Source organism: Patescibacteria group bacterium (assembly GCA_020148145.1).
Taxonomy (GTDB): domain Bacteria; phylum Patescibacteriota; class Minisyncoccia; order Minisyncoccales; family JAHCRE01; genus JAHCRE01.
Genome location: JAHCRE010000016.1, coordinates 1 through 115,343, shown reverse-complemented (window position 1 = coordinate 115,343; position 115,343 = coordinate 1). Strand labels below are relative to the sequence as shown.

112 protein-coding genes, 6 tRNA genes and 1 other annotated feature (1 of these 119 running past the window's edge) are annotated in these 115,343 nt (G+C 35.2%); of the genes, 86 read left to right on the top strand and 32 right to left on the bottom strand.

What is annotated here, in order from left to right:
- The 3 genes from thrS to KJA15_02630 all read right to left on the bottom strand — a co-directional run.
- On the bottom strand, positions 1 to 1,404 hold the 5' portion of the coding sequence (gene thrS / locus KJA15_02640) for a threonine--tRNA ligase (protein ID MBZ9572199.1). The gene continues 312 nt to the left of window position 1, outside the view; the window shows 1,404 of its 1,716 coding nt (coding positions 1-1,404); its start codon is at positions 1,402 to 1,404; the stop codon falls past the left edge of the window.
- Positions 1,405 to 1,596: 192 nt separating this feature from the next.
- Entirely contained in the window at positions 1,597 to 4,761 is a 3,165-nt protein-coding gene (locus tag KJA15_02635) for a DNA polymerase III subunit alpha (protein ID MBZ9572198.1), read from the bottom strand.
- Positions 4,762 to 4,817: 56 nt separating this feature from the next.
- Positions 4,818 to 5,492, bottom strand: a complete 675-nt coding sequence (locus KJA15_02630) for a hypothetical protein (protein MBZ9572197.1) — start codon at positions 5,490 to 5,492, stop codon at positions 4,818 to 4,820.
- A gap of 400 nt (positions 5,493 to 5,892) precedes the next feature.
- Here KJA15_02630 and KJA15_02625 point away from each other — a divergent pair, with 400 nt between their 5' ends.
- From KJA15_02625 to KJA15_02570, 12 genes are all read left to right on the top strand, one after another.
- Positions 5,893 to 6,522, top strand: a complete 630-nt coding sequence (locus KJA15_02625; GenBank protein MBZ9572196.1) for a ribonuclease HII — start codon at positions 5,893 to 5,895, stop codon at positions 6,520 to 6,522.
- Positions 6,523 to 6,596: 74 nt separating this feature from the next.
- Positions 6,597 to 6,923 (top strand): 50S ribosomal protein L32, encoded by a 327-nt coding sequence (rpmF, locus tag KJA15_02620; GenBank protein MBZ9572195.1) that lies wholly within the window; start codon positions 6,597 to 6,599, stop codon positions 6,921 to 6,923.
- Between the two features lie 2 nt (positions 6,924 to 6,925).
- Positions 6,926 to 7,348 (top strand): transcription antitermination factor NusB, encoded by a 423-nt coding sequence (nusB, locus tag KJA15_02615; protein MBZ9572194.1) that lies wholly within the window; start codon positions 6,926 to 6,928, stop codon positions 7,346 to 7,348.
- Position 7,349: 1 nt separating this feature from the next.
- Positions 7,350 to 8,039 carry a ribonuclease III gene (gene rnc, locus KJA15_02610; protein MBZ9572193.1) on the top strand — a complete coding sequence of 230 codons (690 nt, stop codon included), beginning with the start codon at positions 7,350 to 7,352 and terminating at the stop codon, positions 8,037 to 8,039.
- A 200-nt stretch (positions 8,040 to 8,239) separates the two neighbouring features.
- The gene (gene rpsP, locus KJA15_02605; GenBank protein MBZ9572192.1) at positions 8,240 to 8,704 is read left to right on the top strand and encodes a 30S ribosomal protein S16; all 465 of its coding nucleotides are present in this window, start codon (positions 8,240 to 8,242) and stop codon (positions 8,702 to 8,704) included.
- Positions 8,705 to 8,903: 199 nt separating this feature from the next.
- Entirely contained in the window at positions 8,904 to 9,227 is a 324-nt protein-coding gene (locus KJA15_02600; protein ID MBZ9572191.1) for a KH domain-containing protein, read from the top strand.
- A gap of 106 nt (positions 9,228 to 9,333) precedes the next feature.
- The gene (gene trmD / locus KJA15_02595) at positions 9,334 to 10,041 is read left to right on the top strand and encodes a tRNA (guanosine(37)-N1)-methyltransferase TrmD (protein MBZ9572190.1); all 708 of its coding nucleotides are present in this window, start codon (positions 9,334 to 9,336) and stop codon (positions 10,039 to 10,041) included.
- Positions 10,042 to 10,121: 80 nt separating this feature from the next.
- A tRNA-Tyr gene (locus KJA15_02590) sits at positions 10,122 to 10,204 on the top strand.
- Between the two features lie 20 nt (positions 10,205 to 10,224).
- Positions 10,225 to 10,297 (top strand) — tRNA-Thr (locus KJA15_02585).
- A gap of 155 nt (positions 10,298 to 10,452) precedes the next feature.
- On the top strand, positions 10,453 to 10,611 hold the full coding sequence (gene rpmG, locus KJA15_02580; GenBank protein MBZ9572189.1) for a 50S ribosomal protein L33: 159 nt from the start codon (positions 10,453 to 10,455) through the stop codon (positions 10,609 to 10,611).
- Positions 10,611 to 10,681: transfer RNA gene (locus tag KJA15_02575), tRNA-Trp, on the top strand. The genes rpmG and KJA15_02575 overlap by 1 nt, the downstream gene beginning before the upstream one ends.
- Positions 10,682 to 10,688: 7 nt before the next feature.
- Positions 10,689 to 11,024 (top strand): hypothetical protein, encoded by a 336-nt coding sequence (locus tag KJA15_02570; protein ID MBZ9572188.1) that lies wholly within the window; start codon positions 10,689 to 10,691, stop codon positions 11,022 to 11,024.
- Positions 11,025 to 11,148: 124 nt separating this feature from the next.
- Here the strand turns inward: KJA15_02570 and KJA15_02565 are convergent, their stop codons facing one another.
- The gene (locus KJA15_02565; protein MBZ9572187.1) at positions 11,149 to 11,469 is read right to left on the bottom strand and encodes a phage holin family protein; all 321 of its coding nucleotides are present in this window, start codon (positions 11,467 to 11,469) and stop codon (positions 11,149 to 11,151) included.
- A 202-nt stretch (positions 11,470 to 11,671) separates the two neighbouring features.
- On the opposite strand from KJA15_02565, the gene KJA15_02560 reads away from it, so the two are divergent.
- The 12 genes from KJA15_02560 to KJA15_02505 all read left to right on the top strand — a co-directional run bounded on the left by KJA15_02560 (position 11,672) and on the right by KJA15_02505 (position 21,542).
- Entirely contained in the window at positions 11,672 to 13,207 is a 1,536-nt protein-coding gene (locus KJA15_02560) for an efflux RND transporter periplasmic adaptor subunit (protein ID MBZ9572186.1), read from the top strand.
- 159 nt (positions 13,208 to 13,366) lie between these two features.
- Positions 13,367 to 14,074 carry an ABC transporter ATP-binding protein gene (locus KJA15_02555; protein ID MBZ9572185.1) on the top strand — a complete coding sequence of 236 codons (708 nt, stop codon included), beginning with the start codon at positions 13,367 to 13,369 and terminating at the stop codon, positions 14,072 to 14,074.
- Positions 14,071 to 15,288, top strand: coding sequence for an ABC transporter permease (locus tag KJA15_02550; GenBank protein MBZ9572184.1), 1,218 nt, complete (start codon positions 14,071 to 14,073; stop codon positions 15,286 to 15,288). The genes KJA15_02555 and KJA15_02550 overlap by 4 nt, the downstream gene beginning before the upstream one ends.
- A gap of 35 nt (positions 15,289 to 15,323) precedes the next feature.
- Positions 15,324 to 15,944: a protein-L-isoaspartate O-methyltransferase gene (gene pcm, locus KJA15_02545; protein MBZ9572183.1), complete on the top strand. Its 621-nt coding sequence runs from the start codon at positions 15,324 to 15,326 to the stop codon at positions 15,942 to 15,944.
- On the top strand, positions 15,941 to 16,978 hold the full coding sequence (gene mltG / locus KJA15_02540) for an endolytic transglycosylase MltG (GenBank protein MBZ9572182.1): 1,038 nt from the start codon (positions 15,941 to 15,943) through the stop codon (positions 16,976 to 16,978). Before pcm ends, mltG begins: the two co-directional genes overlap by 4 nt.
- Before the next feature lie 28 nt (positions 16,979 to 17,006).
- Positions 17,007 to 17,552, top strand: a complete 546-nt coding sequence (locus KJA15_02535; GenBank protein MBZ9572181.1) for a DJ-1/PfpI family protein — start codon at positions 17,007 to 17,009, stop codon at positions 17,550 to 17,552.
- Positions 17,553 to 17,604: 52 nt separating this feature from the next.
- Positions 17,605 to 17,727 (top strand) — a sequence feature (ribosomal protein L10 leader region).
- Positions 17,718 to 18,236, top strand: a complete 519-nt coding sequence (gene rplJ / locus KJA15_02530) for a 50S ribosomal protein L10 (protein MBZ9572180.1) — start codon at positions 17,718 to 17,720, stop codon at positions 18,234 to 18,236. It overlaps the preceding feature by 10 nt.
- A 53-nt stretch (positions 18,237 to 18,289) precedes the next feature.
- Positions 18,290 to 18,718 (top strand): 50S ribosomal protein L7/L12, encoded by a 429-nt coding sequence (gene rplL, locus KJA15_02525; GenBank protein ID MBZ9572179.1) that lies wholly within the window; start codon positions 18,290 to 18,292, stop codon positions 18,716 to 18,718.
- Positions 18,719 to 18,753: 35 nt separating this feature from the next.
- Entirely contained in the window at positions 18,754 to 19,308 is a 555-nt protein-coding gene (locus KJA15_02520) for a CDP-archaeol synthase (protein MBZ9572178.1), read from the top strand.
- Positions 19,309 to 19,492: 184 nt separating this feature from the next.
- The gene (locus KJA15_02515; GenBank protein MBZ9572177.1) at positions 19,493 to 20,152 is read left to right on the top strand and encodes a hypothetical protein; all 660 of its coding nucleotides are present in this window, start codon (positions 19,493 to 19,495) and stop codon (positions 20,150 to 20,152) included.
- A gap of 113 nt (positions 20,153 to 20,265) precedes the next feature.
- Positions 20,266 to 20,940 (top strand): PHP domain-containing protein, encoded by a 675-nt coding sequence (locus tag KJA15_02510; protein MBZ9572176.1) that lies wholly within the window; start codon positions 20,266 to 20,268, stop codon positions 20,938 to 20,940.
- A gap of 8 nt (positions 20,941 to 20,948) precedes the next feature.
- Positions 20,949 to 21,542 carry a CDP-alcohol phosphatidyltransferase family protein gene (locus KJA15_02505; protein MBZ9572175.1) on the top strand — a complete coding sequence of 198 codons (594 nt, stop codon included), beginning with the start codon at positions 20,949 to 20,951 and terminating at the stop codon, positions 21,540 to 21,542.
- A gap of 2 nt (positions 21,543 to 21,544) precedes the next feature.
- Here KJA15_02505 and KJA15_02500 read toward each other — a convergent pair whose 3' ends face one another.
- From KJA15_02500 to KJA15_02430, 15 genes are all read right to left on the bottom strand, one after another.
- The gene (locus KJA15_02500; GenBank protein ID MBZ9572174.1) at positions 21,545 to 23,095 is read right to left on the bottom strand and encodes an acyl-CoA carboxylase subunit beta; all 1,551 of its coding nucleotides are present in this window, start codon (positions 23,093 to 23,095) and stop codon (positions 21,545 to 21,547) included.
- Between the two features lie 14 nt (positions 23,096 to 23,109).
- Positions 23,110 to 23,649 carry a biotin--[acetyl-CoA-carboxylase] ligase gene (locus KJA15_02495; GenBank protein ID MBZ9572173.1) on the bottom strand — a complete coding sequence of 180 codons (540 nt, stop codon included), beginning with the start codon at positions 23,647 to 23,649 and terminating at the stop codon, positions 23,110 to 23,112.
- Positions 23,650 to 23,653: 4 nt separating this feature from the next.
- The gene (locus tag KJA15_02490; protein ID MBZ9572172.1) at positions 23,654 to 24,133 is read right to left on the bottom strand and encodes a hypothetical protein; all 480 of its coding nucleotides are present in this window, start codon (positions 24,131 to 24,133) and stop codon (positions 23,654 to 23,656) included.
- A gap of 51 nt (positions 24,134 to 24,184) precedes the next feature.
- On the bottom strand, positions 24,185 to 25,714 hold the full coding sequence (locus KJA15_02485; protein ID MBZ9572171.1) for an acetyl-CoA carboxylase biotin carboxylase subunit: 1,530 nt from the start codon (positions 25,712 to 25,714) through the stop codon (positions 24,185 to 24,187).
- A 156-nt stretch (positions 25,715 to 25,870) separates the two neighbouring features.
- Positions 25,871 to 26,530 (bottom strand): 1-acyl-sn-glycerol-3-phosphate acyltransferase, encoded by a 660-nt coding sequence (locus KJA15_02480; GenBank protein MBZ9572170.1) that lies wholly within the window; start codon positions 26,528 to 26,530, stop codon positions 25,871 to 25,873.
- Complete coding sequence (locus KJA15_02475; GenBank protein MBZ9572169.1) at positions 26,527 to 27,465, bottom strand: nitronate monooxygenase; 939 nt, start codon at positions 27,463 to 27,465, stop codon at positions 26,527 to 26,529. The genes KJA15_02480 and KJA15_02475 overlap by 4 nt, the downstream gene beginning before the upstream one ends.
- A complete protein-coding gene (locus KJA15_02470; GenBank protein ID MBZ9572168.1) occupies positions 27,458 to 27,925 on the bottom strand; it encodes a beta-hydroxyacyl-ACP dehydratase in 468 nt (155 codons plus the stop codon). Before KJA15_02470 ends, KJA15_02475 begins: the two co-directional genes overlap by 8 nt.
- Positions 27,926 to 27,931: 6 nt before the next feature.
- On the bottom strand, positions 27,932 to 28,669 hold the full coding sequence (locus KJA15_02465; GenBank protein MBZ9572167.1) for a beta-ketoacyl-ACP reductase: 738 nt from the start codon (positions 28,667 to 28,669) through the stop codon (positions 27,932 to 27,934).
- Complete coding sequence (locus tag KJA15_02460; protein ID MBZ9572166.1) at positions 28,650 to 29,243, bottom strand: biotin transporter BioY; 594 nt, start codon at positions 29,241 to 29,243, stop codon at positions 28,650 to 28,652. The genes KJA15_02465 and KJA15_02460 overlap by 20 nt, the downstream gene beginning before the upstream one ends.
- Positions 29,240 to 30,301, bottom strand: a complete 1,062-nt coding sequence (locus KJA15_02455) for a DUF362 domain-containing protein (GenBank protein ID MBZ9572165.1) — start codon at positions 30,299 to 30,301, stop codon at positions 29,240 to 29,242. Before KJA15_02455 ends, KJA15_02460 begins: the two co-directional genes overlap by 4 nt.
- 11 nt (positions 30,302 to 30,312) lie before the next feature.
- On the bottom strand, positions 30,313 to 31,803 hold the full coding sequence (locus KJA15_02450) for a DUF4070 domain-containing protein (protein MBZ9572164.1): 1,491 nt from the start codon (positions 31,801 to 31,803) through the stop codon (positions 30,313 to 30,315).
- Positions 31,800 to 32,921, bottom strand: a complete 1,122-nt coding sequence (locus KJA15_02445) for a thiolase family protein (protein ID MBZ9572163.1) — start codon at positions 32,919 to 32,921, stop codon at positions 31,800 to 31,802. Before KJA15_02445 ends, KJA15_02450 begins: the two co-directional genes overlap by 4 nt.
- Before the next feature lie 6 nt (positions 32,922 to 32,927).
- Positions 32,928 to 33,281 carry a four helix bundle protein gene (locus KJA15_02440; GenBank protein MBZ9572162.1) on the bottom strand — a complete coding sequence of 118 codons (354 nt, stop codon included), beginning with the start codon at positions 33,279 to 33,281 and terminating at the stop codon, positions 32,928 to 32,930.
- Between the two features lie 46 nt (positions 33,282 to 33,327).
- Entirely contained in the window at positions 33,328 to 35,109 is a 1,782-nt protein-coding gene (locus KJA15_02435) for a DegV family EDD domain-containing protein (GenBank protein MBZ9572161.1), read from the bottom strand.
- Between the two features lie 80 nt (positions 35,110 to 35,189).
- Entirely contained in the window at positions 35,190 to 37,175 is a 1,986-nt protein-coding gene (locus tag KJA15_02430; protein ID MBZ9572160.1) for a hypothetical protein, read from the bottom strand.
- Between the two features lie 46 nt (positions 37,176 to 37,221).
- Here KJA15_02430 and KJA15_02425 point away from each other — a divergent pair.
- From KJA15_02425 to KJA15_02335, 19 genes are all read left to right on the top strand, one after another.
- Positions 37,222 to 37,294 (top strand) — tRNA-Val (locus KJA15_02425).
- Positions 37,295 to 37,428: 134 nt separating this feature from the next.
- Positions 37,429 to 37,962 carry a hypothetical protein gene (locus KJA15_02420; protein ID MBZ9572159.1) on the top strand — a complete coding sequence of 178 codons (534 nt, stop codon included), beginning with the start codon at positions 37,429 to 37,431 and terminating at the stop codon, positions 37,960 to 37,962.
- A 190-nt stretch (positions 37,963 to 38,152) separates the two neighbouring features.
- The gene (locus KJA15_02415; GenBank protein MBZ9572158.1) at positions 38,153 to 38,911 is read left to right on the top strand and encodes a hypothetical protein; all 759 of its coding nucleotides are present in this window, start codon (positions 38,153 to 38,155) and stop codon (positions 38,909 to 38,911) included.
- Between the two features lie 187 nt (positions 38,912 to 39,098).
- On the top strand, positions 39,099 to 40,040 hold the full coding sequence (locus tag KJA15_02410; GenBank protein MBZ9572157.1) for a hypothetical protein: 942 nt from the start codon (positions 39,099 to 39,101) through the stop codon (positions 40,038 to 40,040).
- Between the two features lie 149 nt (positions 40,041 to 40,189).
- Positions 40,190 to 41,098 (top strand): hypothetical protein, encoded by a 909-nt coding sequence (locus KJA15_02405; GenBank protein MBZ9572156.1) that lies wholly within the window; start codon positions 40,190 to 40,192, stop codon positions 41,096 to 41,098.
- A gap of 686 nt (positions 41,099 to 41,784) precedes the next feature.
- Complete coding sequence (locus KJA15_02400; protein ID MBZ9572155.1) at positions 41,785 to 42,099, top strand: hypothetical protein; 315 nt, start codon at positions 41,785 to 41,787, stop codon at positions 42,097 to 42,099.
- Positions 42,100 to 42,498: 399 nt separating this feature from the next.
- A complete protein-coding gene (locus KJA15_02395) occupies positions 42,499 to 44,247 on the top strand; it encodes a DUF4430 domain-containing protein (protein MBZ9572154.1) in 1,749 nt (582 codons plus the stop codon).
- A complete protein-coding gene (locus tag KJA15_02390) occupies positions 44,247 to 44,819 on the top strand; it encodes a hypothetical protein (protein ID MBZ9572153.1) in 573 nt (190 codons plus the stop codon). The genes KJA15_02395 and KJA15_02390 overlap by 1 nt, the downstream gene beginning before the upstream one ends.
- A 14-nt stretch (positions 44,820 to 44,833) precedes the next feature.
- Positions 44,834 to 45,265, top strand: coding sequence for a DUF4430 domain-containing protein (locus KJA15_02385; GenBank protein ID MBZ9572152.1), 432 nt, complete (start codon positions 44,834 to 44,836; stop codon positions 45,263 to 45,265).
- Positions 45,266 to 45,290: 25 nt separating this feature from the next.
- A complete protein-coding gene (locus tag KJA15_02380) occupies positions 45,291 to 45,815 on the top strand; it encodes a hypothetical protein (protein ID MBZ9572151.1) in 525 nt (174 codons plus the stop codon).
- A gap of 82 nt (positions 45,816 to 45,897) precedes the next feature.
- A complete protein-coding gene (locus KJA15_02375) occupies positions 45,898 to 46,296 on the top strand; it encodes a hypothetical protein (protein ID MBZ9572150.1) in 399 nt (132 codons plus the stop codon).
- Positions 46,297 to 46,314: 18 nt separating this feature from the next.
- Positions 46,315 to 48,888, top strand: a complete 2,574-nt coding sequence (locus KJA15_02370; protein MBZ9572149.1) for an ATP-dependent Clp protease ATP-binding subunit — start codon at positions 46,315 to 46,317, stop codon at positions 48,886 to 48,888.
- A 47-nt stretch (positions 48,889 to 48,935) separates the two neighbouring features.
- Complete coding sequence (locus tag KJA15_02365) at positions 48,936 to 50,102, top strand: hypothetical protein (protein ID MBZ9572148.1); 1,167 nt, start codon at positions 48,936 to 48,938, stop codon at positions 50,100 to 50,102.
- A 211-nt stretch (positions 50,103 to 50,313) separates the two neighbouring features.
- Positions 50,314 to 50,745, top strand: a complete 432-nt coding sequence (gene mraZ, locus KJA15_02360) for a division/cell wall cluster transcriptional repressor MraZ (protein ID MBZ9572147.1) — start codon at positions 50,314 to 50,316, stop codon at positions 50,743 to 50,745.
- Positions 50,746 to 50,747: 2 nt separating this feature from the next.
- Positions 50,748 to 51,665 carry a 16S rRNA (cytosine(1402)-N(4))-methyltransferase RsmH gene (rsmH, locus tag KJA15_02355; protein MBZ9572146.1) on the top strand — a complete coding sequence of 306 codons (918 nt, stop codon included), beginning with the start codon at positions 50,748 to 50,750 and terminating at the stop codon, positions 51,663 to 51,665.
- Positions 51,662 to 52,009 (top strand): hypothetical protein, encoded by a 348-nt coding sequence (locus tag KJA15_02350; GenBank protein MBZ9572145.1) that lies wholly within the window; start codon positions 51,662 to 51,664, stop codon positions 52,007 to 52,009. Before rsmH ends, KJA15_02350 begins: the two co-directional genes overlap by 4 nt.
- On the top strand, positions 52,006 to 53,709 hold the full coding sequence (locus KJA15_02345) for a penicillin-binding protein 2 (GenBank protein ID MBZ9572144.1): 1,704 nt from the start codon (positions 52,006 to 52,008) through the stop codon (positions 53,707 to 53,709). The genes KJA15_02350 and KJA15_02345 overlap by 4 nt, the downstream gene beginning before the upstream one ends.
- 1 nt (position 53,710) lies before the next feature.
- A complete protein-coding gene (locus tag KJA15_02340; protein ID MBZ9572143.1) occupies positions 53,711 to 54,859 on the top strand; it encodes a hypothetical protein in 1,149 nt (382 codons plus the stop codon).
- A gap of 142 nt (positions 54,860 to 55,001) precedes the next feature.
- A tRNA-Glu gene (locus KJA15_02335) sits at positions 55,002 to 55,074 on the top strand.
- Between the two features lie 54 nt (positions 55,075 to 55,128).
- Here KJA15_02335 and KJA15_02330 read toward each other — a convergent pair.
- Complete coding sequence (locus tag KJA15_02330; protein MBZ9572142.1) at positions 55,129 to 55,683, bottom strand: hypothetical protein; 555 nt, start codon at positions 55,681 to 55,683, stop codon at positions 55,129 to 55,131.
- Positions 55,684 to 55,849: 166 nt separating this feature from the next.
- On the opposite strand from KJA15_02330, the gene KJA15_02325 reads away from it, so the two are divergent.
- The 5 genes from KJA15_02325 to KJA15_02305 all read left to right on the top strand — a co-directional run bounded on the left by KJA15_02325 (position 55,850) and on the right by KJA15_02305 (position 61,426).
- Positions 55,850 to 58,441, top strand: a complete 2,592-nt coding sequence (locus KJA15_02325) for an HAD-IC family P-type ATPase (GenBank protein ID MBZ9572141.1) — start codon at positions 55,850 to 55,852, stop codon at positions 58,439 to 58,441.
- Positions 58,438 to 59,409: a sodium:calcium antiporter gene (locus tag KJA15_02320; protein ID MBZ9572140.1), complete on the top strand. Its 972-nt coding sequence runs from the start codon at positions 58,438 to 58,440 to the stop codon at positions 59,407 to 59,409. The genes KJA15_02325 and KJA15_02320 overlap by 4 nt, the downstream gene beginning before the upstream one ends.
- 95 nt (positions 59,410 to 59,504) lie before the next feature.
- The gene (gene rmuC / locus KJA15_02315) at positions 59,505 to 60,491 is read left to right on the top strand and encodes a DNA recombination protein RmuC (GenBank protein MBZ9572139.1); all 987 of its coding nucleotides are present in this window, start codon (positions 59,505 to 59,507) and stop codon (positions 60,489 to 60,491) included.
- Positions 60,492 to 60,612: 121 nt separating this feature from the next.
- On the top strand, positions 60,613 to 60,933 hold the full coding sequence (rplU, locus tag KJA15_02310; protein ID MBZ9572138.1) for a 50S ribosomal protein L21: 321 nt from the start codon (positions 60,613 to 60,615) through the stop codon (positions 60,931 to 60,933).
- Between the two features lie 178 nt (positions 60,934 to 61,111).
- Positions 61,112 to 61,426 (top strand): hypothetical protein, encoded by a 315-nt coding sequence (locus KJA15_02305; protein ID MBZ9572137.1) that lies wholly within the window; start codon positions 61,112 to 61,114, stop codon positions 61,424 to 61,426.
- Positions 61,427 to 62,213: 787 nt separating this feature from the next.
- On the opposite strand, the gene recR is transcribed toward KJA15_02305, so the two are convergent.
- Together recR and dnaB are read right to left on the bottom strand one after the other, a co-directional pair.
- Entirely contained in the window at positions 62,214 to 62,861 is a 648-nt protein-coding gene (gene recR, locus KJA15_02300; GenBank protein ID MBZ9572136.1) for a recombination mediator RecR, read from the bottom strand.
- Positions 62,862 to 63,013: 152 nt separating this feature from the next.
- A complete protein-coding gene (gene dnaB, locus KJA15_02295) occupies positions 63,014 to 64,363 on the bottom strand; it encodes a replicative DNA helicase (GenBank protein ID MBZ9572135.1) in 1,350 nt (449 codons plus the stop codon).
- A gap of 72 nt (positions 64,364 to 64,435) precedes the next feature.
- On the opposite strand from dnaB, the gene KJA15_02290 reads away from it, so the two are divergent.
- The gene (locus KJA15_02290; protein ID MBZ9572134.1) at positions 64,436 to 65,644 is read left to right on the top strand and encodes a glycosyltransferase family 4 protein; all 1,209 of its coding nucleotides are present in this window, start codon (positions 64,436 to 64,438) and stop codon (positions 65,642 to 65,644) included.
- Here KJA15_02290 and cysS read toward each other — a convergent pair.
- The gene (gene cysS, locus KJA15_02285; GenBank protein ID MBZ9572133.1) at positions 65,636 to 67,042 is read right to left on the bottom strand and encodes a cysteine--tRNA ligase; all 1,407 of its coding nucleotides are present in this window, start codon (positions 67,040 to 67,042) and stop codon (positions 65,636 to 65,638) included. The two genes, KJA15_02290 and cysS, sit on opposite strands and share 9 nt — an antisense overlap.
- Before the next feature lie 111 nt (positions 67,043 to 67,153).
- Here cysS and KJA15_02280 point away from each other — a divergent pair, with 111 nt between their 5' ends.
- From KJA15_02280 to KJA15_02230, 11 genes are all read left to right on the top strand, one after another.
- Positions 67,154 to 68,065, top strand: a complete 912-nt coding sequence (locus tag KJA15_02280; GenBank protein MBZ9572132.1) for a transcription initiation factor IIB — start codon at positions 67,154 to 67,156, stop codon at positions 68,063 to 68,065.
- Positions 68,066 to 68,223: 158 nt separating this feature from the next.
- On the top strand, positions 68,224 to 69,213 hold the full coding sequence (locus KJA15_02275; GenBank protein MBZ9572131.1) for a transcription initiation factor IIB: 990 nt from the start codon (positions 68,224 to 68,226) through the stop codon (positions 69,211 to 69,213).
- A 62-nt stretch (positions 69,214 to 69,275) separates the two neighbouring features.
- A complete protein-coding gene (locus KJA15_02270; protein MBZ9572130.1) occupies positions 69,276 to 70,286 on the top strand; it encodes a chromate resistance protein in 1,011 nt (336 codons plus the stop codon).
- A gap of 97 nt (positions 70,287 to 70,383) precedes the next feature.
- Positions 70,384 to 70,977 carry a GtrA family protein gene (locus KJA15_02265; GenBank protein MBZ9572129.1) on the top strand — a complete coding sequence of 198 codons (594 nt, stop codon included), beginning with the start codon at positions 70,384 to 70,386 and terminating at the stop codon, positions 70,975 to 70,977.
- Positions 70,978 to 71,056: 79 nt separating this feature from the next.
- Positions 71,057 to 72,169, top strand: coding sequence for a DNA polymerase III subunit gamma/tau (gene dnaX / locus KJA15_02260; GenBank protein MBZ9572128.1), 1,113 nt, complete (start codon positions 71,057 to 71,059; stop codon positions 72,167 to 72,169).
- Between the two features lie 21 nt (positions 72,170 to 72,190).
- Positions 72,191 to 72,261 (top strand) — tRNA-Gln (locus KJA15_02255).
- Between the two features lie 153 nt (positions 72,262 to 72,414).
- On the top strand, positions 72,415 to 73,035 hold the full coding sequence (locus tag KJA15_02250) for a hypothetical protein (protein MBZ9572127.1): 621 nt from the start codon (positions 72,415 to 72,417) through the stop codon (positions 73,033 to 73,035).
- A 3,406-nt stretch (positions 73,036 to 76,441) separates the two neighbouring features.
- Entirely contained in the window at positions 76,442 to 78,379 is a 1,938-nt protein-coding gene (locus KJA15_02245; GenBank protein MBZ9572126.1) for a hypothetical protein, read from the top strand.
- A 103-nt stretch (positions 78,380 to 78,482) separates the two neighbouring features.
- Positions 78,483 to 80,315: a DEAD/DEAH box helicase family protein gene (locus KJA15_02240; GenBank protein ID MBZ9572125.1), complete on the top strand. Its 1,833-nt coding sequence runs from the start codon at positions 78,483 to 78,485 to the stop codon at positions 80,313 to 80,315.
- 1,998 nt (positions 80,316 to 82,313) lie between these two features.
- A complete protein-coding gene (locus KJA15_02235) occupies positions 82,314 to 82,505 on the top strand; it encodes a hypothetical protein (GenBank protein MBZ9572124.1) in 192 nt (63 codons plus the stop codon).
- A gap of 170 nt (positions 82,506 to 82,675) precedes the next feature.
- A complete protein-coding gene (locus KJA15_02230; GenBank protein ID MBZ9572123.1) occupies positions 82,676 to 83,581 on the top strand; it encodes a peptidoglycan-binding protein in 906 nt (301 codons plus the stop codon).
- Between the two features lie 562 nt (positions 83,582 to 84,143).
- On the opposite strand, the gene KJA15_02225 is transcribed toward KJA15_02230, so the two are convergent.
- A complete protein-coding gene (locus KJA15_02225; protein ID MBZ9572122.1) occupies positions 84,144 to 85,331 on the bottom strand; it encodes a hypothetical protein in 1,188 nt (395 codons plus the stop codon).
- A 243-nt stretch (positions 85,332 to 85,574) separates the two neighbouring features.
- On the opposite strand from KJA15_02225, the gene KJA15_02220 reads away from it, so the two are divergent.
- From KJA15_02220 to KJA15_02170, 11 genes are all read left to right on the top strand, one after another.
- Positions 85,575 to 86,249 carry a response regulator transcription factor gene (locus KJA15_02220; GenBank protein ID MBZ9572121.1) on the top strand — a complete coding sequence of 225 codons (675 nt, stop codon included), beginning with the start codon at positions 85,575 to 85,577 and terminating at the stop codon, positions 86,247 to 86,249.
- Positions 86,250 to 86,723: 474 nt separating this feature from the next.
- On the top strand, positions 86,724 to 87,161 hold the full coding sequence (locus KJA15_02215; GenBank protein ID MBZ9572120.1) for an NUDIX domain-containing protein: 438 nt from the start codon (positions 86,724 to 86,726) through the stop codon (positions 87,159 to 87,161).
- A gap of 139 nt (positions 87,162 to 87,300) precedes the next feature.
- Positions 87,301 to 89,169, top strand: a complete 1,869-nt coding sequence (locus KJA15_02210; GenBank protein ID MBZ9572119.1) for a PAS domain S-box protein — start codon at positions 87,301 to 87,303, stop codon at positions 89,167 to 89,169.
- 37 nt (positions 89,170 to 89,206) lie between these two features.
- Positions 89,207 to 89,596: a response regulator gene (locus KJA15_02205; GenBank protein MBZ9572118.1), complete on the top strand. Its 390-nt coding sequence runs from the start codon at positions 89,207 to 89,209 to the stop codon at positions 89,594 to 89,596.
- A gap of 288 nt (positions 89,597 to 89,884) precedes the next feature.
- Positions 89,885 to 90,487: a signal peptidase I gene (locus KJA15_02200; protein ID MBZ9572117.1), complete on the top strand. Its 603-nt coding sequence runs from the start codon at positions 89,885 to 89,887 to the stop codon at positions 90,485 to 90,487.
- 547 nt (positions 90,488 to 91,034) lie between these two features.
- Positions 91,035 to 93,185 (top strand): fibronectin type III domain-containing protein, encoded by a 2,151-nt coding sequence (locus KJA15_02195; GenBank protein ID MBZ9572116.1) that lies wholly within the window; start codon positions 91,035 to 91,037, stop codon positions 93,183 to 93,185.
- A gap of 114 nt (positions 93,186 to 93,299) precedes the next feature.
- A complete protein-coding gene (locus KJA15_02190) occupies positions 93,300 to 93,743 on the top strand; it encodes a hypothetical protein (GenBank protein MBZ9572115.1) in 444 nt (147 codons plus the stop codon).
- 14 nt (positions 93,744 to 93,757) lie between these two features.
- Entirely contained in the window at positions 93,758 to 94,339 is a 582-nt protein-coding gene (gene maf / locus KJA15_02185) for a septum formation protein Maf (GenBank protein MBZ9572114.1), read from the top strand.
- 215 nt (positions 94,340 to 94,554) lie between these two features.
- Positions 94,555 to 95,274 (top strand): hypothetical protein, encoded by a 720-nt coding sequence (locus tag KJA15_02180; GenBank protein MBZ9572113.1) that lies wholly within the window; start codon positions 94,555 to 94,557, stop codon positions 95,272 to 95,274.
- 145 nt (positions 95,275 to 95,419) lie between these two features.
- On the top strand, positions 95,420 to 95,653 hold the full coding sequence (locus KJA15_02175) for a hypothetical protein (GenBank protein MBZ9572112.1): 234 nt from the start codon (positions 95,420 to 95,422) through the stop codon (positions 95,651 to 95,653).
- Between the two features lie 148 nt (positions 95,654 to 95,801).
- Positions 95,802 to 96,065, top strand: a complete 264-nt coding sequence (locus tag KJA15_02170; GenBank protein MBZ9572111.1) for a hypothetical protein — start codon at positions 95,802 to 95,804, stop codon at positions 96,063 to 96,065.
- 171 nt (positions 96,066 to 96,236) lie between these two features.
- On the opposite strand, the gene KJA15_02165 is transcribed toward KJA15_02170, so the two are convergent.
- From KJA15_02165 to KJA15_02155, 3 genes are read right to left on the bottom strand one after another with little or no spacing between them, the layout of a single operon-like run.
- The gene (locus KJA15_02165; GenBank protein ID MBZ9572110.1) at positions 96,237 to 96,854 is read right to left on the bottom strand and encodes an elongation factor P; all 618 of its coding nucleotides are present in this window, start codon (positions 96,852 to 96,854) and stop codon (positions 96,237 to 96,239) included.
- Between the two features lie 23 nt (positions 96,855 to 96,877).
- On the bottom strand, positions 96,878 to 97,546 hold the full coding sequence (locus KJA15_02160) for a hypothetical protein (protein ID MBZ9572109.1): 669 nt from the start codon (positions 97,544 to 97,546) through the stop codon (positions 96,878 to 96,880).
- The gene (locus tag KJA15_02155) at positions 97,543 to 97,845 is read right to left on the bottom strand and encodes a PadR family transcriptional regulator (protein ID MBZ9572108.1); all 303 of its coding nucleotides are present in this window, start codon (positions 97,843 to 97,845) and stop codon (positions 97,543 to 97,545) included. The genes KJA15_02160 and KJA15_02155 overlap by 4 nt, the downstream gene beginning before the upstream one ends.
- Before the next feature lie 47 nt (positions 97,846 to 97,892).
- Here KJA15_02155 and KJA15_02150 point away from each other — a divergent pair, with 47 nt between their 5' ends.
- From KJA15_02150 to KJA15_02135, 4 genes are all read left to right on the top strand, one after another.
- Positions 97,893 to 98,996: an inositol-3-phosphate synthase gene (locus tag KJA15_02150; GenBank protein MBZ9572107.1), complete on the top strand. Its 1,104-nt coding sequence runs from the start codon at positions 97,893 to 97,895 to the stop codon at positions 98,994 to 98,996.
- 235 nt (positions 98,997 to 99,231) lie between these two features.
- Positions 99,232 to 99,531 carry a hypothetical protein gene (locus KJA15_02145; protein ID MBZ9572106.1) on the top strand — a complete coding sequence of 100 codons (300 nt, stop codon included), beginning with the start codon at positions 99,232 to 99,234 and terminating at the stop codon, positions 99,529 to 99,531.
- A gap of 220 nt (positions 99,532 to 99,751) precedes the next feature.
- The gene (locus tag KJA15_02140; GenBank protein MBZ9572105.1) at positions 99,752 to 101,140 is read left to right on the top strand and encodes an NAD(P)/FAD-dependent oxidoreductase; all 1,389 of its coding nucleotides are present in this window, start codon (positions 99,752 to 99,754) and stop codon (positions 101,138 to 101,140) included.
- A 207-nt stretch (positions 101,141 to 101,347) separates the two neighbouring features.
- A complete protein-coding gene (locus tag KJA15_02135; protein ID MBZ9572104.1) occupies positions 101,348 to 102,703 on the top strand; it encodes an NTP transferase domain-containing protein in 1,356 nt (451 codons plus the stop codon).
- Positions 102,704 to 102,797: 94 nt separating this feature from the next.
- Here the strand turns inward: KJA15_02135 and amrA are convergent, their stop codons facing one another.
- The 3 genes from amrA to KJA15_02120 all read right to left on the bottom strand — a co-directional run bounded on the left by amrA (position 102,798) and on the right by KJA15_02120 (position 105,066).
- Positions 102,798 to 103,361, bottom strand: coding sequence for an AmmeMemoRadiSam system protein A (gene amrA / locus KJA15_02130; protein MBZ9572103.1), 564 nt, complete (start codon positions 103,359 to 103,361; stop codon positions 102,798 to 102,800).
- 47 nt (positions 103,362 to 103,408) lie between these two features.
- Positions 103,409 to 104,113 carry a class I SAM-dependent methyltransferase gene (locus tag KJA15_02125; protein MBZ9572102.1) on the bottom strand — a complete coding sequence of 235 codons (705 nt, stop codon included), beginning with the start codon at positions 104,111 to 104,113 and terminating at the stop codon, positions 103,409 to 103,411.
- A 137-nt stretch (positions 104,114 to 104,250) separates the two neighbouring features.
- A complete protein-coding gene (locus tag KJA15_02120; protein MBZ9572101.1) occupies positions 104,251 to 105,066 on the bottom strand; it encodes a serine/threonine protein phosphatase in 816 nt (271 codons plus the stop codon).
- Between the two features lie 34 nt (positions 105,067 to 105,100).
- On the opposite strand from KJA15_02120, the gene prs reads away from it, so the two are divergent.
- Positions 105,101 to 105,970 (top strand): ribose-phosphate diphosphokinase, encoded by an 870-nt coding sequence (gene prs, locus KJA15_02115; protein MBZ9572100.1) that lies wholly within the window; start codon positions 105,101 to 105,103, stop codon positions 105,968 to 105,970.
- Here the strand turns inward: prs and amrB are convergent.
- Positions 105,965 to 106,765: an AmmeMemoRadiSam system protein B gene (gene amrB, locus KJA15_02110; GenBank protein MBZ9572099.1), complete on the bottom strand. Its 801-nt coding sequence runs from the start codon at positions 106,763 to 106,765 to the stop codon at positions 105,965 to 105,967. The genes prs and amrB overlap by 6 nt on opposite strands.
- 1 nt (position 106,766) lies before the next feature.
- Entirely contained in the window at positions 106,767 to 107,783 is a 1,017-nt protein-coding gene (gene amrS / locus KJA15_02105) for an AmmeMemoRadiSam system radical SAM enzyme (GenBank protein MBZ9572098.1), read from the bottom strand.
- Between the two features lie 92 nt (positions 107,784 to 107,875).
- Here amrS and thpR point away from each other — a divergent pair, with 92 nt between their 5' ends.
- From thpR to KJA15_02055, 10 genes are all read left to right on the top strand, one after another.
- Positions 107,876 to 108,454, top strand: a complete 579-nt coding sequence (thpR, locus tag KJA15_02100) for an RNA 2',3'-cyclic phosphodiesterase (protein ID MBZ9572097.1) — start codon at positions 107,876 to 107,878, stop codon at positions 108,452 to 108,454.
- Positions 108,451 to 109,785, top strand: a complete 1,335-nt coding sequence (gene murC, locus KJA15_02095; protein ID MBZ9572096.1) for a UDP-N-acetylmuramate--L-alanine ligase — start codon at positions 108,451 to 108,453, stop codon at positions 109,783 to 109,785. The genes thpR and murC overlap by 4 nt, the downstream gene beginning before the upstream one ends.
- A 266-nt stretch (positions 109,786 to 110,051) precedes the next feature.
- Entirely contained in the window at positions 110,052 to 110,564 is a 513-nt protein-coding gene (locus tag KJA15_02090) for a hypothetical protein (GenBank protein ID MBZ9572095.1), read from the top strand.
- A gap of 383 nt (positions 110,565 to 110,947) precedes the next feature.
- A complete protein-coding gene (locus tag KJA15_02085; protein MBZ9572094.1) occupies positions 110,948 to 111,559 on the top strand; it encodes a hypothetical protein in 612 nt (203 codons plus the stop codon).
- 11 nt (positions 111,560 to 111,570) lie between these two features.
- Positions 111,571 to 111,870: a hypothetical protein gene (locus KJA15_02080; protein MBZ9572093.1), complete on the top strand. Its 300-nt coding sequence runs from the start codon at positions 111,571 to 111,573 to the stop codon at positions 111,868 to 111,870.
- The gene (locus KJA15_02075; GenBank protein ID MBZ9572092.1) at positions 111,842 to 112,321 is read left to right on the top strand and encodes a type II toxin-antitoxin system VapC family toxin; all 480 of its coding nucleotides are present in this window, start codon (positions 111,842 to 111,844) and stop codon (positions 112,319 to 112,321) included. The genes KJA15_02080 and KJA15_02075 overlap by 29 nt, the downstream gene beginning before the upstream one ends.
- A gap of 198 nt (positions 112,322 to 112,519) precedes the next feature.
- Positions 112,520 to 113,380, top strand: coding sequence for a DMT family transporter (locus KJA15_02070; protein ID MBZ9572091.1), 861 nt, complete (start codon positions 112,520 to 112,522; stop codon positions 113,378 to 113,380).
- A gap of 203 nt (positions 113,381 to 113,583) precedes the next feature.
- On the top strand, positions 113,584 to 113,991 hold the full coding sequence (locus tag KJA15_02065) for an NUDIX domain-containing protein (protein ID MBZ9572090.1): 408 nt from the start codon (positions 113,584 to 113,586) through the stop codon (positions 113,989 to 113,991).
- Positions 113,988 to 114,842 carry a DMT family transporter gene (locus tag KJA15_02060; GenBank protein ID MBZ9572089.1) on the top strand — a complete coding sequence of 285 codons (855 nt, stop codon included), beginning with the start codon at positions 113,988 to 113,990 and terminating at the stop codon, positions 114,840 to 114,842. Before KJA15_02065 ends, KJA15_02060 begins: the two co-directional genes overlap by 4 nt.
- Before the next feature lie 280 nt (positions 114,843 to 115,122).
- Positions 115,123 to 115,343, top strand: a 221-nt coding sequence (locus KJA15_02055) for a hypothetical protein (protein MBZ9572088.1), incomplete at its 3' end; no start/stop codon positions are given.

Genomic DNA, 115,343 nt, shown 5'->3' with positions numbered 1-115,343 from the left:
TAGGGCTCCGGCGTAATTTTCAAGCAAAACTCCGATAAACCTCTCCATGCTGCCTAAAAGCACTCTGTGAATCATAAAAGGTTCTCGTTTCCTTCCTTTTTTATCAATATAAGTGATCTTAAATCTTTCTGGTAAATTAAAATCTACTTGAATAGTGGTACATTGCCAGGGCCGACCAAGGGAATCCTTGATTTTAATATCAATTTTCGGTCCATAAAATACACCACCGCCTGGGTCAATCTGGTATTTTAATTTAAGGTTTTTGAGAACATATTTTAAAATGTTTGTTGCTTTTTTCCATCCCTTTTCTGTTCCGGCATATTTTTCTGGCCGAGTTGAGAGATAAATATCATAATCCTTAAAACCGAAAGCTTTAAGTGTTTTAAGGCCATATTTTATGAGTTTGGTAATTTCCTGAGCTACCTGGTCGGGTTCACAGATAATATGAGCATCATCCTGAGTAAAGCCTCTTACCCTCATTAACCCATGTAAAACTCCAGACTTCTCATACCGATAAACCGTTCCGCATTCAGCATATTTAATTGGTAGATCTTTGTAGCTCCGAATTTTGGATTTATAAATTTTCACATGGAAAAGGCAGTTCATCGGTTTTAGCATATATTCCTCCTTATCGATTTTGATAGGGGAGTACATATTTTCCCGATAAAAGTCCCAGTGGCCCGAAGTTTTCCAAATATCTAATTTTCCAATATGGAAACTGACTACCCATTGATATCCTTGAGAAGTTAATTCTTCATATAAATAATCTTCAATAATTTTTCTCAAAATTGCACCTTTTGGATGCCAAAGAGGAAGTCCAGCCCCTACTTCTTCATCAAAAGAAAATAACTCTAATTTCTGGCCTAGAATTCGATGATCTCTTTTCTCAGCTTCAGCTTCTTTTTGAAGATGATTTTTTAATCCCTTTTTAGTTTTAAAGGCTACTCCGTAAATTCGAGTTAGCATCGGATTTCTTTCATTTCCTCGCCAATAGGCGCCGGCAATTTTTGTTAATTTAAAACCCTCTGTTGGAATTTCTTTTGTCGATTTAACATGAGGTCCCTGGCAGAGATCAATAAACTTGCCCGTTTCATAAACTGTCACTTCCTTTTCTGATATTTCATTTATAAGTTCTAATTTATAAGGTTGATCTTTGAATATCTTTTTTGCCTTTTCTTTTTTAACCCTTTTCTTTTTAAAAATAATATTTTTTTTGATAATTTCTTCCATTTTCGCTTCAATTTTCGGTAAATCTCCAGGAGTTAAGGGGTTTTCTAAGTCAAAATCATAATAAAAGCCATTTTCAATTGCTGGGCCAATACCAAATTTGGTTCCAGGAAATAATTCCTGAATAGCTGCAGCTAAAATATGAGATAGAGAGTGACGAATAATTTCTAGTTTCATATTTTTGATTAATTTATTTTAACATAATCGACCCTTAATAAAAAACCTCTTTTTTTGGAAAAGAGGCTCATTGGAGAATTTTTAAATTCCCAAATTAGCCTCAAAAAGAGGTTGTGGTAGTGGTATAAAAAATTTGGAATAATTTCAGCATCCTAAACTTAGCTTAATAGAACTAAAATTCCTTGTCAAGACTTAACTTTCCACAATCTCTTCAATCTCTTCACAGATTATTTTTGGCGCTCCATCTCGGTTGTCAACCCTTCCTGAGATTAAAACAATCTTATTTTCCTGAAATGGAGCTGGATTTTTTTTAATTACCGAAGGAAAAGCGATAACCTCAATCTTATCAGTTAAATCTTCAAGAGTTAAAAAGAGCATTGGTTGACCTTTTTTAGTGATAATTTTCTTAAGAGAGGAAATAATCCCTCCAATTTTTATAATCTTTCCTAAAATTCTTTCATTAATATTGGTAATTGGTAAAACCCGTTTCTCGAAAATATTTTTAAAGCTTTCTAAAGGATGAGATGTTACATAAAGACCTAAAAGTTCTTTTTCCCAGGCAAGCTTTTCTGCCCTTTTTGCTGGCGGGGCTGGTTTTAGTTTTATTTGACTACTAAAACCAAGGATGTTAGAAAAAAGATTTCTTTGGCCAAAAATTTGACTCTTTTTTATTTCTCGATTGTATTCTAAAAGAGTCTCAAGGTTGAAAAGCAAACAATTTCTTTCTCCAAATTTATCAAAGACCCCGGCCCTAATTAAGCTTTCCATTGATTTTTTATTAAGATCTTTTGTATTAACTCTTTCTAAAAAATTAGAAATCGAATTAAATGATTCTCTTCTTTTCCTTTCTTTGACAATTTCTTCAACAAAATTCCAACCAACATTTTTAATAGCCGATAAACCAAATCTTATTTGATTTTCACCACCGATAGTAAAGTTTTCGTCGCTTTCATTAATCTCCGGAGGTAAAACCTTAATTCCCATTTTTTTACATTCGTCAATTAAAAAACCAATTCTTTCAACATCTCTTTGTTCTGAGTTTAAAAGGGCGGCCATAAATTCACAGGGGAAATTAGCCTTCAAATAGGCGGTTTGATAGGCAATTTGGGCATAGCAACAACTGTGGGCTCGATTAAAACCATATCTGGCAAAGGGTAAAATCCAATCCCAGATTTTCAAGGCTACTCCTCTTCTTATCTTATTTTTTATCATTCCCTCAATAAATTTTTCTTTTTGACTAATTAATAAACTCCTTATTTTCTTACCGATTGCTTTTCTTAAGACATCGGCTTCAGCCAGAGAAAAACCAGCTAATTTCTGGGCAATTTGCATGAGCTGTTCTTGGTAGACTGGTAGCCCATAGGTTTTTTCTAAAATTGGTTTTAATTTTGGATGCAAATATTCGACCTTTTTTTTCTTATACTTCCTGTTAATATATTCAGGGATAAATTTCATTGGTCCTGGTCTAAAAAGAGCAATCATGGCAGTAATATCTTCAAAAATGGTGGGCTTTAATTGTTTCAAGTATCTTTTCATTCCCTCCCCCTCCAGTTGAAATACCCCAGTTGTTTTTCCTTCCTGTAAAAGTTGGTAGGCCTTTTTATCATCTAGGGGGAGATTTTCTATATTAATTTCAAGGCCTCCTCTTTCTTTAATAAGATTAATTGTATTTTCAATAATAGTTAGATTTTTTAGCCCTAAAAGGTCTATTTTCAAAAGACCTAAATCTTCAATGGAGTGCATTTCATACTGGGTAACAATTGATTCATCGTCTTGGGTGGGATGTTGTAAGGGCACTAAATTTTCCAAAGGCTCGGCTGATATTACCACTCCGCAGGCATGAGTTGAGGCATGACGGGCCACCCCCTCCAGTTTTTTAGCAAAATCAATTAATTTTTTCGCTTGCAAATCTTGTTTATAAATTTGGTAGAATTCTTCAACCATTTTCAGGGTTTGATCCAAAGTAAAGCCCATTGGAATCATTTTGGCAATCCGGTCACAGTAACTATAAGAATAATTCAAAGCTCTTCCAACATCTCTGACTGCTGCTCGGGCAGCCATTGTTCCAAAGGTAATGATTTGGGCGACTTTATTTCTCCCATATCTTTTGGCAACATAGTTGATTACCTCATCTCTTCTTTGGTCGGTAAAATCGAGATCAATATCAGGAAGAGAAATCCTTTCACCGGTTAGAAACCTTTCAAACAATAAATTATATTTTATGGGGTCAACATTGGTTATATTTAATAAATAGGATACCAGGGAACCCCCGGCCGAACCTCTTCCTGGACCAACAATAATTCCGTTTTCTTTTGCCCAGTTGACAAAATCTTGGACAATCAAAAAATAAGAAGCAAAACCAGTTTTTTCAATAATTGACAATTCATAATTTAATCTATCTAAAACTTTTTTCTTAGGGCTTTGACCATATCTTTTTTTCAAGCCCTGAAAACAGAGTTTTTCTAAATATTTATCCTGACTCTCCAGTGTTAGGGCTTTAAACTGAGGAAGTTGGATTTTCCCCAGTTCAAATTGGAAATTGCAGAGATCGGCAATTTTTTGAGTGTTTAATATTGCTTCGGGTGAATCTTTGAAATCTCTTTTCATTTTCTGAGGACTTCTCATTGAAAAATCATCAGCCTTTAAAGTCAACCTCTCTGGATTATTTGGATCGGCTCCAGTATTAACAAGCATTAAAATGTCCTGAGCCTCGGCATCTTCTGGCTTTAAATAGTGAATATCATTAGTGGCAACCAAGGGAATATTTAATTTTTTTGAGATAGAAATTAAAGCTTTATTTACAATTTTTTGATCTAATATATTAGGATGATGTTGAATTTCCAAATAAAAATTATCTTTACCAAAAATCTCTTGATATTTTAAAGAAATTTTTTCGACTTCGTCAATTTTTTTTGCCAAAATTAATTTTGGGATTTTCCCCTGCAAACATCCTGAAAGACAAATCAAGCCCGAGCTATATTTTGAAAGCAAATCCTCGTCAATTCTTGGTTTATAATAAAACCCATCTAAATGGGCTCGGGTTAAGAGTTTGACCAAGTTTTTATAACCCTCTTCATTTTTAATAAGCAAGACCAGGTGATATTTTTTGTCGTCAATGTTCGGTCTTTTTTGGGTCATTTTTTCATAGGCCAAATAGACCTCAGAGCCTAAAATTGGTTTTATTCCCAACTCTTTTGCCTTTTTGTAAAATTCTACTGCTCCATAAAGAGCACCGTGATCAGTGAGAGCTAAGGCCTCCATCCCAAGTTCTTTGGCATAATCTAAAAGCTCATCAATCTTTGGTAGACCGTCGAGCAAAGAATAGTGAGAGTGGGTATGTAAATGAGTGAATTTCATATTTTGAAAATAAAAAACGATTAACCCATTATATCTATTATTGCAAGATTCTTCAATTAGAAAATTATTTCTCCTTTAGCTTCCTCAAAATTAATTTTCCCCCAAATATCTGCTTTTTTTAGAACTATAAAATCTTGAACTTTGATATTTTTTAAACTTAAAGATCCTTTAATAATTGCTCCCTTAAGATCGAGTCCACCTTCAACTACTCCTCCTTCAAGGTCCACTGAACCGTCTATTTTTGCCTCTCTTAAATAAATATCTCCCTTGATAGTTAACTCACCAGCATTTTTTGAATTTTTAACTTCTACCTGTCTGAGGTTGACATCCCCCTTAATAAGGGCTCTGTTAAGAGAGATAAATCCAACTACTCTCAATTTTTGAAAATTTAGAGAGTTTTCAATCTCTACTCCTATTAAATTTAAACAGCCAGAAATACTTGCCTCTTCTAAAGTTAAATTTCCTAAAATCTTGGTTTTCCCCAGATAAAAAATGTTGGAAACTTCTGCTCCTCTTAAATTTAAATCTCCTTTAAGGGTACTTTCGCCTAAATAAAATTCTCCTCTAATTTTCGCCCCTTCAAGATTTAGGCCAGTCTTTATAATCCGGCCTGAAAGAGAAATCGAAGGCAATATTTTTCCTCTAAAATTTGCCTCCCTTCCTTCGACTTCAGCCACTCTCAACTCTTTTTCAATTTCTTTAAAACTTAATTGAAGCTGCTCTTTTTCCATAAAATAAGTCCTTTAAATAAATATAATCAATTGAAATGTTTTTTACAAGTGGACAAAAAAGAGCCGGAAATTAAATCCCAGCCCATTTAACTGTTTTAGAGAAGCAACCCCTTTGTTTTCGTTTAATATCCTCTTTTTATTTTTTTACAACTTCTTTATTACAGTCCAGCCCTTCACTTGTTTAAAACATTCCTTGCAAAATTTACGCGTTCTTTTAATATCGACGCTTAATTGTGTCTCGGCTATAAGATCGGCTTCGTTTGGACAATAATCACACTTTAATTTCTTATCCTTCAAGTTTCTGCCTCCCACTTAAGATACTATTATATTATCTCAAATTTATTCTAAGTTGTCAATAATTTTTGACTTTTCGATTTATAAGTTATGATAAATAAATATTATGTTTCCCAATTTTCGTGAAGAAAAAAAATTATGGAAGAAAGGACACAAGAGAATCGCTGGTTTGGATGAGGCTGGTCGGGGACCTTTGGCTGGACCAGTGGTGGCGGCAGCAGTGATGATAAAAAAGCCCAAATTCAGAGACAAAAAGTTTTTTGAAGATATAAAAGATTCAAAGAAATTGTCAGAAAAAAAACGAGAAGAGTTTTATGAGGTTCTAACAAATCGTTCCCAGATAGAGTGGGGGATAGCCAGGGTTTCAGAAAGAGTAGTTGATAGAATTAACATTTTGGGAGCAACTAAATTGGCAATGGAAAGAGCGGTTAGAAAATTAAAAAGGAAACCTAACTTTTTAATTTTAGATGGAAATTTTAAAATTAATTTAAATATTCCCCAAAAATCAATTAAAAGAGCCGATGAGAAAGTTTTTTCTTGCGCCATGGCTTCTATTATTGCTAAGGTCTATCGAGATAGAATAATGAGAAGATTTCACAAAAAATATCCCAAATATGGTTTTAATAGACACAAAGGTTATCCAACAAAATTACATCGAAAAATGCTAAAAAAACATAGTCCTTGCAAAATTCATCGAAAATCATTCAAGCCAGTACAAAAACTGTTAAATTGCTAAATTATTAAATTTACAAACTTGATTTTTTTAAGAAATGATGTAATGATGTAATATTATAACCGTGTAATACCACTATGGCTGTTCCGAAACAGAGACACACAAAATCAAGAAGAAATAAACGGAGACTTCATATTTTTTCCAGAACTCCGGTTTTAACTCGTTGTCCCAAATGTGGAAAACCGGTTTTCCCTCACACTATCTGTCAAAATTGTGGATATTATAAAGGCAGAGAGATCATCGATGTGATATCTAAACTTGAAAAAAAGGAAAGAAAGAAAAGGAAAAAAGAAATAAAGGCAAAAGAAAGGGAAGAAAAAGCAAAAAAGACCACAACCCACCCACCACCCTCCCCCAAGCGGGCCCCTAAATCATTAAGTTGGAAAGAAATGTCCCGTAAATAACTATGGCTTCAAGACACCTTTCACGCTCTATTGTTATGCAATCCCTTTATGAGTGGGATTTTTCTGGTAAAAAACCTGAGGCTTTAAAAAAGATTGTGGAAAAAAATATTAAGGAATTTGGACCAGGGCTCGAGGACGAAAGTTTTATCTGGCAATTAGTTAATGGAGTAGTCACCGGTCTTTCTCAACTTGATAAAATTATTGAAAAGGCAGCTCCCGAGTGGCCGATAGAGCAAATAACCATTATTGATAGAAATATTTTAAGAATCGGGCTTTATGAATTATTATATAGTAAAAAGACTGAGGTTCCTCCAAAAGTAGCAATAAATGAAGCAATTGAATTAGCGAAAAGTTTTGGTGGCGAGTCTTCACGGAAGTTCGTTAACGGTGTTTTGGGAACAGTTTATAGAGAGATAGAAAAATAACATGAAGGATTTTTCACCCTTTGAAAAAAAACTAAATCTGGAATTTAAAAATAAAGATCTTTTAATTCAAGCTTTTTGCCATAGGTCTTATTTAAATGAAAATCCAAATTTTAGACTTCCCCACAATGAAAGATTAGAATTTTTAGGAGATGCCGTTTTGGAACTAGTTGTTACTGAATATCTTTATCAAAATTATCCTAAAAAATCAGAAGGGGAGTTAACTAATTGGCGGGCAGCTCTAGTCAATTCAAAGATGTTATCAATTGTTGCCAAAGATTTAGGTTTTAATGATTCTCTATTGCTTTCACGAGGGGAGGCAAAAGAGATGGGAAAGGCCCGTCAATATATTTTAGCCAACACCTTTGAGGCTTTAATAGGAGCAATGTATCTCGACCAAGGATATAAGGTTTGTCATAATTTTATTAAAAAAAATTTAATCAAAGAATTACCCCATATTATTGAAGCCGGTCTTTTTAAAGATGCTAAATCGCGTTTTCAAGAAGAAGCTCAGGAAAGAGTAGGAATAACTCCTACTTATAAAGTTCTGGAGGAATGGGGCCCAGACCATGTTAAGCGTTTTATTGTCGGAGTTTTTTTGAGGGAAGAATTAATAGCCAAAGATGAAGGCTCCTCAAAGCAAGAAGCCGAAGAAGAGGCAGCCAAAAAAGCTTTGGAAATAAAAGATTGGTAGACGTTCGGGAAGATAATTTTTAGGATACACTCGTTCATTCCAGCAATGAACTCGTTCAGGTCCTCGGCAAATTAGTCGCCTTAAAGGCGACACCAAGCTAATTTGCCTGCGGACTCCAACCCACCCACCACCCTCCCGCGTCAGGCGCGGGCCCCTGTCCATAAAAATTGCTTCCCTCGCTTAGGAGGGAGAAAAAAAACATGCTTGTTATAAGATTTTTCCGTGTCGGTAAAAAGAATCAACCTTCTTTTAAGATCGTTGTTACAGATAAAAGAAGGCCACCAAGAGGTGGCCGTTTTGTAGAAGAGGTTGGTTTTTATAATCCTCTAACTAAAGAAAAGGTATTAAGAAGAGAACGAATTGAGTACTGGTTGTCAGTTGGGGCTAAACCATCAGATACGGTTTATAATTTACTAATTAAAGAAAAGATTTTAACAGGTGAGAAAATTCCCTCACACAAAAAAAGAAAAGAGAAGAAAAAACCAGCAGAAGTTAAGCCGGTCGAGGTTAAAACAGAAGAGAAGCTGCCTGAAAAGGCAGAAAAAGAAGTTTCTAAAGAAATTAAGCCTCCAAAAGAAGAAAAACCAAAAGAAAAAGTTAAAGAGGAAAAAACTAAAGCATCAAAAGTAGAAAAACCCAAGGAAAATGATACCTCAAGTTCTTGACAAGAATTTTAAAGAGAGTATAATAAATAAATAGTAGCTTTTTCAGACTCGCCCGCCTAAATTTTCGCCTAAATTTTGCTTCGCAAAATTTTGGTGGGTAAACCGATTCTCCTGAAAAGAAAGAGAGTCAGGTGAGAAGCAAAGGTCGGGCTACTAGTATTGATTAATTATCAGTAATTACTTAATTTCTGAAAGAAATATGGCTGAGAAAAAACTAGCTGATCAAGAATTCCTTGAGCATGTGATTAAAGCCCTAGTCGATCACCCAGAAGATGTTAAAATCGACCGCAAGGTTGATGAGATGGGAGTTTTACTTTCTTTGAAAGTAAACCCTGAAGACATGGGTCAGATTATTGGAAGAGCAGGGGCAACTGCCAGAGCCATCAGATCTTTGGTTCGGATAGTCGGTCTTAAGAATCATGCTAGAGTGAACTTAAAGATCGAGGAACCAGAAGGTGCTCGTCCTGCTCGAGGAAAAAGAGCTCCAGCTGGAGGAGAAGAGCTTGAAGAATTAAAACTGTAAACTTAAATTGTAACCTCCACTTTTGTGAATAGCTAAAGGGGAGTAGAGTTTACAGATACTCGAAGACCGTGCTATCATATTTGATAGGACGGTTTTCATTTATAACATGACTTTCGATATTATTACAATTTTTCCAGAGATCTTTGATTCTTATCTAAAGGGATCAATAATTTCCCGGGCCCTTAAAGCGGGCTTGATTAAAATTCGCCTGCACAATTTAAGAGATTGGGCTCAGGGTCGGCATAAAACTGTTGACGATCGACCTTATGGAGGTGGAAGAGGAATGGTAATGAAAGTAGAGCCGATCTTCAAAGCAGTTGCCGCTTTAAAAAAAGGAAAAAAGCGAAGAACAAAAGTAATTCTTTTTACACCTCGGGGGAAAAAAATTAATCAGAAAATGGCTTACCAATTTTCTAAATTGGGTCATTTAATCTTAATCTGTGGACGATATGAGGGGGTGGATGAAAGAGTGGCAAAATATGTTGCCTCAGACAAAATATCAATAGGGGATTATGTTCTAATGGGTGGAGAGCTTCCAGCCATGGTATTAATAGAGACGGTAGCCAGGTTAATTCCAGGAGTTTTAGGTAAATCTCAGTTGCTGAAAGAAAGAATTACCGCTGATCGAGGATTTATTGAATATCCTCAATATACCAGGCCAGAAGTTTTTTTACCCCGCCTTCGCCGAGGCTACGGCAGGCAGGCAAAAAAAGGTAAAAAATGGAGAACTCCTAAAGTTTTACTCTCTGGAAATCATAAAAAGATTGAAGAATGGCGAAAAAAACACTCAAAAATTATTGCCGGCCTTCGCTAAGAAAGCTACGGCTGGTCCACCGTAGCCTTGGGCGAAGGTGGAAAAAATAATCAGAATATGCTAAAATAAGATACGTCTTAGGGTAGGTGGCGGAGCAGCTAACGCACCAGTCTGTAAAACTGGCGGTCACTGACCTTCGGGGGTGCAAGTCCCTCCCTACCCACTTTATTATCAAGATGACCTGCCGGAGTAGTTCAGTGGCTAGAACGTTTTCTTGGTAAGAAAAAGGTCATGGGTTCAATTCCCATCTCCGGCTCACTTTTGTTATATTGTTATAACTATGCCCAAAAGTCGCGGCACGCCTCGCTTCGCTCGACTAACGCCGCTCCTTAAAACCCTTCGGTTTTAATCTTTCCGCCACGGGAAAACACCCAGTTTTCCCGACCCCTTTCTGTTTTTTTTGTTATAACTATGCCAAAAAAACCTTTTGTAAAACTTAAATGTCAAGATTGTAAGAGAATAAATTATTTTATTCATAAATCTAAAAAATTAGCTGAGAAAAAATTAGAACTTAAAAAATTTTGTAAGTGGTGCAGGAAGCACACTTTACATAAAGAAACCAAAAAATAGGGTCCGTAGTTAAATGGTATAATTTCGCTCTCCAAAAGCGAAGTTCTCTGTTCGAGTCAGGGCGGACCCGCAGATCAATGATTAAAATTAATCGAAAAATTCTTTTGGGAATCCCCTTAGCTATAATATCTTTAGAGATTTATCTTGGAATAATTTTGGGATATTTTTTTGGAAAATTTTTTGCTGGACAATATGATGGGCACCAGAGAATAAAGTCTATTATTCTTAATATTGGTAATTATAGATTACACCTTCATCATTGGTTATTATCTTTAGGAATTTTAATTTTTAATTTCTTATATAATCTTTTTTTTCCTTTCCCTCAATTCTTTTTGAGTTTTTTGGGAGGCTTGATGATTCAAGGCATTTTTTGTTACCCCGATTGGTACAAAATTTTGCGTAGAAGAAAATAATATAAAGAGATTAGGTCAATTTCTATCATCAAAAATGCGTGTTTTTGAACACGCATTTTAAAAATTGACTCAAAAACTTATCTCACTTTAATGAGTATCTATGATTTTTCTGTTCCCTTTTAAATTATTTTTTAAAATCTTTTGGTACCGGGATGCCTAATTTCGATAAATTTCTGAAAACTGAAGCCAAGAGAACAATAACGATTAAGACAAAGGTTATCGGAACAATAAAGGCCAAAGAAGGTAAGATTCCACCCATTATTTCGACAATGGCAAAACCAAAAACATAGGCTAGGACAGGCCCCTTCATAAAGTTACCCAGTTTACTAAAAACAAAATCTTTTCTAAAAAGAGCAGCAATAATTCCTAACAAAACATCAATTGCTATTAAAGTTACAATCACCTGCATTTGCCAGGTACCAAAAAGAGTAGTTATTATGGTCATTTTTATCTCTTTTTTGTTTTTCCCTTTCGACCAAAAGGGACAAATATTTTTTAATTATATAATACCTTTTAGGATTCTCCTATATTGAGCTGTGGAAAACTCTCTACCTGCTTAATCTATGCTTTATTTTTAAATAAATCTTGCTTTTTTATAAAAATGAAATAAAATTAAAAGAAGAGCTTTTAAATTAATAAATAAAAATATGAACAAAAAAATAATTTCAATAATAATCATTATCCTTGTAATAATTTTCGGAGTCTATCAGGGTTTCATTAAAAAAGAGAAACCCTTTTTTACCTTAACTGAAGTATATCGAGGAATAGTTTCCCAAGAGGTTTCAGAGACAGGAACAGTTAAGAAGGGGGAGGAGATAAATCTTAGTTTCAAGGCAGCTGGCAGAATTGAAAAAATATATGTCAAAGTAGGGGATAAAATCGAGTCAAATACTGCCTTAGCTAAGCTCGACACTAGCCAGCTTTCTATCCAACTTCAAGAAGCCCGGGCTGCTCTTTTGGTAGCTCAGGCCCAATTAGATAAATTATTAGCCGGTGCTAGCGCTGAAGAAATTAAAATTGCTGAAACCGAAGTTAAAAACAGTCAAATTGCCTTAGATACTACTAAAGAAAACTTAGACCAAGCTTTTGAAGATGCGATAATCTCTTTAGACGATTCTTATTTGAAACTTTATAATGCCTCAAATATTGTAGAATCAATTCGGCAAACTTATTTTAACACTACTGACCAAGAGAGCCTTGAAGTAAAAGAAAATGAAGTCAGGATAGAAAATGCAGTGTCTCGGGCAAAATCTTACCTCGATATTGCTAAAGATAATCCAGAAGATGAAAATATTGATGTGGCATTTTCTGAAATGAAAAAGGCCCTCGATACGACATCTAAGGCCCTGGCAATTATTCGAGAGACCTGCGAGGCACCAGTTTATCGTAATACGGTCTCATCCACTGATAAGACTTCTTTGGATACTCAAAGAACCAATATTAATACTGCTCTGACTAATATTACTAATTCTCAGCAAACCATTTCTTCGATGAAATTAAATATGGAAGCAGCTGAAGGGCAACTTCAGAAGGCTGAAGATCAATTAGCCCTGGTGATGGCTAAACCTCAAAAAGAAGACATTGATTTATATGAAGCCCAGATAAAACAGACTCAGGCTCAGATAAATCTTATTGAAAACCAGATTGAAGAAGCTACAATAATCAGCCCCACTGAGGGACAAATTACAAAGACGAATAAAGAGATAGGAGAGATGGTTCAACCTTCCGAGACGGTTATCTCTTTTATTTCGGCCAGCCCCTTTCAAATAAAAGCAGATATTTATGAAGAAGATGTTGTTAAAATAAATGTTGATAATTCGGTAGATATTATTCTTACTGCTTTTCCCGATGAGATTCTAAAAGGAAAAGTGGTTTTAATAGATCCTGCTGAAAAACTAATTGAAGGAGTAGTTTATTATGAAGTGACTATTGATTTTGAAGAGACTAGGAAAGGAATTAAACCAGGAATGACTGCTGATATTGTTATTAGAACTGCTTCAAAAGAAAATGTCTTAATTATTCCTGAGGTAGCAATTCAGACAAAGGACGACAAAACAATAGTCGAGGTTTTTAAAAATGGCCAAATAGAAGAACGAGAAATAAAAATTGGTCTTTTGGGTAGTGACGATATGGTGGAGGTAATTTCCGGTTTAAAAGAAGGAGAGGAAGTAGCGATAAAATAATGTAACTTGGACCCCTTTTCAAAAAAGGTGTCCAACCTCCAAAAATTAAAAGTTACTTTCGGCTCGGGACCTTATAACCCGTAGCCGAAAGCATATATTCGAGACCCTTTTTCAAAAAGGTTCTCGAGCTCTCCAAAATTTTCTATGACTGAAAATTCTTTGATTAAATTGGAGAATGTTTGGAAGGTTTATCAATTAGGAAAAGTAGAACTTACGGTTTTAAAAGGAATAAACCTGGAGATTACTCCAGGTAGTTTTGTAGTGATTTTAGGTCCCAGTGGTTCGGGCAAATCAACCCTTTTACATATTATTGGACTTTTGGATGTACCGACTAAAGGAAAAGTTTTTTTAGAAGGAAAAGATACCTCCCAGTTTTCAGAAGATGCACTATCTCAGATTAGAGGTAAAAAAATTGGTTTCGTTTTTCAACAGTTTAATTTATTACCCAATCTTAGCTCCCTTGAAAATGTAATGACGCCAATGATTTTTCAAGGTATCCCTGAAAGTAAAAGACGAGAAAAAGCTGAACTTTTGCTTTCTTCTGTCGGTTTGAGAGAAAGGATTTTTCATCGACCCTCTGAACTTTCAGGGGGTGAAAGACAAAGAGTAGCCATTGCTAGGGCTTTATCTAACAACCCCGAAGTCATTGTGGCCGATGAACCAACCGGAAATTTGGATTCTTCAACAGGGGAGCAAATTATGGAAATTCTAATTGATCTCCATAAAAAAGAGAAAAAAACCATTATAGTTGTTACCCACGATCCTCATATCGCGAATTACAGTGAACAGATAATAAATATTAAAGACGGTCAATTAACTTCTAATAATTTAATGGGCGAAAAGGTTCTTTGGGAAAGTAAAAAATAAATATGTTAAAAGAATATTTTAAAATAGCAATCAAGAATCTTAGAACTCGACCCTTAAGAAGCTGGCTGACGATTTTGGGCATTGTTATTGGTGTTTTTTTGATAATGTCTTTACTTTCCTTAAGTGAAGGATTAAAAGCAACTGTTCTTAAGCAATTAAGAGCAATAGGTAAAGATATTGTTATGATTATACCCGGCAACTTATCTGATATAATGACTACATTTCTTGGAGGCGCTGAACTGACAGAAGATGACTTAAATGCGATAAGAAAGACCAAGGGAGTGGAAATAGTTATTCCTAATGTTTATAAAGCAGAAGTTATGAAATCCCAAGGCGATAGCAAGACTGTTCTCTTGTTTGGGGTTGATTTAAAAAATGCCTTAGAGATCTATGAAGAGGATTTAGGTTTTGATATGGCTGAAGGCCGTTGGCCAGAAGCTGGAAAAAGAGAGATTCTGGTTGGTAGTTTGGTGCCGGAAGAAATTTTCCCCGGGTTAAAAATCGGTACTCAAGCCACTATAAAGGGAAAGCAGTTTGAAGTTGTTGGGATATTAAAATCTTTAGGAAGCAGACAAGATGATTCTATGATTGGCTTGGATTTGGATATTTTTCGTGGAATTACAGGTAAAAAGGATGGCGCGCCCCAGGCCGTTGCTAAAATTGCGTCCGGATTTTCTCCCGAAGAGGTGGCAGAGGACATAAAGGAGAATCTTTTGGAAACAAGAAGAAGACAAAGAGGAGAAGAAGAGAGTTCTTTTTCTGTTTTAACCAATGAGGCAATGACTGGAATGGTTAGTAACATTATGGGGGTAATTCAACTTGCAGTCTTTGCCTTTGCCAGTATTGCAATGATTGTAGGAGGAATAGGTATAATGAACACAATGTATACTTCTGTTCATGAACGAACTCGAGAGGTAGGAATTTTAAAAGCAGTTGGAGCGAAAAGTTCTACTATAACATCAGTCTTTTTAATTGAATCAGGTGTTATTGGTCTGGTGGGAGGGGTAGGAGGAATGATCTTTGGATTGGGATTAGCTAAATTAATTGAATTTGTTGGCCAGATTCATCCAGTTTTCTATATCTCAGCTTCTATCTCACCCGGCCTCATTATTTTTGGCTTAACATTTTCTTTTTTGATTGGATGCCTCTCCGGATTTCTCCCAGCTAGAAGCGCAGCAAAGCTTAAACCGGTCGATGCTTTAAGATACGAGTAAGAAATAAATCAAATATCAAAAATCAAATATCAAATATGGCTTTAATTGATTCTTTAATTCAAGATAGTTGGCTAAAGACTCCGAGTATTATTGAGGCTTTTTCAAAGATTAAAAGAATAGATTTTCTACCAGAAGATATTAAAAATTTGGCTGAGTTAAATACAGCCCTATCAATAGGTTATGGCCAAACCATTTCCCAACCCTTAGTAGTTGCTTTTATGATTGAACAACTTCAGCCCCAACTAGGAGATAAAATTTTAGACATTGGTTCAGGTTCTGGCTGGACAACAGCACTTTTGGCAGAAATCGTTAGTGAGAAAGGAAAAGTAATTGCTATTGAAATAGTCCCAGAACTAAAAGAGTTTGGCGAGCAGAATGTAGCTAAGTATAATTTTATTGAAAAGGGGACTGTTGAATTTATTTGTGCTGATGGTTCAAAAGGTTCTTCAAAAGAAGCTCCTTTTGATAAGATATTAGCCTCAGCCTCAGCAAAAGAAATTCCTCAGGCTTGGAAAGAACAATTAAAAATTGGAGGTAAAATAGTTACTCCTATTGGTACTTCAATTTGGCTGTTTATAAAGAAATCAGAGAAAGAGTTTGAGGAAATTGAATATCCGGGCTTTGTTTTTGTACCCTTAATTACTGAAGAAAAATGAAGATAAAAATTTTTTTAATAATTTTTCTCATTTTTTTAGCTGGAGTTTTTTTTGTTTGGCAGGGGATTTATCTTCCAAAAACACCGGAAGTTAGAGAAGAAAAAGTATTTGTTATTAAAAAAGGGGAGGGGACAAGGGAAATTGCTTTTAATTTAGAAAAACAGGGGATAATCAAATGTGATTTCTTATTTCGGCTTTATACTCTTTTTAAAAATGTTTCTGGAGAACTTCAGGCCGGAGAATATTTTCTATCTCCAGGGATGAATACCCCAGAAATTACAAAAAAAATTGTTTCAGGCAAAGTGATAAAAGAAAAAATTACCATTATTGAAGGTTGGAATAAAAGAGAAATCGCTAATTATTTAGAAGAGGGAGAAATAGTTCAATCTCAAGATTTTCTAGGAAAAATAAAATTCAGTCAGTGGGAAGACCAATACGAATTCCTTAGAGATAGAAAAGACCGTGATTTCTACGATCGTAGAAATCACGGTCCAATAGAAGATTGGGATATTGAGGGTTATCTTTTTCCAGATACATATTTTGTAGAAAAAGGAATTTCGGCAGAAAACATTATTTCAAAAATGCTTGACAATTTTGATAAAAAGTTAACGACAGATTTAAAGGAAGAGATAAAAAAGCAAAAAAAATCAATTTTTGAAATAATCACAATGGCGTCTTTAATCGAAAAAGAGGTTAAGAGTTTTGAAGATAAAAAATTGGTTTCAGGGATTTTATGGAAAAGATTAAAAAACAATTTCCCTTTACAAGTTGATGCTACTATAACTTACATCACCGGAAAGAAAACAATAAAAATTTCAAAAGAAGATACTCAAATTGATTCTCCTTACAATACTTATAAATATCTTGGACTACCAATTGGCCCAATTTGCAATCCAGGCATTGACAGTACAATAACTTCGATATATCCTGAAGAAAGTGATTTTTGGTACTATTTATCTACCCCTGAAGGCGAAACAATTTTTAGTAAAACTTTAGAGGAACACAATATAGCTAAAGCAAAGTATTTAAAATAGCGGAGAACAGTTCTCCGCTAAGATCATTATGCCAGAAACCTTAGAAAATAAAAAAATAGCAATGATTATTGCTTTTCGGGACTTCAGAGATGTTGAATATCTTGTCCCAAAAGAGATTTTAGAGAAAGCCGGAGCAAAAATAACTACTGTCAGTACTAATTCAGGGACAGCTATTGGTGCCGATGGGGGAGACGTTGAAGTAGACCTTCTACTTAAGGAATTAAATCCGGCTGATTTTGATGCAATAGTTTTTATTGGAGGTCCAGGGTGCCTGCAATATTTAGATAATGAAAGTTCCTATAAAGTTGCCAAAAAGACAGTGGAACAAAATAAAGTTTTGGGATCAATTTGTATCTCGCCCTTGATCCTAGCTAAAGCTGGAGTACTATCTGGGAAGCGAGCAACTGTTTGGTCAAGCTCAATGGACAGAGGGCCAGTGAGAATCTTAGAAGAGGGAGGGGCAATATACCAAGCAGATCTGGTAGTAGTTGATGGAAAATTGATTACTGGAAATGGCCCAGTAGCTGCTAAAGAATTTGGGGAGAAAATAATTGAGGCCTTGATGCTTCAATAAACTCGGCATTAATCTTGAACTTGTCGAGGGGTTGACAAGAAGATAAAAAAGATTATACTTTAACATATATCCACAGACAGCAGGCAGAAACTTACATAAGTCCTGCCGAGGATAATTTTAAGTAAATTTTAGTACTGTTGTCTGTGGTAAAACCACAGATTTTTTATGCCGCTTACACGTCAAAAAAAACAAAAAATTCTTGAAGATTTGAAGGAAAAAATTGGAAAGCAAAAAGCAATTGTTTTTGTTGGATTTTCAGGTTTAAAAGTGAGAAACCTTTTCGATTTAAGAGAAAGATTAAAAAAGGCAGATTCTGGGCTTATTGTGGCTAGGAAAACTTTATTAAGATTGGCCTTCAAAAACTACGACCTAGATATTTCCCAAGGAATAGAGAAATTCAGAGAGCAACTGGCAGTAGTTTTTGGATTTAAAGACGAAATTTTACCAGCAAAAATAGCCTATCAGTTTTCCCTGGAAAACAAAAATTTAAAAATTTTGGGGGGATATTTTGAAGGAAAATTTAGAGAAGCCGAGGAAACGATTAGTTTAGCTAAACTTCCCTCTAGAGAGGAACTTTTGGCGAAATTATTGAATAGTATTGCCAGCCCAATTTCAAGTTTTATTAATGTTCTAGAGGGGAATTTAAGAAATCTGGTTTTTGTTTTAAGTGCAATTAAAAAATAAGAACCTGGCAAAGCCAGAACCTTGTTTTCTCGCTTCGCTCGAAAATAAAAAATATGGTCGAAAAAAAAGAAAAAGCAGAACCTGTTAAGGTTCCGAAAAAATTCGAAAAATTGGTTGAAGAGATTGAATGCCTATCAGTTTTAGATTTGGCTGAACTGGTGAAGATTTTAGAGGAAAAGTTTGGCGTTTCAGCTACTGTTCCAGTTGCCCCCGCTCAAGCGCCAGTCGCTGTCCCGGGTGCAGCTCCTGTAACTGAAGAAAAAACTGTTTTTAATATTGAATTGAAAGAAATGGGTGATAAAAAGATTGAAGTAATTAAGGCGGTGAGAGATATCACTGGAAAGGGCTTGAAAGAAGCAAAAGATTTAGTCGATGCTTTATCTTCTGGGCCCCAGACAATAAGAGAGAATGTTAAAAAAGAAGAGGCAGAAGAGATAAAAAAGAAATTAGAGACGGCTGGAGCCAAAGTTGAGCTGAAATAATCAATTTTTAATCTCTCATTTTTAAATTTATCATTATGAACGGGATTTTTGTTTTAAAGTCTCTCTATTTTTTCCTTCCTGCTTATTTTGCCAACATGACTCCAACCTTTGCTAGGAAGGCTGGAATTCTAAAGTTCTTAGCTGAGCCCGTTGATTTTGGAAAAAAATTTCGAGGATTTCCAATTCTCGGTAGTCACAAAACTTGGCGGGGGATAATTCTCGGGACTCTAATAGGAATATTAACTGCTTACTTTCAGAGTTTTCTAGTAAGATTCCCCTTTATTGAAAAAGTAAGCCTTTTTAATTATCAGGAAATTAACGTTTTTTTTCTTGGTTTTTTACTTTCTTTCGGTGCACTCTTAGGGGACTTAATTTCCAGTTTTTTTAAACGACGTCAAAATATTGAACCAGGAAAACCCTGGATTCCCTTTGATCAGATAAGTTTTGTTATTGGAGCTTTTTTATGCGTTAGTCCATTTTTTGAAATTCCAATCTTGGTTTGGTTAACTATTCTTTTTTTAAGCTTCTTTTTACATATAATTGTTAATCGGATTGGTTTTTGGCTCAAGATTAATGCTAGTAAAATTTAAGAATTGTCATTTTTTCAAAAAAAGATATAATTTAGTAAACCCAGTATGACAACTTCGACAGGTGTTTTTCTGAAAGAAAAACACAAAGTATGACTGAGAATTCAAGGATTATTGAAAAGGGAAATCGAAGTTGCTCTACCGGGTAAAGGTCGAAGATTTTAGGATTTTATGATATCGAGTTATTATGGTTAACTACTTATCTTTCTGGGAAGTTGTCGATGAAATTAGACAAAGTTCTTTACTCCAGATTTTATCAGCAATTTTGGTTTTTGGTATTGGCTGGCTTATTGCCAAAATCATTGGCGGAATGATCACCAGATTTTTAGATAAAATCCGCCTTAATCAAGTATTAAAAAGATTAGGATGGGAGGAGGCCTTGGCCAGGGTCGACATTAGATTTAATGCGGCTAAATTTTTTGGAGAGATTGTTAAATGGTTTTTTATAATTATTTTTTTAATGATTGCTAGTGAAATTGTCGGGCTCACCGGATTTAGTGGATTTTTAGAGAAGGTTATTGGATATTTTCCAAATATCTTTATCGCCATTTTGATTTTTATAATAACCCTTTTTCTGGTTGATTTTTCTTATAGAATTTTCTTTGTTACTGGTAAAAAGACTAAGGCTACTTATTCAAAATTTCTGGGAGTAGGGGTCCGGAGAACCATTTGGATTTTGGCGATTTTAGCAATTTTATATCAACTCCAGATAGTCCCAAATTTAATTCTGAGCATTTTTGTTGCCATTTTAGGGCTGATAGTTCTCTCTTGCGGGCTTGCTTTTGGTCTCGGGGGTAAAAATCTTGCTAAAAAAATCTTAGAAGAATTAAAGGAAAAACTCTCCTAAACCCAGTATGACAACTTCGATAGGTGTTTTTCTGAAAGAAAAACACAAAGTATGACCGGGAATTCAAGGATTATTGAAAAGGGAAATCGAAGTTGCTCTACCGGGTAAATAATGTGAAGGCTGATTTACATTTACACACTAATTTTTCCTATGACGGTTTATCTTCTCCTCGGGAAATTGTTAATTCGGCCATTTCAAGGAAAATTGATTGTATTTGCATTTGTGATCACGGGGAGATAAGGGGGGCAGTTGAGGCCCTCCGTTTTGCTTCCTCAAAACCCATTTTGATTATTCCTGGAATTGAAGTAAAAAGTAAAGAAGGAGACATCCTGGGTTTAAATGTTAAGAAAATAATCGAAGATGGTCTTTCAGCAAAAGAAACCATAGAGAGAATAATCAAAGAAGGTGGGATGGCAGTAATTTGTCACCCTTTTGGTTGGTGGTTGTCTTTTCGAGGGATTGAAAAATTTCAAGATTTTTTTCAAGAAAAGGGAGTGGCTATTGAAGTTTTCAATGCTTCCTTATTATTTAATTCTAGCAATAAAAAGGCCCTTCAGTTTTCAGAGAAACTTAACCTTCCTTTTATTGCAGGATCTGATGCCCATTCCGCAGATTTTGTTGGTAAGGCCTATCTTCAAATTCCAGGAAACAATCTTTCTATTAAAGAGGTTTTAGAGGAAATAAGAAAGAGAAATGTTAAAGTTTTTTCTGAAAAAATTAGTTCTTATGAAAAGATAGTCGATCATTTTAAAAGAAATTTAGCTAAAATTAAACATCTAAAAATATAAAAATCGGTATGTTAGCCCAAAATAGAGAAAAATTTGAGAAAATTTCTCAAAAAATAGGTCAATTTTTTTCTAAATTTAAGATCCCTCCCAATAGTTTCACTTTAATTTCTCTTTTTTTTGGAATAATCTCCCTTCTTTTTTTAGCAAAAAACAATTTAATTTCAGCTACCATCTTTTTTATTTTCGCTTCTCTTTTAGATTTAATTGATGGAGCGGTGGCTAGATTTACAAAAAAAGTAACAAAATTCGGGGCTTATTTAGATACAATTATTGATCGCTATATTGAAGCAATAATACTTTTTGGCTTTTTATTTTTGCCCTTACCAGATCTTTTCTTGCCAGCTAAAATCTGGATTTTCCTTTGTCTTTTTGGTTCTTTAATGACAACTTATTCAAAGGCAGCAGCTAAAGAAAAAGAGATCCAAAAAGAAGAATTAAAAAAGGGCCTCTTTGAAAGGCCAGAAAGAATAATTTTAATTTTCTTTTCAATGGTCTTGGGTATTTTTAATTTTTCTTGGATGCCTTATCCTTTGATAATTTTGGCTATTTTTTCTAATCTGACGGCTTTCCAGAGAATATTTTCAACCCTCAAATCAGCTTAAATTTATAAAGGGATATTGCCGTGTTTTCGGGGGATTTTGCCCCCTCTTTTATTTTTGAGTGAGTCTAAACACCTTATTAATACATTTCGAGTATCTTTTGGATTAATGATTAAATCAATCTGCCCCAATTTTGCTGCCTGATAGGGATTGAGAAAGATTTTTTTTAGTTCCTCAATTTTTTCTTTTTCAAGTTTTTTTGGATCTTCGGCCTGAGCCAACTCTCTTTTATAAATAATTTTTACTGCCTGCTCAGGCCCCATAACAGCAATTTGAGCTGAAGGCCAGGCAATTACTTTGTCATAACCCAACTTTCTGGAGGCTAGAGCAACATAGGCCCCACCAAATGCCTTTCTTAAAATTAGAGATATTTTAGGAACAGTCGCTTCAGCATAAGCATACAAAATCTTTGCTCCATGCCTAATTATCCCTTTATGTTCTTGAGCGGTTCCCGGGAGGTAGCCTGGAGTATCAACTAAATTAATCAAGGGAAGGTTGAAGGCATCACAAAACCTAACAAAGCGGGCAATCTTATCTGAAGAGTTGATATCTAAGGTACCGGCCATAAATTTTGTCTGGTTGGCAACAATTCCAACTACTTTCCCTGAAAGTCTGCTAAAGCCAACAATGGCATTGGTAGCGAAATCAGGTTGAACTTCAAAAAAGGTATTTTTATCAAAAATCTCGGAAATTACCTTTCTCATTTCATAACCCTTAGCTTCATCTTCGGGAACAATTCTAATTAAATTTTCTTTTATTTCTTCTTCAAAAAATTCGGCCAAAAGACTTTTTTGCTCAGGAGGATCTTCCAAATTATTTTGGGGCAAATAAGAAAGGAGCTTTTTAATAGCTAAAAAACAATCTGACTCATTTTTGAAAATAAAATGGGCACAACCTGATTTTAGACCATGAATAGCTGCTCCCCCTAACTTCTCAAAAGAAACCTCTTCACCGCTGACCGCCTTAATTACTTGAGGACCGGTAATGTACATTTGACCAATTCCCTCGACCATAAAGACAAAGTCAGATAGGCCCGGAGCATAAGATGCCCCACCTGCCGATGGTCCAACGATGACAGTAATTTGGGGGATAACCCCAGATGAGCGAATCATTGATCTGAAGATTGCAGCATATCCATCGAGACTGGCAATTCCTTCCTGAATCCTTGCTCCCCCTGAGTCAATTATTCCAATTACCGGACACCCTGTTTTTTGGGCGAGGTCAATTACCTTAACAATTTTTTTTCCATGCATTTCCCCTAAAGAGCCTCCCATTCTTGAGAAATCCTGAGAATAAAGATAAACTTGACGATCTTTAATTCTCCCAAAACCAGTAATTACGGCATCACCAGGAATTTTTCTTCGAGCCATTCCTAGTTCCCGAAAACGACTCTCGACAAAAGGATCTAGTTCAACAAAAGTATTAGGGTCCAAAAGTAAATTAATTCTTTCTCTAGCAGAAAGTTTGCCTTTTTGGTGCTGTTTTTCAATCGATTCCTGGTTTTGGAGTCTGGCAATTTTTTGTTCTAATTTTTTAATTTCTTCTTCAAACTTCATAGTAGTAATACTAATTATTCGCTGATGGTTTTTAGTTGTTCTTTTATTCTCTTTATAATTTGCCCTAAAATTTCTTTATTATCTACTTCTTTTCCTAATTCTATCTTAAGCGATGTTGCTATATCTTGCAAATCCTTTGGGAATTTCTCAATATTGGTATTTAAACCAATTCCCATCACTGATAACTTAACATCTTTACCAATAATATTCTCTGTTAAAATTCCAGCAACTTTTTTTTGATTTAACAAAACATCATTGGGCAATTTAATTAAAGGCTCAAGAGAAAACTTTTTTTTAATAATTTTTGCCACCACAAAAGCTGATAGTATAGTTAAAGTCTGTAAATCTTCAATTTTACTTTTTGGCAGAATAATCGAAAAATAAAGTCCGCCTTTTGGAGAAAGCCATTTTCTTTTTTCTTGACCATAGCCAGTGGATTGTTCCTCGGCCAAAATCACTGTCCAAGGAGAAATTCCTTTTTTTGCCAAATCCTTTGCCTTTTTATTTGTCGAAGAAATTTTTTTAAATTTTTTAATTTTGAATTCTAAATTCACAGAGTTATTCTAAAACTATTAAAATATCATTAGCATTAATAAATTGGTTCTCCTTAACCTTAATTTTTTTTATTTTTCCGCAACTTTCGGCAATTATTTCATTTTCCATTTTCATTGAAATTAAAGTTAAGACCTTCTGGCCGGGCTGAATTTCCTCTCCCTCTTTTACAAAAATATTAGAGATGACCCCGGCTATAGGGCTTTTAATTTCCTTTTCGGCAAAGAGTTCACAGACAATTTCTTTTCCTTCAATTTCTCCTAAAGGGGGATAGTCTTTTTTATCCCAAAAATTCAATTTCCCAGATTTATCTTCAAAAAAAATAAACTCTTCATCGTCGACTTTAATCTTAATCAATCTATCCCGAATTTCCGAAATCTCGATTTCGTAAGATTTTTCCCCGATATTAATTTTTGTTTTCATAAAATTTACCCATGTAGAGCAACTTCGACTTTCCCTTCCAATAATTCTTAAATTCTCAGTCATACTTTGTGTTTTTCTTTTAGAAAAACACCTGTCGAAGTTGTCATACTGGGTTTATTCTTCAAGAATTTCCATTCTCTCAGCCAGCTTCCATTTGCTAATTTTTAATGTTTTCTTTTCACCTTTTTTTAATTTTTGATAGAGATTAGCAATTAGAGAAGCCATCTCTTTTTTTTCCAAGACCTCTTTTTTCATTTTTACTTTTTCTTTTGGTTTAATTTCTTGGAGTTTTTCTAAAATTCTTTCTTCTTCAATAAAAGAAGTACAAAGATTCCCTTCAATAAAATTCTTATTCTCTAAAATAACTCTATGAAGAGGAATCAGGGTTGGGATTCCCTCAATCAAAATTTCATCAAAAGCTCTTTTTACTCTTTGAATACAGGATTTTCTATCCTTTCCAAAAACAACAAGTTTCAAAATTAAACTATCAAAGTAGGGAAAAATTTTCTGCCCCGGCTGTAAAAGGCTATGAATTTCAATTCCCTTTCCGGCCGGGAAAAGGAAATTTGTAATTTTTCCAGTGGCTGGTTGGAAGTTTTTGGTCGCTTCTTCAGCACAAATTCTAAATTCCATTGCCCAGCCTTGAAATTTAATCCTTTTTTGTTTTAGATTTAACTTTTCTCCCCGGGCAACCCTAATTTGTTGTTCAACCAAATCTATTCCAAAAATTTGTTCAGTAACTGGATGCTCTACCTGTAAGCGGGGATTAACTTCGATAAAATAAAAATTTTTATTTTGATCTACTAAAAATTCAACTGTTCCCAAACTTTCATATTTTAAATATTCTCCCAGCTTTATTGCCAATTTTCCCATTTTTTTTCTTAACTTTTTCTCTAAAAGGGGAGAAGGGGCTTCTTCGATGAGCTTTTGATGTCTTCTTTGAATTGAGCATTCTCTTTCCCCAAAATGCCAGACCTTACCCCTACCATCTCCCAGAATCTGAAATTCAATATGGCGGGGTTTTAGTAATAGTTTTTCAATAAAGATTTTCCGGCTATTAAAAGCACTTTCAGTTACCCTTTTTAATTTTCGAAAAGTTTCAATTATTTCACCTTTTTTTATTCTGTGAATTTCGGCAATACCGATACCCCCTCCGCCATCAACTGCTTTTAACAGAAAAGGAGGGCCAATTTTTTTTGCCATTTTAAAACATTTCTTCTCGTCTACAGCCCTTTGGGGACCTTTAAGTAGGGGAAAACCAATTTTATAGGCAATCTTTTTTGCCTCTATTTTGTTGCCTACTTTTTTTAAGGTTTCTCCCCTAGGGCCAATAAATTTAATTCCATTTTCTTGGCAGAGATCAGCAAAACCTCCATTCTCAGCTAAAAAACCATAACCAGGATGAATGGCATCGACCCTTGCTCTTTTTGCAATTTCAATTATCTTTCTTTGATCTAAATAACCTAAAATCCCCTCCTGGTCTAAATAATAAAATTCATCAGCCAGTCTTGTTTCCAAAAACTGATCCTCATTACCTTTCTTTGGACAAAGGGCCACTGTTTTAATCCCCATTTCCTTACAGGTCCTGATTATTCTCACGGCTATTTCTCCTCTATTGGCAATTAAAATTTTTTTAATCTCCATAGTGGTATTACAAAGTTAATCGCTCGCCCTCCCCAGCCCTTAGCTGGCGGTTGCCTTCGGCAACCTTCGGGCTCGCTCTTTAAAAACCCTCGGTTTTTAATATTTTCTTACACGGGGAAACCGAAGGGTTTCCCCGACCCCCTTCCTCATATCTATTTATATCTCTTTACTTAAGTCAGTAATTTCTTCCATGATTTTATCTGTGATTTTTTGGCAAATTTCTTGATATTCTTTTGAGTTCTCATTTGTTTTTTTTGCCTCAGAAAATTCTTTTTCAAAAAAAAGAGGTTTCCCAACATTGATTTCAACAATTCTTTTTATTCTAAGCTTACCTCCGGGAGGAAGAAGTTCAAAAGTTCCTTTGATTCCCACTGGTAAAATTGGAACCTCTGTCCTTAAGAAAATCTTTGCCACCCCCCATTTTCCTTCCTGGATTTCTCCTGTTCTTGTTCTTGTTCCTTCAGGATAAATCACAAGACAAGCCCCCTTTTTTAAAACCCTAATACATTCTTCCAAGGCTCTTCTTCTCGATTCTGGTTTTTTTCTATTTACATGAATAACTCCTGCAAGAAAATATAAAATATATAAACCTAGTTTTGTCAGTCCCGAGTACCTGTCGGTTTGGCCAATGTAGTGGTATTTCCTTGGTACACAGACATAACCCGTTACTATTTGATCGAGATGACTTTGATGATTAGTAGCTATGATAAAATTTCTCTTTGGTATGTTTTCCAACCCTGTAGCTTTCTTTATAAGGAATCTGTCAACTATCGGCCTTAAAAATATATGGCACAGATAAGAGCTAACAATATTCATAAGATTTTATTTAATCCTCTTGCCCTAGCTTTCATTTCCTTAACAATATCTTCAATTATTTCTTTGCAGCTTTTTATCTCTGAGATTGCACTTGCGCAACTTCCAGCTAAAAGGAGCATTTTTTCAACATCTCCTGAAGATAGACTACCGGCTATCTTTTCTGATCTTATTTCTTCAGGAAAAGCTCCCTTCTCTTCTAATTTTTGCCACTCCTCGGAAAGCTTGTTTTTGATTAATCTCAAAGGATGACCAGTAAATCGAAGGGCAACTTTTATTTCATCAGTAGTAGCTTCTAAAATTTTCTTTTTGTAGTGTTCGCTAATTTTACATTCAGTTGTTGCTAAAAACCTCGTTCCCATTTGGATTCCATCTGCTCCTAATAAAAATGCAGCTAATGCCGTCCTTCCGTCATAGATACCACCTGCGGCAATTAGGGGAATTTTTTCTAAAAGATTTTTTGCCTGAGGAATTAAACAAAAGGTAGTGTTTTTTCCAATGTGACCCCCTGATTCCAAGCCTTCAACAACAACTGCATCTGTACCTGCATCTTCCATCTTTTTTGCTAACCTAGGAGAGGGGACTACAGCAACGATTTTAATTCCAGCGGCTTGGAAATGAGGGAATAGTGGTAAAGGATTTCCACCACCAGTAAAAACTATTGGTACTTGTTCTTGGATTATTGCTTTCACGATGGCTTCTAAATTTGGATTTCCGGCAAAAAGATTAACAGCAAAAGGATTTTTTGTCAATTCTTTTGTCTTTTTAATTTCTTCCTTTAACCATTCAACTGGCATTATTCCTGATCCAATTATTCCTAAACCTCCGGCATTTGAAACTGCCGAAACTAAATTTGCCTCCGATATTCCAGCCATTCCCCCTTGGATTATTGGATATTTAATTCCTAAAAGTTTTGTTAATTTATTGTTCTCAAACATTTTTGTATTTTTCTTCAAATTCCTTTTTATCAACAATAGCACAGGAAAATCTCACTTCACATTTTAAATCATCATTAACAAAGGCTTCTCCTTTAAAATTGGCAATTTTATCTTCATAAATACCGAGTAATTTTACTTTATAAGTGATTTTATTTCCAGGAAAAACTGGTTTATAAAAAAGAGCCCTTCTGACCTGATAGGCTAAGATATGTTTTTTCTGATGATTCTCGCCGACTTTTTTTCTTAAAAGTAAAGAAGCTAACTGAGCTATTCCCTCAACAATTAGGACCCCTGGCATTATCGGGAAATTGACAAAATGACCTTTAAAATAGTAATCTTCCGGACTGGTTTCCTTTGAACCTACTACCTCATTTTCAGAAATTATTTCCGCCGTATCTACAAACAAAAAAGGATCATCGTAAGGGATAATCTTTTTAATTTCTTCTCTAGATAAACTCATAGAATTTTATATTGCCAATCCTCCATCAACATTTATTACCGCTCCGGTTATAAAACTGGCTTCTTCTGAAGCTAAAAACAAAACTACATTAGCTACATCCTCTGGTTTCCCAAATCTACCAAGGGAAGTTAATCTTTTTATCATTGTTTTTATATCTTCAGGAATTCTCTCGATTATCTTTGTTTCAATAAAACCAGGACAAATAGCATTAACGCTCATTCCAAACCTCCCCACTTCTTTGCTTAAAGATTTAGTAAAACCAATAATTCCTGCTTTGGCTGCTGCATAATTTGTCTGTCCAAAATTCCCTCTTTGGCCGACTAACGAAGAAATATTAATAATTTTTCCCTGATTCGGAATTAAAAGCGGTAAAGCAGCCTTTGAACAATTAAAAACCCCGGTTAGATCAACATCAATGACCTTTTGCCATTCTTCCTTTGTCATTTTGGCTAAAGTTCTATCAGCAATAATTCCGGCATTATTAACTAAAATGTCCAACCTGCCAAATTCTTTTTTAATATCTTCCATCATCGCTTGCACTTGTTCTAATTTCGAAACATCGGCTAAAAAATATTTTACCTCACCTTGAAGGTCGGTTATTAATTTTTTGAGATTTTCTTCAGCCCGAGAAATATCATTTAAAGCCAGCTTTGCCCCATTCTCGCTAAATTTCCTGGCAATTTCCCTGCCTATACCACCCGATGCCCCAGTTATTAAAACTACTTTATCTTTGAGATTGTACATATTTACTTCGCTTTGTTATAAATTTCCAGCCAAATGGTAAAAGAAAGGCCGATAGGAGAATTTTCAATAAATCCCCGAGTAAAAAAGGATAAAGTCCAATAGTCAAAACTTTTTCAAAGCCAATGAATTTTCCTAACCACAAAAGTCCTGGAAGATAAATGACGATATTGCCAATTAGCATTGCCAAGATTGCTGTCTTGAAATTTCGATCAAATCCCTTTTCAGTCAGAAATCCAACTAAAAAGGCAGAAAAAACAAAACCTAAAATATAACCAAAAGTAGGGGATAAAATATATTGGATTCCACCTCCTCGAGAGAACCAAGGAATTCCCGCTAATCCTAAAAAAAGATAAGTAGCTTGGGACAGAAATCCTCTCTTTGAACCAAGTAAGGCTCCAGAGAACAAAACAGCAAAGGTTTGCATTGTTATTGGAACTGGTCCTATTTCAATTTTAACCTTAGCCGAAATCGCAGTTAAGATAGCAAAGCTAAAAACTAAAACAATGTTTCTGATTAGACTTTTAGGCAAAATGACGTCAAGAAAAACTGGTTTTGATTGAACTAAGACTTTCATATTTTTTCCAAATTATATTGGACTTCTTCAATCTCTCTGCCGACTATTTCGATATCTTTAATTTTAATAGATTTTAAATATTCTGGCAATTCTATCGTTGAAATTTCAGCAAAAACCCGATCCAAATTCAAGGGATTAAAACTGGCCAAAATTAGACCAAAAAAAGCGGTAAAGCCATTTGATTTTTGGATTTTTATTCCATCAGCTATCGTTAAAATCTCAGGCAAGACACCTTTGAGTTTAAGTATTAATTCTCCTTGACTGGAAAGATATTTTAAGCCTAAAAAACTCTCTTTTTTTAAAAATTTGGTTAAGTTTTCCAAAGCCCCCCTAACTCCTAATTTCGAATCAATTTTTAAGATTGGAAGATTGATTATTAAATCTCTCTTAAAGACTTCCTCAGAAATCTCAAAAATAGAATCACCCCTTTTAATTTTTTTAAATTTTGTTTTTGAAAAATCTAAAATTTGAACCTTATTTTCTTGGCAGACAGATAAAAATTTTGATTTTTTGGCCGAGGCTTCAATCGGAAAATCATTAAAACTCTGGCCAGCGACCAAAATTTTCTCTCTTTTTACCCCTTTTTGAATTAAAAATTTAATTAAATTCTTTAAAACTTCAGGATTAGTGTTTTTGGCAAAATAAGGATGGGCAGGAGAAATTAATGTCGGTAAAATTAAAATCTTTGCCCCCCACCAAAAATTTTGGTTGGGGGTTATTCCCAAAAGCTCAAAAATTTTTTCAATTGCTTCAAAAATATCGTATTTTACCCGCCAGATAGCTACGGCTGATTTATCTTTTGCCTTTTTAAATTTAAATTCATCACCAATTTTGTATTCTTTAATTGTTTTCTGAACAAATTTTCTGCCTTGATCCGTTTCTAAAAGTAAAACAAAATAGGGAACTTTCGGATGCAAGATTGTTGGGATGGTTACCCGAGAAACAGCAATAACTTTTAAATTCTCGCTTAACCTTTTTTCCAATTCCAGAAAACAATCAGGACATTTTTCAATTGGATATTGCCAAATTTTCTGGCATTTTGGACATTGATAAAACATAAAAAAATCTCTTAATTTTTTGAATACTCCTCTGAAATTTTTCGAAAGTGAAAACCATAAATCGCCAACTCTACTGCCATTGGAAAAAGTTTTGGTTTGTTAAAGAGGCTCCAAAATATAAGTTTCCAAAAATATAGTCTTTCTTTTTCTCTTATTCCCAGAATCCAGATCGATTTTAGAAAGGCTAAAAATTTTTGAAAATTAAGATGAAAAATTTTTCTTCCCTTAGGTTTATATTTTTTTAAAAACGTTATCAATCTTTGATAGTAATGCTTTGGTGAATAAATATTATTTATAACTCTTTTGTAACCTGAAATCAGAACCTGATAGCTCATTTTGGGAATAAAATTAATAGTACAATCGGTGTTGTTGCCGGTTGGTTCTGCTATTAAACGATTCTCGGCTTTCAGTCTTTTATACAGTCTTGTTTTTGGTGGAGCATTTAGCAATCCCACCATGGCAGTAACAATCCCACTTTTTTGAATAAAATGAGTTATTCTCTCAAAAATTGAGGGAGTGTCATTATCAAAACCTAAAATAAATCCTCCCTGAACTTGTAAGCCCTGATTTTGAATAGTTCTAACTGAATTTAGTAAATTCCGATTTAGATTCTGAAATTTACCACACTCAGCCAGACTTTTTTCTTCTATGGTCTCAATACCTACAAAGACACTAACAAATCCAGCTTTTACCATCAACTCCATTAGTTCTTTGTCATCGGCCAGGTTGATTGACAACTGAGTATTAAATAAAAATGGATAATTTCTCTTTTTCATCCACTCAATCATCGCTGGTAAAATCTCTTTTTTTAATTTTATTTTATTTCCGATGAAATTATCATCAACGACAAAAACATTTCCCCTCCAACCCCGATTATATAAAGCATCGAGCTCTTTTAATATTTGACCTTTGTTTTTTGCTCTCTGGGTCCTTCCATTCAAGAGAACAATATCGCAGAATTCGCAATTAAATGGGCATCCCCTTGAGTATTGAATACTCATTGAGGCATATTTTTCCATATCGATTAATTCCCAGAGGGGGATAGGAGAGGTTTTTATATCTGACCACTGATTAATTTTGTAAATTTTTTTTGGCTTGCCATTTTTTAAATCTTCCAAAAAAAGAGGTAAGGTGACTTCCGCCTCACCCAAGACAAGATGATCTATATCTTCTAAAAATTCTTCATAGCCAGTGGTAAAAAGAGGACCACCGGCAACTATTTTTTTATTAAATTTTTTAGCCCTTTTGATAATCTTTTTTACTGATTCTTTTTGAATAACCATAGCTGAAATAAAAACAAAATTAGCCCATAAGATATCTTTTTCACTTAACTTCTCTACATTTAAATCTATTATTTTTTTCTCCCATTCTTTAGGAAGGAGACTAGCTACTGTTAATGGGCCCAAGGGAGGATAGGTTGCCTTTTTATTAATAAAAGGAAGGGCATAACGAAAACTCCAGAAAGTATTAGGATATTTTGGCCAAATTAATAAAATTTTCATAAAACTTTTTTTAAAATATGAACAGTAACGCTGCCCCCGGCTCCACCGATATTATGGCAAAGACCGATTTTAGGATTTTTTACCTGACGCTGACCACAGCGACCTCGAAGCTGATTGACAATTTCATATACTTGGGCTAGGCCGGTTACCGAGATAGGATGACCCTTGGCCTTCAAGCCCCCAGAAGGATTAATTGGTAGCTCACTTCCTAAATTTACTTTACCTGATCTTATTAATTCTGCCCCTTCTCCAATAGGAGCAAATCCTAAGTCTTCATAAGAAATTAACTCAACTGAAGTGAAGGCATCATGAACCTCAGCTACATCAATGTCTTTAGGTTTGATATTTGCTGTTTTATAAGCCCAATTAGCGGCAATTTCTGTAGCTAAAAAATGGGTAGGATCTTTTCTGCCAAAAGTTAAAAGATAGTCAGTAGCAAAGCCAGAGCCTAAAATTTCTATATCTGATTTTTCCTTTGAAATAATTGCCGCCGCCCCTCCATTAACCGATAGAGAGCAATCAAAAAGCCTAAAGGGTGAAGCCACTACCGGAGATTTTTTAATTTTTTCCAATGTAACCTCCCGATTATAAAAATAGGCTTTGGGATTTAAAGTAGCATTTTTATGGTTTTTATAGGAAATTAAGGCTAAATCATCCATTGTTGCCCCATATTTTTGCATATATCGCTGCCAGATTAAAACATTTTGGACTGGGAAAAGCATTCCCTCTGTTTGCTCAATTACTCTTTCAGCCGCTGATAAAATCCAATCAACTGTTATCTCGCTAACATTATCAACAACTTTTTCTCCTGAGACAACTAAAATATTCTTAAAATTCAATTGGCAAGCATTCCAAAAGGCAACCCCTCCTCCTGCACAAACGGCTGGAGTTTCAATAATTGGAACATTGGTCTTAAATAAATCAGAAAGTAAAGAGATTTTATGAGTTTGATGCTCGCCTCCAGCAGCTGAAGATATTGACGAAAGAACTATTGCTTCAATATCAGAGATTTTTAAATTAGCATCCTCAAGTGCCTCCATTGTTGCCTCATAGGCAAAGCGCCACCAGGGTTTTTGGGAATAATCAAATTTTGTCATTCCAACTCCTTTAATAAACATAGCTTTTTAGCTTCTTAGGGTAGAGATCATTTTATTTAACATTTTCATAACCTCATTCAATAAACTATCTACCCTAAAGTAATTTAAATTTTTACCAAATAATAATTTCTTAGCTATTTCTATTTGAGTTTCGAGTTCTGCTCCTGATCCATAGGCAATGATTAAAAATTGACGATAATCCTTCCTAGTACCACGCCTTCTCCCTTCGGCAATATTAGAAGGGATTGAAATCGCACATCTTCTCATCTGTGACGTTAATCCATATAGCTCACTTTTAGGAAATTTATTAGTTAATTCGTAAATAGCAACTACTAAATCCATTGAGCGTTGCCAAACTATTAGATCTTTATATGAATCGATGGTATTTTTGTTTTTCATCAATCCTAAGAAGCTATAAGCTAAGAAGCTACATGATCTCATGCCAGGCAGCAATTAAACCACCTGGACCAAATCGAGAACCAATTAAGGTACAGACTAAGTTGATAAAGGGAACTTCAGCTTTTATTTTTTCTTTTAACATCTTTTTCAATTTTTCGGCCCCTTCCGAATTATCAGCATGGACAATTATTACCCTGATTTTTTTACCTTTTTTTCTAATTTTTCTACTATCTTTTTCAATTTTTCTAAAGAGAGCTTCTGCAGTGTCTTTGGCAAAAACTGAAAACCCTCCTTTAGTTATAAGACCATTTTTGAATTCTAGCAAGGGCCTTATTCCTACTTTTTTCATTCTTCTTATCCAATTTGCCTGAGAAGGAGTTATCCTGCCAGTCGCCTCTATCCACCTCGGATCTTCAAAAAATAAGTATAAATGAATTTTGGGAATTAAATTTTTCAGTTCTCCAATAATTTCACCAATTTCTTTTTGCTCCTGGATTAATTCAATAGCCTTTAAAACCAAAAGAGCTTGTCCGGCAGTAGCACTTAGGGAATCTAAAACATAAACTCTAGAAGAATCATTTAATGCTGATCTTGCCTGACAGGCTGAATTGTAAGCTCCTGAAATCTTTGAAGTAATGGTGATACAAAGAATTTTTTCAAACTTCTGGAGTTGCTTTTTATAAGCCTCAAGGTAGGCCTTTGGTATTGGCTGAGAAGTTCTTCCCAGTTCTTTAATTCCTCTTCTTTCGGCTTCTTTCATTTTTTGATAAATGTTTTCACCTGGTAAATTAACCACTTCTGGCCAATCAAGAATAGCAGGTACCTTCTCGATTTGGTATTTTTCTAAGATTTTTTCTGGAAGATCAGCAATATCTTCAACGACAATTCCAATGGAAACCTTTTTTACCGATTCTTCGCCTGAAATTTCTTTTGCCATGTCCTCAATTCGAAAATCTAAAATCTGGCCAGAATTTTTGGCAATTTCTCTCACCTCATCTGGCTCATCGGTATGAATGTGGACTTTTATTTTATCTTTAATTTGTAAAACTTCCAAGCTATTACCTAATTTCTTGAGTCTTTCTTTCAAATCATCAATTTTGATTTTTAGATTTTTAATTAAAAATATCACTTCATAGCGATAGGAAATTGTTTGAACAAATCTTCTAACTTTTTCTGAAGGTCTTTCTTCTCTTTCTCTCTTTTCGCCTTCCAGTGCCTCAAGATGGCTCTCCAGAATCATTAAAAAACCCAAGCCCCCCGCATCAACCACATTTGCCTTTTTTAAAACTTCTATCTTATCACGGGTTGCCAAAAGAGCGTCATTGGCCTTTGCTATTGCTTTTTTGAAAAGATTTAAAATATTATTTTCTCTTTCTGAATTTTTCTTAATACTTTCTGTCGCTGCATCTATCACATCTAAAATTGTTCCTTCGGTTGGATTTTGGATGGAGGCCCTGGCCCTTTTTGCTCCCTCTACCATTGCCCTGGCTAATTTTTTAGCATCAATTGGATTTTTATCTAAAATAGGTAAAAATCCGGCTAAAAAACCAGTATAAATTACTCCAACATTTCCCTGGGCAGCAATCATGGCTTCATCAAGAATAACCTCTGATAATTTATCTAAATCTTTAAATTCTCTATTTTCAATTGCTTTTTTTACGCCCTCTAAAGTTCTGGCTAGATTGCTTCCGGTATCCATGTCGGGAACAGGAAAAACATTGATTTTATTAATCTTCTCTTTTTCTTTTTCAATCCTTTTCCAGGATTGGAGGACCATTTTTTTTAATTCTTTATCGGTAAGATAATACATAATTTATTTGCTAAATAATCTTTATGGTTGACCCTATGTTTTTATTTTATTAAATTTTAAATTTTTTAAAAGCCCAGTTGTTAAAATTGAACTTGATAAACCTTCAGGCCGTTTAATAAATAAATTTTTTTACCATTTTCTGAAACAGTAAAATCTTTTAAATTATCAAATTTTTCACTTTGAAACTGCGAAAAAATTTGGCCTGATTTTTCTAAAATAATTATCCGATTCTGCCCGGACTCTAAAAGATAAAGATAAGGTAGATTCCATCTAGTAAAAATTTTATCAAGATTTTCCAGATAAGGAAAGAAATCTAAATCAAGAGTTTCTTGATATTTGCCAAGAAGATATCGATGAATTTTGTTTCTTTTATCTAAAATCCAAATTGAACCATCAATGGCTATTGACTTTCCATCAATCACTTTTTTTGTCTCCGGATTTAGCCAAAGATTTGGAGAATCTTTACCGAAAACTAAAGGAAAAGGATATTTTAAGATTTCCCCTGTCTTTCCATCTAAAAAATAGAGATTTCCCTTGAAAGAAGAAAAATCATTGAACTCAAAATCGGGATGGGGCTCTTTCAGAGAAAAAGATTCTTTAAATTGATTATCTTGAAACAGAATTAATTTATCAGGCTTTGAAAAAAATAAGATAGAATTTTCAGAAAGAAGGGAAGCTAAATTGAATTTTTGATTGGTTTCAATTTTAATTTTCTCTCCTTGTTGAAATTTATAGAGATCTTGATAATAAGGATTAAAAAAATAAAGGACCTTGTCAAGCAATAGCATTTTTTGAGGAAAAAATTCCCCTTTTTGAAATTGAAAAAGAAGTTCAGGTTCAGCAATTTTTTCTAATTTACTTAGATTTTGAAGCTCTTTCTCAATGGATTCCTTAAGAGCCAGAGCTTCGTTTTTAAAAAAGGTTTTTTCTTCAGTCAAAGGTAAAATTTCTTCCCAAGCTTCCCTGAATAGAGAATTGGCCTTTTTTTCATCCTTAAAAACTAAAAAATCTTTAGCCAACTCAATTTTTTGTTGAATTTTATTTAAATTTACTTTGTATTCTTTTAATCGATATTCCCTTTCTTTTTTAAAAATAAAAAATCCCAGGATAAGGAAAAAAATTAAAGCCGAAATTAAAATTAGATTTTTTTTAAAATTAGAAGAGATTTTGATTTTTGAGGAAAGGGAGACTATGAGGTTTTTAGGTTTAGCTTTTATCTTTTCCAAAAATCCTATTTTAGGAGGGAGTACCCTTTCTTTTTTGAAAGAGAATATCTTTTTGGGGATTTTTAAAAAATTTCTTACTCCACTAGAAACTGGTTTGAGAACCTGCCAGATTGAGAATAATGGAGTCTCCTTTTTGAAAGTGAAGATTTCTTTTGGTACAAATTCAGGCTTCAAGACAATTAAGAGACAAATTCCAGAAATCTCTGATAAAAGTTCTTCTTTATTTTTTAGAGTTTTTTTTAATTTTTTCTCATAAAATTTTTCTTCAATCGGAACTTGAGCTATTTCGTTTATTAAATTCTCTTTTGAAAAAAGATCAAAGACCTCTTTGGTTAAGACAATAATAAGGTCTCCTTCGGCCAATTTTCCAGAGACTATATTCTTAAAAACTTTTAAAGGATAAGGTTCAATTTCTTTAAATTCTAAACGATCACCAATATCTAAAATTTTACCACCTCTTGCCAATAAAATTTTAAGGCCCTCAACCTTAGTGAAATTCAAATTAAAGTCTTTCATTGATATCACAGCGAAACTTAAATTTCCAAGCCAGCTGGTATTTTCCTTTGAAATCTCCTCGGCTAAAAATTCATTTGCTTTCTTGAGGCCTTCTGAAAAACTTTGATCTTTAGATAGGGTAGGGAAGGCATAATATTTTCCTTTAATAATTTGAGCCAAGCTATGAAGAAGCTTTAAATTTTGGGGGAGGGTATTTCTTAGTTCACCAACAATATATAGACTACCTAGCCTTTTTTCATAAACATTTTCCGGCGTATAACAAAAACTATCAAAAATTAGATCTTCCTTTAATTTTGGATTAAAATGAAATTCAAAAACTTGCATATAGCCTCCTTATTTATTATAATATTTTAGTGGGTTAAGTAAAATTGGGCATTTGGCGCAGGGGTTAGCGCGCTGTATTCACATTGCAGAGGTCGCAGGTTCAAATCCTGCAATGCCCACAGACTTCGGTGTCTACCAGTTCGAGTCCTACCGCCGGAGCAGGCTAGTGCTCGGTTCGAGCGACCGAGACGCATAAAAAAAATCGCCAATCCGTCTTTCGGCAGAGGCGGTTTTTTGGTAGAATTACTTTAATATGAAGTTGTTAATTTATGGATTTGGTCCATACAAAGAATATGAAGAAAATATTACTGAAAAAATAATCAGAAAGGTTAAAAATAGGAAGAACCTTAAGAAAATAATTTTCCTTGTTAGCTTTAAAAAAAATCAATATTTAGAAAAAATTAGGGAGTATAAACCAGATATCATTTTCGGATTAGGTCAATGTTCAAGAGGTAAAAAAATAAGAATTGAAAGAAAGGCAATAAATCTTAAAAAAGAAAATAAAAAAAGAAGAACTATTTCCAAAAATAAACCAAAACATTTGTTTTTAAATCTAAAGTTTAAAGAGGATAAACATTCTTACATTTCTTACAATGCTGGAAAATACTTCTGTAACTTTTCGATGTATGTTATTGCTGAATTCTGTAAGGGTAAATCTATAAAATTCGCCTTTTTCCACATCCCAAAGGATTTTAATCTAAATCGAGCAGTAAAGTTTATTGAAGTTAAAATTGACAAAATTACCAAGAGCCTGTCCAAAATAATCTCAAGTAGCTCTGCTCACTAAATAGGTTCTAGTCCTGGAATCTTATGGCGGCAGGGCGACCGAGAAGGGTTCGAATCCTAGCGCAGGAGCAGGTTAGTGCTCGGTTCGAGCGACCGAGCCACCCAGTAAACAAAAAGCCCATCGCTGGGCAATTTTTATTTAAAATCAGCTTGTTTTTTGGGTTAAAAAGTGATACTTTGAACTTGAAATTATGAATAACTCAATAGAAAAAGCTCTTATTGGGAAAAGATACCTTAAGGCCTCAGATACTCCTATTGAAGGATATTTTGAATGTATAAAGGCAATAAAACCGCTACTGGCAAATTTTGATTCCAGTTCTTCCACGCCTGGGTTCTATATAAATATTTCTGAAAATAAATCTAATCAATTAAATATAGTTCGCCTCACCTTTTTTACTTATGCTTCTGAAGAAACAGAAAAGATAATAGAAATATTTTTAAAAAATAATAGTAATATAATTTCGCTTCCAGTAGAAGATTTTGATGACAAAAATTTTAAAGAACCAATAGAGTGTAAAATTTCAGAGGGATACGGTGGCGAGGAAATACGGTTTAGAAATTTTTTAAACACCTATACCCACATAGGGTTAGATTTATTAGATTATGACATTTTATATTCTCGGAGGTTGGTGGCTGAATATAGATTAACTTATTCTCCTCAAAGAATTTCCTGCAAACCACTTTTTGAACCTCCTTTTATTAAACATAGTAAATTTTTTAATCAGCTTGACGATTATTCCGTTGAGCAATTATGGAATGATTTAAACTTTTGGCATTCTAAAGGAGACTGGACACACTTTTTAGTGAATATGCTGTTGCCAGGAGATTGGATTTTTGCAAGTGAGAATTTTCAAAGATTCTTTCTAAATCCAACGCCCAAACAACCTATTATTGGGGAGACAAGATTAAGAATGTTAAGAATGTTTGGGCTTGAGGACTTCAAGGTTTAGCAAGCGTTACAACTGTTAGATAATAAATTAAAACTTCTATAAACCCTCTTAATTTCCAATAATTTCTCCTTCATCATCGCCATATACTCCTTATTTTCCAGAACTATAATAATTTTTGAACTGGGGATTAAGTTATCACTTATTCTAATTTATCGCCAGAAAGGCGATTTTTTGTTAAAATAGGTCTATGAGAAAAGTCATTGTTGACAAAGAGAAATGTAGAGAGGTCGCCTTACTAATGAAAGATTTTTCTTTTAAGCATCCTGAAACGAAAAGGGATTTTCAGGATTTAGAAAAAGAGCTTTTTTATCTTTTTACTGTTGTGGGTATTTGCCACCAAATCAATTGGAATTTTTTAATGAAAGCCCTGAAAGATATTCAAGAAAATTATCCTTCAAAATTTACTCCACAGTATATGCAAGAGATTAGTGATAAAGAAATTTATGATTGGCTTTCTGCTTATCCTAAAAAATGGAGATTAGAGAAGCGGTTTAAAAGAGGCGAATTGGTTAGAGATATGTGTGGGGTATTGACGCACAAATACGAAGGGAGGGTAGAGAATGTCCTTAGGACGTCGGAAAACAAAATGGGAGGTAAAAATGGTTTATACACTCTCTTAAAAAATTTCCAGGCCTACGGTGAAGATCCGCTTTGTAAAAAGAGTGCAGTCTTTATTGATTTAATAGACAGGTTTGGTTTGTGGGAATTTAGCGATTGGGACAACTACATTCCTCCTATAGATTACCAGATTACTAGGATTGCTCTTCGTAACGGAGTGGTAGAAGTGAAAGATCCAGAACTTCTAAAGAAACTTGAAAATAATGCTTCCGTGACACAAGAGGAGGACACTGTTATCCGTTCAGCTGTAATTGACGCTTTAGCCGAGATGACTAAAATTTCTAACAGACACTCAAAAGATTTACAGGGATTTTACTGGGCTCTAGGTCGGGAGTGCTGTGATTCTGATAATCCTCGTTGTGTATTTTGCGAGACTTCAAATTGTAGCGTGTCAGCCTATATGAATATAAATTGTGGGAGCAGGTGTCCTTTGGTTAATGTGTGCAAGGCAGCGAAAAACAAAGAACTTCTCAAGATTAGAGAGCAGAATTTTGAAACAACATTTTATTAAACTCCTTAATCTCTAACAATTTCTCCTTCATCATTGCCATATATTCCTTATTTTCAAAAATTATAATAAGCTTTGAACTGGGGAGCTGCCGCCCCGAGAGTTTTTCTCGGGGTTTGTTTTGCGGGCGATTTAAGGTATAATGATCTAACATGCCTTTTCTAACTCAGGGTAAAACTAATTGGAAATACATCTTAATTGTTGTTATTTTAGCCATTATAGTTGGCGGGGGAGTTATTGTAGCTTTACAAAATTGGTATAAGTTTCCTCCACTTAAGCTTCCTTTTACACCATCAGCAAAAAAATTCTCTGTTCACCTTGACGAGGAAGCAAAGATTATCTACGAGAGGGGAGAATTTCTATTATCGTTTGAAAATGTAGACACTCAAGAAGGAAGTATAGAATTGAATTTATTAGAATCGGGAATTTACAGTTCTTGCTTTTTTCCAGAAGCTAAAACTTTTGGCGGTAGAAAAACACCAAATACTTTAATGGAAGGTGAGCAGGTTCATTGTTTCACTTCCGAAGAATGTAGTATCGTTTTCAAATTAATAGCTCTCGAGAATAAAAGAGCAACATTTGAAACCTGGGAAAGTTGTGCTCCTCCTGGACCAAAAGGACTATTTTTACCAACAGAAATTCTCATCACAGAAAAAGAAACCGCCAATTGGGAGATTTATAGGAATGAGGAGTATGGATTTGAGATAAAATATCCAGATATTTTCACTATAAACACGAGTTACTCCGATATCATAGTGGTATTTTCCCCGAGAGAAAAATATGCTTGCAATCCAACTATAAGGTTATTTGAGGGAACTATTGAAGGTTATGAGGAGTCTTTAAAAGCGGATCCTCTTACCGAAATAATTTCAAAAAAGGATATTTTTATTAATAATTATAAAGGTGTAGAGATTCGTTCTGTCACATACGAAATGGGGTTAGTAGATATATGTGTATTATTACCCTATAATTCTAAGATTTATAAAATATGCGCCTGTGAGGAATCCGATATGGAAGACATTTTCAAACAAATGCTTTCTACTTTTAGGTTTATAGAGTAAATTCTAATAAAACCTTCATCTGTCCCAATACTATCTCAGGATATTTAAACACTTCCTCCCATCTCAAGGTTCTAAAATCGTCCGCTAGACCGACCAATCGAAATCGCCCCTCCCTAGGGGTTGATTTTTTTTAGAGGGTTTGGTAATATATAACATCATAAGGAGGTTAGAAAGATAGATTATTTCAAGAAGAAAGATCAAGAGGCATTACAGAGCGTCATTCAGGAATTAGAAGGTTTCGGGACGAATCTAGGAATTCACTTTCCAGGCCAGCAAGGACCTTTAAATACTAAAGATAAGGCTTTTCTGGAAGCAGCAGCTAGAAGGATAGTATTTGTTCGCGAGATTATTCAGAAAGAACACCAAGGTAGATTACATAACCTTCCTCAGGATGCTGGAGAAGAGTTAAAGAAAGTTGATGGAGCTTATACAGAGACTAAAAACGAAGTCGAAGACCCTACTCGAGTCACGATGCTTGAGATGGAAATAGGTGTAGCTTTTAACACTCCAGCAGCAAGAGGACTAAAAGAGGTTATGGAACTAATCGGCTGATTACAAAGCGGCTCAAAGTTTGAAGCCGCTCTTTTTTATTTCCGCCCCGCCCATTTTGGAGAGCCGCCGCTTGACAAATTTTTCTAATATTTGTTATAAAGAAAACAGTTCTTAAGAATAAGGAGGAGATAGAATTGATAATTAAACTACAAAACTTGATTGGCAGAACAACACATGGTCTCATAGCCTTAGATATGGCAATCCAGGATAGGCCCGAAGATTTTAAGAGATACGCCAAAGACTTCAGGTCAATAACAAAAGAAGAGGTTGATGATGCTTTCTATTTTCTTATTCCAGAAGCCCGAAAAGAAATTTGGGGAAGGATTACTGAAGTACAAGCCTCTTTGCAATTCCACCAAGCAGCATACAAGAATCAAAAAGACATCTACTTAACTTTGAAAAGCTTACTGGATATGATGTATGCTATTTCAAAGCTCTCTTGGCGCTAAGGCCTTACTAATCAGGAGTAAGTATTTTAAGAAACAAGACTAACAGATGGGCTGAGAATAATTCAGCCCTTTTTTATTTCCGCCGCCCCGCCCGAGAGTTTTTCTCTCGGGGGGTTCATTAAGAGCTATCAAAGTTATCCACACTTGACAGATTTATCTTATGAAGTAAGATAAAATTGATTTTTTAAGAAATTAACAAAAAGAGGTGATCAGGAAAGTCCTGTTTAAATCAGGCGCTGGGCCGCAGCTGTGAACCGAGCATATAAAATATTATGTGCCCGGAAGCCAGAACACTGATCTCGCTTCTCAAAAGTTTTTATCAATTTTCTCTTCGAGCCAAGGGGAAAATATTTTATAAAGTTAAAATAAACCCACTCGAAGAGAGTGGATTTTTAGATTATGAAAAAAACAATTTTATTTTTTTTGATAGGAGTTCTAGTCCTTTGTTCGGTTTTACCAGGTTTGGCTGAAATAAATACTTCTACTATAAATTACCTTGAAGCTCAGACCTCTGATCCCTGGATAACCATGGCTTTAGTGGCGGCTGGTGAAACAGATTTAGATTTGAATCATTTGAAAGAAGTTACTGGCAGTTTAGCCACCGATTATGAAAAAACCATTTTAGCTTTAACTGCTGCAGGCGAAAATCCAAAAACTTTTGGCAATATTGATTTTATTGCTCAGTTGAAAAGTTTTTATCAAGATAATCAAATAGGATCTTCTGAGTTATTAAACGATGATTTTTGGGGAATTTTAGCTTTACTTTCAGCCGGAGAAATTATTTCTAATCAAATTATTCAAGATTCTAAAAATTTTATTTTAAATAATCAAAATGAAGATGGTGGCTGGAGTTATGCTATTTTGGGTCAGAGTGACACTAACGATACAGCCGCAGCCATTATGGCTTTGTTGGAGGTTGGAGTTTCTCCCGATGACCCAGTAATTATTAAAGCCATTGATTATTTAAAATCAAGCCAGAATAATGACGGCGGCTTTCCATATCTTCCTGGCAGTGAATCTGATTCTGGTTCTGATACCTGGATAATTTCAGCAATTTATAAATTAGGTCAAAACCCTTACGACTGGCAAAAAAATGACCAAAATCCAGTTGACCACTTAAAATCTTTACAAAAAACAAATGGTTCCTTTAAATGGGTCGCCTCCGAAGACAAAGGTTATCCAGTTTTAACTGCCTATGCAGTGATTGCCTTAACCCAAAATTACTATCCAATAAATAGATTACATTATTTAAGAATTGAGGGAGAAAATAATAATATTTGTGATGCTAGAATAAGAGCGACTACTGCCTTAGATATTATCGAGAATGGAGCAGAAGTCTGTAGCTATACCTATTTGATTGAGGAAACCAGTTTTGGTCCTTATTTAAAAAAGATTAATGATGAAGAAGCCCATGACCTAATTGGTTGGCTTTATTTTGTAAACTATGAAATGCCAGCGATTGGGGCAGCTGACTACATCTTGGAACCGGGTGATGAAGTCTTGTGGTATTTTGGGGAGTGGGGTTGGTTGCCTACGAGATTAACTTTAGCTAGTCAAAAGATTAATCCAGGAGATAGCCTTGAAGCCAAAGTGGAATATTTTGAAGATTCTGAATGGAAACCTCTGGCTGAGGCTATAATTTATGTTAATAGTCAGACTTTTACTACTGACCAGGATGGCCAAGCCGATTTGGTTATTGATAACCCAGGAACTTATCAGGTTTATGCTGAAAAATCAGGTTATATCCGAACTAATCAGGTAAGTTTATTAGTCGGGGAAGGGATTAGTCAGAATATTGGGTTAAGAGTAGAGATAATCCAGCCAGTTCCACCGATTCCAGAAATCGCTTTTATCGTTGACAAAAAACAGATTGACTTTGGGCATCTAGTCACCGGGACTCAGGCCAGTGATCAACTTTTAATTCAAAATACAGGTAATGTTAATATTTACCTTGAGGGAATTGTCAGTGGCGATCAGATTTTTAAAGAGAATATCACCTTAGATGTGCTACATTGGCCAGAATTTAACACTGTTATTAATACTGGATCAGATAAAAATATTTTAGTGGAATTAACTATTCCCAGTAGCTGGACAGGCCTTGGAATTAAAGAAGGTAATCTAACTTTTTGGGCAACTGCTAGTCAATAATGAAATTAAAAATTTCAACAATTCTACTTTTCGGTTTCTATTTTCTCTTTTCTTTTGAGTCAGCTTTAGCTATTGGAATTGGAACCAATCCTTCGTTTTTAGATTTAGAATTAAAAGCCGGTCAGTCAAAAAAAACAGAAATTTTAGTTTATAATCTCTCGAAGGTCGCAGGATTTTTCCAAGTTTTTCCCGATGAATTAAATGACTGGATAAAAATTGAGCCAAATAATTTCCGTTTGGAGGCTGGAGAAAAAAAAGAAGTAAAAATTACTATTTCAGCTAAAGAAGAAGGAAGAAAGGGGACCAATCTCTCGGTTCTGGCCGTCCCCTTAGATCGCCAAAGTTTTAGTGTTAGCCCCGGACTGAAAATTCCTTTAAAATTAAATATTAGGGAGGGAAGACTGATCTTTTCGGCCTCTATTTTGGGAGTTTTTTATCAAAGTTGGCCTTGGTTAATAGTTGGAATCCCAATGGTTTGCTTAATAGGACTTTTTTTAGTAAAATACCTTAAAAGGAAAAATAAAGCTATTGTTCCACCAGAAAATCTTCCTGTCGAGACCTCGCTTCAATAGATTAGCCAAAAATTATGAAAATTTCACTTAAAATTTTTATTCTAATTGCTGTTTTAATTGTTGGATTTTTTCTGGTTCAATATCTTGTAGAAATTGAAGCACCGCCTACTGAGGTTAGGATTGAGGAAGAAATAAAGGTTTCTCTTTTGTTTGATTTTGGTGAAGGTAATGTCAAGAATTTTAAGGACATTGAATTAAGAGAAAAAAAAACAGTTTTTGATTTATTAAAAAAAGTAACTCAGGAAAATAATTTAGAGTTTTCTTTTAAAGAATATCCTAATTTGGGAGTTTTTATTGAATCCATTGACAGCTTTGCTAATGATTCTAAAAGAAATTTATGGTGGCAGTATTGGGTTAATAATGAATACGTTCAAGTAGGGGCAGGTGATTATCAATTAAAAAATGGTGATTTAGTTGAATGGAAGTACATCGAAAGTCAACTATAATAAATAATAAATAAAAAATAAAAATATGAGTCAAAAAAATAAAATTATCATTTCAGCGATTTTGGTCATTTTCGGTATAGTCTTCAGGCTTTTACCTCATCCATGGAACTTTACACCAATTGCTGCAATTTCATTATTTTCTGGAGTTTATTTGGGAGGGTTGTTATCTCCGTTTTTACCTGTTTTAACTATGTTTTTGGGTGATATTTTTTTGGGTTTTTATGAATGGAAACTAATGTTGATAGTTTATGGAAGTTTTGCTTTAATTGGTCTAATTGGATTGGTGATAAAAAAATATAAAAGTCTAGAGACTATTTTAGCTGGGAGTCTATTGGCTTCAGTTTTATTTTTTTTGATTACCAATTTTGCGGTTTGGCAATTTACCCCCTGGTATTCTCCAACCTGGTCAGGATTGATTCAATGCTATTTTCAAGCCCTGCCTTTTTTCCGCAATACCTTATTAGGCAATTTGTTTTACACCGGTGTTCTTTTTGGAGCCTATGAATTAGTTCCTATATTAGCCAAGAGAAAGAAGTTGATTTTTATTTAATCTTAATATTTTTAAGGTTAATTTCGAAAAACCGCCCCTGGCGGTTTTTTATTTGAAAAATTATCTATGGTATAATAGAAAAATGATTGAATCTTTGGCTAAAAATATTTTAGTTCAATATTTAACCTGGCACTTTTTTAATCAATCTAAAGTAATTTTGAAAGTCTGGAAAAACCTTCTTTTATTTAATTCAAATTACTTTTCCATCCCCTTACTCATTAAAACCTTCTTTTCCCATTGGCGAAAATACACATGGCAATATCCCCGGGGACTTGACATTCCAAAGTATTTGGAGACTTTTTTTTCAAATTTAATTTCCCGAATTTTGGGGGCAATAATGAGGAGCGCTTTAATATTTATTGGGATTTTCATAGAAATTTTCCTAATTTTTTTTGGAGCAATTTTATTTCTTCTTTGGTTGATATCACCTTTTCTTTTAATTTTCGGAATTTACTACGGTTTTAAACTTTTATTTCTGTAATCGCTTTACTAGATTAAAATGTTTAACTTCAGTTTAAAAGAAGCTCAAATTTTTCGGGCAGTTAGATGGGAAAGATACCCGAATTTTAGATATGCTAAATTTTTAAAGAATTTATTTTTTGCTTTATTTCTAATTTCGTTTCTAACTTTTTTATATGGTTTTTTGGCTGAAGAAACTTTGCCTGAAAGAGTCTTGGGCCTTTCAATAATTTTCTTAACTCTATCTTTTAAAAATTTTCTCAAAGAAGTATTTTTAAATTCGAAACTGAAAAGGCCCCGCCTCCGTCCTCCGAGCTTTGGCGGGCAGGCAGAACTTTTAGAAGATGCAGTAATAAACCTTGGGAAATACAATTTGGCTGAGTTTTTGAATTTTGAAGTAGCAAGAGCAGTTTATAAGTCTCTTTTATTTGCTAAATCAAAAAAATTATCAGAAATTAATTCAACGATTTTGTTTTGGTTTCTTTTGGAAGATAATCCAAAATTAAATTTCCTCTTTTCTCGGGTAATTTTAGATTTAAATGAAGTCAAAAAAATATTAAAAGATAAATTAAAGAATTCAAAGAGTAAAAGATTTGAAAAAAAATATTCGAAGGATTTTCAGGATTCAATTCTTGAATCTCTGAAAATAGCAAAGAGAAAAGGAAAAACGAGAATTGAAATAGGGGATGTAATTTCCGCCCTGGCCAAACACAATCGGATTTTCAAAAAGATTTTAATTGATTCAAATCTTAAGGCTGAAGATATTGGAAATATTTGTTGGTGGTTAGAAAATTTGGAAGAAAAAATTAAGGAGGAAAAAAAATTCTGGGAATACAAAAATTTACTAAAAAGAGGTTCAATTGCCAAAGATTGGGCGGCAGGTTATACGATAACTTTAGATCGATTTTCCACTGATTGGTCAAATACAGTAAAAATGAAAGGCTATAGAGAAATGGTTGGTTTAGAAAAAGAATTATCTGCAATTGAAAGGATATTAAGCAGAGAGGAAATAAATAATGTTCTTTTAATTGGCGAACCGGGGGCAGGAAGGATGAAATTAATGCAGGAATTAGCAAGGCGCGCCCTTTTTGATTTAAGCTTCCCTCAAATTAATTCAAAAAGAATAGTCTCTCTTGACATTGTTTCGGTTCTATCTCATGCAGGGTCTCGGGAAGAGGCGGAGGTAATCTTAGACAAAATTTTTCAGGAGGTAATTGTAGCTGGAAATGTTATTTTAGTAATAGATGATTTTCATAACTATATTGGCCAAGAACCCCGGCCAGGAGTAATAGATATTTCAGGAATAATTACTTCCTATTTGTCCTTACCTGATTTTCAAATGATAGCAATCACAAATTATCCTGGACTTCACAAATTCATTGAACCTAGTACTTCAATTTTAAATCTCTTTGAAAAGGTTGAAATTTCTGAGGTTCTTGAAAGAGATACAATTAGGATTTTGGAAAATCGAATCCCAGCTCTGGAGAAAAAATATAAAATATTTGTTAGTTATCCATCAGTTAGAGATATTGTAAGATATTCTGCAAAATATTTGCCGGCCATTACATTTCCAAAAAAGGCAATTGATCTTTTGGACGAAATAATAGTTTATGTTGCCAATTTTACAAAAAGCAAGGTCGTTTTGCCTGAGCATGTGGCCAGAATTATTTCTGATAAGACTCAAATTCCAATTGGAGAAATAGAGATTAAAGAAAGAGAAATTCTATTAAATTTGGAAAAATTGATTCATAAAAGAATTATTAATCAGGATGAGGCAGTAAAAGAAGTTTCTTCAGCCTTAAGAAGGGCAAGAACAGAAGTGACTGTCAGAAAAGGACCAATGGGAAGTTTCTTGTTTTTGGGACCTACTGGAGTAGGAAAGACCGAAACATCAAAGGCTTTAGCCCAAATTTATTTTGGTTCAGAGGCGAGAATGATAAGACTAGATATGTCCGAATTTCAAGCAATTGAAGACATTCCAAGGCTGATAGGTTCGGTTATTGAAGAAGGTTTATTAACAACCCCGGTTAGAGAAAACCCTTTTTCTCTAGTTTTATTAGATGAAATTGAAAAAGCCCATCCCAATATTTTAAATTTATTTTTGCAGGTTTTAGATGAAGGTCATTTAACTGATGGTTTAGGTCGAAAGGTTGATTTCAAAAATACAATAATTATTGCTACCTCAAATGCTGGAGCAGAGATTATTTGGGAAGACATTAGATTGGATAAAAAATTAGATATTATAAAAGAAGATCTTTTGAGCCATCTTTTTCAAGGGGGTATTTTTAGACCAGAATTTATTAATCGTTTCGATGCTGTAGTTGTTTTCCGCCCCTTAACTAAAGAGAATCTTTTGGATATTGCTGAATTAATACTTCAAAAGTTAAAGAAAAATCTTAAGAATAAAGACATTGAACTTATAATTACCGCACCCCTAAAAGAGAAAATTGTTGAATTGGGTTATAACCCAGTTTTTGGAGCTAGAGAAATAAAAAGGGTCATTCAAGATAAAGTTGGAAATGTTCTTGCCCAAGCCCTATTATCGCAAAAAATAAAAAGAGGGGATAAAGTAGAAGTTGAACCAGAAGAATTCAAATTAATAATTAACCCTTAGTTTTTCCACATTTTTTCTTTTTAATTTTTTGTTTATAATAAAATAAAATGGAACCAATTGAAGAAAAAATACAAATTTCTGTAGGACTCCCTTCAAAGAAAAGTAAGGTTATAAAAATTATTGCCGGAATAATAATTTTAGGAATAGTTGGAATTGGCATTGCGCTTTATTCCAGAGCTTGGGATCCTCTTTGGAATCCCTTTAGGCCTGAGCCAGAAAAGGTGATAGAGGAAATGGCTATTAAAATGGGAGAATTGAAAACTGTTCATTCTGAAACAAAAATCGACATAGAAGCAAAAGAAGATACAAAGGAAGCTTTTAAAATCTCTATGGCTTTTGGGAGCGATTCAGATAATACCAATCCTAAAAATCCTAAATCAGTCGGAGATTTTAATATGGCGTTAGCTTTCGAAGGAATGCAATTTTCTTTAGTTGGAGAAAGCAAGGTCATAGGAGAAGAATTTTATTCAAAATTGACTACCATTCCTGCCCTTCCCTTTTTAGAACCCTTTTTCGAGATACTTGGCATTGATTTAAGCGGAATTAAGAATCAGTGGATTAAAATTGATGAGGTACAATTGATGAGGATTTTATTAGGAAGTCTTTACACATCAGAAATAGAAGAAGAAATGCAAAAAGAAAAAGAAAAACAAGAAGAAATGATTGAAAATTTAAAGTCCTTATTAGAAGGTAAAAGATTATATGTTGTAAAAAGAGAATTTTTAGACAAAGAGATCAAAGATGAAAAAACCTATCATTATTTAGTTGCTTTAAATGAAAAAGAGGTAAAAAAAATTATTCCCGAGTTATACAAAATACTAATAAGCACTATTAAATTTGGTCCACCTCCTACAGAAGAACAATGGAAGGAATTTCAAGAGAAGCTTTCAATCGAACTTGATAAATCTTTTGAGAAACTGGGGGAAATTACAGCTGAGTTTTGGATTGGTAAAAAAGACATGTTGCTTCATAAGGTTAAGGGAGAAAAAGAAATTGACTTGAGTAAATTTGATAAAACTAAAAAAGGAAAAATTACTATTAAGATAGATATGGATTTTTCCAACTTCAATCAGCCAGTAGAAGTTGAAGCGCCTGAAGAATATAAAACTCTTGAGGAAATTTTCAAGATCCCTTTCTTCCCACCCCCCATTAGCTATTCTCCAGAGTTTGAATATTTTCCTCTTGAATCTAAAATTCCCTTTGGATTTTATTAGCTTTTTAAAAATTATATTGCTGACTTTAAAACAGCTCTAAAAAGGCTGTTTTTACTATCTGTGGATTTTCTGTGGAAAAGAATTAGGTTTTGAATTAAATTTGAACTTATTTTACTTTTATTTGACTTGATACTATGAAGTGGAGTATAAAGAAGGTGGAGTGGGGAATTGTGGAAAACTGTGGGATAACTAAGACTTTTTGTGGAAAACTATGTTTATTGGCGAATATCGTTATACTATTGATACTAAAAAGAGGCTGGCTATTCCGGCGAAATTCAGAAAAGAACTTAGAAAAAAAGTAATAATTACTAGGGGTTTGGATAATTGTTTAGTTATTTATCCTTTAAAAGAATGGGGGATAATGTCCGAAAAATTGAGCAAATTACCAGCCAGCCAGTTAGAGGCCCGGGGTTTTGCCAGGATTATGTTGGCAGGAGCAGTTGATGTTGAATTAGATAAATTAGGTAGGATTTTGATCCCTGATTATTTAAAAAAATACGCCCTTTTAAAAAAGAATGTAGTTTTACTCGGACTTTCAAACAGAATAGAAATTTGGGATGAGAAAAAATGGCAAAAGTATAAGGAAAAAACAGAAAAGGAAATAGGGGATATGGCTTCAAGGCTTCAGCAATTAGGAATATAAAAATGGTTCACGTTCCTGTTCTTCAAAAAGAAGTTATTAAATATCTAACGCCTGAATCCAATCAGAATTTTATTGACTGCACAATTGGAGAAGGTGGACATGCCTTAGCAATTATCGAAAAAATATTACCTAAGGGAAAGTTATTAGGAATTGACTGGAATCCAGAATTAATTAGAGAGCTCAAAATTAAATATAAAAAAGCAAGATTCAAAAAGAATTTAATTCTTGTTTACGATAATTTTTCAAATCTAAAGGAAATTGTTAAAAGATATAATTTCAAACAGGTTTTAGGAATTTTGTTTGATCTCGGAATTTCCAGTTGGCATCTAAAAGAAAGTAAAGGAGGGTTTTCTTTTTTGAAAAATGAGCCATTAGATATGAGATATAATGTAACGCATTTTCTACGATCGTCGAAATCATGTGACGGTCTGACTGCAGAAAAAATTATAAATGGTTGGTCAGAAAAAAAACTGGAAAAAATTTTTAAAGAATATGGAGAAGAAAAATTTTCAAGAAGGATTACCAGAGAGATTGTTGAAAATAGAAAAGTAAGAAAGATTGGAACCACCCTTCAATTGGTAGAAATTATAAAAAGGGCGGTTCCTAGTTGGTATCGCCATAAAAAAATCCACTTTGCTACAAAAAGTTTTCAGGCCTTACGGATCGCCGTTAATGATGAATTAAAGAATTTAGAAAAAGCCCTCCCTCAGGCCTTAGAAATTCTGAAACCTCAAGGAAAATTAATTATAATTTCCTTTCATTCTTTAGAAGATAGAATTTCTAAAAATTTCTTAAGAGATAATTCAAAACAGGGTCTTTTAAAAATTTTAACTAAAAAACCAAAGACACCAACCAAGGCTGAGATATTCATAAATCCTCGCTCGAGGTCAGCTAAACTTCGAGTAGCCATAAAGCTATGAATACTACTTCTATTTCAAATCCTTCCCTTTTAATTAATCGTGGCTTAACTTTAAAGTTAAGATTTAATCTGAAAGCCTTTTGGGTAATAATATTTATTTCAATATTAGCCCTTTTGGCTTTTTATATTTTCCAAGTTAATGCAATGATTTCTCAAACTTATCAAATCAAAGATTATCAAAAAAAATTAGAGGAAATTATTAAAGAAAATGAAACTTTAAAGATTAATTCAGTAAAAATTAATTCTTTAGAAACTCTTGAAAATAAAATATTAGAATTTGGTTTTGAAAAAGTGGATAAAATTCATTATATTCAGGTTTCAGATACTCAAATTGCAACCAAATGAAGTATTGGAGGGTAAATTTAATTTTAATATTTATTCTTTTATTTGGGGCGGCTATTATTAGCAAGCTTTTTTTTGTTCAGATATTAAATCAGGATCTTTACAAGGCCCTGGCTCAAGGCCAACAAAAATTTTTTACCCAAATTCAAGGAAAAAGGGGAGAGATTTTTTTACAAGATAGAGAGAGTTTATATTCTTTAGCAGTTAATAAAACTTGGAAATTTTGTTATGCCTCTCCTAGAGAAATTAAAAACAAAGAAGAAATTGCCCAAAATTTAAGCGAGATTTTAAATTTAGAGAAAGATAAAATTTTCGAAAAAATCACTTCCAAAAATGAAGAAAGCCTTTTTGTCATTTTAAAACATAAATTAACTGAAGAAGAAATCAATCATTTAAAAGAGATGGATTTATCAGGAATTTATTTAGATAAGGAAGAATTGAGGCATTATCCCTTAGAATCTTTAGCCTCCCATTTGGTTGGTTTTTTAGGAGGCGAAGGGGAAGGGCAATACGGAGTAGAGGGTTTCTATAATGATGCCTTGAGGGGGAAAGAAGGATTTTTAGAAGGGGAGAGAAATTTGGGAGGATCTTTAATTTTGTTTAATTCCGAAAATTCTTCAATTCGAGAAGGTTCTAATATTTTGTTAACCATTGATTATAATATTCAATTTATGGCTGAAAAAATATTAAAAGAAGCTAAAGAAAAATTTGAGATTGAGGAAGGTCAAATTATAGTTATGAATCCTAATTTAGGTAAAGTAATAGCCTTGGCTAATTTTCCTAGTTTTGACCCCAATCAATATTCAGAAGTTGAAAATTTAGGAATTTTTAAAAATAGAACAATTCAGGAACTTTTTGAACCAGGTTCAGTTTTTAAACCAATCACTATGGCTGCTGCTTTAGACCAAGAAAAAATAACTCCCCATACTACTTATACTGATCCAGGGATAATAAAAATCGGGGGCTGGCCTATTTATAACTATGAAAGGAGAACCTATCCAGGCGAAATAACCATGACCGAGGTTTTAGAAAAATCAATCAACACTGGGGCAGTGTTTGCTGAGCACCAAATTAGTCATGATATTTTTTTAGAATATATTGAAAGATTTGGCCTCTTTGAAGAAACTGGAATTGACTTACAAGGGGAAGTTTTTTCTCAAAATACTGAGCTAAAAAAAGGTTATGAAGTAAATTTTGCTACCGCTTCCTTTGGCCAGGGAATTGCCATAACCCCAATCCAATTGGCCAGAGCCTTTTGTGCAATTGCTAATGGTGGGAGATTAGTTAGGCCCTATATTGTCGAAAAGATTATCGAAAATAATAAGACAACTGAAATTCAGCCTGAGATTTTTAAAGATTTTCTTATTTCTCAGAGAACCTCCTCTCAATTAACGGCTATGTTGGTGAGTGTGGTAGAACACGGTTTTGGAAAAGCAGCTAAAATTCCCAGATACTATATTGCTGGTAAAACTGGAACCGCTCAGATTCCCTGGTCAGCTTTGGAAATTGAAAAGAAAGGTTATTCTGAAAAAACCATTCAGACTTTTGTTGGATTCGCTCCTGCTTTCAATCCTCAATTTTTAATTTTAATAAAACTTAACAACCCAATTACTAAAACCGCTGAATACTCAGCTGCTCCAATTTTTAGAGAATTGGCAAAATATATCATAGATTATTGGCAGATACCACCTGACTACGAGTGATATGTTTAATCTTTTATCAAAAATTATATTCTATTTTCAAAAACCTCAAGTTATTATCGTTACTGGTAAGGGTTGCTCTTGTGCCGCCGAAGCTATTTATCAGATATTGAGGAAATCTTTTTCCGCTACAGCCTTCGGCAAAGGCAGAAAAGTTAAAAAAATTATTGATGACAAATTACCTTTCAATCCTGGAAAAAATGAAATTTTGATTTTTGAAACAAAAATAAAAAAAACCAAGACCCTCAAATTTTTAGTAAAAAATTCTAAACGTCCAATCTTAGTAGTAACTCATATCGGCGAGATTCCTCCAGGTCAAGACTACAACCCACCCACCACCCTCCCACCTTCGGCGGGCCCCTTTTTTGCTGGAGAAAAAAAAGATACTGAAGAAATAGTAAAACTAGCTAAAATTTTACCCTCCCAAGGTCATTTAGTTTTAAATTTTGATGATGAAACGGCCAGGGGAATAAAAGATTTAACAAATTTAGATGCTCTGACTTTTGGTTTTCAGGAAGGAGCCGATGTTTTAGCCACCGATATTAAATTAAATACAGGAACAAATTTTAAATTAAATTATCAGGGTAAGGTTGTACCTATTTGGTTAGATTATCTTTTTGGCAAAGAACAGATTTATAGTGCTCTATCAGCTATTTCAGTAGGGATAATTTTAAATTTAAATTTAGTTGAAATTTCTCAGGCCTTGAAGAATTATAAATCCCTTCCCGGGAAAATGAGATTGATTAAAGGAATTAAAAATTCTCTAATTTTAAATGATTCTCAATCAGCCTCAGTTTTTTCGATGACCGAAGCTTTGGAAATTTTAGGAAAAATTGAAATTTCGGGGAAGAGAATTGCTGTCTTGGGAGATATTTTGGGGATTGGAAAATACACGATTGGAGCCCATGAATCAATTGGAGAAAGGGTGGCAAAAAATGCAGATTTACTTTTTACTATTGGTTCAAGAGCAAAATTCATTGCTCAAGGGGCTTATATTAAAGGAATGACAAAAGAAAAAATCTTTCAATTTGATGAGATTTCCCAGGCTGGAAAAACTTTGCAAAAGGAGATAAAAAAAGGAGATTTAATTTTAGTCGATGGTTCAAAGGAAATGGAGATGGAAAAAATAATAGAGGAAATTAGAGTATTTTAATAGACAAAACTCAAATTATGTGATAGATTAGATAAGAATTCCTTTTAGGAAGAGGGTGACCTGAGCGAAGCGAAGACCAGAGGGAAAAACCTTAGGTGTCTCCCATGGGGAGCCGAAGGAGCAGAGCGACTGAGGCGACTAAGGCCCCATCGTCTAGTGGCTTAGGACGCAAGGTTCTCATCCTTGTAACTCGGGTTCGACTCCCGATGGGGCCGCAATAAAAGCACGGGGCCTAGCCCCGTGCTTTTTGAAATCTATCAGAATTATCTTTATTTTTTAAAAGGTGCCTCAATTATTTCTTTTGCTCCTTTAATTGCCCTCTTTAAAGCATCTTTCACAGCTGAACCTGCCTCACTGCTGATTCCTTCTGCCGCCTTTATTGCTCCCAAGACAGCTTCTTTTGTTACTGTAGCCACATCTCCTCCTACTGTTTTAGTTCCATCAATTACTCCCTGAACTGCTTTGACTGCTACTTCTCCGACATTTTCACCTAACTCAGATGCTCCTTTAATAGAAGCCTCAATTGCACCTTTTGCCGTTCCTACCACATCTCCTCCTACCCCAACTACTCCCTCAACTACCCCTTTTACTAAATCATGAGTAGCTTCAACTAAAGTAATCCCAGCTTCGGAAACACCCTTTATTCCTCCTTTTATGGCATTAACTCCAATTTCAAAACTCTTTCCTGCCACATCTTCAACACCCTCTAAAGCACTAACCAAGGTATTCTTTACTACACTAATAGCCTCCTCGGTTAATCTGCCAGTAGTTTTAACTATCCCTACCAAGGCTTCTCTTAATTTTTCTGGAAGGTCGCCAATCATAGAATTTTTTCAGCATTGAATTAACTATCCACAGCCATTTGGCGGTCAATAATTCATCAATGCCGGGCTTTAATTAATTATTTTATTATTATATACCAAAATAAAATTTTAGGCAAAGGTCAATAGAAGGCTTTAAGTCAACCCTCTTTTTATTTATAATGAAATAATGAATCAAGCAACTCTTTGGCACAATTTATCTTGGCAGGAAGTTATAAAAAAGTTAAATTCCAATTCTGAACAAGGTTTGTCAGAAAAAGAAATAAAAAAAAGACAGGAAAAATCAGGCCTAAATTTGTTTCCCGAAGAAAAACCTTTATCAAGGCTGGAAATATTTTTTGAACAATTCAAAAGCCCTTTAATTTATATTTTAATAATCGCTGGAATCATTACTTCGATTTTAAAAGAATATACTGACTCAATTGTCATTTTTGGAGCGGTAATTTTAAATACTATTGTTGGTTTTTTTCAAGAAAACAAGGCTTCAAAAGCCCTAAGAGAACTTAAAAAAGTAGTTAAAGTAAAAGCCAAGGTAATAAGGGAGGGAAATCCTAAAATCATTGATTCTAGAAATCTTGTTCCGGGAGATATTTTTCTTTTAAATCCCGGAGATAAAGTACCAGCTGATGGAAGGATTATCACCGTCTTAAATCTAAAGACCAATGAGATGGCTCTAACTGGAGAATGGCTAGCAGCTAAAAAATATTCAGATATCTTACCAAAGGAAACTCCAATGGCTGACAGAGATAATATGGTTTATATGGGAACAATTGTTGAAAATGGAAAGGCAAAGGCAATAGCTACGGCAATTGGGCTTAAAACTGAAATGGGTAAAGTAGCCAAAATGATAAAAGAAACTAAGGAAGAAAAGACCCCTTTACAAAAAAAATTAGCTCATCTTGCTAAAATTATCGGGGGAGTAATCATTGTAATTTGTATTTTTATTTTCATTGAAGGGATAATTACCGGAAATACCTTTTTGGAAATGTTTGAGACTTCGGTGGCAGTAGCGGTAGCTGCTATTCCCGAAGGATTGCCGGTGGCAATGACCGTAATTTTAGCCCTAGGGATGCAGAGAATTTTAAAAAGAAAAGGATTGGTCAGAAAACTTTTGGCAGCTGAAACTTTAGGTAGTACTAGTATAATTTGTACAGATAAAACCGCCACTTTAACCGAAGGGAAAATGAAAGTAAGTGAAGTAATAGGGGATAGATTTCTAGCTCTAAAATCTGCCACTTTGACGTCTGAAGCTTTTATTGAAAATCCAGATGCCTTAAAAGAGAAATGGATTTTTAGAGGAAGGCCAACTGATAGGGCATTATTGGAGGCTGGAATTGAGGCGGGTATTGATAGAAACCCCCACCAAAAATTTGGTGAGAGGGAAAGAAAAAAAATTGCCGAAATTCCTTTTAATCCAGTAAATAAATTCGTCGCTACTCTGTATGAAGAAAATGACCAAAATTTTCTCTATGCTTGCGGTGCTCCAGAAAGAATTTTAGATATCTGTATATTAAAAAAAGAGGAAAAAGAGAAATTAGAAAAGAGATTAGAAGAATTGGCTCAAAAAGGATTAAGAGTTGTAGCCTCAGCTTACCGAAAAATCAAATTACCAGAGAACAGTTCTCTGATAATTGAGGATTTGATAAATGATTTAAATTTTGTTGGTTTTATTACTTTAAAAGATCCTGTTAGAAAGGAAGTAAAGGAAGCAATGAAGATTTGTAAGCAAGCGGGAATGAAACCAATTATTGTTACCGGAGATCATAAATTAACCGCTAAAGCAGTGGCAAAAGATCTTGGGTTTAAAATTAAAGAGGAAAACATTTTAGAAGGAAAAGATTTAGATAAGATATCTGATAGGGACTTCGATAAAATTTTAGATAGAATTCAAATTTATGCCAGAGTTGAACCAAAACATAAAATGAGAATTATTGAGGCCTGGCAGGAAAAGGGTGAAGTGGTAGCCATGACTGGTGATGGAATAAATGATGCTCCGGCCTTAAAAAAGGCAGATATTGGGGTAGCTTTGGGTTCAGGCACTGATGTCGCTAAAGAAGTTTCAGACCTAATTCTTTTGCCAGATAGTTTTAATATCATTGTGGCAGCAATAGAAGAAGGAAGAGCAATTATTGATAACATCAGAAAAGTCATTGTTTATCTTCTTTCAGATAGTTTCAGCGAGGTAGTTTTAGTCGGAGGCGCCTTACTTGCTGGTTTTCCTTTGCCTATTTTACCGGCCCAGATCTTGTGGGTGAATTTAGTCGAAGACGGTTTGCCTGATATCGCCTTAGCCTTTGAACCAAAAGAAAAAGACTTAATGCAAAGAAGACCTCAAGTCCGTAATGCTCCTTTATTGACTCGGGAGATGAAGGCAATAATTTTTATTATCGGATTGATTACTGATTTTTTACTTTTGGGATTATTTCTCTGGCTTTGGGAGCAAAAACATGATATTAGTTATGTAAGAACCATGATTTTTGCCTGCCTAACTATTGATTCACTTTTTTATGTTTTCTCCTGTAAAAGTTTAAGGCGTAATTTGTGGCATATTAATCCTTTTTCCAATAAACTTTTGGTGGCTGCTATCGGAATTGGAATTTTAATGCTCGTTTTAGCTCTTTATCTACCTATATTTCAGACTCTTTTAAAGACGGTATCTTTGGGATTTAATGATTGGTTAATTATTTTTTCCTTAGGAATGATAGAAATAATTTTAATTGAGGCCACCAAATGGCATTTCATAGTTAAAAAAGCGGTATGATTTTATATATTTTTATTTTTATTATCTCTTGCTTAGTTTTAGTTTATTCTGGATCCTGGGTGGTTCGAACCCTGACTATAATAGCTCATTTCTTAAGATGGAGAGAGTTTATAGTGACTGCAGTTTTAATGGCATTTGCCACTTCGACACCGGAAATTTTTATTGGAATTAGTTCTGCTATTAGGCAAGTTCCTAATCTTTCTTTCGGCACTATCTTAGGTTCAAATATTATAGTTCTAACTTTGGTAATAGGTATTGGCACTTTCTTAGCAAAAGGGCTTAAATTTCAAGGAAAGGTTTTACAGCGAGCTGCTTTTGATGCCAGTATTATTAGTCTTTTACCCCTTCTTTTAATATTAGATAAAGAACTTTCAAGGATAGATGGAATAGTCTTGCTATCGGTTTTAGTTTTTTATTTTCGCCAACTTCTTTCCCAAGAAGAAAGATTTACCAGGATTCTTTCCAATTCTTTTAGAGAAAATCGGTCTGGGTTTAAAATATTTTTTAGAAATTTGGGGATATTTTTGGGGGCAGTTTTTCTACTTTTACTTTCTGCTGAAGGAGTTGTTTTTTCAGCCAGAAATTTAGCATTAGTTCTTGATATACCCTTAGTATTTATTGGAGTACTCTTTGTGGCCTTGGGTACTTCCTTGCCAGAAATAACTTTTGGAATAAGATCAATTACTATGGGCCGCAAAGAAATGATTATTGGAGATGTAATAGGATCGGTAGTAATTAATGCTACTTTAGTTTTAGGGCTATTGGCTTTGATTTGTCCTTTTGAAATTGCCGATCTCTCACCTTATTTTATCGGTATTATTTTTACAACGCTTACGGCTTTGTTTTTTATGATTTTTTCAAGAACACATGAAATTATTTCAAGAAAAGAGGCAATATTTTTACTCTTAATTTATATTATTTTTGTTTTATTTCAGATTTTATTTACTCAGAATTTATTAGCTAGGTGAGAATTGACTGCTGTTTAAAATCTTTTAAAAATCCAGCCCGAGAATAATTCTCGGGCTTTTTTGACAGCATTTATAGAAAATGTTAATCTATTTTAATGGCCGATTTTCTTTTTATTTTAATTATTTTTTTAATTGTGGCAGGTGGGGCTGGGATTTTAATTTATTTTCTCTTAAAAGTAAGTGGAGGGCTTGGCCAACAGTCCCAAATAAATTTACAACAAGCCCAAGATATACAAGAAATTAAAGAGAAGTTGCTTTTGGGTACTCAACTTCAGGATCATTTAAAAAATGGAATTGAAAAGACTAAGGATTTATTAGAAGATTTAAAAAGAGCTGACCAAGTCCGTCAGCAAAAAGAAGCTGAATTTTCAGAGAGAATAAAAAGGGTAGATGAAATCATTGCTGGAACATCAACCAAAGGAATCTCTGGGGAAGAAATTTTAAGAGAAACTTTTAAAAAATTACCACCAGAAATGATTGAGAGTAATTTTACCGTTAGAGGAAAAACCGTGGAGTTTGCTTTAATTCTGCCAAATAATAAAAGGCTCCCAATTGACTCAAAATGGCCAGCTGGAAGCCTAATTTTAGAACTGGAAAAAGAGTCCTCTCCTAAAAAAAGAAAGGAAATTATCGGAGAGATTGAAAAAGAAACTGTAAAGAGGATTAAAGAAGTAAAACAATATATTGACCCAAGCGTTACCTGGTCCCAAGCCATTGCTGCCGTACCTGATTCAGTCTATGGTGTTTGTCGTGAAGCTCATCTGAAAGCCCGGGAAAATGATGTCATTCTAATGCCTTATTCAATGGTTTTGCCCTTACTTTTATATATGTATCGTCTCCATCTTCAATATGCAATGTCCATTGATATGGAAAATCTCCAAAATCATTTAATTAGTATTTCCAGGAACTTAGATGAAATGGAAAATATTTTAGAAAATAAAATTGCCCGTGCCACAACAATGGTTTCCAATGCCTACTCGGATTATAAACAAATGATTAGCAAAATCAGAGCTTCGCTTAATGAACTTCAAATAAGACAACCTAAAGAAAAGAAAAAACTAAAGGAATCAAATAAGGTTTAGAAAATGAAATGACCGCGATTTCTACGATCGTAGAAATCGCGGTCCAAATTATATCAGTAGTAGTTAAGATTAGTGGTAAACTTCGAAGGAGTCGCCTTACGACGACCCTAGTATTATAAATATGGCTTTGGCGGTAATTAAGACTGGTGGGAAGCAATATTTGGTCTCGCCAGGAGATAAAATAAAAATTGAAAAAATTGATGTGAAAGAGGGAAAAAAAGTGACCTTTAAAGAGGTTTTACTTTTGCAAAAACAGAAAAAAATAGAATTTGGGACTCCTTTGGTTAAAGGAGTAAAGGTTATTGGAAAAGTTTTAAAACAGGAGAAAGGAAAAAAAATAATTGTGTTTAAATACAAACCAAAAACCCGTTATAAAGTAAAAAAAGGCCACAGACAACCCTTTACCGAGGTAGAAATAACTAAGATAGAGAGTAAAAAATAAAGAATTTAAAGCCAAAAAGTTTGTCAAAATTCCTTGACAAATTTTTTATTTGGGTGTATAATTAAAGCGTAAAATGAGATAGTTCTTTGATACAAAAATATAGGGAAAGAGCTCTGCACGAGCAAATTGTCTATCAACCTTGGTAGATAGCTTGCTCGGACAGAGCAGGAGAAAGAAAATGAAGAAACTAGGGGATATACTATTACAAGTAGCTTTAGTAACCTTTGTTGGGATGATAATCATTGGTTTTAGTGGTATGGTGGCAGGTTTCATTATGTATCCGCATCTCGCATCGAGTAGCCCTCAATTAGCGGAAACTCTAGGCTTTACTCCAGAAGAACTTCAAGCAAGACAAACAAAAAGTGATACTGTGATCTCTGTGTGTACGCCAATTTTCTTCGTCGGTTTGATTTCAATATCGGTATTAGTAATCTCTAGTGGGTTACTAGAGCATCTTCAACAACGAAAGTGTTGTCATAAAAACCTCAATTAAATCCCGTCTTTCCCTCTTTTTTCGACGTAATGCGCCGAAGAAGCGTAGTGAGCTGGAAAAAGGAGTGTAGTGTATTTTCTACGATCGTAGAAAATACGTTACAGTGAGATTTAATAGTAGATGGCTTGACAAATTTTGTAGGCTTGCTATAATAGAAGTGTCAAGCAAGAAGAAAGTACTTTGAAAATTAAAAAATAGTAGGGAGAGAATTGTTCTGAAAATTATTTTATTGGAATTTCAATTCCAATAAAATCAGAAAGGGGGTCGGGGAAACTGGGTGTTTCCCCGTGTAGGAAAACAGCTCTCCAAAGGAGAGCGTTAGAAACCGTGGGTTTCTAAGGAGCGAGCCCGAAGGTCGCTAAAGCGACCGCCAGCCGAAGGCTGGAGGAGGGCGAGCGACTCAGGATAGTCCTCTCCTTATTATCCCGAAGCCATTCCTGCAATAATTGGCCCTCGAGAAGATGGGACCGATGTGGAATGGATGGGGTAATGAGGAGACCCGAAGGAAAAAGGTTTCCTACTCCTTTACAGATAGGGAATTAGGGGAGATTCAAGGGGTATTAATAACGCCGAGAAGTCGGCACCTACCCATCAGACGTTAGATGGGGGATAATACAAAATGTACCTCTTGCCTCAGCCCTGCAAAAGGGAGAGGGTATTCCTTCTTCGGGAAACAAAAAGCCTCGATTGTCGTCGGATCCATAGTAGATTCACTTGAAATCTGATTAATAAAGTTTTAATATTTCAGTGAGAATCCGACAATCGAGGCTCCTTTAATTTCTTTATTTTACTTTCTTCCCTCAAAAGCTGATCCTAAGGTTTCTTCATCAGAGTATTCTAATTCAGCACCCACTGGTAATCCCCGGCCAAGTCGGGTGATTTTTATTTTTAAAGGCTTCAAAACCCTTTTGAGATACAAAACAGTAGCCTCGCCTTCAGTTGTTGGATTAGTGGCAATAATGACTTCTTTCAACTTTGAATCTGAAATTCCAAATTTTTCTGGACTTTTAATTCTCTCAGTTAGTTCTTTTATCCTTAATTTTTTTATATCTTCTTTTTTTAAGGCAGAAACTGTCCCGCCTAAAATAAAATAAAGGCCATTATATATTTTTGTTTTTTCAATTGAAGTCAAATCGGTTTCCTTTTCAACAATACAAATTATCGTTCTATCTCTTGATGGGTTAGAGCAGATTTCACAAAGACTTTCTTCGCCCTTGCCCTTCGTAGCCTTAGCGGAGGAGGGCTCAAAGGGATTGAAACAAAAAGAACAAATTTTTATCTTTTTTCTTAAAATAATTATTGACCTTATTAATTCATTAATTTCCTCTTTTTTTGCTTTCATTAAATAAAAAACAAAACGGGCAGCAGTTCTTGGCCCGATTGTAGGGAATTTAGAAAATAAATCAATAAGTTTTTGAATAGATTTGGGATACATAGTGGTAATACATAGTTAGGTCGCGGCACGCGTCGCTTCGCTCCGCTAACACCGCTCTTTAAAAACCCACGGTTTTTAATATTTTCCTACACAGGAGAACCGAAAGGTTCTCCCGACCCCTTTCCGATGTGGGTCGTGATATGAGAAAATACCTATTCCTGGAGTTCTTTTTCTAAGTCGTGGAACGATACCCTTCTTTCGTCAAAATATAATTCAACTCTTCCTACTGGACCATTTCTGTGTTTGGCAATAATTATATCAGCAATATTTTTTCTTGCGGTATCAGGTTTATATCTGTCCTCTCGATAGATAAATAAAACAACGTCAGCGTCTTGCTCAAGCGATCCTGACTCTCTTAAATCAGCCAGTCTGGGAATTTGGGGAGATCTTTGCTCTACTGCTCGGGAAAGCTGAGAAATGGCTAAAACTGGAATATTAAGCTCTCTGGCTAAAGCCTTAAGGGATTTGGAGATTTCAGTTATTTGACGAACAATCGGATCATTGGGATTTCTCGGTTCCATTAATTGCAGATAATCAACAATGATTAATCCCAATCCTTTTTCTGCCTGCAATCTTCGGGCCATTGCCCTCATTTGTAAAATATTAGGAGAAGGGGCATCATCAATATAAATTGGGGCTTCGGCTAAGATACCTAAGGCCTGTTGAATTCTAACAAAATCATTATCTTCCCCATCACTAGAAAGTCTTCCAGTTCTCAATCTCCATAAATCAACATTGGCCTGAGTGGCAATTAATCTATCCGCAACTTGGTCTTTTGACATCTCTAAACTAAATAGGCCCACCGGTATTTTTTTCGAAATGGCAATATTGGCAGCGATATTAAGGGCCAAAGAACTTTTTCCTAAAGTGGGTCTTGAAGCTAAAATTATCAAGTCAGATTTTTGAAGACCGGCCAGAATGTTATCCAAGTCAGTGAAACCAGTGGGAATGCCCCGGGGTATCCCTGTTTGTTTAGACAATCGGTCAATTCTTTCGAAAGCATCTTCTAAGGTCTCTTTTACTGGCAAAAAATCTTGACTAAGAGATTTTTGGGCGATACTAAAAATTCTTTTCTCTGCCCGATCTAACAAGATATCAGTATCTTCTGATTCGTTATAGCCCATTGTTCCAATCTCGTGTGAAGCCTCAATTAAATCTCGCAAAACTCTTTTTTTCTGGACAATTCGGGCATAATTTAAAACATGGCTAGCGGTGGGGACAGAATTAATAAGTTCGGTTAAGTAACTATTTCTACCAATTTCCTCCAATAGATTTTTTTCTTTAAGGCGAGTGGAAACTGATAAAAGATCAATAGGTTCTCTTCTTTCAAAAAGATCTATCATTACTTTGTAAATTTCCTGATGAATTCCTTTGTAAAAATCTTTTGGGCGCAGAAAATCAGCTACTTTAATAATTGCCTTTTTATCTAACATCAAGCAGCCGAGCAACGACCTCTCAGCCTCAATTGATTGAGGGGGTAATTTTTCTGGTAATTCATTCATCAATTACGATATTAACAAAAAGATAACCAATTGGCAAGTTCCTAGGTTTTTGATATAATCAAAAAATAATTTATGAAAATCGGATTGATTTCTTTACATTCTTTTTTGAAACCAGGGGGAGTAAAAACTCATGTTTTGGGATTAAATAAAGAATTCAAAAAAAAGGGAATTGCTTCAAAAGTCATTGCTCCTAGAAGATTGCAGTCTGAAAATTATGGAAAAAATGTTATTCTTTTGGGAACTTCTTTTCCTCTTCCTTTTGGTGGAAGTAAATCAGATTTCGCTATAAATTTTAATCCTTTGGCAATTGAGAATACTTTTGAAAAAGAAAATTTTGATATTTTACATTTTCACAATTTTGGCTTCCCTTCCTCTTTCCAAATTTTAGAGAGATCTAAGGCCTTAAATATTCTCACTTTCCATTCTAATATTGAGGGGAGTGAATTTTTAAAAAATTTTCCAGTCTTTCTTTATATTTTGAAAAAAATAGTCCAATGGAAAATAGATGGGATAATAGGAGTTGCTCCTTTGGCCCTCAAGGTCTTTAAAAATTATTCTGGACCAAAAACGGTTATTCCCAATGGAATAGACCTTGAAAGGTTTAATCCAAAAGTTCCAAAAATTAAAAAATTTTCTGATGGTAAAACTAATATCTTGTTTGTTGGCAGAATTGAAAAAAGAAAAGGTTTAATTTATTTACTTAAGGCCTATAAAATTTTAGAAAAAAAATTCTCCAATCTAAGATTAATTATAGTTGGTGAAGGAGAATTAAAAAAAGATTGTCAATTGTGGGTCAGAGACCACAATTTAAAAGAAGCTTATTTTGAGGGAGAGAGAGCTGGAAAAGAACTTCCCCCTTATTTTACAAGCGCTGATATTTTTTGTGCCCCTTCTATTTACGGAGAAAGTTTCGGAATAGTTTTATTGGAAGCTATGGCTTCTGGTCTACCAGTGGTAGGTTTTGCTAACCAGGGCTATAAAGAACTTCTTAAAGGGAAAAAAGGAGAGAGATTTTTAGTCAAGCCAAAAGGCTTTAGAGCCTTAACTGAAAGGATTGAAATTCTAATTAAAAATAAAAATTTAAGAAAAAAAATGGGAGAATGGGGTCAAAAAGAAGCCAAGAGATATTCCTGGCCAAAAATCACTAATAAGATTCTAAATTTTTATCAATTTTGCCAAAAAAAGAGACAAAAAAGGAAAAGAGAAATTCTTTCTGTTGAAAAAATACTTGATGAAGTAAATAAGGTTTTCAACAAAGATATTTCAGACTGGCTAAAATAATTTTTTGATTTTTGGTCCCTTTTTAGTATCTTCAATCCGATAACCCATTTTCTTAATTTTTTTTCTTATTTCATCAGCTTTTTTCCACTTTTTTTCTTGACGATATTTTTCTCTGGTTTCAACCAGTTTTTTTATTTTTTGGGAGATTTTTGGTTTTTTAACTTTAGCTAAATCTAAGGCGAAGATTTTATCAAAATCTAATAAAATTGTATATTTTTCCTGATTTGAAAGATTTTTATTTTTTGAAACGTTCCACATCAGGGCCAAAGCCTTTGGCATGTTCAAATCATCATTAATGAAATTCAAGAATTTTTTCTGAAAATTGTGCATATAACGCGATTTTGACGATCGTCGAAATCGCGCTATAGTTTTAGGTCTAATTTCTGATATTTTCTGATAAAAATTATCTAAGGCATTTTGACTGGCTTTTAAAACTGACCAGGAGAATTGAAGCTTCTTTCGATAATGGCAATTCAGGCATAAGTAGCGATAGGCTAAGGGGCTAAATCCTTGTTCTTTTAATCTTTCCATAGTTATAATATTTCCTTCTGATTTTCCCATCCTGTTTTCTTTTAACACCAGAAATTCTCCATGGAGCCAATATCTGGCGAAAACTTTCCCATAAGCAGCTTCAGCTTGGGCAATTTCATTGGTATGATGAATTGGGATATGATCAATTCCGCCTGTATGGATATCAAAGGGAATTCCTAAATGTTTTATTGACATTACCACACATTCAGTATGCCAACCAGGAAACCCTCGACCCCAGGGAGAATCCCATTCCATCTGTCTTTTAACTCCTGAAGGGGCAAATTTCCACAAAGCGAAATCAGTAGGACTTTTCTTTCCCGGAGCCATTGCTATTCTTGCTCCAGGTTTTATCTTTATTTTTTTCTTTCCCCATAATCTCCCATAAGTTTTTAATTTCGAAGTATCAAAATAGACTCCATCTGAAATCTTATAGGTAACCCCTTTTTTCTCTAAAATTTTAATCAGATTTATTTGGTCTTTTATAGTTTCGGTTGCTTTAATCCAAATATCTGGCTTTTTAATGTTTAAACGTTCCAAATCTTTCTTAAAAGCTTTGGTGTAAAAATTGGCAATTTGTTGGGCGGTTTTTCTTTCTCTTCTTGCCGCCAGTTCAATTTTGTCTTCTCCAGTATCAGCATCTGAGGTCAAATGGCCAACATCAGTGATATTCATTAAATGCTTTACCTTGTAGCTATTATATTCTAAAACTCGCTTTAGAATATCCTCAAAAATATAGGTTCTTAAATTTCCAAGATGAGCGAACCAATAAACAGTTGGGCCACAAGTGTAAAGGCCAACCTTTTTCTTTTTTAGAGGTCTAAAAACTTCTTTTTTCCGAGATAGAGTATTGTAAAGTTTCAACATAATTATATTATTATACTATTTTTTGACTTTTTACAATAATTTTTTTGACAAAACTTTAATTAACATTTATCATATTTTAATAAAGTTGTCCTTTAAAAATAAGGAGATAAAAAAATGGGATTAACTGATAAATGTCCAGAATGTGGGAGCCCAAATCTTATTTATGATTACGATTCATTAGGTGAAGTTGTTTGTGGGAATTGCGGTTTTGTCATAAGCCGAATAGTAGACAGAGGAGCTGAATGGCGGGCTTTTGACGACGAGCAAAGAGCAAAACGCGTAAGAGTTGGAGCACCTCTAACTCAGACAATTCATGATAAAGGATTATCTACATTGATAGATTGGCGTGATAGCGATGTTTTCGGAACAAAATTAACCCCTGAACAAAAAGCTCAGATTCATAGATTAAGGAAATGGCAAAAAAGAATAAGGATTTCAAATGCTCCAGAAAGAAATTTAGCCTTTGCTTTACCTAAAATTTCTAAAATAGCTAATAGTCTCAACTTACCAAAAAATGCTCTAGAAACTGCTTCTGTTATTTATAGAAAAGCAGCTAAAAAAGGACTTGTTAGGGGTAGATCTGTTCAAAGTATAACTGCTGCTGCTATATATATAGCCTGTAGAAAATGTGGACTTGCACGAACTCTTAATGAAGTTGCTCAAGCTTCTAATGTTGATAAAAAAGAAGTAGGGAGTAGATATCGATTTCTTGTTAAAGAGCTTGATTACTTTATTCCACCAATAAAACCTAGCCAATATATAACCAAGTTTTCCAACCAACTAACTATGCAGGGAAAGGTTGAAGAAATTGCTCATAAAATTCTTGTTGTAGCAAAAGAACTGAGACTCACATCGGGAAGAGGCCCAACAGGAATAGCTGCTGCCTCCAGTTATATAGCATCAGTATTAACTGGTGAAAGGAACACTCAAAAAGATATTGCTGAAATTGCCCAAGTAACCGAAGTTACGATAAGAAATAGATATAAGGAGTTAGCGGAAAGGTTGCTCTTTATAATTTCGATTTGAAGCTCCCTGATTATGAACAGAAAAGGAGAAATCCAAAGAGCGAATCTAATTCGCTCTCTTTTTATTTCAATTAGATAACTATTGACAAAATTCTATCTAATCCTTATTATATTATCAGTAAAGTTGTTCTTTAAAAAAAACAAAAAGGAGGTGAGAAAATGGAATTAGTTGAAAAATGTCCAGAATGCGGGAGCCAAAATCTTATTCGTGATGATGATTTGGGCGAAATTGTTTGCGGGAATTGCGGTTTTGTCATAAGGCCAATAATTGATAGAGGACGTGATTGGCGAGCTTTTACTCAAGAAGAAAAAGAGAAAAGGGCCCGGGCTGGAGCGCCAGAATCTCTTTTGATTCATGATAAAGGTTTACCGACTACTATGAGTCCAATAGATTATGATGCTTTCGGAAAAAAACTTCCCAGAGGCACTAAGTCCCAAATGTGGCGTCTAAGAAAATGGCAAATACGTTCCAGATACCACTCAGCAATCCAGAGAAATTTAGCCAAGGCAATGGAAGAGCTTGATCGTCTTTCAAATAGGCTTAACATTCCAAAGCCAGTCCAAAAAGAAGCAGCGGTTATTTATCGCAAGGCCTTAAAAGAAGGCCTGGTTCGCGGTAGATCAATTATTGCTATTGCTGCTGCCGCCCTTTATGCAGCCTGCCGAAGGACTGGAACCCTTAGAGCCCTCCAAGAAATTGCCAAAGCCAGTTTAGTATCAAAAAAAGAAATCGGTCACTGTTACCGACTTTTACTTAAAGGACTTAATATTACAATGCCTATTCTTAATCCAGTCGACTATATTTCAAAGATTGCTGAAATACTCTATATCTCTGGAGAAACTCAAGGATTAGCCATAAGAATTCTTCACCAGGCCCGAGAAAAACGTCTTACTTCTGGTAGGGGTCCTCGGGGTATAGCTTGTGCCGTTTTATATATTGCTTGTTTGCAAAATAATGAGAAAAGGACACAAAAAGACTTTGCCGATGCTGTTGACATTACTGAAGTTACAGTCAGGAATCGCTACAAAGATTTGAAAGAAAAGTTGAATTTGGAAATCCCAGAAAATAAGAGCGAATTTAATTCGCTCTCTTTTTATTTCAAGATAACTATTGACAAAACTTTATTATATGATATAATGAAATCGTAAGATGAAAAAATAAAAATTTCATCTTATAATTGCTCTTGAACAACAAAAGAGGAGGTGAAAAGTTGCTAGAGATAAAGAATAAAGAATGGGTTCTTGTCTTACACAAGCACCCCGATGTAGATGCGATAACCGGAGCCTGGCTTTTACAAAAGTTTGGTGAGAAAAAGTACCAAGACATATCAAAAGCCCGATTTCTCTTCTGGAGTGGGGGAATGGGTCCTATTCCTGAAGGAAAGAAGTTTATCCCAATTGACATTGGCGGAAAGTTCGCTAGATTTGATCATCACCCTCCCCAGAAATTTCCTGAAGAGTGTGCTACCACTTTGATCGCCAAGGACCTTGGAGTTGAGAGTGACCCCGCCTTAAGCCAAATTATAAAATTGGTCAAGGCAAGCGATCTTCACGGACAAAAGACACCACTTGATTTAACCGATACTCTAAGATCTCTGAACTTGAAATATTCAGATAATCCAGAGAAGGTTTTAGAAACGGCCTTTGAAATCTTAGATGCTAAATATGAAGAACAAAAACTGTTCTTTGAAGCAAGAGAGGAATTAGAAAAAGCCAAAGTTACAGAGATCCAAAGAAGAGGTAAGATTCTTAGGATAGTCACGGTGAAATCCGAGAATCCTATGATTTCACCAATAGCAAGACATAGGAAGCTCGGTGTTGACGCAGCAATAGTGATTCAACAGAATTCAAGTGGCAGGGTAGTGATTTTTACAAATAACCGCTACGACTTAAGAGAAGATTTTATAAACATCGTAGGAATGATTAGACTAGAGGAGCAGCTACGGCAAGGGAAAAAACCTTTGATTACCAGCTTTGGGATACTCAGTCGGCCCGGAGAAATATCACAGGTGCCAGAATGGTATTTCCAAGAAGAAGAACACAGAGGAGGGGGTAAACTCCTCAATGGAAGTCTAACTGCCCCAGATGTACCACCGACACGAATTCCGCTTGAGAGAATTGAAGAAATAGTGAAAATGGTCTTTGAACTCGACAGGAATTTCTGGACCCTCGATACCTATAGCAAGTTCCCTTTGTTAAAAGAAGAAAAGCCTAAAACCTAAATCGCATCAAAAGGTCTGAGGACACCTAATTAAGATCCTCTTTTTTTTATCAAAAAAAACTTGTTAAAATCTTTTCTTTTTGGTATCATAATTTAATATGAAAAAGATAGACGCTATTTTGGCGGCTTTAATTGGATTTTTGGATGGAATTTTTTTCTTTTTTATCTTAAAAAATATTGAATTAGACATTCCTTATGCTTGGTTTTTACCAATCGTTTTGGCTCTTCTTTGTGGGTTCGGAATGTTCGTTGCCTCGCTGATTGGGAAGAAACTCTTGATTATTTTACAGGCAGCCAAATTCTTTCTAGTGGGAACTTTAAATACTTTCATCGATTTGGTGGTTTTAAACATACTGATTTGGATTTCTGGGATTACTAGTGGTATTTTTTATTCGGTTTTTAAAGCAATTTCTTTTTTAGTAGCTACAACAAATAGTTACTTTTGGAATAAGTACTGGACTTTTGAAAAAAAAGAAAAATCTACTCCAAGAGAATTTTTAAAATTTTTTATGGTAACTACAGTTGGTCTTTTGATAAATGTTGGAATTGCCTCTATTGTTGTTAATATTATTGGTCTTCAGTTTGGACTGAGTGAAAAAATTTGGTCAGGCGCTGTCGCTCCTATATTTGCTGCCTTTTTTGCCTTTGTTTGGAATTTTTTAGGCTCAAAATTTGTTGTTTTTAAAAAATAAAAATTATTATGTCAAATTTAGTACTGTACAGAAAATATGATTCCCACCTTTGGTGGGTCCCTGTATTTTCTTTATTTATATGACCTTAGTATTGTATAGAAAATATCGTCCAAAGATTTTTTCTGAAATTATTGGCCAGGAACACGTTGTTCAGACTTTGACTAATGCTATTTCTTCTGGAATGATTTCCCATGCCTATTTATTTTCTGGGCCTCGCGGCACCGGGAAGACCACCCTGGCCAGGCTTTTAGCCAAGGCAGTGAATTGTCAGGATCGAAAAGGTTTTGAGCCCTGTAATAAATGCCCTTCTTGTTTAGAAATAAATCAAAGTCGAGCTTTAGATTTAATTGAAATTGATGCTGCTTCTCACCGGGGAATTGATGAAATAAGGGAATTAAGAGATGGAATAAAGTTCTCACCAACGAAATCAAAATACAAGGTATTTATAATCGATGAATCGCATCAGTTGACCCGTGAAGCTGCCAATGCTCTTTTAAAAACCTTAGAAGAACCTCCTGCCCACGCCATTTTTGTCTTAGCCACTACTGAAATTCACAAGATGATTCCAACTATTGTTTCAAGATGTCAGAGATTTGATTTTCGAAAATTAACAATACCAGAAATTATTAAAAGATTAGAAATCATTTCCAGAAAAGAAAAGATTAAAATCGAGAAAGCAGTCTTAGAATTAATTGCCTTAAATTCCAGTGGCTCAATTAGAGATGCTGAAAGTCTATTAGACCAGGCCTTAACTTTCTCAGGTACCCTGGGAAGAGAAAAAGAAATTAAAGTTAAAGATATTAAAGATTTGCTGGGGTTGGTTGAAATAAACTTAATTCAGAAATTTACTGACTTTATTTGTCAAAAGAAAGCATCTGAGGCAATTAGTTTTTTAAATGAGATAACTGAAAGAGGGTTAGATTTACGGGAATTTACCAAAACTTTAATTAATTATTTAAGACAGGCCTTGATTTTGAAAATAACAGGGGGCGAGAGGGAAAACCCAATAATTTCTGGTCTAACAAAAGAAGAGTTTCAAAAACTGAAAGCCCAATCAGCCAATTTTGAGCAAAAAGAACTCCACCAAATTTTGAACCTCTTTTTAGAAGCCGAAAACAAAATGAGATACTCGCCAATACCACAATTACCCTTGGAATTGGCAATAATCGAAGCCCTGAAAGGTGAAGAGTAATATCTTAAAATAAAAAGTCATTCCGGGGTCGTCTAATGGTAGGACAGGGCCCTTTGAAGGCTCCAATCTTGGTTCGAATCCAAGCCCCGGAACAGGCTTGTGCTCGGTTCGAGAGACCGAGCCGCCCCCCGAGAGCTTTTCTCTCGGGGGTTTTGGTTTTTTTATCTCTTTGACAAATCTTCAGCAATCATATATAAATAGATATTAAAGTTCATTAAAAATGGGGAAAGGAGAGAAGGAGGAAAATGAATCCATACCCAGGCATAGCCTATAAAGCCGTTCAAGTTAATCCTAAAATTGAAGAAACACTATTAGAAATCTTCAGTTCAGATAAAAGGAAAGGGCCCTGGAAATGGTTAAGGCATAAACTAGAAATTAGAGGTATTGAGAGTCAATTCGCTAGCATTATTGCTAAACATGAGGCAGCGGGTGAATACTTATTTAAATTTGATCCCTCAGAGATAAACAAATTTATGCATTCCTTAATCAGGGAATTCGAAAAAGCAGGATTTAGCAAAAAAATAGCTCTAAGAAACCCAGGGAGATTAAGAGAATTAAAACGCTTAGGGTTGCCAGTAACTTCAACAACTATAGCCTTGATTCCAGGAAACCTGCTTAAAAAAAGACAGGAACTGAGACGCCTAGGACTATCAGTAAATGCAACTACTATCTGCTGCAGACCAGAGAGTCTACTTAAAAACAAACGAAAATTAAAACGCTTAGGATTACCAGTAAACGCGTATACCATCTGCCATAAACCAGAGAGTCTACTTAAGAACAGACAAGAAATAGAACGTTCAGGACTGTCAGTAATCTCAACTATTATCTGTGGAAATCCAAAATCAATAACTCAAGAAACTAAATGATTATAGAGGCTCTCTTTTTCAAAACCACTATGAGCTGAGTTAAATCCTCAGCTTTTTTATTTTTGCCCACTGCCCGCGCCCGCCCGAGAGTTTAGGGGCCCACCGAAGGCGGGAGGATGTGGTCGGGACGCGAGGCGCTTTTGCGAAGCGAAACGCCCCGTCCTTGGGTGGGTTGTAGTCTCGGGGCTTTGCTTGACAAATGAATATGTCTCTGCTAATCTTAATCAGCGGATAGAAAGGTATACCTTTCTATCCACGGGTATGTTACATGCCCATAATATCTACCGAAGTATTCCTCAAGAATATGGAGGAGGTAAATAGTTCTTTGACAAGCGAAGAAGTCAGTAATATAAGTCAAAACATCATGTAATTCCCATTCAATGAGAATTCCGAGATCTTGTAATTCCTCACCCCTGTAACTGATCGATAACATGGTTTGTGACACGTGGATTCTCCAAAATTTTGTAATGCGAACTCGTTTATTTGCTGTTGTCAAAAGTAACCACCTTCCATTATCCGAAATCTTGTAATCTGAAGTCTCCGAGGAAGCAATTTAATCTGTAACTGGAAATACGACGAAATCTTGTAATTTGAAGACTCGTTGGGGTAATTTGATCGAGCGATCTTCCGAAATCTTGTAATATGCCGCCAATTGGTTGATCCTCCGAAATCTTGTAATTCAAGCTGATTCAAGTAGCCTAGTAACACCATGAGTCTGAAAATGTTTCATGTAATTTCATCGAACTCGTAGACAACGACTTTTATCTTTAATCTCCCGAAATCTTGTAATTGAGGCGAGGGCGAACAAATCCGAAATTTTGTAATTCGATAAAAATTATGCCAGGTTGAAAGCGATTTAATCTGTAACAATGCTTGGATGACAGTAATAATCCGTCCATTTGAATTTGTAATTAGATTCCCATGTCATAATATTTTTAAGCCTTAAGCCCTATTTAGGGCTTTTTTATTTTCGCCCGTCCACATTGACAAAGAATCTCTCTTTTGCTACCTTTAAAAGGGATAGAAGGGCAAGGCTTTTCTATCTCTGGGTATGTTACATGCCCATAATATCTCACAAAGTGGTCCCAGAGACCATGGAGGAGGTAAATAGTTCTTTGACAAACAGAGGATACAGTGTTGTTCGATGGAAAAGAGGTAACGTTTCATCTCTTTGGCCCCAAAGCTTAGAAAAGTAACATTGGTCATATACTATTTCCTGAAATTTTGTAATGCCTCGAGATATATTTCATTGCGATCTTTCGAAATCTTGTAATACGGTCCCCGGGTCCCAACCTATGAAGCTTGTAATACTCTGACAATCATTTTCCGAAATTTTGTAACCCAGCTTCGCTTATTAGTGCTATTTTCCGAAATCTTGTAATAAGGGATATCCGATTCACCGAAATCTTGTAATTGAGGCGAGGGCGAACAAATCCGAAATCTTGTAATAAGAGCCCGCGGTATTTCCGAAATCTTGTAATTGGCGTCAAGATATAATAGGAAACAAAAGAAAAAAGCGATTTAATCTGTAACAGTGCTTCGAGGTGTTGCCGTAACCTGTAACCTTTCGCCCAACCACTTACTCATCGGTAGTGCAGTAATTTAAAACGAGCTTTTCCCTTGTAACGGATACATTTACCAAATTGTTCTTTAACCTCAGGCCCTATTCAGGGCTTTTTTGTTTTGGTCGCCCACATTGACAAAAAGCCTCTCTTTTGCTACCTTTAAAATGGATAGAAAGGTAAAGCTTTTCTATGCCTGGGTAGGTTACATGCCCATAATATCTCTCAAAGTGGTCCCAGGGACCATGGAGGAGGTAAATAGTTCTTTGAAAAACAGAGGATACAGTGTTGTTCAATGAAAAAGATTAACTCTTCGACCTATCCCGTTTATTCAAGAGTAACGCTGGTTTAAGATGTAGAGTAACGTCGATGTTCCTAAATGACTATTGTAATATTACGATATACTCTGATAATCTCCCAAAATCTTGTAATGCCGCCCGACCAGACTGGAACGATTCTCCGAAATCTTGTAATTGAGGCGAGGGCGAACAAATCCGAAATTTTGTAATAAGAAGACCACATGTCCGATTTCCCGAAATCTTGTAATTAAAGGATCCTCAATATGTGTCATTCTCCGAAATCTTGTAATCTGAAGCCTCCGAGGAAGCGATTTAATCTGTAACTTCACACTTTCAAGTATGTAACGCCGGACATTACAACGAGACTTTGTTAGCGAAACTCTATCGTAATGAAGCAGATAGATTTTCAGAAATCTTGTAATGCAACTACCATTGCCCAAGATTTGCCGAGACCTTGTAATAGAAGCACACCGATGATTCTCCGAAATCTTGTAATTCGATAAGAATCATGCCAGGTTGGAAGCGATTTAATCTGTAACAAAAGGCTGTTGGTGCAAAAAAAGAATATTACTGTAACTCATACTTTCCTCCGTTCGTGAAGTAATAAAGAACAGATTGAATATTGAATCACATCTTTGTAACTTGGGATTATTTTGAATTGTTCTTTAAACTTAGGCCCTATTCAGGGCTTTTTTGTTTGACAAAGAATCTCTCTTTTGCTATTTTTAAAAATGGATAGAAAGGCAAGGCTTTTCTATACCTGGGTATGTTACATGCCCATAATATTTCTCAAAGTGGTCCCAGGGACCATGGAGGAGGTAAATAGTTCTTTGAAAACAAAAAGACAGTGTTGTTCGGTGGAAAAGATTAACTCCTCGACCTGCCTCGTTCATCTAAAAGACTAAAGAGGTAACAAGTGCAATGATACATCGATTTCCCGAAATCTTGTAACCGTCGAAGCCATTCTCTGCAATCTTGTAATTTCCGCAGATTTCAGACATTTGTAATACTTGTCCATCGTCTTCGAAAAGCTTAAAAAGGTAACCAATTTGACCCTAGTGACTTTCCGAAATTTTGTAATTATACACATCTCTGAAGTCCTGTAATTCCAATCGTCGGTGAGGTCTTCCGAAATCTTGTAATAGCTGGAAATCTGATCCTCCGAAATTTTGTAATTCGATAAAAATTATGCCAAGTTGGAAGCGACTTAATCTGTAACAATGCTTGGATGACAGTAATAATCCGTCCATTTGAATTTGTAATTAGATTCCCATGTCATAATACTTTTAAGCCTTAAGCCCTATTTAGGGCTTTTCTATTTTCGCCGTCGCCCACCCCCGAGAGTTTCACTCGGTTTTATTTGACAAAATTTTCATTTTTTGTTATATTTGAAGTTAGCATCTTGACAATTAGATGATGGGTGCAAAGGGTGGTGTTTCACCGCCTAAATCTCTCTAAAGCAGTCTAAAAGGATTGTAAAGGGGAGAAGCCCATCAAAGAAATGGATGGGTATGAAACGCGGCGTAATGGTCGGGAGGTGAGAGTTTGGTAAAAAAAGTAAAATGTCCGAATCCGGAATGCCAGGTTGAAATTAAGATTTCAGGAAAGAAAAATCCGATGGCTTGCGAGGAATGCCAGACAAGATTCAATATAGTGACTCTTGGAATCCCTTTGAGAATAGCCGGAATTCCAGAGCAAGACTTTGAGAGATTGATCGATGAGTTTAGCAGGGCTGGTGAGTTTTGCATGCGAAGATTTTCTCAAAGACTTAGGAGATTTTACATCATTCCAAAAGAAAAAGGAGTCTGCGCTAATTGCCAAAAAGAAACGAATTTGGTGATGGAATCAAAATTCGATGGTCAAAAGTATTGCTCTGCCTGTGCAAGGTCTTATATTTTTGGGAAAATAGCCCGGCAAGAAGTTGCCTATGAAGCAAAGAGAATCTTTAAGATTCCATTAAAGACCTTCATCGATTTAGCCTTCACTGCTGCCCAGTCAATGATGAATGCTTGGTTAAGCAACAACTGGGGAAAAATCTTAAAGAAAAATGAGTTTCAGAGAAAATTCAAAGAATGTAAAGAGAGCGGAATAGGAAAAGAACCCGTTGATGAACCGCAGGAGATACAAGAAATTAGAAATGAATGGCGAGAGACAAGAGCCCTAATTTCGCCCTTTAGACACTTCCTCTTCTATTGGTTAGGCCAGGATATCACAAAGAAAAACAGAAAAAAAAGAAGAGAAAGGTTAAGAGGAATCAATGAACTTTTGCAAGAGAAGCCAAAGGAAATATCTTCGAGGACATTGAGGAAAATTGAGGCTAAAAAAGAGATACTCAGAAGCATTGAGCAAGAAATAAAAAAGGCAGAAGGATTTCTTAAAGTTGCAACGGATAGGAAGCAAAAGAAAACGATAAAGGAGGAACTCCAACGCTTAAAAAGAACGAGAGTGAATCTCGGAAGGAAAGTCATGATTTCGGAGGGAAAAGCAAAGACTACGGAGATTGTAAAGAGGATAGCAACGCCAATCTGCGAAGGATGCGAAAACTACAGAGAATACGATTGGGGGCCAGAATGTCAGCTAGATAGAGAATTCAGAAAAATAAGGCCAGATAGGATTCCAAGCTTTCCAACAACGAAGGTGAAATACTCAAAAGGAATGTACAAATTCATCAGGGTTGAGCTAGGTCTTTGGAAAATCAGCATTGGCCTTTGGGAAAGAGGCAAGAGAAAAGAAGGTTTAATCATTGGTACCAGGTGGATTGAGGAATATCATAAAGCTGAGCGTGTCTTTGGCGACCCTACGAGATATCCAGAGTTATTCCGTCACATTGGGAAAGGACAAAAGAAAGAATATTTCTTCATCTTTCCTTTAACAAAGGTAGTCCCTTTAAAGGAAGACCAGGGCTGGTTGCACATCATTGCCTATTGTCTAGAGACGACCTGTGTACTCAGTATTAAAGAAGATCAAAGAAAAGTGAGGTTTTTCCGACACAAAGAAATAATCTCAATTAAGAACTACTACTTCAAGCAAAGGAAAGAAGCTTCTCGGGGATATTTCAAGAAACCAAGGTTAAAAGAGTCAAGGAAGATAAAGTGGGTCTTGCACAATGAGACAAAAGGGATAGCTGAGTACTTGATGACAATGCCGGGTAAAGTGATTTTACTGAACATCCAAAAGAGACTTTACAGAAGAGGAGAGATAGAAAGGCGAGAACTAAATAGAAAACTGCGATACTGGATTGACTCAATCTTTAGGGCTCGAATAGGATATAAATTGGAAATGCGGGGATTCCCTGTGGAAGAGAGAGAATTTAATGCGAATCAAGTGGCAGTCTGTCCTTATTGCGAAAAGGAAATTGGAGGAACCTGGCAGAATTTAGTGATAGTCGAAGATCGAAAAAGCCTTACATGTGAGTGTGGAAGGGATACCAACACGAATCTAGCCATAGCTTTAGTTTCAATGGAGGAACCCAAAACCAACTAGGCGCTTTTGCGCCTTTTTTTTCTTGACATAAATTTTAAAATGTGCTAATTTATTGACGGTGGCTTTTGCCATCTATAGAACCTTAAAAAGAGGTGAATATTGAATGAAACATCTGGAACATCCGCAACATCTGTCTGAAGAGTTTAAGAAACGCTTCCCTCATAAGAAAATGAGGCCTGATCAGAGAGCCGCTCTAGAGTTCATCGCCTACCACAAAAAAAGTCTTCACGAGATGCCAACTGGAAGAGGAAAGACAGCAACTGGCGTTACTCCTTTAAAAGCCTTTAAGGAAATAGGGGTAAAACCAATTATTTACGCTACCACCACCAAAACTTTAGTTAGACAAGCCAAAAAAATGTATCCAGAGGGAGTGGTAGAGGCCTATGGAAGGAATGAGTATCCTTGTCTTTTCTACAAAGATAAAAGAGAAAAGGTGACAGCCGAAGAATCACCTTGCTCATTGTTAAAATGTCCCCATAGGGTAGATCTCGACACTGGCAAGACAGTAGAACCAGGAGTTGAGCCTTGTCCTTATCTCTTGGTAAAGCACCGGGCAATGAAAGGAGACATAATTGTCTGCACAATTGCTTACCTTGTCACTCACATGCTATACGTGAAAAAATTCAAGGCTTCGCCACCGAAGGTACTGGTGATCGATGAAGTTCATAGGTTAGCCGAAGTAACAAGGCAGATTCTTTCTTGGGATATCAGTGGCCTTACCTTAAAAAGAGCGATAAAGGCATTATCAGTGATTAGAAGAGAATGGTTGCTGGAAAGATTCTTAGAAGAGATGATGAAGATTGCCAAATTAAAACCAACGGAACCACCCGAGCTTTTAGCAGACCATGAAATCAAAAGATTGATTTCTTTGCTCGAGGAAATAAATACCAAAGAGCTTAGAGGGACAATCAATAAAGCCTTAGAACTTGGTATTTTAGACCCAAAAAAAGATAGAAAAACTTTGAAGACCCTTGAAATAGTTGTTCGGCATATTCCCTGGTATATCAAAGAATTATTCTATGCCACAGGTACAGAAACACGGAAGCCATCGAATTACGTCTTTATGTTCTACAGGAAAAAGAGAAGGAAAAGGGGCAAGAGAGGGCCAAGAGTAATCTGTAAGTTATGTATTCGACACTTCTATGTTAGTCCGGTGATTCGGTTGAAAATTTTAGAGCCTATTGAAAGGATTATTGCTTACTCGGCAACGATAGGCGATAAAGAAACCTTTGCCATTGAGACAGGAATAGATTTTCCTTTCCAGGTTTATACATCAACCTTCCCAATTGAAAATACGAGAGTCTTTCTACCGACCGATACGCCGAATTTAGCAGTGAAAGCTAACCCAGGCAGAGGAGCACTGGCTAGGGCAAAAAATCGAGCATTTAGCATAATTGCTAAAGGTTGCCGTGAGTTTCTGAAAAAGGAATTCCGATCTTTGATCACCGTTGTCTCAGAAGCTGAGCGATTAAAATTTTTGGAAAGACATTCCAAAGATTTCAAAATAATGACCTATGGACCAGGATTAAAGGCGAAAGATGCTGCCAGGAGATTTATTGAAGGTGAGGGCGATGTCTTACTTGGAACAGTAGCCCAATTCGGCGAAGGAATCGACTTACCAAGAGAGATTGCTCCGGTAATTTGGGTCTTGAGACCTCCATATCCACGACCAATGGATCCTGCATCACAGTTTGAGGAAAGACGATGGGGAGTATTGCGCTGGAGATTAATAAAATATCGAGTTACAGTAAAGGCTCTACAAGTAAGAGGTCGGAATATCCGAACAGCAGAGGATATCGGAATGTGCTTCTTTATTTCCAAGCAATTCAACAGAGTCTTAGGAGGTTTACCAGAGTGGCTAGAAGGGGCACGTTTCGAAGCACCTTTCGATGAATGCCTTGAGGAGGGACTGCGACTCTTAACCAAAGAATCCTAAATTTCTTGTGGCGCTGCAAAGCAGCGCCCTTTTTATTTGACAACTAAGCATACCTCTGCTAATCTTAGTCAGCGGATAGAAAGGCAAGGCTTTTCTATCCAAGGGTATGTTACATGCCCATAATGTCTTCCAAAGTATTCCCAAAAGAATATGGAGGAGATAAGTAGTTCGTTGACAAACAAAGAAGTCAGTAATAAGTTGTCACGCTGATGACAGGGTAACGCCGGTTTAAGGTGCGAAGTAACCATATTCAAAGGCTTTATCCGAAATCTCGTAATTAGAGAACCCTAATGATTTCCCGAAGCCTCGTAATCTGTGAGAATAATCCAGCGCGTAACTGTTCTCACTGTTGTTTTCACTGTGCTGAAATCTTGTAATACCTGTCCATCGTTTTCGCAATCGCCAAAAGATTAAAAAGGTAACGATTCCAGGACTAACTGTCGTCTCCCGAAGTCTTGTAATTAAAGGACCTTCAGTATGTGCTATTCTCCGAAATCTTTGTAATTTGATAATGGATTTCTTCTGAGATCTTGTAATATCTACCTAATGTCAATCTTGTAACTACATGCTGATTCCGACTTTGTAACGCCATTAGCAAAGTGTCCGAAATCTTGTAACCCTGTAACCCCATCGCCAGTTATCATTGCCACAAAAAGCGATTTAATCTGTAACTGGAAATGCGACGAAATCTTGTAATAAGAAGACCACATGTCCGATTTCCCAAAATCTTGTAATTATGCACACATAGGAAACGATTCTCCGAAATCTTGTAATGAACATTTCCCTAAGCTCCAAAATCTTGTAATGGCAGAGTATAAGAGTATCATCGTGCAGTAACAATAAATCGTCTCAGATTTTCTAAAATCTTGTAATCAAGCAAATCTGTTTACCCCTGAAATTCTCCGAAATCTCGTAATTCGATAAAAATTATGCCGGGTTGAAAGCGATTCAATCTGTAACACTTTCATGTAGCTTCCTTATTCTTTAAACTCAGGCCCTATTTAGGGCTTTTTTATTTTGCCCACCCACATTGACAAAGAATCTCTCTTTTGCTACCCTTAAAAAGGATGGAAAAGCAAGGCTTTTCCATACCCGGGTATGTTACATGCCCATAATATCTCATAAAGTATTCCCCAGGGAATATGGAGGAGATAAGTAGTTCGTTGAAAAGCAAATAACTCACGGTCACCGAAGCTTGAAGCGATCCTCCAAAATGCTGATGCCTAAAATTCTCCGAAATCTTGTAATTCGAAACTACCGCGCAAAATCTCAGAAATCTTGTAATTGCGTTACCCAGTATACCTCGTAACAGTGCTTACGGCGACTTTGTAATGGACGCTCATCTATTATCCGATTTCCCGAAATCTTGTAATTATGCACACATAGGAAACGATTCCCCGAAATCTTGTAATGCCTTGATATATACTTCATCGCAATTTTCCAAAACCTTGTAATCCGTGAGGCTGGTGATTCTTCGAAATCTTTGTAATCTCCATAGTTATTGCTTTCCGAAATTTTGTAATCCACGACGATTCCTGGGTTTCCCGAAATCTTGTAATAAAGTGAGGCTTTTCCATCAAATACGTAACGAGATGCCGAGTTTTTCCCGAAATCTTGTAACCTATTTCATGTATTGTTCCGAGTGATTTAATCTGTAACTACGAACTGTTCCATAAATTTAGGCCCTATTTAGGGCTTTTTTATTTACGCCCGCCCGAGAGCGAAACTATGAACCGAATTTATTCTGGTTCTGCGGCTTTTCTCGGGGTAAAAGTTTTCCACAGTTTTTTCACTTTATACGGACTTGACAACATACTTGGGTTTGCTAATATGAAACTCGCAGAGTGAAGAGGGATCACTGTTGCAATCCTGTGCAGTATGTCTGTGACCTCCTGTTTGTTCCCAAAAAGAAGGAAGAAATTCTTTTTCCGAAAGGAAAAAATAGTGAGTACTTTGTAGGGCTTAGGCTTTACCAAGGCAGGCTATCAAGCCAGGTATATGGAAGGGGCTCCCTTCAATCTCGTTTCTAGCGAGAGCAAAAGAGCATTTTCTTCGGAAGATGCTCACAAAAAGGTAGCTTATAGCCGAAAGGCTAAAAGCTATCCAACAGCTTACGTTGGAAATGAAATTGCAGAGATTTCTCCTTACGGAGAAAACTCCGCCCAACCATTCATAGGGGATCACTATTAATAATTTCGATCCCCTTCTTTTTTTATTTCCGCCCGCCCCGCCCGAGAAGTTTACACTGAATTTATTGAAGTGTTTTTCTCGGGCTTTTGATTTGCAAATAGGTAAGGTATAATAAATAAAGATGAAAGGTCGGATAGTATTAAAAGTCTATCTTATTAAATTAAAATAAAATGAATAAAATTATTGGCATTCTTCTTGGTGTGACTATTTTGCTTGGTGTTTTGTATATACCCGTTTTTGCGCAAACAACAAACACTCCTTCAGTACAGGAACTCCTTCAATTATTGCAAGAACAGATAGAAAAATTAAGGGCGCAGATAGAAGCATTAATTGCTCAGATAGAAACATTAAGACAAGCAAGGCTGGAAGTAAAGAAGATAGAAAAAGAGATTAAAGAAACTCTTAAGCTAATTAGGCAACTGCGAACAGGCATGACCGGGGAAGACGTTAAGTTATTACAAGAAATATTAGCAACAGACCCAGACATTTATCCTGAAGGACTGGTTACAGGATACTTTGGCCCATTAACAAGGAATGCGGTAAAAAGATTTCAGAAAATAGCAGGCATTGAGCAGGTCGGAGTGGTCGGGCCCAAAACATTATCTAGAATAAACGAGCTACTTGAGGAAGGTGCCGGCGAGTCTGGTAAAGTGCCACTTGGTCTTTTAATTGCGCCAGGAATTAGAAAAAAACTTGGATTTGAGCCTAAGCCATTGCCTGGACAAAAACTTCCCCCCGGTATTGCTAAAAAACTAGAAGAAGAAACACCCACTCCGGACACTATAGCGCCCGTTATTTCAGAACTTAGTGCCATAGATACCACTACAACATCAACGATGATTACTTGGCTTACCAACGAGCCAGCAGATAGTAAGGTGTGGTATGATACAGTGACTCCGCTTGTTATACCAGATTCAACGCCGATGGAGAGTTCTCTCGATTTAGTATTAGATCATAACATCGCACTATTCAGTTTAACTCCAAGCACTACTTACCATTATCTAGTGAGCTCTGCTGATGCTGTGGGTAACACTACAACCAGTACCGAAGAAGCATTCAATACGCTTTCTGAATAAGTATTATACTAAAAATTTAGCTCAAACAACTATAAGGGCCGATTTAAGAGTGCTTGAAATGTTCACTAAATAGGTTTTAACCCCAGTAGTAGAGCGAAGCTCACTACGGGGCACAGCGTCATCCACGACCCGCAGTAAGTTAGCCCGAGAGTTTTTCTCGGGGTTTGTCTTGTATTTTTAACCTTTTTATGCTAATATATGGAGTATTCATAGGAAGGTTTCTTCTTCTCCCAATATGAGTTGTTGCCTTAAATAACTCTTGCAGGAGGGGAACGAGGTTTGTCTGTTATTTACTATTAGAGTAATGCAACCTCTTGGAAAGAGAAGAAGAATTTAAACCTTCCTTTTTATTTCCGCCCGCCCCGAGAGTTTAGGGGCCCACCGAAGGCGGGAGGATGTGGTCGGGACGCGAGGCGCTTTTGCGAAGCGAAACGCCCCGTCCTTGGGTGGGTTGTAGTCTCGGGGGTTTTGGTTTAACCCAGACCAAAAAAACCGCCATAATTAAGACAGTTTTTTTAGTTTATTGATGGAATTTTAAGTAAAAGTGTTTTAATAAAAATATCTATTTACAGACAGGTCGTCCGTAAGAATATGTATCTACAATGAGGCCGTTTTGGTCTCGTAAATAAAGTGTGTCGCAATAACCACTAGTGGTAATATCACTACCTAGATAAATATGCCACTTCTTTTCTAAAAAGTTTTCATCTCTGGAATAATTTATAAAACAGCCTTCATAGTTAAAATTTTTATTAAGATAAGATACACATTGTGAGTCACGGGAAATTCTCCAATCACTAGAATAATCGGGAACTTTACATCTTCCGAGACGGAGAATAAACCCTTGACAGCAGGGGCGAAGATGGGAGATTTCTTCTCTCTTTGGTTTTGGGCATTTTTTTGATAGGGAAATAATAAAATCGCGAGAGTTAGCCAAATAACCCATGCATTTATTGGGACGAAAGTTTCTACCTCTTCCTAAAGGATTTGAACCGCCAGACATATATATTTTATCCCCTTGTTTTACAAAAATACTTTTCTGAGGAATTGAATTATAACCAGGAAGATATTTTTCTATCCCTGCAGGAATAACAAAGCTACCTCCTCTTCCCTTAATATGCCAACCGGTGATATTAATCTCCTCTTCTTTAAGATAAGTCCTCAATGTTATTAAAGAGGAACGATAGGATGGTAGGTTTTCTGATTTTTGAATTCTTACGCTAGAAATTCTTACTTTCTCAAAATAGGGAGAAACATTCATTTTAAAAGTTCTCTTGGCTGGGGTGGGATCAACTGAATCTTTTATTTTCGCTCTAACTAAAAAAATATATTCTTTGGGTCCCGGTGGAAGGCTTATTGTTCTCTTTTTGGAATAAGTTTTTTTCCAATCATCATCGAATCCTTCAATTTTTGTCTCAAACGATACCCGCCCCTTAGTTTCTTCCGGAGAAATTTTTGCTTCAAATTCAAAAGTAACTTTATTCGTTTCTTCTATAATTTCCCCTTCTTCTGGACCGGCAGTTATATAGGTGTTGACCGAGATAGCGGACCCTTTGGGTTTTACTATCGCTGCTGTCCCAGCAGACTTTACAAAGGTTTGTTTTCCTGTAGATTGCTTTTTAGAAGCATTCCCTTGGGCTTGAGAAAAAATTCCTTGTTGTAAATTTTCCCACTCAATCGTTAAAAATTGCCAAAAATAAGAAAAGACCACAATCGCAACAATAATAGTTAAGATAGTGAAAATCGATTGCATAATATTATACTATATCATTTTTACACTAAAAAATCAAGCCTTTGGTTCTTTTGAAAACTCATCAAACAGGTTTTAATCTTACGGTACTTTTTGCCCTCGCCGCGTCAGGCGCGGCGAGGGCTTTTCTCGGGGTTTTATTTTGATATAATTAATTAAAGGCTAAACAACAAGTATGCGTTTAATAGTTAGCAAGAAGCAGGCCTTGAGGTATAAAATATAAATAATTAATTATATAAAAGTTATATGAAGATTTTAATTGTTGAAGATGAGGAGAAATTAGCTAAGGCATTAAAAGAAGGCCTAGAGAAAGAAGGCTTTACAGCTGATTTTGTTCTGGATGGCGAAGCCGGTCAACGCCGTATCGAGTTATATCATAATGATTACGATTTAATTATTCTCGATTTAATACTGCCTAAAAAAGATGGGCTTACCGTTTTGAAAAATATTAGAGAGCAGAGTATAGTCACTCCGATTTTAGTACTAACTGCAAAAGATACTACTGACGATATAGTCTCTGGTCTTAACAGGGGTGCTGACGATTATCTTGTTAAACCATTTTCATTCAAGGAATTTTTTGCAAGAATAAAAGCGCTCCTGCGCCGACCCAAACAATCTTTACCTATTGAACTTAAAGTACGAGATTTAACTCTTAACATTGTTACTAAAAAAGTTTTCCGCAATGGTAAAGAAATTCTTCTTACCTTAAAAGAATTTAGTTTACTGGAATATTTAATGCGCCATCCTAATCAGGTAATGTCCCGAGAACAAATATTATTTAATCTTTGGGGTTTCGAATTCGACTCATTTAGTAATGTCGTGGATGTGCACATCAAGAATTTAAGAAAAAAAATAGATTATAGCAATCAGGAAAAATTATTAGAAACGATCCGTGGTGTGGGTTACCGAATTAAAGGATAATCTCTTTTTTAAACATATTTTGTTGTTAAAAAGCTTCCAATTTTGGAGACTTTTTAATTTGAAATCTTCTCTTATTTAGTTAAGATAAGAATTTTTCAGCTTCATAGAAAATTCATCTTTGAAAGTTATAATTAAGATGGCTCTTTTAGGGGGGAAGGGCGAGCTATACCGGGTCTTGTCTTGCCCTTCCCTTGAAGGACCCCAATATTATTGGAAGGACATACGAGGTATCTACTTATCTACCATAAAGTGTATATGATAGATAAAACAAAACGTGCCATGGATAGGTCCCTCCATATAATATTATAATATATCCATGGCACGTTTTGTATAAAACTTTCACTTTTGCGATTTAATATATCTTAGTAAAAATATGTCTTAAAAGGACCGTAGATTAAGGAAAAAATTAAGGCGGAAGAGGTTGGAGCTAATGTGTTGTTTAACGATTATAACAATTTGTCGTAATTTAATTATGTGGGCGAGCAAAATAATATTAGTAAGCAAAAATATCCAGAACCAACTGTCTGTGCTTTAATCTTCAATCAAGAAGGCAAGGTTTTACTTATGACTTCTCCTAAATGGAAAGGAAAATATGTCATTCCTGGTGGACATATAGAACTTGGAGAAACAATCGAACAAGCATTTAAGCGAGAGATAAAAGAAGAAACAAACCTTAATATATTTGATATACAATTTATAACCCTACAAGAATTTATTTTTGGCAAGGAATTTCACAAGAAAAAACATTTTATTCTTTTTGATTATGTATGTAAAGCTAAAGACACTAACGTTGTTCTTAATAAAGAAGGAACGGAATACATATGGACAACTCTGGATGAAGCATTAAAATTACCCCTTGTAGAACCTGCCAGAACCATAATTTTAAAATACAAAGAAAAATATTCAAAGTAGACAAGTTCTAATATCATCCATTAAGGGGAGTTTTTCGACTCGCTCAGGGCAAGCCGCAGCCCGAGAGTTTTTAAGATTTTTGTTTTGTAGATAATCCTGGGAGTGTGATAAAATAAAAATACAAATTTAGATATTAAAGATGTCAGGCAAAAAAATGAGCAAAAACGTGAAAAAGCCTGAAGAGAGATACAAAATTTTATTTGAAGAGATGAAAGATATTGTTGTTTTTCTTGATAAAAAAGGGAGGATTATTGATATTAACCCTGCAGTTAAAAAAATAACTGGATTTAGTCCAAAAGAAATAAAAGGACACCATTTTAAAGAACTTAAGTTTATTAACTCCAAAAGTAAAAGAAGAATCGCTGAATATTTTAAAAAAAGATTAAGAGGAATAGAAGCCCCTCCTTATGAGATAGAAGGAGTCAATAAAAATAGGAAGAGGTTAGTAACTGAGGTAAGTGCTGCACCATTTATTATAGATAAAGGGAAAATTATTGGTTCTTTAGCAATTTTAAGAGATATCACCGAGCGCAAGAAGAGAGAAGAAGAAATTAAGAGCTATCAAAAGAAAATTGAATCACTTATCAATTCCTCATCTGACCTTATTTTTCTTAAGGACAAAAATTTTAGGTATTTAGTTGCTAATAAAGCGCATGAAAAACCTTTCAATATAAAGGTAAAAGATATAATTGGCAAGACAGACTTTGATTTTATGCCAAAAACAGTTGCTAAAGGTTGCAGGAAAAGTGACATAGAGGCTTTTAAATCTGGCTTTATCTCTAGAGAAGAATGGCTTGATGAAAAATGCTTTCATATTGTTAAACAAAGGGTTGAGAATGCAAAGGGAAAAGTTATAGGCATAGCAGCTGTTATTCGAGACATCACCGAGCGCAAGAAGATGGAGAAAAAGCTCAGCGAATCTGAAGAGAGGTTGCGGAATATATTTAGTTCATCTCCCGATGCTATTACAGTTACCGATTTAAATGGAAATATAATCGAGTGCAACCGGGCAACCTTGAATATGCATGGTTTCTCTGTAAAGGAAGAATTAATAGGTAAGAGAGCTTTTGATTTAATTGCTCAGAAGGACTGGCAGAGGGCATTAAAGAACATGAGGAAAACCTTAAAGCAAGGCTCCGTAAAAAATATAGAATATACTTTTTTGACTAAAGACGGTCGCGAGTTTCCAGCAGAACTCTCGGCGAGTATTATTCGGGATTCATCTGATAAACCTATGGCTTTCATGGCTATAACAAAAGATATCTCCGAGCGCAAAAAGGCTGACCAGGCAAAAACAGAATTTGTGTCCTTAACCTCTCATCAACTCCGCACCCCCCTGACTACCATTAATTGGTATTCCGAGATGCTCCTTCTTGGGAAAGCAGGAAAACTTTATAATCAACAAAAGAAATATTTGGAAGAAATTTATACCGCTAATCAGCAATTGGTAAAATCAGTGAATGCTCTTTTAAATGTTTCGAGAATAGAGCTTGGTATTCTTGGTATTAAGCCAGAGCCGATAAATCTTACAGAAATTGCAGATAGCGTGCTTAGTGGGCTTTCGCCACAAATTAAAAATAAAAAATTAAAAGTGGAGAAGAATTACTCCAAAAATCTGCCGATTATCAATGCTGATCCAAATATTATGCGTATTGTTTTCCAAAATTTACTTTCTAATGCTGTTAAATATATTCCTGAAAGGGGCAGGGTGAAGCTTTTAATTAAGAAACAAAAATCTGATGTACTTATTAAAGTTTTAGATACTGGATATGGTATTCCAAAAACTCAACAATCACGAATATTTACTAAGTTTTTTCGGGCTGACAATATAAGAGAAAAAGAGCCAGATGGTACTGGCCTCGGGCTCTATATTGTTAAATCGGTCCTGGAGCAATCTGGCGGTAAAATTTGGCTTGAATCAGAAGAAAACAAGGGTACCACTTTTTATGCCACAATTCCTCTAGAAGGAATGAAAAAGAAAAAGGGGAAGAAGAGATTAAATATTTAACTCGCTTTTTAAAATCTAAAATTAATTATTGTATATAATGGAGCAATCAACAAAAAATAAAACAATTTTAGTGGTTGAAGATGAGAGGGCTATGTTACAGATATTAGCTGATAGATTTACTGACGAAGGGTTTAGTGTGCTTGAGGCAAAAAATGGGGAGGAGGGATTGGAACGTGCCATAAAAGAGCATCCCGATTTGATTTTACTAGATATTATTTTGCCAAAGATGAATGGAATAACGATGCTTAAGAAGTTGCGAGTGGATAATTGGGGTAAAGATGTTCCGGTGATTATTCTAACTAATTTAAGCGATATGGGAACAATAGCCAAAGCCTTGAAAGACGGAGTTTATGATTTTTTGGTTAAAACCGACTGGAAACTTGAAGATATAGTAAAAAAAGTTAAAGAAAAATTAGAATTTAAATAAATCAATCCCCACTCAAAGGCTAGAAAATCATCCACGACTTTCAGTATAGCAATTGCCCTCGCCGCGCCTGACGCGGCGAGGGCTTAGGAGCTCACCGAAGGTGGGAGGATGTGGTCGGGACGCGAGGCGCTTTTGCGAAGCGAAACGCTCCGTCCTTGGGTGGGTTGTAATCTCGGACTTGACTCTTTCTATAACTTTTGTTAAAATATTTTAGTCAAGGAGGAAAAGCTCTTTGAAATATGTAAAAAAAGATATCGTGACCTGAATTGAATAAAAGAAGGTGAGATATTGAAAAAGAAAAAAGGATTAGAAGTGATTCTAAATATAGGGCTATTAGTAATACTCTTGTTATTGGTTTCACCATTCATCCTTACAAGGTGTCCTTTCTTAGTTAGTGCTGATTACGTCTTTATAACAATAGGACATAGCATGACTCCAGCGATGTTGCATGGCGACACAATATTAGTAAAAAGAGGCATAGAAGACATACGAGTCGGAGATATAATTTCCTTCAGGGTAGATTCAATACCAGTAGCAGTTGCCCACAGGGTAGTGGAGATACAAGAAAATCCAAGCTTCTTAATATTCAAGACAAAAGGAGATGCTAATGATGTACCAGACGACTGGGAAATAACAGCCGATCAAGTGATAGGTAAGGTGACAGATGTTAAATCGACTAGCTTTTTTACGACGCCATATATGCTATACGCATCAATCTTGCTGCCAGCTGATCTGATATTAATGAGAGTAGCTTACTGTTTCTTTAGAAGAAGTGCTCTGACTAAGAAATCTGAATATTCAGTGCTTAACTCAACTACTGCAATCCTTGCAATAATTCTTATACTTTCTGTAGGTAGATTATTAACCTTACTATTGAGTTTAATGGTCTAAACAAGTGCACGCTAAAAAAAGAAGGGAGGTTATTGAGATAGCGCTTGGAATAGTCTTTGGTATTACTATTGGAAAAATCATAGCTGGATACATTAATCAGAAGAGGCAGAGGAAAAAGCCTGACAAATGAGCTGATAATATAAATTCAGCTCTTTTTTATTTGAAAAAGATGGTCACCATGTCCCATAAGTAGGACATAGGTAGGACACGGATAGGGCATCGGTCAAAAGTAGTATCAAATCTATTTTTCTTCAAATAAAAAGCCCATTATTGGACACTTTTTTATCTTTCGTCAGAACTCTTATAGATGTGTTTAAAGCTTGTTAACTGCAATTTGGCCGCCTGGAGAAGTAAGTTATCATTTGACAAAGGAATTCTTAATATACTATTATTATTTAAATAAGGAGGTACTCGTTTTTCAGTTGTTCTTTATTTGCTCTTTGTTAGTTCTTTACTTTTTTCCTAGGTAAGTTTCCTAGGTTAAGGAGGGAAACTCATTATTGACGAAAGAATTTTTATTGTGTTATTATTTTAGTATTCCAAAACTATGAATATTTTCTCAATTCGTATCTCCAACTCAAAAAAAGTAAATTATTCCAAAAAGGCTCTAATGTTAATTTTCGTTGCGATTTTTGTAGGTGGCTTTGTATTTTCAGTGTTCAGTTTTTCTTCGCAGGCATTAGCATGTTCTTTTTGTCCATCTGAACCAACCTACGCTATTTCAGGAATGAAATTTAACGACAAAAATGGTAATGGAGTAAAAAATTATTGTGAGTCAGGTCTTCAAGGATGGACCATTACTATTGAGGGCCCTGAGCAATTCAGCGATTCCACTGTTACTAATAAGCGAGGTAAGTACAGGTTTTCTAATTTATCTCCGGGTTCTTACACCATCTGTGAAGTTCAGCAAGAAGGCTGGGAGCAAACCTATCCCACTGAAAATAATGGCTGTCACCTTGTCGAGATAGAAAATTATTGTAAGTATGGAATAAATTTTGGTAACTACCAAGAAGAGGAACCTGAGCCTTATTGTGGTGACGGAGTTTTAGATGATGGCGAGGAATGTGATGAAGGAGAAAACAATGGCCAAGAATGTACTCCTGAATATGGGTCCACTTGTACTTATTGTTCTCTCGAATGTGAAATTGTTGAATTAACTGGTCCTTATTGTGGCGATGGTATTTTAGATGATGGCGAAGAATGTGAATGCGATGGAGATTGTGACGAAGGGATGGTTTGTATTAATTGTATATGCGAAGAAGAAACTGTTGAGCCAGTATGCGGAAATGGAATAGTAGAGGAAGGTGAAAAATGTGACGATGGAAACATTGATGACGGCGACGGTTGCTCAAGTCAATGTCAATTAGAAGGTCCGGGGCCAGAATGCACTGACGCTGACGGAGATGGTTATTATGCTTATGACGAGATTTATTGTTTAGAAGGTGACGATTGTGATGACACTAATCCAGAAGTTAATCCTGGCGCTGAAGAAATATGTAATGATGGAATAGATAATGATTGCGACGGCGACATTGACGATGATGACACTGATTGTCAACCAGAATGCGAGCCAGAAGAAACACAATCATGTGATACTGGCCAATCGGGTATTTGTGCTGTTGGTACCCAAACTTGCGATGGAGACGGTTTCTGGGACGAATGTGTGCCTGACAATGAGCCTGTCACTGAAATTTGTGACAATGATTTAGATGACGATTGCGATGGTTATGCAGACTGCGATGATAGTGACTGCGAAGGGGATCCAGCCTGTGAAGTTACTCCCGGTGGTCCTGTCATGACCGGTGGTCCTGGTCCTACTCGTTTAATTATATTTAATGAAGAAAACGAAGAGGTTCAGGCCGATACAGCTACTGTTACTTGGCTTACCAATATTTCAGCTACCAGCAGGGTGATTTATGATATTGTTTCTCATCCTACTTTAGGCGACGCCCCAAATTATGGCTATGCTAATTCAACTATTGAGGATCCAACTAAAGTCACTTTCCATACAGTAACAATTACTGGTTTAACTCCTGATACTACTTACTACTGGCGAGCAGTTTCTCAAAGTTCACCTGAGATTTTAGGGGATGAGCTAACCTTTACTACCGGAAGCGCTGAAGAAGAAGGTGTTGAAGAAGAGGTAATAGAGGAAATTTCTCTTGAAGATATAGAAAAGGCACTGGAAGAAATAGGGGATAGGACAGAGGCATTAAGAGAAGAGATAGAGAAAATTTCTCCTCCAACTCCACCCGAAGTTCCAGAGGTTGAGGTTGAAGAAGAGATTATTGAAGAAGTTGAAGAAGAAGCAAAACCCGAGGAGGAAGAAAAACCTGAAGAGGAAGAAAAACCTGAAGAGGAAGAAAAATTAGCCGAAGAAGAAGAGGAGCCCAAAACAGGCTTAGAGAAACTTTTAGCAGCAGTTGTTAGTTTCTTTAACTTCGAAAACCTCTGTCGTCTTTCCTTCCTTGTTATAGTCGTATTAGTTATCTTATTCTTGTTATCTAAAAAGAAAAGAGAAGAGAGAAAGAAGCGATGGATTTTACTTCTTGCTACGGTTATATTAGTTATTTTGTACTGTTTCTTCTGCCGTTCGAGCTGCTGGATTTTACTTCTTGTTACAGTGATATTAATTATTTCATCCTTGTTATTTAGAGAGAAAAGGAAAGAAGAAAAGAAGGAATGGACTGAGCTCTAAGTAGACGAAGTGATATTCTGATTTGAGCTGAAATAACCTCGGAGTTATTTTATCATTTCTACTCAGTTAAAAAAAATCGCCAAGATGGCGATTTTTTGATTCAGAATAAAAAATATGTTAAAATCTCTCTTGATGACTATTACTATTTGTGCTAGTGCAAAATTTGCTAAAGAGATGATTGAAGCAAAAAAGATTTTAGAAAGAAGTGGACATAAAGTTTTACTTCCAGAGATGGCAGAGAGTTTTGCAACTGGCAAAGTTAATTTGGATGATTTTAAAGGTGGTAGAACGGTTGCCGATTTTAAGAAGAAACATAATTTAATAAGAAAACATTTCAAAGAAGTTAAAAGGGGAGATACTATATTAGTTTTAAATTACGATAGAATGGGAATTAAAAATTATATCGGCGGTAATACTTTTGCCGAAATTGCTGTTGCATACTATTTAAATAAACCAATTTATATACTCAACCCAGTTCCTGAGGAAATGCCTTACACAGAAGAAATTAAAGCAATGGAACCTATTGTCTTAAATGGAAACTTAGAAAAAATTCATTAATTTATTAGTTTTTCATGACTAAAATAATTTTAGCTACAGCCTCTCCATATCGTAGGGAGGGATTTGAATTTTTAGGAATTGATTTTGAAACAAAAAGGAGTAATGTGGATGAATCTCAAGTAGACAGGGCTAACCCTGAAAAGTTGGTAAGAACTCTTTCAAAATTAAAAGCTGAAGCAGCTGCCAAAAGTTATTCTGATGCCATTATAATTGGAATGGATTCAGTTGGATATTTTAAAGGTCAAATTCTTGAAAAACCAAAATCAAGAGAAGAGGCATCCCAGAGATTGAAGTTTCTTTCAGGAAATAATCATCAATTTTATACAGGAATTTATATGATTAATATAGCTCTAAATAGAGCGATTTCAAAGGTGATTAAGACAGAAGTTTTTATGAGAAATATTTCAGATAAAGAGATTAATAAATATCTTGATGAAGACCCTCATTATAACACCTATGCCTTAGGTTATGATCCTCTAAAACATTCCAGCTCAGCATTTATCCAAAGAATAGAGGGAAGTTACAACAATCTTTTAAGAGGTATTCCTTTAGAAATAATTGTTGAAATGCTTCCCGATGTCGGTTACAAAAAATAGTCTATTTTTATTTCCCATTCATTGACCCGAGGACTTTCCTCGGGTTTTATTTATCTTGACAAATTAAAATTTATTTGCTATAATGTAAATGTCTGAAGAGTGAATACTCAAAAGACCTTCTTCTTAATCCCGGCTAATATGCCTGGAAATTAAGGGAAGAAATACGGAAAGCACCTAAACAAAAAAATAAACGGAAAAAGGAGGGAAAAGAAAGAATGAAAGATAGGCTAAGAGCCAAGATTTGGCAGGTTGTTGAGCGGTACTTAACCGAAGAAGAAACAATTCATGGGCTTCCTCATACCCGTCGAGCCTACTCTAGCTTCAATCTCTTTAGAAATAGTAATCCATTGGTTAGCAATGAACTCCTAGATGCACTAGAATGTGCTATTGTGTTCCATGACGTCGGCTATACCATATCTGAAGAAAACCATGCGGTTCGTTCCGCGAAGATTCTGAATGAATTGTTCCAAAATGAGCTTTCGGATGTACAACACCAAGAATGGATTCTATATGCTATTGCTAATCATTCAACAGGCCTAGGCGGGCATGAACCGAGAGATGAAAAAGACCTTTGTTTAGCCCTTCTAGTAGTCTTTGATCATATGGACTCTATTGGGGCAATTGGAATCTATAGAATTATAAAAGATTGGAGCTCTAGAATTCCTTTGATTCCTAAAGGAACTGATTCGTTGGAAGAAAAAGTCAAATATTACCTCGATTACCCAGAAAAGATTACCAGGGAGCAGATGATAATGAAAAAGAACTCGATCTTAGAATTTTTAATCTTTGACTACTGCGTTACGTCTGAGATTCTTTCTCCAGTCAGAAGTCTTCTTAAATCAGCCCTTAAAGAAGAAATACAGAGGAGATTGGAAGTAATGAGAGATTTCATTGAAGATCTTTGCCGGATAGCTATCTTGGGGAGGAAGTCATAAGGCAGTCCAATTAAGAGGCTGTCTTTTTTTATTTACACCCCACAAACCGAGAGTTTTTCTCAAGCCTTTATTTCTTTATCTCATTGACAAATTTTATGATATTTGTTATAAAGAAAAAGCTTTTTAAAATAGAGGGTGATAGAAAATGGAATTAGGTGTAATCCAAGGTGTTGAAATCAACAGCGAAAAAGAACCTCCAGAAACGATTTGGTTTATTCAAGAGCTTATGATAAGAAGTATTCTCGTTGATAAACTTAAAAAGATAAATTTTAAAGTAAGTGGTGTTCTAGTTAAAGAGGGTTATCAAATTCCCGACCAAAAACAATTTGACCATGACTTTAAGAATCTACTTCAGAATATAGTGCCTAAAATAAGCTGAGAGAAAATACTCAGCTCTTTTTTATTCAAACCCCTACCAGTTTGGCTCTAAACCATCCACCCTTGCCCTTGTCCTCACCGCGTCAGACGCGGCGAGGACTTTTCTCGGGGCTTATTAATTCTTGACTAAAATTTTCTATTTTTATATTATGAAAACACAGTCCTTTAAAAAAGGGGTGAAAAAAATAGTTAAAATATCTAAAGCTGATCAACTAAGATGGCTTAAGAAGCCTTTTCCCAAGAATATCCTTTGGCATTGGTGTCCTCGTTTGGGTGATTTCATTAAAGGAGGCTCCATAAGTCTTGCTCGGTTACCTCCTAAAGAATGTGATGGTGGCGAAGATGTTACCAAAAAATGTGAATATTATATTAATTCTTCCTGTACGCATCCTGACAAAACACCATACTGGTGAGTATAGCAGGCCCGAAAACCTAATAGACCCCATAACGCATCAGTGATCCATTGAACAAAATAATCTGAAAGCGGCACATAAAGGTGTCGCATTTTTTATGCTAACTCCTAATTAGGAAATAAAATTAAAAACTAGCTCTTAGGCTAGTTTTTTTGATAAATTATTTATTCTTTATTCTTTCTCAATGGGGCCCATCCGGCTTTGCTGGATGGGAGGGTGGTGGGCGGGTTGTAGTCTCCTCACATATTCACCTGTTTCAGTATTTATTTCAATAATATCTTCCTCTTCAATAAAAATAGGGACATTTATTTTAGCTCCAGTTTCCAAGGTGATCTGTTTTGTTCCGGCCTGAGCTCTTTCTCCTTTAATCCCTGGTGGGGCTTGGGTAACTTTTAGTTGAATCTTTATTGGTAAGGAAATGTTAATTATTTTTTCTTTAAAAATCAAACCTTGAACAATCTGCCCTGGTTTTAAAAATTTAGAAGAATCCCCGATTTGCTCAAGGCCCAAATCAAATCTTTTTGAAGGATTATTCTTTTCAGAGAAAAAATAGCGATCTCGATGCGAATATAGAAATTTTGCCTCAAATTTCAAAACCTCAGCCTCCTCAAGGGTGTCTCTTTGGTGAAAATTTTTAGAAAAAACAGAGCCTGTAATAAGATTTTTAACCTTTGTTTTTAAAATGACTTCGCGTTGAGCAATCTTTGAGGGTCTGGCCTCTAAAATTTCATAAGGCTCTCCTTCCAGAATAATTTTTACTCCTTTTTTAAGATCGGTATATGATAACATTTTCTTATTTCTAATTCGAAGGATTATTTAATAACTCTCCATTCTATATCTTTTTCCTTGCCAGCAAATTCTAACCAATCGCCACTTTGATCTATCACATACCACTTTTTTCTGGTTTCTGACCATACCATTGGATCCCCCCGATAATAAGGTTTTTTAATAATTTCTTTTGGTTTTAATCTATCTAACTCTAACCATTTTTTAAAAACAGTTTCAATAGCATAATCTAACCCTCTTGATTTTGCCCATTCAGCTACTTTATCAATTGCTTCCTTCGCTTTTTTAACCGAACCAGATAGAACCAAAAGTTGCTTTGCTGGTCTGGTATATCGGGAATAAACTATTTTTCTTTTTTTGGCATCTCTCTTAAGTTGCCCTAGGTTTACATCTTTAGTTTCGAAATAATAAGTAACAATTTGTCTTATAGCTGTCTCCTCTTTGAGTTTTTCATAATACTTAATCTTTCCTTTTTTTAAATATTCCTCAATCTTTTTAGCAATACTTTTACCAACACCCGGAATCTTAACAAGGCCTTTAATCTTTTCCTTTTGATAAACCTCAGAAATATTTTTTTCCAAACTTTCTAAAACTTTAGCGGCTTTTCTGTAAGCTTTTGGTTTATAAGCCACTCCCTTTATAGTTAATAATTCTTCTATCTTATATAATATTTTAGCGATTTTTTGATTAATCATTTTATTTTCTTTAAAAGTTCTTGATAAAAAATCTTTGCCTTTTTTAGTTCTTCTTTCCCTTTCTCGGTAATTTCATAAATTCTTCTTTTTTCTCTCATTTTACTTTTTACAAAGCCATTTTTTTCCAATCTATAAAGAACCCGGTAAGGTGTAATTAGGCCTGGTTTAAAATTAAATTCTCTTTTAATTAAAGACTGGACCTCCCAGCCATAAATTTTTCTTTCTTTTAAAAAAGAAAGAATATAAATCCAGAGATTTCCTTTAGTATTATATTTTTTAAGGCGTTCAAAAGGTAACATAGTTTTTCACTTGACATACTATTTTACCACGGTAAAATAATAATAGTATGAGAAAAAATATTAAGATTGCTATTGTAGGAATAGGGAACTGTGCCTCAGCTTTAATTCAGGGTATTTTTCATTACAAAGGCGTTACCAGTGATGATAAACTAATTCCTGGTCTTATGCATAATCTTGTTGGGAAATACAAAGTCTCTGATATAAGGCTGGTGGCTGCTTTTGATATTGATAAAAGAAAGGTTGGGAAAGACCTCTCTGAAGCAATATTTGCCAAACCAAATTGTACAAAGGTCTTTTATTCTAAAATACCAAATTTAAGACTAATTGTAAAAATGGGTCCAATTTTAGATGGAGTGGCTAAACATTTAAAAGATTATCCCGAAGAAAAAATATTCGTGCCCAAAAAGGAAAAACCAACAAATGTAGCTAAAGAATTGAAAAGGTCGGGGGCTGAAATTTTAATCAATTATGTCCCAGTCGGTTCAGAAAAAGCAGCAAGATTCTATGCAAGAGAAGCCCTTAAAGCTAATTGCGCTTTTATTAATTGTATGCCAGTTTTTATTGCTTCCGATATTAAGTGGGCAGAAAAATTTAAAAAGAAAAACTTACCAATTATTGGAGATGATATAAAAAGCCAAATTGGAGCAACAATTGTCCATCGGGTCCTATCGCATCTTTGCTCTAAAAGGGGAGTAAAAATAGATAAATCTTATCAATTAAATGTAGGTGGAAACACTGATTTCTTGAATATGCTTTCTCGGGAAAGGCTTAAATCAAAGAAAATTTCAAAAACAGAAAGTGTTGAATCGCAGCTTTCAAAAAGATTAAGTTATGACAATTTACATATTGGGCCTTCTGACTATGTTCCCTGGTTAAAAGATAAAAAAATTGCTTTTATTAGAATAGAAGGAAGACAATTTGGAGATATACCCATGGGCCTTGAGCTTCGTTTAAATGTTGAAGATTCGTCAAATTCGGCAGGTTGCGTAATTGATGCTATAAGATTAGCAAAATTAGCCTTGGATAGAGAAATAGGGGGACCATTAATCTCAGCCTCAGCCTATTTTATGAAATCACCCCCTCAACAATTTACTGATGAAAAAGCAAGAGAAATGGTCGAAGAATTTATTTTAGAGAAAAGAGAACGGTAATAATTTAATAAAGATAACCCAAATCGGAGAGGGGTCGGTCAAGACGCGAGGCTTCTCCGCGAAGCCTGCGAAGCGGGTTGAGTCGGAAAGCCCCGTCTGGGAGAACCTTCCGGTTCTCCCGTGTAGGAAAATATTAAAAACCGTGGGTTTTTAAAGAGCGAGCCCGAAGCGAGGCCGAAGGCCGAGCGCCAGTCGGAGACTGGAGAGGGCGAGCGACTAAACTTGAATCACCACTATGGAACCCTTCGAAAGATTTAAAAAATCAAATACTGAAAATAATCTCTGGATTTATATTCTAATCTTAGGTAAAGAGCAAGAAATCTCTAATGATGAGGTTCGGAGATTAATTTTTGAAAAATTCGGATTTTTGCCCGGAAAATTCTTAACCTCCAGAGTGTTATATCGTCTTAGAAATCAAGGATATATTAGAAGAGAAAAATATAAGGGAAAGAAAGCATATAGAACAACAAAAGAGGGGATAGCAGAGCTTGAAAAGATGAGAGAGTTTTGCCAGGACTTGTTAGAAAAAGTGTAAAATTATTGACATTTTAGAACTATTTGCTATATTAGAAACGGTTCGTTTTAAATTAGGTGGAGTGAGGTGATAGTTGGGATGAAAAGAGCTAATCGCTTTAGCCAAAAAGAAAGCTATGACCCGAGAGTAATCCAGGAAAGGATAAAAGAGATAAAAAAACAGGTAAAAGAAAGAAAGAGAGAAAAGAGGAATAGAAAATGACAAGGAGGTGGAATTTGTTTTGTCTCAACCTTATGATGTCATCATTGTAGGTGCAGGCCCTGCTGGTATATTCTCCGCGCTGGAACTCACTAAAAACGAAAACACACAGCTAAGAATCCTCATGCTTGATAAGGGACCCGACTTAGAAAAGCGCAAATGTCCAGCTAGCCGAGGCCTCGAATGCGTCAATTGTAGCCCTTGCACGCTATTGCAGGGCTGGGGAGGAGCTGGCGCCTTTAGTGACGGCAAACTTGATCTCTCAACCGAGGTTGGCGGCTGGCTAACCGACTACATAACTAAAGAGGAATTAGCTAACTACATCGATTATGTTGACAGCATCTACTGTCAATTCGGTGCACCCGAACATGTTTATGGAACAGACCAAGACAAAGTAGAGGAAATCAAGCACAAAGCCGCGTTCGTTGGATTCAAACTCATACAACAAAAAATCCGCCACATGGGTACAGAACAATGCGCCCGGGTCCTACGTAATATGCACCGTCACTTAAAAGAGAGGGTAAAAATCCAGACAAGTAGAGCAGTTAAACGTCTACTGGTCGAGAACGGTAAGGTTGAAGGTGTGGAAACCATAAAAGGTGAGAAGGTTCGAAGCAAATACGTTATTGTTGCGCCCGGCAGAAGCGGAGCCGAATGGCTCACAACCGAAGCCCAGACAGTTGGTCTCAAAGCACTTAACAACCCAGTTGATATTGGTGTGCGAGTCGAGGTTTTAGCTTCGGTCATGGATGAATTAACCGAAGTCTTGTACGAACCTAAATTTGTGTATTTCTCTAAATCGTTCGACGACCGCGTACGCACATTCTGTGTCTGTCCTAGAGGCGAAGTCATAACCGAATCATACGAAGGTATCATAACAGTCAACGGGCAAGGCTACACTGAACATAAAACAGAGAACACAAACTTTGCCATATTAGTTAGCACAAGGTTTACAGAGCCATTCCACGAGCCAATCGCTTACGGCAAATATATCGCCAGACTCACAAACCTCTTAAGCGGTGGCATAATTATTCAACGTCTAGGCGATTTAGAAGCTGGAAGACGTAGTACCGAAGCAAGAATTAACCGCAGTTTAGTTGTGCCCACACTCAAAAATGCCACACCAGGTGACCTTAGTTTCGTTCTGCCGTATCGCTACTTAGCTGACATACGTGAGATGCTTCAAGTATTAGACCACATTGCGCCAGGGTTAAATTCTAAAGATACCCTCTTATATGGCGTCGAAGTAAAGTTTTACACCGCTCGCTTAGAGCTCAGCAACCACTTAGAAACTAAAATTAGCAATCTCTTCGCAATCGGAGACGGTGCAGGTGTCACTAGAGGTCTGATTCAGGCTTCAGTTTCAGGCATTATCGTAGCCCGAGAAATCGTTAAACGAGCGTTAACATAGTTGAGAAAGCGATGAAAGATCCGGGAAAAAATGTTTTAAACACTAAGTGAAACTTGAGAATTTTCAGAAAGAAAAAGACAAAACCAAAAAACAAGAAAGCGGCTCAAAGAGCCGCTCTTTTTAATTCCTAAATACTTGACTTTTTTAAGGTTGTTTGCTATTGTTGTATTAGAAATAGTTCATTGACAAACAAGAGGAGAAAGCAGAATGAGAAGAGTTAAGAAAAACAACTCAATTCCCGCCTTAGTGTTAGCTGCAGGAGAAGGGAGCAGACTGAGAAAATATGCCCGCTCAAAACCTCTCCTTCAAGTTGCTGGTATGCCTCTTATAGGAAGGGTTCTTCACGGCCTAAAGGAAGCGGGAATAAAAAATGTATGGATAGCCGTTGGGTATAAAGCAGATATGGTTCGTCAACAGATTGGCGAGAATTATGCAGGTCTCCAAATTCGATATATAAATGTTGAACACTGGCGGAAAGGCAACCTCTATTCTCTTCTGGTCGCACAAGGACTCTTCCAGCAGAATTTTCTACTTTGTATGGGTGATCACATCTTCGACTCAGGAATCCTGAAAAGGCTCATCAATAGCAAGTTTGAGAGTACCATTGTTTTGGCCGTCGACAAAGTATCAGGGGAAGACACCAAGGTGCTTGAGCGAGGGGGTACAATCCTTGACATAGGCAAAAAGATTAACCAATCAAATGTTGCCATTGACACTGGATTTTTCCTTTGTTCAACCAAGGTTTTTGAGTACGCCAAACAAGCCATGAAAGAAGGGGCTTCGGAGCTAGCGGACTGCGTTCGAATCGCGGGCCAGAACGGAGATGCCCAAGTAGTTGATGTAAGCAAGCATCTATGGGCGGACATAGATACCAAGCTGGATCTTGACCGTGCCAAGAGATTGATTATTGAAAATTCACAGAAGAAGCGCGGCGCTTCAGATTTTGTTGCCCATTACTTTAATCGACCGATAGAGAACGCCATCCTCTACTACATATCTGACTGGTCGTTCATAACCCCTAATAGATTAACCATTGCCACAAACATCCTTGCCTGGTTTACAACGTACCTTTTCTTCTCTGGATTTCTAGGGCTCGGGGCGCTGTTGACGTTTGCGGTTGGCATCATGGACGGTTTAGATGGGAAGCTGGCTAGGATACGTTGGTGCTCAACAAAACTTGGGCTTATGGAGCATCCATTTGATATGTTGTACGAATTTTCATGGCTAGTAGCACTTGCCTTGTTCTTAAGCCAAAGTGAAGGCTTGCTACCCATTACATTTGCTGCCATTTCTATCACATTCATTGCATTCTATAGGTTTTGCTATGACCAGTTCAGTAGAGCCATGGGCGTAAGCTTGGATGTTTATGGAAGGTTCGAGCGTGCTTTCAGGAGAATTGCTGGCAGAAGAAATATCTACAATGTATACATCTTGATAGGGGTTATCTTAGGCGGGCCTCTTTACTCACTAATGGGAATTTTGTTTCACTCAGCCTTAACTGCTGTAGTATATGCCTTAAGAGCAGCCATACATATGCACGCCATTGACAGTGGAGGAGAATGAGTGGGGATTGAGATATTCGAGAAAAGAATAGACTAAGGCCAAAAAAATATCAATCTAAGCGGCCCCAAAAGCCGCTCTTTTTATTGACTACAATTTATTGATATTTCTCTACTGTAAATTTATAAATTAAAATTTTCTCAGATTTCGGATCAATTCCCCCTTTTTGGCAGGCAATAGAAATTTGTTTTTCTACAGTATCCACGCCATCTAAATCAGGAAGTAAAAGTCCGCTCTTGTGAGGAACATGACCATTAAAAACTACATCAGTACCATTCGACTTGGTAATAGGTACGGTTTTGACAATTATTCCATATTTCTTTGAATCTAACTCAGAAGTATTTTTAACCAATTCCGGTTCATTTAAAATGTAAACAGTAAAAGAGAGGTGGAGAAGCTCTTCTTCTTTGATTAGCCCAAATCGATAATCTTCAGTAGCTGCCGCAATGGCATTTTTGATTATTTCTTCAGCAATATTCTGCCGAAGAGGCAAATAAGTCCCAATACAACCCCTTAAATCTCCACTTTTCTCAATGGTCACAAAAGTTCCTGCCTTTTTTTTAAAAAATTCTGCTGGCAAATCATCAGGCGGAGAAATTATTTTCCCTTCCTTGATATAAGTTTCAACCGCCAATTTAGCAAGAGAAATATGTGGATTCATAATTTTTTAACAAACAATTTCGTTTTAATTTCCTTAATTTTCAGCATCTATATTTTTCTTGCCTTAGCAATTAAAGTTTCTCCCAAACTGGGGCAAATTTTTCCCAAACTGGGGCAAATTTTTCCCAAAAATCCTGACCAGGGAGGAGAATTATATTGGCCAGGATTAAAACAAATAAAATCAGCCGTAATTCTCTCAACCTTAAAACCAGCTTTTTTTAAAACTTCTTCAAGGGTAGATTTAGTAAAGCATCTCATATGGTCAGCAAATCGAGAATGGTTTTTATAGGGATAGTTTTCACTCGGAGCAACCCAAAGGGGATAAGCTCCAAAAAGAATCCTTATCCGATTAGTCAAAGAGGTCATATTTTGGGCAGTAACAATCAACTCCCCTTTTTGTTTTAATACTCGGTGACATTCTTTTAAGAAATGCTCAGTATGGTAAATATGTTCAAGAACTCTTAAACACCAAACCGCATCAAAGGATTCATTTTCAAAAGGAAGCTCTTTCTCTAACTCTCCTTCAAAAATTTTTACTCCTCTTTTTTGAGCTTCTTTAAGCACCTCTGGATTTGTATCAATTCCCCAAACCTGGTATCCCGATCTCACTATTACTTCTGAAACCGTCCCATCTCCGCATCCTGCATCCAGAACTCTGAGGTTCTTTCCCTCTCTCTCAAGCATCCTTAGCATCGGTTTTACTATCGCTTGGGTTCTTTTAATTTTTGGCGAAAGCCATTTATATTCCACCATTTTTACATTTAATGATTTTATTTGGAGTAATAATATAAATAATCGACCTTTGTATCGAATTTTTGATGAATTATTTTAGCAAATTCTTCTAATCACCTTCGTCACACGTTTTCTACGATCGTAGAATTTGTGTTACATTAGATTTTTATGATTTCTAAATCTTTGGCAGTTTTTATAGGGGCCCGCCGAGGGCGGGAGGGTGGTGGGTGGGTTGTAGTCTTTTTGAAATCTAAAATGGCAATGGTTCTTTCTCGGGGATAAGCTGAGGAGGTAAAAATGGTTAGGCATCTATCATCAAATATAAACTGAGGAGTATCTGGTTGATGGGACCTAATTAAAACTTTTTTCTTAAATCTTTTCATTAATTTTAAAAAATAATCTCTGCCAAATTGGGGACGACCGGTAAAAGGATCCTTTCCTAAATATTCTCCTTTGACCTCAGAAAAATCTCCCCAGGTAATCTGAAGCCATTCCTCACTTCCTAATTTTATCTGGTTTATCTCTTTTATGGACTTTACATCTGGCAAGGCTCCGTGCAAAGCAATGATATCTTTTGTTATTACTGCTAAGGGAAATTTTTCTACTACTGAAGAATATTTTTGATATTCCTTTTTATCTAATCTTTCCCAAAAATCAGCTGGAGAGAATTTTAAAATATGATGGCCTTCGTGATTTCCTTGAAGCAAATAAATTTGATTTGGATTTTTAACTTTTGTTTCTAACAAAAAATCTAAAGTTTTTTTTGAAAAAGGCCCCCGGTCAACATAATCTCCCAGAAAAACTATAATATTTTCTGGTTTTAAATAATCTGAAATAACCTTTTTAGAAATCTCTAAATCCCCATGAGTATCACCAGCAAAAATAATTTTTTTGAATTGGCTAATCTCTATCAGCCTTGGCTCTTTTGATAAGAGAATTTCAACTTGTTTTAAGATTTTTTCTTCTGTTTTCATAATTCAATAACTTTGTTATTATATAAAAATTAAAATGATTATTTTAGGATCTGATAATTTTTCAAAAAAATTGGCGAAGTGCCTTAAAGTGAAATTTATCTTTTTTGAAAAAAGGATTTTTCCTGATGGTGAAGTCTGTCCGAGAATCCAGCCTTTTGTTAATAATCATGTTATCCTTGCTGAGAGAATGAAATTGCCAATCGATCCGAATCGTTATCTAATTGAAATCTTATTGACAATAAAAAATTTAGAATCTCTTGGAGTGAAAAAAATTGATGTTTTAATGCCTTATTTTGTTTATACCAGACAAGATAAAACTTTCAGAAAAGGGGAGCCTTTTTCAGCAAAATATGTTTTAGAATTGATAAGAAAAGCCGGAGCAAGCAGATTTTTTACAGTTTCTAGCCACGCCAATAGGGGAAAAGAAAGAATTTCTTTGACAAAAATGCCAGCTTATAACATCAATGGATTTGGAGTTATTGGTCAATATTTTAAAAGTCTTAATTTTAAAAATCCAATAGTAGTGGGGGCTGATTTTGGGATAACTAAGGAAATAAAAGTTATTTCCAAGATATTAGGAACTAAAAATTTTGTTTTTGAAAAACACCGAGATTTAAAAACAGGGAAAATAACTTTCAAGAGTAGATTGGATTTTAAAAATAGGGATTTAATAATTGTCGATGATATTGTTAGTTCAGGTACAACAGCGTTAAAGGCAATTGATATAGCAAAAAAAGCCGGAGCTAAAAGAATTTATTGTGCCGTTTTACATGTTTTAAAAGAAGAAGCCATTAAAACTATTTCTAAAAAAGTCGAAAAATTTATTGCTACAGATACAATAGATTCACCAATTTCTGAAATCTCAGTTGTTGAGAAAATAGCCGAAAAGATTAGAGAATTATAATTTAAAATTAGCTACTAAATATCCTACTCCAAATGGAGCCTCATAAGATAGAATTTCTGGCTGCCAATCTAGTCCGTTTAGAGCGCCGAGCAAAATTATTATTGAGCGGTAGCCACATTCACCAGCTTCTTCAACTAAATCAGAGGGCATATTTAAAATTCCTCTCACATCTTTTTTCTTCAAAAGTTCAATTAATTTTTCATCGAATTCTTTTCCTCGAGGAGAAAAACCACCTGGGGCATTAGGCATTAATCTGTGAGATAAATCACCAGAGGCAATAATTCCACAGTTACCAGAGAACTGTTCTCTGGTAACTACTTTTTGGAGAATTTTTCCAAATTCAAAATGAGCTCCTAAATCCAAATAAGAAAAAGTTAAGGGAACTACTTTTACATTAGGAAGCCCTTTTGTTAAATAATAAAGGGGCACTAAAGCCCCGTGGTCGATTTCTTTGATATTTACTGATTTTAGAGAAATTTTTTTGTTTTTTGACTCTTTTTCGATTTTTTCAATTAAATTTTGGTCATTTTTGAAAATAAGTTCGGTAGCGAAATCGCCAAAATGATAAAAATGTCCAACCAGGGTAGGGGAATTAGAGATTGTGAAATTATCAGAATCAACCGGGCCATGAGGAGAGATTACCAAAATTGTCAGAGGACGGGCCTCTGTAAATTTTTCAGTCAACTTTTCCATTCCTTCAATTGTTTTTGAGACCAACTTCAAATCGACTGGCCTTCCAATTGTCGGAATAATTATTGGTGGATGAGGACAGATTGAGGCAAAAGTTAAGGCCATATTACTTTAAAATTAAATCTAAATCTCCACCGCATTTGGGGCATTTACTATTTTTGTCGTAGCGATGAATAATATAATTTGTTCGATCGATTACCAGGGCATTACATTTTGGGCAAAAAGTGTCTTCTGAGGGAAGGCCAGGAACATTGCCAGTATAAACATATTTTAAACCTGCATCTTTGCCGATTTTGTAAGCCTTTTTTAAAGTTTCGACTGGAGTATTAGGTATATCTCTCAGTTTCCAGGAAATTGCTCCAGAAAATTGGGTAACATGCCAGGGAGTTTCTGAGCCCAATTCTTCATAAATAAATTTGGCAATTTTTTTAAATGTTTCTTCAGAATCACTTAGAGTGGGAATAGCCAGAGTGGTAATTTCTACCCAGATACCTGATTTTTTCATTAGTTTGGCTGTATCTAAAACAGGTTGAAGCCTGCCTCCACAATTCTCCCGATAAAATTCATCAGAAAAACTCTTAATATCAATATTGTTTGCATCGAGATAGGGGATTATTAATTTAGCTGATTCCTCGTTCATAAAACCATTACTCACCCAGGTATTTTTTAGACCTTTCTTTTTGGCTAATTTCATTGTCTCTATCGCATACTCCAAAAAAATTGTTGGTTCAGTATAGGTATAGGAAATACTTGGTAAATTATTTTTCAAAGTAAGATTAACTATCTCTTTTGGAGACAAATCTTCCCCTAAAATTTTTTTATCTGGCTTTGGGCCCTGGGAAATATCCCAGTTCTGGCAGTTTTTGCAGGAAAATGAACACCCAACCGTGGCGATTGATAAAGAATAACTGGCTGGTAAGAAATGGAAAAATGGCTTTTTTTCAATTGGATCAATATGACAGGCAATAGCCTTTCCATAAACAAGAGAGTAAAGTTTGCCATCTATATTTTCTCTAACTCCGCAAATACCTCGATTTTTTGGCAAAATAACACAAAAGTGGGGGCAATTCCGACACTGGACTTTTTTGCCTTTTAATTTTTTATATAATAATGCTTCTTTCATCGTTTATATTATAGCCTTTTCAGAAATTTTATTCAAAAATAGCAAGCCTAACAATTTTTGTCAATCATTTATAGATATGATATTATAATTTTATGCGCCACCGAGTTTTTATTGCCGTAAATCTACCAGAAAATATCAAAAGAAAATTAACTGATTTTCAGGAAAAATGGCCAGAATTGCCGACAAGATGGACAAAATTAGAAAATCTGCATATTACTTTGATTTTTTTGGGCTATATTTCAGATGAAGAAGTTTTTGAAATTTGCAAAATTACAAAGGAAGTGGTTCAAAAAAATGAGCCATTTTCTATAAATTTAAATAAAATTTGCTATGGTCCTCCCAAAAAAATGCCTCCTCGAATGGTCTGGGTTAAAGGAGAAAAATCAAAAAAATTAACTAAACTCAAAAATGATTTAGAAAATGCCTTGTCAGCCTCAGCTGGTTCAAAACATCGGAAGGAAACCCGGCCATTTTCACCCCACATCACTTTAGGAAGAATCAGGCAATGGGAATTCAGAAAAATTGAACCCGAAGAAAGACCAGAAGTTGATATTGATCTTTCTTTAAGTTTTGAAGTTTTCTCAATCGAGGTGATGGAAAGTTTTCTAAAAAGAGGAGGGTCAGAGTATACAATTTTAGAATCAACCCAATTAGGTAAACCTGTATTATGAAAATCCATTTCATTGGCATTGGCGGTATTGGAGTCTCAGCCCTATCTCAATATTATCTTAAAAAGGGCTGGGAAGTATCTGGCTCAGATTTGGTCTCATCTGAAATTACTGAAATCCTTAAAAATAAAGGAGCGAAAATTTTTATTGGAAAACATCACGCAAAAAATCTTTCCAGAGGCATTAATTTAGTAATTTATACTCCAGCTGTCCAGTCAGATAATCCTGAATTCAAAGAGGCAAAAAAAAGAAAAATAAAACTTCAAAGCTACCCTCAGGCTTTGGGCGAATTAACTAAAAAATACCAAACTATTGCCATTTCTGGGAGCCATGGAAAAAGCACTACTTGTACAATGATTGCCCTGATTCTAATCAGAGCTGGTCTTGATCCAACTGTAATTTTAGGAACTAAATTGAGAGAATTTGGGAGTTCCCGTGTGGGAACAGTGGGTAATTTCAGGTTTGGGAAATCAAAATATTTAGTTATTGAAGCTGATGAATGGCAGGCCTCTTTTTTAAATTATTGGCCAAAAATCATTGTTTTAACGAATATTGAAAGAGAACACTTAGATTATTACAAAAATCTAAATCATATTTTGAAAACCTATAAAAAATATATTTTACATCTTCCCAAAGACGGAGTGTTAATAGCCAATAAAGACGATCCCAATACCACCAAGTTATTATTATTAAAATCTATGCGTAGTACATTTTCTACGATCGTGGGAAATGTATTACATTATTCGTTGAGGCAAAATGAGGCAAAAAAAATAAAAAGAATTTTAAAAATTCCAGGAAAACACAATATTTCTAACGCCTTGGCCGCTTTGGCAGTTGCCAGAGTTTTAAAAATTCCAGATAAAATTACATTTTTAGCCCTTTCAGAATATGAGGGTTCTTGGCGTCGATTTGAAATCATTAAAACTAAGCCCTTTACTTTAATTTCGGATTATGCTCACCATCCAACAAACGTCAGAGTTACTTTAAAAGCGGCTAGAGAAAAATTTAAAAGAAAAAAAATCTGGGTTGTTTTTCAACCCCATCAATATCAAAGAACATATTATTTATTTGATGATTTTGTAAAAGTTCTTAAAGCAGCTCCAATTGATAAATTAATTATCACCGATATCTACGATGTAGCTGGCCGAGAAAAAAAGAAAATAAAAGGACAGGTTTCTTCAAAAAAATTAGTTAAAGCAATTAATAAAAAATGGGCAATTTGTCTTCCCTCAATTGAAAAAGCAGCTAATTATTTGAAAAAGCACCTAAAAGGTGGGGAAGTAGTAATAGTGATGGGCGCAGGAGATATTTACAAACTGTGTAATCAATTTTAAATATCGCCTGTCAGAAAAGGGTCGGGAAAACTGGGTGTTTTCCCGTAGTGGAAGTATTGAAACCGCAAGGTTTCAAGGAGCGAAGCGAAGCCCCGAAGGGGCGCTCGAGCGAAGCGAGAGGGAGCGGAGCGACGCAGGAGATATTTATAAATTATGTAATCAGTTTTAAAGCCCAAACTGGAAATAGAAGCCTAAGGGTTCGAGCCCTGCCGCCGGAGCTCCGATAAAAAATCGCCAAGAAGGCGGTTTTTTGATAAAATGGAGTAATGAACGAAGTTATTCAAAAGATATGGAGTTTTCTTAATCGTCACAAAGAAGCTATAATTCTGATTGCGGGTATTTTAACTATAGCAGGTTTTATTATTACTGACGTTAGAGGAGTTTTGAAAGATTATCTGGAATTACAAGTTGAGAAAAAAGAAACTGACTTTTTGTTTTCCATGAAACAGAAATGTAGAGAGGAGGGAGAAAAGATCGTTGGAGAGCAAGGAGAAAAAATCGGGTGTTCCTATGAATATACTTACAACAAAAAATTACACACCTGCCTTCTTTATTATAATTGTGGGACAACGAAGCGGGTCAAGGATATCTTGACCAATGAGACACTTATCTCTTATCCCTCTATTAATTCTCCTATTAATACTCCTTTTTATTGTTTTTCCAGTAATACATTGTCAGAATTACCATTAATTAGCACAGAAGGAAAAATAAGCTTATATGATTGTTTCCTTTCTGAAGAAAGATTTTTTAAAGAAAAACAAAAACTGTTCAATCAATGATTTTTAAATAACCTTTAAAAAATACAAAAAAACTAAAAAAAATAAATGTTTTGGCGGATAAAAGGATAGAGCAAGAGGTAAAAATAGGGCAGAGACGCTTAAATGATTAAAAGAATAACTATTAAAGGAAAAAGAAAAGTCAAAAATTAGAACCCAAAATCTTTTTTTTCAAATCAAAACAGTCAAAATAGCCTCGGATAGCGACGCCCTACGATTTGTATGATTGGCTACTTGGTAAATATTCCACTTTCCCGAAAAAGCCGAATTGTTTACCCAAATCAAAAAGCCCATCGCTGGGCAATCTTTATTATTTATTAGTTCTTTAGATAAAGTTAAAACATTAGCATTGTTTTTCTTTTGTGTCTTTGCTAATATATAATTGTATGATAAAGTCCACTTCTATAAAACTCCTGAATATCACAGTTTTATTCAATCAACAACTAGAAACTTTACCTAATACCAAAGAAATTGGGGAGGCTCTTGGTTTATCGGAAGAAGATATTAAAAACCCCGTCGTTATAGAAATTCCGGGAGGAACAAAAGTTTTCGCTTTCCCTCCGTTGGGTAAAGAGATAATATTTGAGACACAAAGAATAAGAGTTTCTGATAAAAGCGGGAAAGATCTTTCGGAATCAAAACTTGTAGAAGATTTTAAAAAGATTTTTGAAAAATTTGCACCCAGAGATTCTTTAACGGCATATGGTTATAACTATGATATTTTATTTTCTACAGAAAAACCACTTCAACCAAAGCATCTTCTCGGCGATCGTATTTTGAAAACTCTTTCCGGTAGTAAAATTCTAGAGAGCGGGGTTCGGGTAATTTCAAAAAAGAATAATATAAGATTTGACCTTCAATTAATGCCAAGTGGCAATCCATTACAAAGTATATTACATTTAAATGTTCATTTTGATAAAAACATTATACCCACTGATCTTGCCAGTGATTTTTTGAAATATTATAAAGAGACAATGAATATTTTAAGTCAATTTTAAGTTTTTTAAATATGCAAGATACACTTACTAGACCAAAACTTAATATTTTCAATGGAATAGAGATGGGGACCATGAATCTGTCTCCCCAGCTTTCAGGAACAAACATACGAATATTTCAGGGATCTTTTGTTGGAGAAGAGTTAAGGTCTCACTATGAGTCCGCACTTTCAGAATGGACTTCTTTAGTCGGGAAGGAAAAATTTTTCTCTTTATCTCTGACGGAACAACGATTATTGATTAATACCGCTGGCATTTTTGATTTTAAGCAGGATATAAACATATATGAGTCATATAAGTATTCAATCTATTAGTGGCCCCGTCTATCTTGATGCTAATTTTTTAGTTGCTTACTTTGTTAAGAACCATTCCAATTATAAAACGAGTAGGCAACTTTTCTTTTATTTGGTTGCGTCTAAAATTATTATGTATATATCAAACCTCGGGCTAGATGAAACTTTAATGAAAATTTACGAGACTTATCAACAACAAACCCAGAAAACCTTTCCTTTTAATTATTATGCCGACAAGTTTGAGAATGTATTAAAAGAAATTGTTGAACCTTCATCTCCGTTTCGTCTAATACAATTTAGCGACCCAGTAAGTGGCGCAAAAAAAGCAGTTAGTAATATTAAGCAATTCAATCTTCGTCCAAGAGATGCTTTTCACCATGCGCATATGCAGGATTTAGGAATATCTCAAATCGTGACAAAAAACAAAAAGGATTTTGAAAAAATTCCAGGCATTTCTTTGATTTCATTCTGATGTGAATTTTAACACCGTTCTGTCAACGGAGATAGGTTCAAATTTCTATAAAACCTCTTAATTTCCAGCAATTTCTCCTTCATCATCGCCATATACCTCTTATTTTCAAGAATTATAATAATTTTTGAACTGGGGATAAAGTTATCATCTATTCTAATTTATCGCCAGAAAGGCGGATTTTTGTTAGAATAGAAAAATATGTTAGCTATTATTTTTGCCTTACTTTCTTATTTCGCGTGGAGTACCGGAGATATTTTCGGAACTATTACCACCAGAAAGCTCGGTGCATATTCAACCACTTTCTGGACCTTATTATTAGGACTAATCTTTTGTAGTTTTTATATACCCTTTTCGTTAGATCAAATTCAGGGATTAACCCTTGACATTTTCTTTTTAAATATTATTCTTGCTTTAATTTTTGTAACTAGTTTTTTAACCTATAATGAAGCCTTAAGGATTACTCATCCTTCTCTTGTCGGCCCTATAGCAGCCTCATTTTCTGCTCTTGTGGTGGTGTTTTCTGTTATTTTTCTAAAAGAAACCATTACAAGCTATCAGATATTATCTATATTAATTATTTTTCTGGGGGCAATCATTTCATCATTAGATTTTACAGAACTTAAAAAAAGGAAATTCACTCTTAACAGAGGTATTCTATTAGCCATCGCAACAATGATTATTTGGGGAATATATTTTACCTTTATTAAAATTCCAGTTAAAAAGATAGGTTGGTTTTGGCCATCATATATTTCTTTCGCTCTTTTCCCTCTGGTTTATTTATTTATGAGAATCCGTAAAATTGAACTAAAAAAGCCAACTTATAAAAGAGCCTTACTGCCACTTATTATGGCAGTAGTTATTTTAAGAATTGGGGATTTCAGCTTTAATTTCGCCATCAGCAAAGAGTTAACTGCTATAGTTGCACCAATTGCAGGCTCTTATCCGACTCTTTTTGTGGTTTTATCATTTTTAATCTTTAAAGACCCAATTAAAAAACAACAGATTTTTGGAATTATTCTTACAGTTGTTGGAATTGTTCTTCTTTCGTTCCTGAGCTGATAGAGTTCTAACATCGCCCAACTCGCGAAAGTGATAAATTCAAACCCTCATAAACCCTCTTAATTTCCGCTATTTTTTCCTTCATCATCGCCATATACTCCTTATTCTCAAGAATTATAATAATTTTTGAACTGGGGATAAAGTTATCATCTATTCTAATTTATCGCCAGAAAGGCGGATTTTTGTTAGAATAAGAAAATATTATGGAAGATTTACTCAAAATATATGTTGTGGCAGGAGTAGTTATTGAGAAAGACGGAAAATTCCTATTAGTTCAAGAAAAACAACCAAAATGCTACGGCGAATGGAATCTTCCTGCAGGAAGAGTAGAGAAAGGTGATTCAATTGAGGCAACAGCTATTAAAGAAGCAAAAGAAGAAACTGGATTTGATATTGAGTTAATAGATAAGATAGATATATTTCAAGAGGCAGGAGAAAATGCTGTAAAACACTCTTTCAGGGCTAAAATAGTCGGAGGAGAGTTAAAATTCCCCAAAGAAGAATTACTTAATACTCACTGGTTTTCTTTCCGAGAGATTGAATCTATGAAAGAGAAATTAAGAGGAGAGTGGGTATTAGCCTCAATTAAAAAAACTTTGAAAAGGAAATGAAAAAATCTGCAATTTTCTATCTAACTTTAGCCTCATTTTCTTATGGTTTATTTGTGGTTTTGGTAAAGTATCTACTAAATCTCGGCTTGAAATCTTTACCTCTTGTAGTATCTACAGGAGTTTTCTTTTTTATCTTTAGTATTCTCTATTGCTTATTTAATTTTTCTTATCTTAAAAATATATCAAAGAGGAATTGGATTAAAATATTCATCTTGGGAGCGCTTGCCACCTTTACTGGTAGGATTTTGATGTTTGTCGGACAATCCTTTACCACAGCAATCAATGCTGGTTTTTTATTAAAACTAACAGGGTTGACTACAATTCCTTTTGCCTATTTTCTATTAAGAGAAAAGATAGAGAAAAAAGATTATATTGCTTTTTTGATAATGTTAATAGGAACCTTTTTACTGGTTACTGGGGGTAGGTTTGATATACCGAATATAGGAGATTTACTCTTGATTTTATTGGTAATCATTTTTGGTTTTACAAACACTTTAGCAAAACAAGTGATGAGAGAGGTTTCCCCCAATAGCGTTTCATCTTTAAGGTTATTTTTTGGAAACCTGCTTTTGTTCGGGTTTATTACTCCTTTTTTGGGAAAAGCAACATTTACACCTTTAACCACTAACTTAGCTTTAGTCTTTGTAGGTGCTATTTTAGGATTTATTTATTTGTTTACTTTCTACAGAGGTATAAAGCTTGCTGGAGCTTCTACAGCTACTATATTTTTTTTGTTAAGTGCAGTATTTACCACCGTATTCGCTTATATTCTCCTTGGAGAGTCAATTGGTTTAGTAAAGGGACTTGGGGCTGTTTTAATGCTAATTGGCGCATTTTTTCTTGCTAAGTGAATAAATTTATCTTTAGATTCTCGCAGGAGCCAGCCTCAAATTCCCACAAACTTTCTTAATTTCCAACAATTTCTCTCTCATCATCGCCATATACTCCTTATTTTCAAGAATTATAATAATTTTTGAACTGGGGAGCAGGCTAGTGCTCGGTTCGAGCGACCGAAAGGCCTCATATTTTGAAAGCGGTTCGAGAAAAAATCGCCATATCCGTCTAGGAAATCGAATTTTAAGTATAAACAAAAAGTCGCCTCTCGGGCGGTTTTTTGGTAGAATGGGAGCGATGAAAGATCCAAGAAAAACATTAAAATTTATATTCAGGTTATCATTAATAATCATAGTTTTTGTTCCCGCTGTTTTATATCTTATTTTAGAACATTTACCAGCAAATTATGGTATTAGATTATTTGCTTATTTAATAATCGGAGTAATTATAGCTTTGTTCATCAAAAGATTTTATAAAAGAAGCGAAGAGGAGGCGCTTTCTGATGTAATACCTGTGGG

Excerpts from the sequence above, each read along its gene's own strand:
- mltG (MBZ9572182.1), top strand. The coding sequence starts at position 15,941 with ATGAAGATAAAAATTTTTTTAATAATTTTTCTCATTTTTTTAGCTGGA.
- KJA15_02565 (MBZ9572187.1), bottom strand. The coding sequence starts at position 11,469 with ATGACCATAATAACTACTCTTTTTGGTACCTGGCAAATGCAGGTGATT.
- KJA15_02345 (MBZ9572144.1), top strand. The coding sequence starts at position 52,006 with ATGAAGTATTGGAGGGTAAATTTAATTTTAATATTTATTCTTTTATTT.
- amrB (MBZ9572099.1), bottom strand. The coding sequence starts at position 106,765 with ATGGCCTTAACTTTTGCCTCAATCTGTCCTCATCCACCAATAATTATT.
- KJA15_02090 (MBZ9572095.1), top strand. The coding sequence starts at position 110,052 with ATGAACGAAGTTATTCAAAAGATATGGAGTTTTCTTAATCGTCACAAA.
- KJA15_02515 (MBZ9572177.1), top strand. The coding sequence starts at position 19,493 with ATGGTTAACTACTTATCTTTCTGGGAAGTTGTCGATGAAATTAGACAA.
- KJA15_02135 (MBZ9572104.1), top strand. The coding sequence starts at position 101,348 with ATGAGAAGAGTTAAGAAAAACAACTCAATTCCCGCCTTAGTGTTAGCT.
- KJA15_02350 (MBZ9572145.1), top strand. The coding sequence starts at position 51,662 with ATGAATACTACTTCTATTTCAAATCCTTCCCTTTTAATTAATCGTGGC.
- dnaX (MBZ9572128.1), top strand. The coding sequence starts at position 71,057 with ATGACCTTAGTATTGTATAGAAAATATCGTCCAAAGATTTTTTCTGAA.
- rplU (MBZ9572138.1), top strand. The coding sequence starts at position 60,613 with ATGGCTTTGGCGGTAATTAAGACTGGTGGGAAGCAATATTTGGTCTCG.
- KJA15_02430 (MBZ9572160.1), bottom strand. The coding sequence starts at position 37,175 with ATGCAAGTTTTTGAATTTCATTTTAATCCAAAATTAAAGGAAGATCTA.
- KJA15_02375 (MBZ9572150.1), top strand. The coding sequence starts at position 45,898 with ATGATTGAATCTTTGGCTAAAAATATTTTAGTTCAATATTTAACCTGG.
- KJA15_02370 (MBZ9572149.1), top strand. The coding sequence starts at position 46,315 with ATGTTTAACTTCAGTTTAAAAGAAGCTCAAATTTTTCGGGCAGTTAGA.
- maf (MBZ9572114.1), top strand. The coding sequence starts at position 93,758 with ATGACTAAAATAATTTTAGCTACAGCCTCTCCATATCGTAGGGAGGGA.
- rplJ (MBZ9572180.1), top strand. The coding sequence starts at position 17,718 with ATGCCGCTTACACGTCAAAAAAAACAAAAAATTCTTGAAGATTTGAAG.
- rsmH (MBZ9572146.1), top strand. The coding sequence starts at position 50,748 with ATGGTTCACGTTCCTGTTCTTCAAAAAGAAGTTATTAAATATCTAACG.
- KJA15_02625 (MBZ9572196.1), top strand. The coding sequence starts at position 5,893 with ATGTTTCCCAATTTTCGTGAAGAAAAAAAATTATGGAAGAAAGGACAC.
- KJA15_02125 (MBZ9572102.1), bottom strand. The coding sequence starts at position 104,113 with ATGGTGGAATATAAATGGCTTTCGCCAAAAATTAAAAGAACCCAAGCG.
- KJA15_02465 (MBZ9572167.1), bottom strand. The coding sequence starts at position 28,669 with ATGTACAATCTCAAAGATAAAGTAGTTTTAATAACTGGGGCATCGGGT.
- KJA15_02320 (MBZ9572140.1), top strand. The coding sequence starts at position 58,438 with ATGATTTTATATATTTTTATTTTTATTATCTCTTGCTTAGTTTTAGTT.
- amrS (MBZ9572098.1), bottom strand. The coding sequence starts at position 107,783 with ATGAAAGAAGCATTATTATATAAAAAATTAAAAGGCAAAAAAGTCCAG.
- KJA15_02075 (MBZ9572092.1), top strand. The coding sequence starts at position 111,842 with ATGAGTCATATAAGTATTCAATCTATTAGTGGCCCCGTCTATCTTGAT.
- KJA15_02630 (MBZ9572197.1), bottom strand. The coding sequence starts at position 5,492 with ATGGAAAAAGAGCAGCTTCAATTAAGTTTTAAAGAAATTGAAAAAGAG.
- KJA15_02290 (MBZ9572134.1), top strand. The coding sequence starts at position 64,436 with ATGAAAATCGGATTGATTTCTTTACATTCTTTTTTGAAACCAGGGGGA.
- KJA15_02120 (MBZ9572101.1), bottom strand. The coding sequence starts at position 105,066 with ATGAAAACAGAAGAAAAAATCTTAAAACAAGTTGAAATTCTCTTATCA.
- KJA15_02265 (MBZ9572129.1), top strand. The coding sequence starts at position 70,384 with ATGAAAAAGATAGACGCTATTTTGGCGGCTTTAATTGGATTTTTGGAT.
- recR (MBZ9572136.1), bottom strand. The coding sequence starts at position 62,861 with ATGTATCCCAAATCTATTCAAAAACTTATTGATTTATTTTCTAAATTC.
- KJA15_02235 (MBZ9572124.1), top strand. The coding sequence starts at position 82,314 with ATGGAAGGGGCTCCCTTCAATCTCGTTTCTAGCGAGAGCAAAAGAGCA.
- KJA15_02240 (MBZ9572125.1), top strand. The coding sequence starts at position 78,483 with ATGAAACATCTGGAACATCCGCAACATCTGTCTGAAGAGTTTAAGAAA.
- rpmF (MBZ9572195.1), top strand. The coding sequence starts at position 6,597 with ATGGCTGTTCCGAAACAGAGACACACAAAATCAAGAAGAAATAAACGG.
- thpR (MBZ9572097.1), top strand. The coding sequence starts at position 107,876 with ATGCGCCACCGAGTTTTTATTGCCGTAAATCTACCAGAAAATATCAAA.
- KJA15_02385 (MBZ9572152.1), top strand. The coding sequence starts at position 44,834 with ATGAAAATTTCACTTAAAATTTTTATTCTAATTGCTGTTTTAATTGTT.
- KJA15_02600 (MBZ9572191.1), top strand. The coding sequence starts at position 8,904 with ATGGCTGAGAAAAAACTAGCTGATCAAGAATTCCTTGAGCATGTGATT.
- KJA15_02340 (MBZ9572143.1), top strand. The coding sequence starts at position 53,711 with ATGTTTAATCTTTTATCAAAAATTATATTCTATTTTCAAAAACCTCAA.
- KJA15_02305 (MBZ9572137.1), top strand. The coding sequence starts at position 61,112 with ATGAAGAAACTAGGGGATATACTATTACAAGTAGCTTTAGTAACCTTT.
- KJA15_02480 (MBZ9572170.1), bottom strand. The coding sequence starts at position 26,530 with ATGAATATTGTTAGCTCTTATCTGTGCCATATATTTTTAAGGCCGATA.
- KJA15_02280 (MBZ9572132.1), top strand. The coding sequence starts at position 67,154 with ATGGGATTAACTGATAAATGTCCAGAATGTGGGAGCCCAAATCTTATT.
- KJA15_02080 (MBZ9572093.1), top strand. The coding sequence starts at position 111,571 with ATGCAAGATACACTTACTAGACCAAAACTTAATATTTTCAATGGAATA.
- KJA15_02065 (MBZ9572090.1), top strand. The coding sequence starts at position 113,584 with ATGGAAGATTTACTCAAAATATATGTTGTGGCAGGAGTAGTTATTGAG.
- pcm (MBZ9572183.1), top strand. The coding sequence starts at position 15,324 with ATGGCTTTAATTGATTCTTTAATTCAAGATAGTTGGCTAAAGACTCCG.
- prs (MBZ9572100.1), top strand. The coding sequence starts at position 105,101 with ATGATTATTTTAGGATCTGATAATTTTTCAAAAAAATTGGCGAAGTGC.
- rpsP (MBZ9572192.1), top strand. The coding sequence starts at position 8,240 with ATGCTTGTTATAAGATTTTTCCGTGTCGGTAAAAAGAATCAACCTTCT.
- KJA15_02175 (MBZ9572112.1), top strand. The coding sequence starts at position 95,420 with ATGGAATTAGGTGTAATCCAAGGTGTTGAAATCAACAGCGAAAAAGAA.
- murC (MBZ9572096.1), top strand. The coding sequence starts at position 108,451 with ATGAAAATCCATTTCATTGGCATTGGCGGTATTGGAGTCTCAGCCCTA.
- KJA15_02170 (MBZ9572111.1), top strand. The coding sequence starts at position 95,802 with ATGAAAACACAGTCCTTTAAAAAAGGGGTGAAAAAAATAGTTAAAATA.
- KJA15_02520 (MBZ9572178.1), top strand. The coding sequence starts at position 18,754 with ATGAACGGGATTTTTGTTTTAAAGTCTCTCTATTTTTTCCTTCCTGCT.
- KJA15_02060 (MBZ9572089.1), top strand. The coding sequence starts at position 113,988 with ATGAAAAAATCTGCAATTTTCTATCTAACTTTAGCCTCATTTTCTTAT.
- KJA15_02220 (MBZ9572121.1), top strand. The coding sequence starts at position 85,575 with ATGAAGATTTTAATTGTTGAAGATGAGGAGAAATTAGCTAAGGCATTA.
- KJA15_02415 (MBZ9572158.1), top strand. The coding sequence starts at position 38,153 with ATGAATAACTCAATAGAAAAAGCTCTTATTGGGAAAAGATACCTTAAG.
- rnc (MBZ9572193.1), top strand. The coding sequence starts at position 7,350 with ATGAAGGATTTTTCACCCTTTGAAAAAAAACTAAATCTGGAATTTAAA.
- rplL (MBZ9572179.1), top strand. The coding sequence starts at position 18,290 with ATGGTCGAAAAAAAAGAAAAAGCAGAACCTGTTAAGGTTCCGAAAAAA.
- KJA15_02635 (MBZ9572198.1), bottom strand. The coding sequence starts at position 4,761 with ATGAAATTCACTCATTTACATACCCACTCTCACTATTCTTTGCTCGAC.
- KJA15_02535 (MBZ9572181.1), top strand. The coding sequence starts at position 17,007 with ATGCCAGAAACCTTAGAAAATAAAAAAATAGCAATGATTATTGCTTTT.
- KJA15_02420 (MBZ9572159.1), top strand. The coding sequence starts at position 37,429 with ATGAAGTTGTTAATTTATGGATTTGGTCCATACAAAGAATATGAAGAA.
- KJA15_02165 (MBZ9572110.1), bottom strand. The coding sequence starts at position 96,854 with ATGTTATCATATACCGATCTTAAAAAAGGAGTAAAAATTATTCTGGAA.
- KJA15_02250 (MBZ9572127.1), top strand. The coding sequence starts at position 72,415 with ATGAATCCATACCCAGGCATAGCCTATAAAGCCGTTCAAGTTAATCCT.
- KJA15_02325 (MBZ9572141.1), top strand. The coding sequence starts at position 55,850 with ATGAATCAAGCAACTCTTTGGCACAATTTATCTTGGCAGGAAGTTATA.
- KJA15_02460 (MBZ9572166.1), bottom strand. The coding sequence starts at position 29,243 with ATGAAAGTCTTAGTTCAATCAAAACCAGTTTTTCTTGACGTCATTTTG.
- KJA15_02435 (MBZ9572161.1), bottom strand. The coding sequence starts at position 35,109 with ATGTATTATCTTACCGATAAAGAATTAAAAAAAATGGTCCTCCAATCC.
- KJA15_02230 (MBZ9572123.1), top strand. The coding sequence starts at position 82,676 with ATGAATAAAATTATTGGCATTCTTCTTGGTGTGACTATTTTGCTTGGT.
- amrA (MBZ9572103.1), bottom strand. The coding sequence starts at position 103,361 with ATGAATCCACATATTTCTCTTGCTAAATTGGCGGTTGAAACTTATATC.
- KJA15_02560 (MBZ9572186.1), top strand. The coding sequence starts at position 11,672 with ATGAACAAAAAAATAATTTCAATAATAATCATTATCCTTGTAATAATT.
- KJA15_02450 (MBZ9572164.1), bottom strand. The coding sequence starts at position 31,803 with ATGAAAATTTTATTAATTTGGCCAAAATATCCTAATACTTTCTGGAGT.
- KJA15_02150 (MBZ9572107.1), top strand. The coding sequence starts at position 97,893 with ATGAGAAAAAATATTAAGATTGCTATTGTAGGAATAGGGAACTGTGCC.
- KJA15_02085 (MBZ9572094.1), top strand. The coding sequence starts at position 110,948 with ATGATAAAGTCCACTTCTATAAAACTCCTGAATATCACAGTTTTATTC.
- KJA15_02160 (MBZ9572109.1), bottom strand. The coding sequence starts at position 97,546 with ATGATTAATCAAAAAATCGCTAAAATATTATATAAGATAGAAGAATTA.
- KJA15_02180 (MBZ9572113.1), top strand. The coding sequence starts at position 94,555 with ATGAAAGATAGGCTAAGAGCCAAGATTTGGCAGGTTGTTGAGCGGTAC.
- rmuC (MBZ9572139.1), top strand. The coding sequence starts at position 59,505 with ATGGCCGATTTTCTTTTTATTTTAATTATTTTTTTAATTGTGGCAGGT.
- KJA15_02365 (MBZ9572148.1), top strand. The coding sequence starts at position 48,936 with ATGGAACCAATTGAAGAAAAAATACAAATTTCTGTAGGACTCCCTTCA.
- KJA15_02210 (MBZ9572119.1), top strand. The coding sequence starts at position 87,301 with ATGTCAGGCAAAAAAATGAGCAAAAACGTGAAAAAGCCTGAAGAGAGA.
- KJA15_02485 (MBZ9572171.1), bottom strand. The coding sequence starts at position 25,714 with ATGGAGATTAAAAAAATTTTAATTGCCAATAGAGGAGAAATAGCCGTG.
- KJA15_02455 (MBZ9572165.1), bottom strand. The coding sequence starts at position 30,301 with ATGTTTTATCAATGTCCAAAATGCCAGAAAATTTGGCAATATCCAATT.
- KJA15_02490 (MBZ9572172.1), bottom strand. The coding sequence starts at position 24,133 with ATGACTGAGAATTTAAGAATTATTGGAAGGGAAAGTCGAAGTTGCTCT.
- KJA15_02225 (MBZ9572122.1), bottom strand. The coding sequence starts at position 85,331 with ATGCAATCGATTTTCACTATCTTAACTATTATTGTTGCGATTGTGGTC.
- KJA15_02070 (MBZ9572091.1), top strand. The coding sequence starts at position 112,520 with ATGTTAGCTATTATTTTTGCCTTACTTTCTTATTTCGCGTGGAGTACC.
- KJA15_02505 (MBZ9572175.1), top strand. The coding sequence starts at position 20,949 with ATGTTAGCCCAAAATAGAGAAAAATTTGAGAAAATTTCTCAAAAAATA.
- nusB (MBZ9572194.1), top strand. The coding sequence starts at position 6,926 with ATGGCTTCAAGACACCTTTCACGCTCTATTGTTATGCAATCCCTTTAT.
- KJA15_02155 (MBZ9572108.1), bottom strand. The coding sequence starts at position 97,845 with ATGTTACCTTTTGAACGCCTTAAAAAATATAATACTAAAGGAAATCTC.
- KJA15_02405 (MBZ9572156.1), top strand. The coding sequence starts at position 40,190 with ATGCCTTTTCTAACTCAGGGTAAAACTAATTGGAAATACATCTTAATT.
- KJA15_02570 (MBZ9572188.1), top strand. The coding sequence starts at position 10,689 with ATGATTAAAATTAATCGAAAAATTCTTTTGGGAATCCCCTTAGCTATA.
- KJA15_02195 (MBZ9572116.1), top strand. The coding sequence starts at position 91,035 with ATGAATATTTTCTCAATTCGTATCTCCAACTCAAAAAAAGTAAATTAT.
- KJA15_02190 (MBZ9572115.1), top strand. The coding sequence starts at position 93,300 with ATGTTAAAATCTCTCTTGATGACTATTACTATTTGTGCTAGTGCAAAA.
- dnaB (MBZ9572135.1), bottom strand. The coding sequence starts at position 64,363 with ATGAATGAATTACCAGAAAAATTACCCCCTCAATCAATTGAGGCTGAG.
- KJA15_02395 (MBZ9572154.1), top strand. The coding sequence starts at position 42,499 with ATGAAAAAAACAATTTTATTTTTTTTGATAGGAGTTCTAGTCCTTTGT.
- KJA15_02205 (MBZ9572118.1), top strand. The coding sequence starts at position 89,207 with ATGGAGCAATCAACAAAAAATAAAACAATTTTAGTGGTTGAAGATGAG.
- KJA15_02275 (MBZ9572131.1), top strand. The coding sequence starts at position 68,224 with ATGGAATTAGTTGAAAAATGTCCAGAATGCGGGAGCCAAAATCTTATT.
- KJA15_02380 (MBZ9572151.1), top strand. The coding sequence starts at position 45,291 with ATGAGTCAAAAAAATAAAATTATCATTTCAGCGATTTTGGTCATTTTC.
- KJA15_02145 (MBZ9572106.1), top strand. The coding sequence starts at position 99,232 with ATGGAACCCTTCGAAAGATTTAAAAAATCAAATACTGAAAATAATCTC.
- KJA15_02475 (MBZ9572169.1), bottom strand. The coding sequence starts at position 27,465 with ATGTTTGAGAACAATAAATTAACAAAACTTTTAGGAATTAAATATCCA.
- KJA15_02470 (MBZ9572168.1), bottom strand. The coding sequence starts at position 27,925 with ATGAGTTTATCTAGAGAAGAAATTAAAAAGATTATCCCTTACGATGAT.
- mraZ (MBZ9572147.1), top strand. The coding sequence starts at position 50,314 with ATGTTTATTGGCGAATATCGTTATACTATTGATACTAAAAAGAGGCTG.
- KJA15_02410 (MBZ9572157.1), top strand. The coding sequence starts at position 39,099 with ATGAGAAAAGTCATTGTTGACAAAGAGAAATGTAGAGAGGTCGCCTTA.
- rpmG (MBZ9572189.1), top strand. The coding sequence starts at position 10,453 with ATGCCAAAAAAACCTTTTGTAAAACTTAAATGTCAAGATTGTAAGAGA.
- KJA15_02330 (MBZ9572142.1), bottom strand. The coding sequence starts at position 55,683 with ATGATTGGCGACCTTCCAGAAAAATTAAGAGAAGCCTTGGTAGGGATA.
- KJA15_02500 (MBZ9572174.1), bottom strand. The coding sequence starts at position 23,095 with ATGAAGTTTGAAGAAGAAATTAAAAAATTAGAACAAAAAATTGCCAGA.
- trmD (MBZ9572190.1), top strand. The coding sequence starts at position 9,334 with ATGACTTTCGATATTATTACAATTTTTCCAGAGATCTTTGATTCTTAT.
- KJA15_02390 (MBZ9572153.1), top strand. The coding sequence starts at position 44,247 with ATGAAATTAAAAATTTCAACAATTCTACTTTTCGGTTTCTATTTTCTC.
- KJA15_02445 (MBZ9572163.1), bottom strand. The coding sequence starts at position 32,921 with ATGTTTATTAAAGGAGTTGGAATGACAAAATTTGATTATTCCCAAAAA.